This is a genomic window from Streptomyces polygonati, from assembly GCF_042650325.1.
GTDB classification, from domain to species: domain Bacteria; phylum Actinomycetota; class Actinomycetes; order Streptomycetales; family Streptomycetaceae; genus Actinacidiphila; species Actinacidiphila polygonati.
In genome coordinates this window covers 207,474-322,816 of sequence record NZ_JBHSBB010000019.1, presented here as the reverse complement: position 1 = coordinate 322,816, position 115,343 = coordinate 207,474, and the positions used below count along the sequence as shown (strand labels likewise).

Below are 115,343 nucleotides of genomic sequence, written 5' to 3'. Positions count from 1 at the left end.
ACGCTGGGCAACCGTCTGATGAGCCGCCTGCGCGGACTGGCCGCCCACCAGGCCTGCATCGGCGATGTACGAGGCCGCGGTCTGATGATCGGCGTGGAGCTGGTGGATAGCTCCGCCGAGCCCGACGACTTCGGCACGCTGCCCAACGCGCCGCGGCTCGCCGCCCGGGTCCAGCAGGAGGCGCTGCGGCGCGGCCTGATCGTGGAGCTAGGCGGGCGGCACGCCAGCGTCGTGCGGCTGCTGCCCCCGCTGACCATCACCGACGAGCAGGTGGAAGCGGTTTTCGACCGGTTGGCCGACGCGATCGAGGCGGCGCAGGTCACCGGGCGCGGAGGCCCGGCATGAGGCCGTCGGCGGGTTCCGTGACGCAGTTCCCGGCCTCCCCACCGGGCTTACGGGGCTGTGTCGCCGCCCGGTCGGCGGGTGCGCCCCTCTCGGGCGCCGCCCTCCTCGCATCAGCACCCGCCCCCACCGCACCGACCAGTGGAGCACCGGCATGACCGCACCCCCGCCCCCGGCCACCGCACCCGCTCAGGACCAGGCGATGCCGCCGCAGCGGGCCGCAGCCCGGACCGCCCCCGGAATCGAACCCCCGGCGCATCTTGAGCCCTTCGCGGCCGCGGACGCCGCCGGGACCGAGAATCTGCTCCGCTGCTGGGTGCGCGAGACGGGGATCAGCCAGCCGCTCGACGGACTGCTGCGGATCCCGCTGCGTGCCAGCGGCACCGAGGCGCAGTCGGCCGTGCACCACTGGTCGGCGACCGGGCACCACCGCTTCGGCCCCGCCCTGCTGGCCACCGCCGACCAGCGACCGCTGACCTCAGTGGAGCTGGCCGCGCTGCTGGCCCGTGAAGGGGGCACCGATCCCGCCGAGGGTACCGAGCTGGTGGCGCGGGTGGCCGATTCCGTACGCCGCACTGCTGTCTTCATCGCCGAGCGCCGCGAGCACCCCGGGCCCGCCCTGCCCGAGCTGCCCTTCCTGGACTCCGAGCAGTCCCTGATCCTGGGCCACCCCTTGCATCCGGCGCCCAAGGGACGCGAAGGCCTCGGCCCGGCCGAGAGCGCCGCCTATTCGCCCGAGCTGCGCGGGAGTTTCCCGCTGCACTGGCTGGCGGTCGATTCCGCCCTGCTGGCCACCGACTCCGCCTGGACCGAACGCGGCCGTGCCGTGCCGGCCCCCGACCTGCTGGCCGCGCTCGCCGGCCCCGGACTCGCACTGCCGGCCGGGACGGCGCCACTGCCCCTGCACCCCTGGCAGGCACGCGACATCCGGCACCGGCCCGAGCTCAGCGCCTTGTTCGACGCCGGGCTGCTGCGCGACCTGGGCGCGTTCGGCGAGCCATGGCACCCCACCTCCTCGGTGCGCACCGTCTACCGGCCCGGCGCGGCCGCCATGCTCAAGCTCTCCCTCGGCCTGCGTATCACCAACTCCCGGCGGGAGAACCTCCGCAAGGAACTGCTGCGCGGCGCCGAGGTGCACCGGCTGCTGCGCAGCGGCCTGGCGACACGCTGGCAGGCCGCCCACCCCGGCTTCGACATCGTGCGCGACCCGGCGTGGCTCGGGGTGAACACGGCCGAGGGGGAAGCCGTCCCCGGACTCGATGTCATGCTCCGGCACAGCCCCTTCGGAGCGGGCCATCAAGCCCACTGCCTGGCCGGGCTCACCTCCCCGCGCCCCTGGCCCGGGGTGCCGGCGCCGGCCTTCCGCTCCCGGCTCGCCGCGCTGGTCGACGCCCTCGCGGAGCAGACCGGCAGGCCCCGCGCGGCCGTCGCCACCGAGTGGTTCCTGCGCTATCTCGACGCGGTGGTCCGCCCCCTGCTGTGGCTCGACGGTCAGGCCGGTATCGCACTCGAAGCCCACCAGCAGAACACTCTGGTGCTGCTCGACACCGACGGCTGGCCGTGCGGCGGCCGCTACCGCGACAACCAGGGCTACTACTTCCGCGAATCGCGTCGCACTGATCTCGAAGGGCAGCTGTCCGGCATCGGCGCTGCCAGCGACACCTTCGTCACCGACGCCGTCGCGGACGAGCGCTTCGCCTACTACCTGGGCATCAACAACGTGTTCGGCCTCGTCGGTGCCTTCGGCTCCCAGGGGCTCGCCGACGAACAGGTGCTGCTGGCCGCCTTCCGGCGGTTCCTCACCTCCGACCACCAAGGCAGCAGCCTCCCGGGGCGGCTGCTGCACAGCACCCAACTGCGCTGCAAGGCCAATCTGCTGACCCGGCTGCAGGGACTCGACGAACTCGTCGGGCCGGTCGACAGCCAGTCCGTCTACATCACCCTGCCCAATCCGCTGGCCCGCTGATGTCTCCCGCCGATTCCAGTACCGAGGACACCCTCGACCTCAAACTGCCCCCGGAGGTCGTCGCGCTCTTCGCCGCCACACCGCTCGGGCCCTCGGCTCCGCTCGGCCCGAGCGGCCGGCCTGGTCCGAGTCACGCGCCCGACCTGCCCGGCCGCGCCGGTCCGCACAGCCTGACCGGCCTCACCCACGGGCCGCGCGTCCCCGCCGATCTGCTCGACCGCGTCGCCCACTGGCCCGCCGCCAGGACAGCAGCGGGGCTCCTCCGGCTGGTGCCGGTCGAGCCGGAGCGCGACCTCGCGCTGCTGGCCGGCTGGATGAACGATCCGGCGGTCGCCGAGTTCTGGCAGCTGGCCGGCGACCCGCGCGTCACCGAGCGGCATGTCCGCGCCCAGCTGGCCGGCGACGGCCGGAGCCTGCCCTGCCTCGGCGTCCTCGACGGCGTCCCCATGAGCTACTGGGAGATCTACCGCGCCGACCTGGACCCGATCGCCCGGCACTACCCCGCCAGACCCCATGACACCGGTGTCCACCTCCTGATCGGCGGCGTCCCCGACCGCGCCCGGGGCCTGGGCAGCGAACTCCTGCACGCCGTCTCGACGCTGGTGCTCGACCATCGGCCCGCCTGCACCCGTGTCGTCGCCGAACCCGATCTGCGCAACACCCCCTCGGTCGCCGCCTTCCTCAGCGCGGGCTTCCGCTTCTGCGCGGAGGTCGACCTCCCCGACAAGCGCGCCGCCCTGATGGTCCGCGACCGCGCGCTGTGCCACCTGCTCTGACCGTCACAGGTCGCAGCACGGCGCCGGCGTCATCCCCACCCCGTCCTTCACTCCGGCATTCACCCGGCCCATCCCGGCCGCATCCCGGCCACGCCTCCGTACGGCACCCCGATCCCACCGTCCACCTCCTCCCCGTCGTCCCCACGCAGGAGCCCACCGTGATCCCCGACCGCGCCCCCGAGCCCACGCCCGAGCCCACGCCCGACTCCCTCGCCTGGCAGCACGCGTCCCGCCGCCTGCTGGCCAAGATGCTCGCCGAGTTCGCCTACGAAGAGGTGATCCTTCCCGAACCCGATCCCGGCAACGGCCCGACCGCGTACCGGCTCGCCCTCGGCCCCGACGTCACCTACCGCTTCCGCGCGCGCCGGGGCTCGTACGGCAGCTGGTATGTGGACGCGGACAGCATCGGGCCGACCGGCGACCCGCTGCACTTCCTGGTCCACGGCCACGACACCGTGCTCGGGCTGAACGGTGACACCCTCGGCCATTTCGTCCGCGAGCTGCTGGCCACCCTGCGCGCCGACGTACGGCTGGACGCGGACGCGTTAGCCGCCACCGAGCTCGCCGACCTCGACTACGCCGAATTGGAAGGGCACCAGACCGGTCACCCCTGGCTGGTCGCCAACAAGGGGCGTATCGGATTCTCGGACACCGACGCCGCACGCTGGGCCCCGGAAGCCCGCACGCCGCAGCGGCTGCCGTGGATCGCCGTCCACCGCGACCTCGCGCAATACCGCGGCATCACCACGCTGGCCACCCCCGATCTCCTTTACGCGGAAGAACTCGCCCCCGCCACCCTCGACGCCTTCCGGCACAGCGTCGCCGACCGGGAGCGCGACCCGGGCGACTATCTGCTGCTGCCCGTCCACCCCTGGCAGTGGGAGCAGACCGTCGCCCCGCTGTTCGCGCCCGCGATCGCCGATGGATCCATCCTGCACCTCACCACTGACAACGACCTCCGGGTGCCGCAGCAGTCGATCCGCACCTTCCTCAACGCCAGCGATCCGCTGCGCCGGACGGTGAAACTCCCGCTGTCGATCCTCAACACCCTCGTCTACCGCGGCCTGCCCACCGAACGCACGCTGGCCGCTCCGGCGGTGACCGCCTGGGTGCAGGGGCTCCGCGACCACGACCGCTTCCTGCGCGACGAGGCCAGGGTCATCCTGCTCGGCGAGGTCGCCTCGGTCAGCGTCGCCCACCCCCAGTACGACAAGCTGCCGACCGTTCCGTACCAATACCGCGAACTGCTGGGCTGTATCTGGCGCGAGTCGCTGGGCACCTATCTCGACCCGGGCGAACGCGCCCGCACCCTGGCCGCGCTGCTGCACACCGATCCCCGGGGCCGGGCCTTCACCGCGGAACTCGTGGCGCGTTCCGGGCTCGCCCCACGGGTGTGGCTGCGGCATCTGTTCGCGGCCCTGCTGCCCGCGCTGCTGCACTTCCTCTACCGCTACGGCACGGTCTTCTCGCCGCACGGCGAGAACGCCATCGTGGTCTTCGACGCGCACGACATTCCGGTGCGGCTGGCGGTCAAGGACTTCGTGGACGACATCAACGTCTCGGCGGAACCGCTGCCGGAACACGCCGCGATGCCGGCGGACGTGCGCGCCGTGCTGCTCACCGAGCCCCCGGAATTCCTCACCCAGTTCATCCATTCGGGGCTCTTCGTCGGAGTGCTGCGCTATCTCGCGCCCCTGTGCGAGCGCCAACTCGACGTGCCGGAAAGCGATTTCTGGGCACTGGTGCGCGACGAGATCCTCCGCCACCAGGACCGCTTTCCCGAGCTCAAAGAGCGCTTCGCCATGTTCGACCTGCTCACGCCCAGGATCGAGCGGCTGTGCCTCAACCGTAACCGTTTGCACACAGACGGCTATCGCGACCGTGCCCAGCGCCCGCACGCCGCCATCCACGGCACCGTACGCAATCCGCTGCACGGCAGCTGACCCGTTTCGCGTCTTCCGCTTCCCGCCTTCGGCGCACCCGTTGTCAGTGGCTCGCCGTAGGCTGGCCACCCTATGACTGCCACGCCCTCACCCGAACTCACCGACCTCCTGCATGCCGCCGTCGCCGCCGTCGGCGGCATGGAGCGGGCCGGTCAGGTCACCATGGCCCGAGCCGTCGAGGCCGCCGTGGACGACCAGTCCCATCTGCTCGTCCAGGCCGGCACCGGCACCGGAAAATCGCTCGGCTATCTGGTGCCCGCGCTCGCCCAGACCGAGAGGGTCGTGGTGGCCACCGCCACCCTGGCCCTCCAGCGGCAGCTCGTCGAGCGCGACCTGCCGCGCACCGTCGAGGCGCTCAAGCCGCTGCTGCGCCGTGAACCGCAGTACGCCATGCTCAAGGGCCGCTCCAACTACCTGTGTCTGCACCGGCTGCACGAGGGCGTGCCGCAGGACGAGGCGGACGGGCTTTTCGACCCCTTCGAGGCCGCCGCCCCGACCAGCAAACTCGGTCAGGATCTGCTGCGGCTGCGCGACTGGGCGGACGAGACCGAGACCGGCGACCGCGACGGGCTGCGGCCCGGCGTCTCCGACCGTGCCTGGAGCCAGGTCTCGGTGACCTCGCGCGAGTGCCTGGGCGCCACCAAGTGCGCCTATGGCGCCGAGTGCTTCGCCGAGGCCGCGCGCGAGCGGGCCAAGACGGCGGACGTGGTGGTCACCAATCACGCGCTGCTGGCCATCGACGCGATCGAGGGCGCGCCCGTGCTGCCCAGCCACGAGGTGCTGATCATCGACGAGGCGCATGAACTCGTCTCGCGGGTCACCGGGGTCGCCACCGGTGAACTGAGCCCGATCGGCGTCAACCGGGCGGTGAAGCGCGCCGCCAAACTCGTCAACGAGAAGGCGGCCGACGCGCTGCTCAGCGCCGCCGAGGGCTTCGAGCGGCTGATGGAACTCGCCTTGCCCGGGCGGCTGGAGGAGATCCCGGAAGACCTCGGCTATGTCCTGGCAGCGCTGCGCGACGCCTGCCGCCAGGTGATCACCGCGCTCGGCGACACCCGGGACAAGTCGGTGCAGGACGAGGACGCCGTGCGCAAGCAGGCGATGGCCTCCGTGGAGCACGTCCATGAGGTGAGCGAGCGCCTCGTGCAGGGCTCGGAGTACGACGTGGTGTGGTGCGAGCGCCACGACCGCTTCGGCGCGTCACTGCGGGTCGCGCCGCTGAGTGTGTCCGGGCTGCTGCGGGAGAAGCTGTTCACCGAGCGTTCGGTGGTGCTGACCTCCGCGACCCTCAAGCTCGGCGGTGATTTCAACGGGGTCGCCGCGTCGCTCGGGCTGGCTCCGGAGGGCACCGAGGGCGAGGACGTGCCGCAGTGGAAGGGCATCGATGTGGGCTCGCCCTTCGACTACCGCAAACAGGGCATCCTCTACGTGGCCCGGCATCTCGCCCAGCCCGGCCGGGACAGCAGCCGCGAGGACATGCTGGACGAACTCAGCGAGCTCATCGAAGCGGCCGGCGGGCGCACCCTCGGGCTGTTCTCGTCCATGCGCGGCGCCCAGGCGGCGGCAGAGGCGATGCGCGGGCGTCTGGAGCACCCGGTGCTCCTGCAGGGCGAGGAGACGCTGGGGGAGCTGATCCAGCGGTTCGCGGACGATGCCCCGACCTGCCTGTTCGGCACGCTGTCACTGTGGCAGGGCGTGGATGTCCCGGGTGTGAACTGCCAGCTGGTGGTGATGGACCGTATCCCCTTCCCGCGCCCGGACGATCCGCTGATGAGCGCCCGGCAGAAGTCGGTGGAGGAACACGGGGGGAACGGCTTCATGGCGGTCGCGGCCACCCATGCGGCGCTGCTGATGGCCCAGGGAGCCGGCCGGCTGATCCGGGCGACGGGGGACCGGGGCGTGGTCGCCGTACTCGACCCGAGGCTGGCCACGGCCCGCTACGGCGGCTTCCTGCGATCGTCCATGCCGGAGCTCTGGTACACCACCGATCGCAATCAGGTGCGGAAGTCGCTGGCGGCGATCGACGCGCTGGCCATGACCGCCGAGGTGGCTGCGGTGGGGGCCTCCCAGGGGGCCCGGCTGACCGAGACCTCCGACGCGGCGGAGGCGCCCGAGGTGGCGGTGCAGACCGTCTGAACCGGCCGGGGCCCCGGACACAGCGGGGCCCCGGAACCGGCGCAGGGGTTCCGGGGCCCGGATGGGGAGGCCGGGAGCTCAGACCCGGCGCAGCACAGCCACCACCTTGCCGAGGATGGTGGCATCGTCACCCGGGATGGGCTGATAGGCCGCGTTGTGCGGCAGCAGCCACACATGGCCGGCGTCCCGCTTGAAACGCTTCACGGTGGCCTCGCCGTCCAGCATCGCCGCGACGATGTCGCCGTTCTCCGCGACCGGCTGGCGGCGTACCGTCACCCAGTCCCCGTCGCAGATGGCTGCCTCGATCATCGAGTCGCCGACGACCTTGAGCACGAACAGCTCGCCGTCACCGACCAGTTGGCGGGGCAGCGGGAAGACGTCCTCGACGGACTCCTCGGCCAGCAGCGGTGCGCCGGCGGCGATCCTGCCGACCAGCGGCACGTACGACGCCGAGGGCATACCTGTGGTGTCCGTGGGCTGCGAGTGGCCGGCCTCCGAGGCGCGCACCTCGTAGGCCCGCGGCCGGTGCGGGTCACGGCGGAGAAAGCCCTTGCGTTCCAGGGCCATCAGCTGATGGGCCACGGAGGACGTGCTGGAGAGCCCCACCGCCTGGCCGATCTCGCGCATGGAGGGGGGATATCCGCGCCGCTGCACCGAGTCCCTGATGACCTCGATTACGCGGCGCTGGCGTTCGGTGAGTCCCGAGCTGTCGGCGCGAATACCCGGGGGCCGTCCGGGAAGTGAGCGCGTGGGCTTCGGGGGGTTGTCTTCGTTCATCACGTCCAACGGGCCGATTCGATCCGGGGAGCGGTCATGTGCGGTCAATGTCGCTGTGGCGCTCTCTGCGGTGGCGGTCACGGCGGCCCCTTTCCAGATGTTCTCCACCGCATGGACTGCGGTCGGCCCGCTCGCGCACGGGCAGTTAGTACAACGGTAGTGGGTTTCGAAAGGTTGCGCCAAACACACGTTCGAGTGAATTTGCATAAATCCGCTGACGTGATCAAGGTACCGGGTGTATTGCTCGAATGGAAGTTCGATTCGCAAAACCGCCGGTGGTGCCGGTCCGGAAGGCTTCGCCCAGTGTGTCATCGAGGCCCCCGAACTGTTCGCGAAAGGCCTCTCCCGGCCCGTCCTCCCGGCCCGCCACGCCCGCCGGGCCGACCGCTCCGCCGGGATCTTCCCTTACGCTCCGGAACGCCCCGAGTCCGCTCTGTCGTGCCGACACGCGGATGGCCCCCTGGAACATCGACACCAGATCTAGTGGTTAGATGGGACCTGGGCACCACAAGTTGTGGTCGCGACGTGGCATTGACGTAGCTTCGATGGCTTGCGCGGCTTGTGCGGCGCCCCTGCGGAAGCCTTCAGTCGCGCGCTCGCCACCGGTGAGAAAGGGAGTGGAAGACCCATGCACTGCCCCTTCTGCCGACACCCCGACAGCCGGGTCGTGGACAGCCGCACCACCGACGACGGATCCTCGATCCGCCGCCGGCGCCAGTGCCCGGACTGCGGCCGGCGCTTCACCACGGTCGAGACCGCGTCCCTGATGGTGATCAAGCGCAGCGGGGTCACCGAGCCCTTCAGCCGCAACAAGGTCATCGCCGGCGTGCGCAAGGCCTGCCAGGGCCGTCCGGTCACCGAGGACGCCCTCGCCCAGCTCGGCCAGCGCGTCGAAGAGGCGGTCAGGGCCACCGGCAGCGCGGAGCTGTCCACCCACGACGTCGGGCTGGCCATACTCGGCCCGCTCCAGGACCTCGACCTCGTGGCCTATCTGCGCTTCGCCAGTGTCTACCGGGCCTTCGACTCCCTCGAGGACTTCGAGAGGGCGATCACGGAGCTGCGCGAGCAGCTGCCCCCCACCACTCCTGGCGGCCTCGACGAGGACCTCGGAGTCCCCGCGCCCGCCGCCGTCACCGACTGAGCGGCAGCCAGGACCAAAGATGTGCCGGAAGCCCTCCAGTGGGGGCGCTCCGGCGTAGGAACAGCACCGTGTCCCGGGAAGAAACCCGGCACATCAGGGCGTTTTCGCCCTATAGGGAGGCGGAATGACAGAGACGACGAGCGGCCCGGCACGCGGTTCGCGCACCAAGGGGTCGAAGGCGGGCAAGGGCCTGCGTATCGAGCGCATCCACACCACGCCGGGCGTGCACCCGTACGACGAGGTGGTCTGGGAGCATCGTGACGTCGTCATGACCAACTGGCGCGACGGTTCGATCAACTTCGAGCAGCGCGGCGTGGAGTTCCCCGGCTTCTGGTCGGTGAACGCGGTCAACATCGTCACGAGCAAGTACTTCCGCGGCGCGGTCGGCAGCCCCCAGCGCGAGAAGAGCCTCAAGCAGCTCATCGACCGGGTGGTGCGCACCTACCGCGCGGCAGGCGAGGAGCACGGCTACTTCAGCTCCCCGGCGGACGCCGAGATCTTCGATCACGAGCTGACATACGCCTTGCTGCACCAGGTCTTCAGCTTCAACTCCCCCGTGTGGTTCAACGTGGGCACCGCCCAGCCCCAGCAGGTCTCCGCCTGCTTCATCCTGTCCGTCGACGACTCCATGGAGTCGATCCTCGACTGGTACAAGGAAGAGGGCATGATCTTCAAGGGCGGCTCCGGCGCCGGCCTGAACCTCTCGCGTATCCGCTCCTCCAAGGAGCTGCTCTCCTCCGGCGGCAATGCCTCCGGCCCGGTCTCCTTCATGCGTGGCGCCGACGCCTCCGCGGGAACGATCAAGTCGGGTGGTGCCACCCGCCGCGCCGCCAAGATGGTCGTGCTGGACGTCGACCACCCGGACGTCGAGGCGTTCATCGAGACCAAGGTCAAGGAGGAGCAGAAGATCCGCGCCCTGCGTGACGCGGGCTTCGACATGGACCTGGGCGGCGACGACATCACCTCCGTCCAGTACCAGAACGCCAACAACTCGGTCCGGGTCAACGACGAGTTCATGAAGGCGTACGAGACGGGCTCGAAGTTCGGCCTGCGGGGCCGGATGACCGGAGAGGTCATCGAGGAGGTCGACGCCAAGGGGCTGTTCCGGAAGCTGGCCGAGGCCGCCTGGGCCTGCGCCGACCCCGGCATCCAGTACGACGACACGATCAACCACTGGCACACCTCGCCGGAGACGGGGCGGATCACCGCCTCCAACCCGTGCAGCGAGTACATGCACCTGGACAACTCCAGCTGCAACCTCGCCTCCCTGAACCTGATGAAGTTCCTCCGCCAGGACGACGACGGCCACCAGACCTTCGAGGCCGAGCGCTTCGCCAAGGTCGTCGAGCTGGTCATCACCGCGATGGACATCTCCATCTGCTTCGCGGACTTCCCCACCGAGAAGATCGGCGAGACGACCCGCGCCTTCCGCCAGCTCGGCATCGGCTACGCCAACCTCGGCGCGCTGCTGATGGCGACCGGCCACGCCTACGACTCCGACGGCGGCCGCGGACTGGCCGGTGCCATCACCTCCCTGATGACCGGCACCTCCTACCGGCGGTCCGCCGAACTCGCCTCGGTGGTCGGCGCGTACGACGGCTACGCGAGGAACGCCGACGCCCACAAGCGCGTCATGAGGCAGCACTCGGACGCCAACACGGCGGCCGAGCGGGTGGACGACCTGGACACCCCGGTCTGGGCCGCGGCCACCGAAGCCTGGCAGGACGTGCTGCGGCTCGGCGAGAAGAACGGCTTCCGCAACGCGCAGGCGTCGGTGCTGGCCCCGACCGGCACCATCGGCCTGATGATGGACTGCGACACCACCGGCGTGGAACCGGACCTGGCCCTGGTCAAGTTCAAGAAGCTGGTCGGCGGCGGCTCCATGCAGATCGTCAACAACACGGTGCCGGCCGCCCTCAAGCGGCTCGGCTACCAGCAGGAGCAGATCGAGGCGATCGTCGCCCACATCGCCGAGCACGGCCATGTGATCGACGCCCCCGGTCTCAAGAACGAGCACTACTCGGTCTTCGACTGCGCCATGGGCGAGCGGGCGATCTCCGCGATGGGCCACGTCCGGATGATGGCCGCCGCGCAGCCCTTCCTGTCCGGTGCCATCTCCAAGACGGTGAACCTGCCGGAGACGGCCACCGTCGAAGAGGTCGAAGAGGTCTACTTCAAGGGCTGGAAGCTCGGCCTGAAGGCGCTGGCGATCTACCGCGACAACTGCAAGGTCGGCCAGCCGCTGTCCGCCAAGAAGAAGGGCTCGCAGGGCGCCGGCGCCGAGACCGTGGCCGTGGCGCCCGCCGCCGCGACCACCGCGGTGGAGAAGGTCGTCGAGTACCGCCCGGTCCGCAAGCGTCTGCCCAAGGGCCGCCCCGGCATCACCACGTCCTTCACCGTGGGCGGCGCCGAGGGCTATATGACGGCCAATTCCTACCCGGACGACGGTCTGGGCGAGGTCTTCCTGAAGATGTCCAAGCAGGGTTCGACCCTCGCGGGCATGATGGACGCCTTCTCGATCGCCGTCTCGGTCGGCATGCAGTACGGGGTGCCGCTGGAGACCTACGTCTCGAAGTTCACCAATATGCGCTTCGAGCCGGCCGGTCTCACCGACGACCCGGACGTGCGGATGGCGCAGTCCATCGTGGACTACATCTTCCGCCGGCTCGCGCTGGACTTCCTGCCCTTCGAAACGCGCTCGGCACTGGGTATCCACTCGGCTCCGGAGCGTCAGCGCCACCTGGACACCGGGTCCTACGAGCCCACCGACGAGGAGATGGACGTCGAGGGACTGGCCCAGTCCGCGCCCCGGGAAAGCGAGGCCGCGCGGAGCGAGTCCCCGCGCCCGCCGCTGTCCGTGGCCAAGCCGCCAGCGGCGGCGCCGGCCCCCAAGGAGGCCCACAGCTCCACCGAGCTGCTGGAGATCCAGCTCGGGCTCAACGCGGACGCCCCGCTCTGCTTCTCCTGCGGCACGAAGATGCGCCGGGCCGGCAGCTGCTACGTCTGCGAGGGCTGCGGCTCGACCAGCGGGTGCAGCTGAGCGAGTGAGGCTCTTCTGAAGGGCTGATCCGACCAGGGGATCCGACCAGGGGCGGCCACCGGGAAACCGGTGGCCGCCCCCTCGCGTCCGCCCGGAAAAGCGCCGCGTCCGCACCCTCCGTCGGCGACCGCTTCGGGCCGCGCCGCCCGGGTCCGGATCGGGGGGTAATGATGCCGCTCCAACGCCACTACGATGGCTCGGTGTTGGTGAAGTGGGTACGCTGCGGCGTCGTCGATCGACCCGGGTTCGAACGGGGTCAGCGCAGGTGGCTGGCTCTCAAGGAGCAGCCCGGATTCCGCGGCCAGGGCGGTGGCTGGAGCCGCGCACAGCCCGGCGTGGCGCACCTCTTCGCCTTCTGGGACGACCGCCGGTCCTATGACGTCTTCATGGCCGGTCCGCACGACGGCATCGCGGCCGGGCAGGAGGGCACTTCCGAGATGCTCGCGGTCAATCTCTTCGAGCACCGGCTGGACGTGAAGGTCGGCTTCGAGCCGCGGTTCACCGACACCGATCTGCTGCGAGTGGCCCTGTGCAAGGTACGGCCGGAGCGCGTCGACCATTTCACCCTGATGCAGCAGCGGGTGTGGAATCCCGCCATGGCCGGTTCGCCGGGCATGCTGCGCGGGGTCTTCGGCCAGGGCGCCGGCAATGACTTCGTGGTGCTGTCGATGTGGAACTCCGCAACGGAGCACGGCAAATACCGCGAGGGCGCGGTCTCCCGGCTGTCCGAGCGGGCCGAACTGGACGACGATGTGGTGTCCGTCGCGGGTGACGTGGTGGATGTGGTGCAGGCGTGGACGGTCTGAAGGACGGACCCGGCCTGATCGGTGTCCCGGGCGTGGCCGCCATGCCGAGCCCGCTCGGATCATCCGGTGCGCCCGAACCGCTTGCCCCGGCCGCAGGTGTGCCCGAGGCGGACGCCGTACGGCTTTTCGGGGCCGCGTACCGGATGCTGGGCTCGGCGAGCCGCGCCCGGGAGGTCGTACGGGACGCGCTCGCCGCGCGGACCGGGGCGCCGGGCGGGTCCGGGCCGGCGGGTTCGTACCACCGGGACGCGTACGACGAGCTGGTGCGCGACCTCTTCGGCGCATTGCTGCGCGGCGCGGAGCGCGGCCGGGCGCGCCGGGACGGACACGCCCATACGGCAGCCTGGCTCGCCGAACCCGTGCTGACGGCGGGCGGAGCGCTGGGGCCGATGGACACCGCGGCGCGGCGCGCGTCGGTGTCGATGGCCCGATTGGTGCTGCTGGAGCGTCTCGCGCCGGGGGAGCGTGCCGCCTACGTGCTCCGCGAGGTGTTCGGCTACGGTCCCGAGGCCGCCGCGGCGGTGCTGGGCGTATCGGAGGAGCGGTCCGCGGCGCTGGAGCGCCGGGCTCGGCAGCGCGTCCTGGACGCGGAGGGTGCGGCGTCTCCACTCTCCGTACCCCCCTCCTCGTCGCGGGGCCAGGCGGTACGCGTGTCCGCCGTGGCCGAACTCCTCCGGGCGATCAGGGACGACGACCCGGCGGGGCTGGAGGAACTGCTCGCCGACGACGTGGTGGCCTGGTCGGACGGCGGCGGACAGCCCGGCGTCGTCCGGCGCCCCGTCCTGGGTACGGTCAAGGTGGGCCGCTTCCTGGCCACGGTGCGCGGCAGGATCCCGGCCGACGCCCGCGGCCATCTCGCCGAGGTCAACGGCGACCCGGCACTGGTCGCGGTGGTGGGCTCCGCGGTCGTCGGGGTGCTGGCGCCGGAATTCGGGCCGCAGGGCATGATCGGCATCCGGGCGGTCGCCGACCCGGCCCGGCTGGAGTTCATCGGCCGGCAGTGGGCCGACCTCGCCGGCCGGCCCGCACTCCCGGACGGCAGTGACGGGCTGCGCGACCCCGGCCACCCTGTGTGACCTGCGCAGCTGTGGCGCGCAGCAGGGTCGGACGGGCAATAGGCTGATCGTCATGGGACGCCCTCGCCGCATCGTGCTCATCCGGCATGGCGAGTCCCAGGGCAATGAGGACGACACCATCTACGAGCGGGTGCCGGACCATGCCCTGGAACTCACCGCCGAGGGAGTGCGGCAGGCCCGGCGGGCCGGTGCGGGGCTGCGCGAGATCTTCGGCGCGGAGCCGGTGCAGGCGTACGTCTCTCCCTACCGCCGGACCTGGCACACCTATGACGCGCTGGGTCTGGACCCGCGGCTGACCCGGGCACGCGAGGAACCGCGGCTGCGGGAGCAGGACTGGGGCAACTGGCAGGACCAGGAGGACATCCAGCGGCAGCGCAAGGCCCGGGACGCCTACGGGCACTTCTTCTACCGCTTCGCGATGGGGGAGAGCGGCGCCGATGTCTACGACCGGGTGGGCTCCTTCCTGGAGACCCTCTACCGGGCCTTCGAGCAGCCGGACTTCCCGCCGAATGTGCTGCTGGTCACCCACGGGCTGACGATGCGCCTGTTCTGCATGCGGTGGTTCCACTGGACGGTCGAGGAGTTCGAGATGCTGTCCAACCCCTCCAACGGCGAGACACGGATGCTGCTCACCGGCACCAACGGCCGCTACTTCCTTGACCGGCCGTTCGAGCGGTGGGGAACCCCGGGTCCGCCCGGCGGCCGGATCGGGTGAGCTTCAGCACACGACGCCCGACCCCGGCCCGGACCGCGTGACCCCGCGGAACCGCTCGGCGCGGTGGCGGACCTCATGCCGCGCGGCACGTCATCCCGGTGACCAGGAGGGCGCGTTGCGGACCACCGCGCGGACCGGCGGCGAACCGCCGGCCCCCTGGACGGCGCGGACCGACCCCCTTCCCACGTTGGTCGCACCGGAGTGATCGACCCCCTGCGGAACGCGTGTTGCCGGGGGGTAGGCTGACGACGTCATGCCGTACGAACCTCCTACCCACAGTGTCGAACGTTCGATGCGCGCCACCCTCGGCGTTCGGACTGTCGCCGGTGTGGACGAAGTAGGGCGTGGGGCGTGGGCGGGACCTGTCACCGTGTGTGCGGCGATCACCGGTCTGCGCCGCCCGCCGGAAGGCCTGACCGACTCCAAACTCATCACCCCCAAGCGCCGCACCCGGCTCGCCGCGGTGCTCGCCGACTGGGTGACCTCGTACGCGCTCGGCCATGCCTCACCCGAGGAGATCGACGAGCAGGGCATGACCGCGGCTCTGCGATTGGCGGCTCTCCGCGCCTTGGAGCAGCTGCCCGAGCAGCCCGACGCGATCATCCTCGACGGCAACCACAACTACCTGGGCGGATCCTGGCAGGTGCGCACCGTGATCAAGGGCGACCAGTCCTGCGTCGCGGTGGCGGCCGCCTCGGTCATCGCCAAAGTCCGACGGGACGCCGCAATGGTCGAACTGGGCAGGGAATACCTCCCGTTCGCTTTCGCGGAGAACGCCGGATATCCGTCTCCCGTTCACCGGGCGGCCCTTGAGGAGTTCGGTCCGACCGGCCACCACCGTCTTTCGTGGTCGTACCTGGACGCGCTGCCGCGCTGGCAGCACCTCAAGAAGGTCCGGGAGGGCGTCGACACAGGGGAACAACTCGGTTTCGATTTCTGATTCAGCACCCACCGACCGCTGCGCATTCGTGCCGCGTTTGATAGACATCAACTCATGCCTCTCACCCCCGAGGAGCCTCAGATTCACGAGAGTGTCCCGGGTCCCCGCACTGCTCCGGCCGTCGGCCGGAGCGCGTCGACCCCCCGTCCTGTTCCCGGCCCGCCGCGACCAGCGGCGCCGCGGCCCGCACCGCCCAAGGACGCCTCGCCGGCCGGTGTCCGTCCGGGTCGGCCCGGTCCGAGCCGCCCCGGCGGAACGAGCGGCGCCACCGCGCCCTCCGGTCCGGTGACGCCGGCCGTCGCGGCGACCGCCGATCCGGTGCCGAAGCAGCGCGCCGCCACCGGCTCAGGCGCACAGATCCAGCTCGTTCCCGCGCCCGCGGGCGGCGCGGCGGACGCCGCGGACGAGTCGGTGGACCTGCTGCTCGACAGCGGCCGCGCCCCGGGCGAGATCCTGGTGCTGACCACCGGCGATCCCCACCCGTGGGCCGCGCACGAGCTCTCCTTCGGCGATGCCTCCTACTGGGCTCAGCACGATGCCGGCGACGACGTCTTCTACGCCGACATCAGCGCGTCCCGCGCCGCCGGAAGGCCGGTCGTGATCGTGGCCCTCGACGGTGGCTCGGACGAAACGTTGCCTCAGGCGCTGGCGGGCGCGCTCGCCCGAGCGGGCACGCTGCTGATCGTGTGCGGTGATCCGGCGCGGATCACCACCCTGCTGGGTGCCGGCGTCGGCTCCTGAAGGTCAGCGGGCGGCGGCGCGGCGCAGTGGTTGCGGCCCCCCGCCGGGGACCGTCGGCGCCGAACCGCCCGCCCGTTTGGGGTACGAGGTCGCGTTCGGTGTGCGGCCGCTGCGGTTCTCGCCGATGACGTTCCAGCCCTCGCCGGTCAGCGTCACATACGAGCCGCAGCGCAGACCGTGCAGGGTGCAGGCGTCCCGCAGTCCCCACATCCAGGCGCCGTCCTCCTCGGTCCAGCCGGCGTGACCGTCGCGGCAGACCATCAGCACGGCGGTCCGCACCGGCTGGCGCAGCCGCAGATCGTGCGGGATGACCCTGCGCAGATGGGACAGCACCGCGTTGCGCCGTTCCCAGCCGTCCAGCACACCGGGCCGGCCGGCGAACGAGGCGCTCGCCCTGATCCGGCCGTCCGGATCGTAGACCGCGACGATCGCCGTCGACCGGGCTGGCTGGTGCCGGGAATGCAGATCCTTGATCACATCGCGCGGATTGGCCAGCAGCGGTACGCCGACGCCTGTCCATTCGGCCGGTTCCAGGTTGCGCGACGCGCGGGAGGTGATGGTGGTGGACGTCTCCGCTATGAAGCCGATAGTCACGGTCCTCCCTTCACGGATACACCCGTAGACCGGGCGCGGGGCGCACTCCGGTCAGAGGGCTCGAGGAGCCGATCGGGGATCCGAGTGCAATTCTTCCTCTCGCAACTGCTTGCGGCAACGGGCAATTGCCGCCACCGACCGGTATGGACCTGTCCGCCCGTATAGATCCCGCCCGGTGTGATGATCGGCACCACCCGATCAGCCCTGAACAGCCAGGACCAGCGGGAACACCGCTGTCGCCCCCGCCTTCCGCAGCATCCGGGCCACGACTGCGAGTGTCCATCCGGTGTCCGCGAAATCGTCCACCACGAGTACGGGTCCGGGCGCCTCCGCCAGCGCCGCCACCAGATCGGCCGGCAGCCGGAAGGCTCCGTGCAGGGCGCGTACGCGTTGTGCGCTGTTGCTGCGCGGCATCCCGCCGGGATTGCCGCCGTCGGCGTACTCCACCCTGCCCAGCAGCGGTATCCGGCCCACTTCGGCGATACGGGCGCTGAGCGAGTCCACGAGCAGGCCCCGCCGGCGCGAGGCGACGCCGACCACACCCACCGGCCGCTGCGGCGCGTCGGCCTGCCCGCTCGCCCAACCTCCGTGGCCCCTGGCCCAGTCGGCGAGCACCTGCACCACCGCCTCGGCCGCCTCGGGCGGAACGGGCTGGTCGGCGGAGCCGTCGGTGAACAGCGGGCGCAGCCGGTTTCCCCAGCCGATGTCGGACAGCCTGCCCAGCGCGCGCCCCGTTTCGGCCTGCTCGCCAGCGGGGATGCGGCCCTTGAGCGGCACGCCGGCCGCTTCCAGCCCGGTCGGCCACATCTTGCGCGCGTCCAGCTGGACCCCCGGACGGCCGAGGGCGGCACGGGCCGAGTCCAGCGCGGCGGCCGACACCTCGACGGGGAAACGCGCTCCCGCGCAGTTGTCGCACCGGCCGCAGGGCGCCGCCTGCTCGTCGTCCAGCTGGCGGCGCAGGAACTCCATCCGGCAGTCCGTCGTGGTGGCGTAATCCCGCATCGCCTGCTGCTCGGCCGCGCGCTGGCGTGCGACCCAGGCGTACCGCTGGGTGTCGTAGGCCCACGGCTGGCCGGTGGCGGTCCAGCCACCGCGTACCCGGCGCACCGCGCCGTCCACGTCCAGCACCTTGAGCATGATCTCCAGCCGGGAGCGGCGCAGGTCGACCCGGGGTTCCAGGGCTGGGACCGACAGCGGGCGGTCGGAGGACGCGAGGACGTCCAGGGTGCGGCGGACCTGCTCTTCGGGCGGGAAGGCGAGCGAGGCGAAGTAGCGCCAGATCGACTCGTCCTCGGGGCCGGGCAGCAGCAGCACCTCCGCGTGGTCGACACCGCGGCCGGCTCGGCCGACCTGCTGGTAGTACGCGATCGGCGACGCCGGCGAACCGACGTGGACCACGAATCCGAGGTCGGGCTTGTCGAAGCCCATGCCGAGCGCCGAGGTGGCCACCAGCGCCTTGACCCGGTTGGCCAGGAGGTCGGCCTCGGCGGCTTGGCGTTCGGCGTTCTCCGTCTTGCCCGAGTAGGAGGCGACCGGATGGCCGCGCTGGCGCAGGAACGCGGTGATCTCCTCGGCGGCGGCCACGGTGAGCGTGTAGATGATGCCGGAACCCGGCAGGGTGTCGAGGTGGTCGGCGAGCCAGGCCAGCCGGTGGGCGGCGTCCGGCAGCCGCAGCACTCCCAGGGACAGGCTCTCGCGGTCCAGCGTCCCCCGCAGGACCAAGGCTCCCTCCTGATCGGCCCCCGTGGCGCCGGTCCCCAGCTGTTCGGCCACGTCCGCCGTCACACGGGAGTTCGCGGTGGCGGTGGTCGCCAGTACGGGCACGCCCGGTCGCAGATCGGCGAGCATGGTGCGCAGCCGCCGGTAGTCCGGGCGGAAGTCATGACCCCAGTCCGAGATGCAGTGTGCCTCGTCGACGACCAGCAGCCCGGTGGTCGCGGCGAGTTTGGGCAGGACCTCGTCACGGAAGTCCGGGTTGTTGAGCCGTTCGGGGCTGACCAGCAGGACGTCGAGTTCGCCGGCCGCCACCTCGGCCTCGATCTGGGTCCACTCCTCGGTGTTCGAGGAGTTGATGGTGCGGGCCTTGATTCCGGCCCTGGCCGCAGCCTCCACCTGATTGCGCATCAGCGCGAGCAGGGGCGAGACGATCACGGTGGGGCCGCTGCCGCGCTCGCGCAGCAGCGCGGTGGCGACGAAGTAAACGGCTGACTTTCCCCAGCCGGTGCGCTGCACGACCAGAGTTCTCCGGCCGTGCGCGACCAGTGCTTCGACCGCGCGCCACTGGTCCTCGCGCAGCCGTGCGGCGCCGGGCGCGGCGCCGACGAGTCGGCACAGGACGGTGTCGGCCGAGGTGCGCAGTGCGGTGGTCGTTTCGTTCATGGCTCCATGCAACCCGATGGGACCGGCAGTCCGCGAATTTCGTTCCGTGATCTGTGGATAACTCTGTCCGAAGTTATCCACAGGCATTCAGGGGGGTCTGGCGCGAAACGCGTGGGATGCGTCATCGTCGACTCATGACACAGAGCGACGAAACTCAGCACACACAGTCACCGAAGGCGGACGGCGATATCAAGGTCACCCTGCGCGGCCCCGCCGAACTCGCCGACGCCCTGCCGTACTTGATGGGCTTCCATCCCACCGAAAGCGTAGTGATGGTGGCACTCCACGGGGAGCGCGGCCGGTTCGGCGGGCGGCTGCGCCTCGGTCTGCCGCAGGATCCGGAGGAATGGCCGGAGGTGGCAGGACAACTCGCGGACGCCCTGGTGCGGAACAGTACGCGGCGCGGCGCCCGGCCGGACGCCATCGTCCTGTTTCTCTGCCAGGACCCGCGAGCGGGCGAGCGCCCGTCCGCCGTCATGGACCGGCTGCGACCGCTGGCCCAGTGCCTGCGGGTGGCCTGCGGCGAGCTGGACGTGCCGGTCGTAGAGGCCCTCTGCGTGTCGGCGGGCCGCTGGTGGTCCTACTGCCGGCCCGAGGCCGCGACCGGCCCGCTCGAAGGTGAGGAGCTTCCGCCGCCCGGCAGTACGGCGATGGCCGCCACCGCCGCGTATGTGGGGCTGCCTCCTCCCGGCTCCCAGCGGGACCTGGAGGTCCGGCTCAAACCCGCCGAGCGCCATCGCGGGCACGAGCTCGCACTGGACATCGCCTCGGCCGAACTCGTGCCGCTCATGCTGGGCGACGACCCGGGCGGGGATCAGGAGGAGCAGCTCAGGAAGCGCACCCTCAGCCTGGCCCGCGCCGCTCTGGAGCGGTTCCGTGCGGCGCCGCCGATGAGCGATCCCGAGTGCGGCGACCGGCGGGACGACAGGCTGCTGGGCGACGACGAGGCGGCCACGATCATCCTCGGCCTGCAGGACAGGGAGGCCCGCGACCGGGCCGCCGAATGGATGGAGCCCGCGCAGGCGGACGCGGCCTTGCGGCTGTGGCGGGCGCTGGCCCGCCGCTGCGCCGGCCCGTACGGTGATCACGCCGCCGCACCGCTGGCCCTGGCCGGATGGGTCGCGTGGTCCTCGGGCGACGACGCCGAGGCACGGGTCGCCCTCGCCATGGCCCTCGATCGCGAACCCCACTACACCTTCGCGCGGTTGCTGCATCACTCGGTCAACGAGGGGCTGGATCCGGAGCTGTTGCGGCGCTGCCTTCGTCAGGAGCGCCGCAAGCGGGTGGTGGCCGCGACTACAGCTCGCCGCGGGCCAGCCGGACGAGCCGGTCGAGGACCCGGCCGCCGCTCACCCGGAGACCGTCGTGTTCGTACTCGTCGGTGACCCAGGTCCGCAGGTTCCGGACCGCCCGGGCGGTGGCGAGCGAGTCGGCGGTGTCGACATACATGTCGTCGTGATAGATCGCCGCCGCCACCGGCACCTCGTTGTCCGCCAGCTGGTCCGGGTCGTAGAGGTCCGGCCACTGCTCCTGGCCCGCCAGCAGTTCGGCCGTCTCGTGCAGTGGTGCGAGCGCCGGATCGGCCGTGAACATCCACGGATGGATCGTCTCGCCGGTGAACAGCACCGGACCGTCGCCTTCCAGCGCCCGGGCGGCGTCGAACTGCGGGAATTCGCGGCGGACCCGCTCGGCCGCCCAGCCGGTGGGGCCGGGCGAGACGGAGCGCTGCCCGTAGATCGCCTCGTGCAGCACCGCGTAGAGGGGATTGCCGGCGAAGGAAAGATGACCTTGGACCTCGGCGAGGAAGGAGTCGGACAGCGCGGGCCGGGAGAGCCCCGGCACGAAAGCGTCCTCGATCAGATAGTGCAGGGTGTGCGAGCCGTTCGCGGAACCCAGCATCATGCCGAGCGCCTGGAACGCCTCGGGAGTGAGCCGTCCGCCGCCCGGGAGCGTCACCTCGGCCTCGCGCAGCTGGGCGACGATCGCCCGTACCGCTTCGATGTCGCCGGGGTAGCGGGCGTAGTGGCCGAGGTTCTTGCGCTCGATCCGCGGATAGGCCGCGCGGTAGACGTCCTCCGCGCTGGACCGCAGCCCCGGAAGCCCGCCGGTGATCAGTACTTCCCGCAGCCCCTCGGGAGCGAAGGAGAGGTAGGTGATCGCGCAGAAGCCGCCGAAGCTCTGCCCGAGGACACTCCAGCGCTCGTCCGCGCCGAGCAGGCCGCGCCGGATCACCTCGCAGTCCCGGACGATGGAGTCGGCCCGGAAGTGCGAGAGGTGGAGCGCCTGGGCCGCGGCGTCGCCGCGCTCGGGAAGGGTCTGGCGGGTGGCCGGGGTGGAGCGGCCCGTGCCGCGCTGGTCCAGGAGCAGCACCCGGTAGTCGTCCAGCGCGCGGTCGAGCCAGTCGTTCCTGCCCAGCGGGCGCGGCGAACGACCGCCCGGACCGCCCTGGAGATAGAGCAGCCACGGCAGCTGATCCCGCTCCCGCCCCACGGCCACGACCTCACGGGCGTAGACCTCGATCTGCTCCCCGTCGGGCACGGCGTGGTCCAGGGGAACGGCGAAGGTGTGGTCGGTGAGGACGGTGCCGGGCTGGCGGTGGGCGGTCATGGGTCTGCCTCCGGAGTGCGAGGTGGTGCCAGGAGCTGCGGCTCCCGTCGAGGAACGGTAGACGGGCCCTGACCGGGTGCTCGAAGGGAGGGGGTGGCAGCCCGGGACCTGATCACGAAGCTGGCGATCCGGCTGATTATCGTCAGGGAGACGACTAGGATCGCGGCATGTCGCCCTACGACCCGTCGGCCTTCCCGCCCTTCGCCGTCACCGTCGACCTGGTCGTGCTCACGGTGCGGGAGCACGCCCTGTGCGCACTGTCCGTCCGCCGTGGCGAGCAGCCGTTCCAGGGGCGGTGGGCGCTTCCCGGCGGCTTCGTCCGCGGCGACGAAGACCTCTCGCAGGCCGCGGCCCGTGAGCTCGCCGAGGAGACCGGGCTGCGCGCGCAGAACGGCGCGCACCTCGAACAGCTCGCCACCTACGGCGACCCGCAGCGCGACCCGCGGATGCGGGTGGTCAGCGTCGCGCATCTCGTGCTGGCGCCCGACCTGCCCGCGCCGCGGGCCGGGGGCGACGCCCGCAGCGCGCGATGGGCCCCGGTCGACACGCTGCTGGCGGAGAGCGGCCCCGATCACCCCGGTGAGACCACATCGCTGGCCTTCGACCACCACCGGATCCTGGCCGACGGTGTGGAGCGGGCCCGGTCGAAGATCGAGTACTCCTCGCTGGCCACCGCCTTCTGCCCGCCCGAGTTCACGGTCGGCGAGCTGCGGCGGGTGTACGAGGCGGTCTGGGGTGTGGCGCTCGACCCGCGCAACTTCCACCGCAAGGTGACCGGGACGGTCGGCTTCCTGGTGCCGACCGGGGGCACGACGACACGTCAGGGCGGGCGTCCGGCACAGCTGTTCAGGGCGGGCAACGCCACCCTGCTCAATCCGCCGATGCTGCGGCCGGACGTCTGATTCGCGGGACCTTTTGTCCCATTTGCGAATTTTGGGGGTTATGGTACTGGGGTGATCCAGGCCATCGGATTGACCAGCGCCGCTCGTCGCTCCCGCCGCAACGCCCGGCCCGCCGTGGCCGACCTCACCTTCGACATCCGCCCGGGGGAGGTGGCCGGTCTGCTCGGGCCGGCCGGGTCCGGCAAGTCCACCGCGGTCCGGCTGCTGCTCGGGGTGGAGGCGGGCCGCGGGTTCACCCTGGTGGACGGCTGCCCGCTGAACGATCTGCCGCACCCCGCCCGGGAGATCGGCGCCCTGCTCGGCGACGTCAGCGGGCACCCGCGCCGCACCGCCCGCGGCCACCTGCGGATGCTCTGCGCCGCCTTCGGAGTCCCGCTGTCCCGGGCGGACGAGATGCTGCACCTGGTCGGGCTCGACGCGATGGCCCGGGAACGGCTCGGTGCCTTCTCGCTCAGCATGGACCGCCGTCTGGGATTCGCCGTGGCGCTGCTGGCCCGCCCCCGGGCGCTGATCCTGGACGACCCGGCCCGCGGACTGCCGCCCCGGGAGGCCGCCTGGGTGCACGACCTGGCACGCAAGCACGCCGCGGCCGGTGGCGCCGTGCTGCTGACCGGCCGGGACCCGCGGGCGCTCGCACGTACCGCCGACCGGGTGATCGCGCTGGAGGAGGGCCGGATCGTCACCGACGAACCCGCCGAGGACTTCGCCCGTACCCGGCTGCGCCCCCATGTGGCGGTGCGTTCCCCCTATGCCGAGCGGCTCGCCGGGCTGCTGGCCGACGACGGCGCGGAGGTCGTGACAGGGACCGGCAGTCGTATCGCGGTGTTCGGCAGCACCTGTGCGGCGGTCGGGGAGGCCGCCTACCGCCACGGGATCCTGCTGCACCACCTCGCCGAGGAGACCGGCCGGGACGGCTGGCCGGCGGAGCCGGACATCCCGCAGCCGGCCCGGGCGCGGAAAGCGCCGCCCGCGCGGCTGATCGCCCACCGGACCGGGCCGGAACGCCCGTTCGGATACGAGCTGCGGCGTGCCTTCGGTATCCGCACCCCCTGGCCCGCCGCCGCGGCGGCGCTGCTGGGATCGGCGCTCGGCGCCGCCCTGATGACCAGGCTGGGCGCCGTCCCCACCTCGTCGCTGCGGCTGGTCTCCGGCTGGGCCACCGAACTGCCGCTGCCCGCCGCCGCCATCGGCGCCGGCGGCCTGGGCGCGCTCAGCTACGGGCAGGAGTTCATGTATCCGGCGCTCGCCCCCGGATACGGCCCCGAGCCGCGCGGTCCGCGGCTGCTCGCCGCGAAACTCGTGGTCAGCGGGGCGGCCGCTCTCCTGCTGGCCGTGCTCGCCACCGTCCTCGACATCGGGATGCTGCGCACCGTCTCCGGCGCAGCGCGGACGTTCGAGCCCTGGGCGCATCCCGCCGCACTGGCCGCCTGGGCCGGACTCGCGGTCGGCTGCGCCTGGGCGGGGGTGCTGGCCGCGGCGGTCTTCCGTACCACCGCGCTGGGACTCGCCGCCGTGCTGGCCGTTCCGGTGATCGTCGTCCCTGCTGTTCGAGCAACCCTCGGCGGCCACGCCACGGGGGAACTCGCCGACGCCGCCGGTGCGTTGTGGTCGGTGGTGACAGGTGTCTCCCAGGACGGGAGCGCGGTGTCCGGGGCACTCCGCTTCGTCGGCCAACCCCTCTTCCTGGCCCTCGTGTTGTCACTGACCGGCCTGGTCGGGGCGTATGCGGCAAGCGCTTTGCGCGGTCGGCGCCGCGGTCGGCGGTCGACCGCGCTGCGAGCCGGAGCGGCCGCCACGCTCACCGGCAAAAAGGGCTGATTCATCCACAAAAACGTCAATTATCAGGTGATGAGCACTCACCCTTTCGTGTGCTTTTCAGCAAAGCCCTCAAGGCCCGCATCGGCATCGCCGACAAAGGATGCGTGAGTACCCTTGCGCATTCCATGATGACCGCGGCCCGTTCCGCCGACTCCGGTATCGCCGGTCCGGGCGAGCTGGACCGCTATCCGTACGCAGACGCCCCCGGCGCCGACCGCCCCGGACTCCCGTCCTGGGAAGGCGTGGAGCCGGACATGAGCCGGGTCGGCCGCCGCGCCGGCGGCAGCCGCGGCCGGGGTCTGCACGGCCAACTCGTCCAGCAGCTCGGACAGATGATCGTCTCCGGCGACCTCGGCGCCGACCGCCCGCTGGTACCCGAGGAAATCGGCCAGCGCTTCGAGGTCTCCCGCACGGTGGTGCGCGAGTCCCTGCGCGTGCTCGAGGCCAAGGGCCTGGTCAGCGCCCGCCCCAACGTCGGCACCCGGGTCCGGCCGGTCAGCGACTGGAACCTGCTCGACCCGGACATCATCGAATGGCGTGCCTTCGGACCGCAGCGCGACGAGCAGCGCCGCGAACTGCTCGAACTGCGCTGGACCATGGAGCCGCTGGCCGCCCGGCTCGCGGCCGGCCACGGACGCGAGGACGTCCAGCAGCGGCTGGCCGACATGGCGGAGATCATGGCGCACGCCGCCGCCCAGGGCGACGCGCTCACCTTCTCGCGGGCCGACGCCGAATTCCACACACTGCTCCTGCAGGTCGCGGGCAACCGGATGCTGGAACACCTGTCCGGGATCGTCTCCTCCGCCCTGCATGTCTCCGGCGGTCCGGTCACCGGCTGCGACCGCCCGGCGGACGCCTCGGTCGGCCTGCACCACCGCATCGTCGACGCGCTGGCCGGCGGCGACGGAGGTACGGCCGAAGCGGCGATGCGCCAGCTGCTGGCGGTGCCCACCGAGCAGCAGGCCGCGACCGCGCCCGACCATGTCGTCCCGGCCCCTCGCGAGCACTGACCACCCCTCTGGGCCGCCGCGGGCCCCGCCATCGGGACCCGCGGCGGCCCTTGCGCGCGAAAGATGTACCTTTTGATGCCTATCGGTACGATTCGGGGTGTGACTCGGGCCACGTAGGTAGGGCGTAACGCTTGGCGAGGCAGTGCGATGACTTAAGAGGTGGCGTCCACACGAGGAATATTCAGCTTCGAGTTTGACGCTGAGTCGCTGTGCGGTTCCACCGAGTCGTTCCCATCGTTCCGAGAGGTTGTTCGTGTCGGCCAGCACATCCCGTACGCTCCCGTCCGAGATCGCCGAATCCGAGTCTCTGATGGCGCTCATCGAGCAGGGTAAGGCCCAGGGCCAGATCGCCGGCGACGACGTACGTCGGGCCTTCGAAGCGGACCAGATTCCGGCAACCCAGTGGAAGAACGTTCTGCGCAGCCTCAACCAGGTCCTCGACGAGGAGGGTGTGACGCTGATGGTGACTGCCGCTGAGGCGCCCAAGCGCACCCGTAAGAGCGTCGCAGCCAAGAGCCCGGCGAAGCGTACTGCCACCAAGACGGTCGCCACCAAGGCGGCCCCTGCCAAGAAGACCGTTGTGCCCACGGCTGCCGCCCCTGAGGTGACGGCCCAGGCCGAGACCACGGTGGAGCTATCGGTGGAGGCGGAAACCCCAGCCAAGAAGGCGCCCGCGAAGAAGGTCGCCGCCAAGAAGACGGCCGCCAAGAAGGCCCCCGCGAAGAAGGTGGCGGCGGCCAAGAAGACCACCGCCACCGTACCCGGCGAGGACGAGGCGGTCGCCGAGACCGACGAACTGCTCGACGAGGCCGCTCCCGGCAAGACCGGGGAGGACGACACCGAGAAGCCGGAGTCCGAGAGCTTCGTGCTCTCCGACGACGACGAGGACGACGCGCCTGCCCAGCAGGTCGCCGTCGCCGGTGCCACCGCCGACCCCGTCAAGGACTACCTCAAGCAGATCGGCAAGGTCCCGCTGCTCAACGCGGAGCAGGAGGTCGAGCTCGCCAAGCGGATCGAGGCCGGCCTGTTCGCCGAGGACAAGCTCGCCGCGGCCGACAAGCTCGCCCCCAAGCTCAAGCGCGAACTGGAGATCATCGCCGAGGACGGCCGCTGGGCCAAGAACCACCTGCTGGAGGCCAACCTCCGCCTGGTGGTCTCGCTGGCCAAGCGCTACACCGGACGCGGAATGCTCTTCCTGGACCTGATCCAGGAGGGCAACCTGGGCCTGATCCGTGCGGTCGAGAAGTTCGACTACACCAAGGGCTTCAAGTTCTCCACGTATGCCACCTGGTGGATCCGGCAGGCGATCACCCGCGCCATGGCCGACCAGGCCCGTACCATCCGCATCCCGGTGCACATGGTCGAGGTCATCAACAAGCTGGCCCGCGTCCAGCGCCAGATGCTCCAGGACCTGGGCCGCGAGCCCACCCCGGAGGAGCTGGCCAAGGAACTCGACATGACCCCCGAGAAGGTCATCGAGGTCCAGAAGTACGGCCGCGAGCCCATTTCGCTGCACACCCCCCTGGGTGAGGACGGCGACAGCGAGTTCGGTGACCTGATCGAGGACTCCGAGGCGGTCGTACCGGCCGACGCGGTCAGTTTCACGCTTCTGCAGGAGCAGCTGCACTCGGTTCTGGACACTCTCTCCGAGCGGGAGGCGGGCGTGGTGTCGATGCGCTTCGGCCTCACCGACGGCCAGCCGAAGACGCTGGACGAGATCGGCAAGGTCTACGGGGTGACGCGCGAGCGGATCCGGCAGATCGAGTCCAAGACGATGTCCAAGCTGCGCCACCCGTCGCGCTCCCAGGTGCTCCGGGACTACCTGGACTGATCCCGGCAGCGCCTCCGGCGGGTTTTCCCGGCCGAGCGCGCTCCCGGGCTTCGGACGCCTTCCTTGCGGATGCGGCCTCCGGCCCTATCGATGACTCTGGGTACGCAGAGTTGTTCACAGGGTCAGGAGGCCGTATGCGTTTCCCCTTTCGTGCCGTGATCGCGGCAGCGGTGGCACTGCTGCCCGCGGCGGCCGTGCCTCTGGCGGGACCGGCCACCCCGGCGGCGGCGAACGGTGTGATCATCGGCGGCACCCCTACCAGCACTGATCAGGAACCGTGGGTGGTGGCGCTGTCCAGCCGCTCGCGCTTCGGCGCCGCCCGTTCGGGTCAGTTCTGCGGGGGTGTGGCCGTCGGGCCGCGTACGGTCGTCACCGCCGCGCACTGTTTCGGCCGGGAGGCGCTGGGCGTGTCCGACTGGCGGCAGCTGTCCGATCTCCGGGTGATCGAGGGACGCACCGATCTGACCGGCGAAGCGGGCGAGGAACTCCGGCTCTCCGACGTATGGGTGAACCCGGGCTTCGACGCTTCGACCAATGCCGGGGACGTCGCGGTCATCACCTTGGACCAGGCGCTCCCCAGCGGGGCGGCCATTGGCATGGCGCAGCCCTCGGACACCGCGCTCTATCAGGACGGCACGCAGGCCGAGGTCTACGGCTGGGGTGACACCACCGGGCGCGGCGACTACGCCGATTCGCTCCGGGCGGCGCCGGTCACGGTCTTCGCGGACACGACCTGTGAGAAGGCGTATCCGGGGAGTTCGGACGGAACATATGTGAGGGCCACCATGATGTGCGCCGGAGCGCCCGCTGGTGGCCATGACGCCTGTCAGGGCGACAGCGGCGGGCCGCTGGTCGTAGCCGGCCGCCTGGTAGGTCTGGTGTCGTGGGGCAGTGGGTGTGCGCAGGCCGCGTATCCGGGCGTCTACACCCGGGTCTCCGCGGTGGCGGCGCTGGTCGCGCAGCACATGTGAAGACCCGGATGAGAGCCGGCGTTGCCGGGAAAATCCGTGGGCGGACACCCCCTCAAGGGGTCCGTCCGCCCACGGGTCCGAACTCGTCGCTGCTGCTATGTGTCAGCGCTCGTCGTCTCCCGCCGACGCCTGGGTGTCGGTGAGCCTGCCGGTCTCGTCCTGTATTTCCGCTGCGATCTTCTTCAGCTCCGGCTCGAACTTGCGGCCGTGGTGAGCGCAGAAGAGCAGCTCTCCGCCGCTGAGGAGTACAACGCGCAGGTAAGCCTGAGCGCCGCAACGGTCGCAGCGGTCTGCCGCTGTCAGCGGACTCGCGGGGGTCAGAACAGTGGTCACGTCGCCTCTTCTCTAGCTCGACGAGCTGTCGTACCAGGGTCAACATCCAACCAGGCCGAAAACGTTCCCGCTCACAGCATTTCCTGGGAAACCGTCTTCAGAGTGACTGGGTGTTACCGATTGGCGGCGAATAGCAGTCAGTTACGTCAGATGTCTCATGTGGGGCAGTTGTCCGACCTCGCCCCCGGCTGGCTGTCGGGTTGTTCCTGAGGACGTGCCCGGAGCCTAAATGGTTCATGCGTCTTTGGGAACGTGACATGTGTATCACTCGCGCGGGTTATCGAACGAGTGCTCGATAAGGGCTAGTATGGGCGTTCCGGATGCCGGGTCGCGGCGTTGCCCACCTGCCCGGCATCGGTACCCTCTCACCGATGCGACCGACTTTCGGTTGACGAACATCACAACATCTGGATCGAGGAGCTGCCCGCGTGACCGCCGAGACATCCGTGCCGTCCTCCGCGCTGCTGGCCGGCGCGGATCGTGACGGCTCCAACTACACCGCGCGGCACCTGCTCGTCCTCGAGGGCCTCGAAGCCGTCCGCAAACGGCCCGGGATGTACATCGGATCGACCGACAGTCGCGGTCTGATGCACTGTGTCTGGGAGATCATCGACAATTCCGTCGATGAGGCCCTGGCCGGCCACGGGGACCGCATCGAGGTGATCCTCCACGAGGACGCCTCCGTCGAGGTACGGGACAACGGCCGGGGCATCCCCGTCGACCTGGAGCCGAAGACCGGGCTGTCCGGCATCGAGGTCGTGATGACCAAGCTGCACGCCGGCGGCAAGTTCGGCGGCGGATCGTACGCCGCTTCCGGCGGTCTGCACGGCGTCGGCGCCTCCGTGGTCAACGCCCTGTCGGCCCGGCTCGACGTCGAGGTGGACCGCAACGGCCACACCCACGCCATCAGCTTCCGGCGCGGCGTCCCCGGCCTCTTCACCGAATCGGGCCCCGACGCGCCGTTCGACCCCGCGAGCGGCCTGACCAAGACCAAGAAGGTGCCGCGCACCCGCACCGGCACCCGGGTGCGCTACTGGGCGGACCGCCAGATCTTCCTCAAGGACGCCAAGCTCTCCCTGGAGCACCTGCACCAGCGGGCCCGCCAGACGGCCTTCCTGGTGCCGGGCCTGACCATCGTGGTCCGCGACGAGCGCGGCCTCGACACCGACCGCCCGGTCGAGGAGATCTTCCACTTCGACGGCGGGATCAGCGAATTCTGCGAGTACCTCGCCCCGGACAAGCCGATCTGCGACGTGCTGCGGCTCACCGGCACCGGCTCCTTCAAGGAGACCGTGCCGGTGCTGGACGAGGTCGGGCACATGACGGCCACCGAGGTCACCCGGGAACTGGGCGTGGACATCGCGCTGCGCTGGGGCACCGGCTACGACACCACCGCCAAGTCCTTCGTCAACATCATCGCCACCCCCAAGGGCGGCACCCATGTGACCGGATTCGAGCGGTCCGTCGCCAAGACCGTCAACGAGGTGCTGCGCGCCACCAAGATGCTGCGGGTGGCCGAGGACGACATCGTCAAGGACGACGCGATGGAGGGCATGACGGCGGTGATCACCGTCCGCCTCGCCGAGCCGCAGTTCGAGGGCCAGACCAAGGAGGTGCTCGGCACCTCGGCGGCCAACCGGATCGTCGCCGCGGTGGTGGCCAAGGAACTGAAGGAGTTCCTGACCTCGGCCAAGCGCGACACCAAGGCGCAGGCGCGGGCCGTGCTGGAGAAGACCGTCGCCGCGGCCAGGACCCGTATCGCCGCCCGCCAGCACAAGGAGGCCCAGCGCAGGAAGACGGCCCTGGAGACCTCCTCGCTGCCGGCCAAGCTCGCCGACTGCCGCAGCGACGACGTGGAGCGCAGCGAACTGTTCATCGTCGAGGGCGACTCGGCGCTCGGCACCGCCAAACTGGCCCGCAACTCCGAGTTCCAGGCACTGCTGCCGATTCGCGGCAAGATCCTCAACGTTCAGAAGGCGTCCGTCTCGGACATGCTCAAGAACGCCGAGTGCGGCGCGATCATCCAGGTGATAGGAGCGGGATCCGGCCGTACCTTCGACATCGACCAGGCGCGCTACGGCCGGGTGATCTTCCTGGCCGACGCCGATGTCGACGGCGCCCACATCCGCATCCTCCTGCTCACCCTCTTCCAGCGCTACATGCGCGCCATGGTGGAAGAGGGCCGGGTCTTCTCCGCGGTCCCCCCGCTGCACCGGATCGAGCTGGTCCAGCCCAAGAAGGGCCAGGACAAGTACGTCTACACCTACTCCGACAACGAACTCCGCCAGACCCTGCTGAACCTCCAGCGGCGCAACGTCCGCTACAAGGACAGCATCCAGCGCTACAAGGGCCTCGGCGAAATGGACGCCAACCAACTCGCCGAAACCACGATGGACCCCCGCCACCGCACCCTGCGCCGCATCAACATCAGCGACATCGAAGCCGCCGAGCAGGCATTCGACCTGCTCATGGGCAACGAGGTGGCGCCACGCAAGGAGTTCATCACCAACTCTGCCTCGACCCTGGATCGCGCCCGGATCGACGTCTGACCTGCGGCGGAGCAAGCACGCCGCCTGATCTACCCCCTTGCGGTCCGCAAACAGTCCGCAAGGGATCTGCCGCGGGGCCGGCGCGGGGGAGTGGCTATGCCGCTTTCCTGGCCGGCGCGTCGCCCTCGCCGGGGCGGTCCGCGTAGGCCTTGTCGACGGCAGCCCGGGTCCGTTCCTCGGAGTCGGGCCACAGGTGGCAAAGCGACGCTGACGAATCGACTACCAGAGGTGGGCGAGTGCTCTCAGGAAGTCGGGAGCCGCAGTGTGCCCTTCCGCGCAGCCGTCTCAGAGAGTGCGGAAGCCAGACCCGTCGCACCCAGTTCGGAGAGCGCGTAAAGCGCTGATAGTCGGCGGCTGTTGCTCCAAAGGCCGTCGGTGGGCGTGAGGAATGGCACTACACGTATGTCGGCGGCCTTGAATGGACCGTGATCGAGATACCGGAGACCGCCGGGGCCGCAGAGATACGTGGTGGCTCCGGTGACGGCGGCGAGGTCGGCGAGCCGCTCCGAGCGCTCGCGGCGGCCCTGGAGCTGGCTGCTGCGGATGATCTCGCCCCGCCAGCCGAGTAGATCGAGGAGAGCCCGGGTGGAGCTCTCTGCCACGAGGGCGGTCCGGTTGGAGTTGGTGAAGCCGTCGAGTACGCGGTCCAGGACGGTGCTGATCTGTTGCCAGTGGCGGCTGCGGCGGTAGCAGTGGCGGATCGCCTGCGCGGTCAGGTCGCGGCTGCGTCGCGGATCAGCCAGCCGGGCTTCGCGGATCAAGGTGGCCCGGCCGTCGGGGAGATGGGTGGGAAGGCTCAGCCAGTGCGCCAGGTCGGGTCGGCCGGGTGGGGCGATGCGGGCGCGGTGCTGGTAGTCGCGGCGGGCGAACTGGACGTCGTCGAGGACGATCCAGTGGTCCGCCGCGAACAGCTTCGCCAGCGTGCCGAGCCGGGGCAGGAAGTTGGGCTGGTGGATCGCACACACGCCCACCGGCCGCGCGCTCAAGATCTCGGCACGGTCAGGCGGGCAGGAGCCAGCTGTCGTAGCCGCGGGCGCGGAGACGGTCGAAGGCATCGCGGACCCTTTCCGGGACGTGCTGCTCGATGGCGAAACCGCGCTTGGGGTACTCCATCACCCGGTCCATGTCGCCCATGAGCATGTCGATGAGCTGCTTCTCGTCGTCGTGTGTCGTGACGTACTCGTCGAAGGACAGCGGTTGGGAGGCGCAGACCGGCTCCACCTCGGGCCAGAGTTTGCGGCACGTCGCGTAGGCGCGGCGTTGCATGTAGGGCATGGAGATCAGGAGCAGGGTGGTCACCTCGATGCCCGCGTTCTCCAGGACCTCGCGGGAGAAGCCGATGTTCTGGCCGGTGTTGGTGGCCTTCGGCTCCAGCAGGATCGCCTCGTCCGGTACCCCGAGGGAGAGTGCGTGCTCGCGGTAGTGGTTGGCCTCGCCTCGGGGGAAGCGCTTTTGGGTGGCGGGGCTGGTGTCGCCGGTGAAGACCACGACCGGGAACATTCCGGCGTGGTAGAGCTCGGCGGTGGTGGTGGCCACGCCGAGGTCGAGGCTGCCGAGGGTGATCGCGGCGGAGCAAGGCCTCAGCTTGTGGCCCATCTGGTGGAAGTCCCAGATGGCGCGGGCGTCGGTCCGGTCCGCGTCGCTGATCGGGGCCTGGTCGGTCACGTGTGCTCCTGGCTGTTGCGAACGGTCTTGATGCTGCGCAGTTGGTGTTTCAGGCCGTATCGGCTGGCGATGTCCGAGGCCCGGTCGAGCACGGCGTGCCCACTGCTGCGGGTGGCCGGGTCGGTGAGCAGGATGTGGGCGTGCGCCGTTTCGATCTGGACGCGCTGGAGCGGGGTCTCGAAGTGGCCGTTGCTGCGGGCCGTATCGATGTAGGCCAGGGCCCGGGTCAGATCGCCGGCACCGCGGTGGGCCAGGGCGAGCTTCTGCTGGGCGGTCGCCCAGTCCTCCGGCTCGTTCAGTTCCTCGAACCGCTCAGCCGCCTGGCGCATGACCTGAATGGCGAACTCGTTGCGGCCGTCTTTGGCCAGGGCGGTGCCGATCCACAGCAGGGCCCGAGCGCGGTCGGCCGAGCCGAGTCTTTCGTCATCGGTGAGCTGCTGGTAGCGGGTGGCCGCAGCGGTGTGGCGTCCGGCCATTTCGGTGACCACCGTGAGGGACAGTTCGATCTGCGCGGCCCGGCGTGGGATTTCGAGTTCGGTGAAGACGTTGTGCGCGTCGGCGTAGAGCCGCCTGGCGGTCATCAGGTCCTGGAGAGTGCCCTGGAGACGCCGCAGGTCACCGGACAGAACCAACGAGCGCCCGTACAGATACAGGCCCCGATCGTCGAGGTCGCGAGGCCGGGCGCGGCCGAGCCAGCGTTCCACCAGTGCTGCCGCGAAGGCGAAATCCTGACGGTCGAGACACACCACGATCCGCTCCAGATCCTCCGTCCAGGTCTCGTGGTCGGCGAGCGACGGTGAGGGTGCTCTCCTTCGCTCTCGCGCCAGCGTTCCCTGGGTGAGGAGTTGTTCGAAGCGGGATTGGGCGGCGGCCTCGGCGCGGACGAGGGCTGTGTCCAAGATGGCCTGCGTGTCGGGCCAGGGGCAGGTGGCGGTGCCCAACTTCTCCCACTTGGAGACGGTACGCATCGCGACCCCGAGGTGCTCCGCGTAGGCACGCACGCTCATACGGAGCGCCTGCCGCAGCAGGCCGGCCTCCCGACCGGTCCATCGCCTCACGCTCACCACGGTGCCTCCCTCCTGGCGCAATGGAAGCACGGACGGTAAGCGTGGGACCACGGAAGTGCACCGAAAGTGCAGCAGGTGGTCATTCCCCCCACCGGCCAGTCGGCGGCAGGCTCAAGACGTCCACCCCCGAGCACCCCTGCCTCCCACGGTGAAGGACGGTCCGCCCCATGGAACTGCTGACCGAGCACCGCCCAGTCGATGGCCCTGTCGTCTATGGGTTCCTGCACTTGGTCAAGACGCCCGCCGGACGTGCCGGCGCACTCACGGCGGCGCTCACGGAGTACTGCCGCTGGCACGAGCTGCTGCTCGGCGCGGTGTTCACCGAACGCACCACACCGAACGAGACCGCGCCGGACGAGCCCGGGTGCTCTGCTGCCTTCACCGGTCTGCTCGACGCCCTGGCCCTCCCCGACACGTACGGGGTCGTCCTGCCCGCCGCCTCCCATCTCGGCCCGCGCGCCCTTGCCGCCGCCCGCCGCATACGGCTCGCCGAGGCCGGCACCCGCGTCCTTCTGCTCCGGCCGCCGCGTCGGGGCCGTGAATCCGCCGACCGGGGAGCAGCCGGTCCCGCAATCCGCCGACGGAGCCCGACATGATCACCGCGTTCACACTCGAGACGACCCTTCCCGCTGTGCCTGCCTCGGTCACCCAGGTCCGCCACGAGGCCACGTTCGCGGCGCGGGAGCAGGGCCTGGATCGGCAACATCCCGCCGTTGACGCCTGGCTGGTGGCCTTGAGTGAACTGGCGTCCAATTGCGTCCGCCATGCCGCCACCACCTCACCGACCTTTGACGTGCGTGTCGTCATCGATCAGGACGGGCTGGCCCTCGCGGTCCACGACCGCCACCCGCACCAACCGGTCGCGCTCTCCGAGCCACACGCCGACGACAGCGGCGGATGGGGCCTGTTCCTGGTCCAACAGCTCGTCACAGAGGCCGGCGGCCACACCAGCGTCGACCCCGACATCGACGGCCAGGGCAAGACCGTCCTGGTCCGGCTCCCCTTGGGCTGACTCCGCCTCGTCTGCGCGACAGCCGTGATCCAGGCCATTGCGCGGGCCGCAGCAATCGAGGTACTTCCCCTCGTCCGCTGGCACGTCCAGTACCTGGCCACGCTGTCCGGGCGGCCGGCCCCACCTCCCACAGACCACCACTCGGAGAGGCATCCACGGCCCAGGCAGCCGTCGCGCTCTCTGGCTCGACCATCCACAAAGCGGCCACCGCAGTGAAACGCATCCATGCAGAAAGCAACCCGCAATGACGCACGCCAAGACGCTGTTCCCCATCTGCGGCCAGGCCATCCGGCTCCCGGAGCATCTTGTCGGGGAGGCCATACGCCTCGCTGGAGAGCACGGGGCCCCGGACGAGCCCGACGTAGAACGGGACTTACGGTGCTATCTCCAGATCCACGACAGCAGGCATCACTTCGCCCTCGTGCTGGACCTTGCTGGTGCAGCCACCGGCGCCCTATGGACCCGCTGGGCCGAAGCCGATTCCCCGGGCGCCCTGGAGATCCTGCCGGACTGCTCGTACGCCGACCCCGAGTCGCGCGAGCCGTGCAGCGAGTTCGCCAATCATCCAGGTGCGCACACCCACCAGCTCACCGCTGCGCCGGTCGAATCCTCCTGACGCCTCCCGCTCGACGCGCTCTGCGGAGCGACTCGCGCACACGCGCACCCAAAGAGCACGGCGGATTCAAATCGATTGCGCGCTCAGGCGATCCGCGACATCCGAAAAGACGCGTCCCCTCCAATCCCCAGCCTCTGACAAGGAACACAAGCCTTGACCAGCACATCAACGGCCGCACGGCCCGCGTACGCCACTTCCCCCATCCACCAGCTGGCCGCTGACGAAGCCATCTCACCGGACTCCCGAATCTGGTCCATCAGCACCACGGGCGGCCTCACCCTCACTGGCTACCTGCCGCCCTGGGCCGACGAGGACCCCAGTGACACGAACGTCCCCTTGGAAAAGCTCTCCCTCACTCTGATCGACCTCACCCACTGGCAGCCCTTCGAGGGGCAGACGATGCACGTCCACCACCCGGCCCACGCGGACGGCGACGGCAAGGCCGGCGAAGGCGAAGACACCCTCTTCAACGGCAACATCACTTGCCACCCCTACAGCGAGCACCCGCGCGGACGAACCCCGTTCGCCAACATCCACATCGTCAACGACTTCTGGATGAACAACCTCACCCCCGGCGACCTCACCCACCTCGCCGCCCAACTCCGAGCCCAGGCCGACCGCCTGGACAACGAGATACGCCCCGCGCTCGTCACCGCCCGCGCTGACTGGGAAACCCACCACCCCTCAGTCAGCCACCAACCGTAAACAGGCTGCGACCGACCGGTCCGCTAGGAGCCGGAAGATGGCATGGGCCGTGAGCGAGTCGCTGGACCAACTCGTCGCGTTCGACTCCGTCGAGGAGGCGGCGTGACCGTCATCTGTCCGCTCCGTTGTTTCCCGGGCACCCAACGTACCTACGAGCGAAGGAACTTCCCCTCATGACCCACACGACCGTCGAGCCCGACGAGGCCACCCGCCTGCGGAACAACGTCGTGGACACCCTCCGCGCGGAGGGCTGGATCACCTCTCCCGAGGTCGAGGCCGTGATGCGTGCGGTCCCTCGCCACGAGTTCGCCCCCGAGGCGAGCCTGGAGAAGGCGTACGAGCCGTACGCGGCGGTGATCACCAAGACCGACGAGCACGGGGTGCAGCTCAGCTCCGTGTCGGCGCCGCAGATCCAGGCCATCATGCTGGAGCAGGCCCGAGTCCGCCCGGGGATGCGAGTGCTGGAGGTTGGGTCGGGCGGGTTGAACGCGGCTTATCTCGCCGAACTCGTGGGGGAGGACGGTCAGGTCACCACGGTGGACATCGACCCCGTCGTCACCGACCGCGCCAGCCGGCTGCTGGAGGAGCACGGTTACAGCGGGGTCACCGTCGTCACGGCCGACGCCGCCGAGCCCATCCCCGGGCTGGGGAAGGTCGATGTCGTGATGGTGACCGTCGGCGCCTGGGACGTTCCGCCGGCCTGGATGGATCAGCTCAAGCCCGGCGGTCGCCTGGTGGTGCCGCTGCGGATGCGCGGCCTGACCCGGTCCGTTGCCTTCGCCCGTGTCGGCGACCACTTGGAGAGCGAGTCCGCGACAGTCTGCGGCTTCGTTCCGATGCAGGGTTCCACCGCCCACAATGAGGAGCTGCTGCTGGTCAACGGCACTCCCGAGATCGGACTGCGGTTCGATGACGGGCTGCCCTCCGACCCGAGCCTGCTCGACAACGCCGTCACATTCCCGCGCTTCGAGATGTGGACCGGGGTGACGGTCGGCCTGAGCGAGCTGCTGGACACCCTCCAGATGTACCTGTCCATCACCCTCCCCGGCTTCTGCATCATGGCCGTGGACCCCGACCTCGACTCCGGCATCGTCGCCCCGGCCAACAAGAGCTTCGCCCTGGCCGCCGTGGACGACCAGGGCCGCACCTTCGGCTACCTCACCACCCGCCGCACCGAGGACAACAAGCACGTCGAGTACGGCGTGCACGCCCTCGGCCCCGACGCCGCCCCGTTCGCCGAGACCGTCGCCGCCCACCTGCGCGACTGGTCCAGCGAGCACCGCGGCGGTCCCGGCCCGGTGATCCGGGTCCATCCGGCCGGAACCCCCGATGACCAGGTCCCCGGTGACCGGGTCATCGACAAGGTCTACAGCCGGATCTCGCTCTCTTGGCCCGCTCAGCAGTAACTGCGGACCAGGGTTCCCGCACCATCCCCAACGGAAGGAAGGACACCACCATGACCAGCGCCACCCTGGCCCCGGCCCCCGCGATGAGCGCCTTGGACGAGGACTTCGCGCCGCTTGACGTGAGGGTCGTTGTCGCTGCGCACCCGTTCGGCAAGCTCCAGTGCTCCACCGGTGACGGCTGCGGCAGCACGTGCTCCAACGGCGCCTCCGCGTGCAACTCCTTCGTGGAGGACCCCGCCTGATCCCAGGCGCCTCCCTCACCCGGTGGGCCGGGCCCGGCATACGTCAGGCCCGGCCCACCGGCCGCCCGCGCTCGTACCGGAAGGGAATGCCCCATGGTCCCCCGATCGGCCGTCAGTTACCGCTGGCAGGGCCCCGTGATGGTGCGGGCCACCACGCTCAACCTGGACGACGCGGCGGCCACCCGCGCCTGGCTGCGCCGAATCTGGCGGCAGCCAGAGTTTCGTAAAGCCCTCTCCGCGGCCACCCCCGCGCTCTCCCAGGCCGTCGAGACGGTCGTAGAGGGGCGCCAGACCCAGCCCCGCCTGGTCCGGCGAACCGCACTGTCCACGATCTCCTACCTGCTGCGGTGGCAGAACCGCCCAACTCCGCACGGACTGTTCGCCGGCACCGCCACCGTGGCCGTCGGAGACTCGGCCCACGCCCTGTGGGGCGAGAAGCACCGGGTGCTGGTGCGCGCGGACGCCGAATGGGTTACCGACATCATCCTGCGCCTCCAGGCCAACCCGGAACTGTTGAATCGACTGCCCCTCGTGGCCAACAACACCGCCCGCCGGCGCGGCGGCCGTCTGGTTGCCGTAGGACCGCCAGCCGACGCCTACGCCCGGCTCATGGCCCGGTCGAAGTATCCGTGCGCCACGCCCGCCCGGTAGCCGCCGCGATCGAGGCCGCACGCCACCCGATCGTCTACGACGACTTGCACCGGCACCTGCACACGCTCTTCCCCCAGGCCGGCGCCGACCAGATCGACCGGGTCCTGCGAGACCTGATCGGCCAGCAGCTCCTCCTCACCAGCTTGTGGGCGCCGATGACCACCACGGACGCCTTCGGTCACTTGTGCGCCGAACTGCAACGGCTGTCTGCGGACACCCTCCCCGACCTCCGCGACCTGGTGGCCGCGCTGTACGAGATACGCGAGGACGTCGCCGCCTCGGCGCCGGACCGCGCCACCCCGAGAATGCGCGCACTGTCCCAGGCCACCCCGACACCCCTGGTCATCGACACCGCCCTCGACTGCGACGTGCAGATACCCGCCGCCGTCCTGGAAGAGGTGCAGGCAGCCGTCACCGCGCTGTACCGCACCACCTCACAGCCCTACGGCTACCAGCACTGGCGCGACTACCACCGCCGTTTCCGCGCCCGGTACGGCGCCGGGGCCCAGGTGCCCGTCACGGACTTGGTCTCCGACAGCGGGCTCGGGCTTCCCGCCGGGTACCTCGGCTCGGAACGTGGCCGACCGCCCAAGCTCCTCACCGACCGGGACGAGACCCTGCTCGCGCTCCTGCAACCCGTGCTGATGCAGGGCCGTAGCGAACTCGTCCTCACTGACAAGGTGATCGACGCCCTGGCGGAAGCCGCCGGCACCGAGCCCCACTTCGTGCCTCGTGTCGAGACCGCCTTCGAGATCCACCCGCTGTCCGTCACGGACCTCGCTCGGGGCGCTTTCGAGATCGTGCTCACCGCCGTTCCCCGGCCGGGCAGCAGCATGGCCGGACGTTTCGCCCACCTGCTGGACCCGCACGAGCAAGAGGCCCTGGCCACCGGCTACCGCACCGACCCCGACGCGCTCACCGCGCAGCTCAGCTTCGCGCCCCGTAAACGCCGCAACGAGAACGTGACCCGCACGCCACGGCTGCTGTCCCACGTCATCACCGTGGGGGAGAACCCGGCCGCCTGTGGCGAGACGATCCGCCTCGACGACATCGCCGTCACGGCCGACGCTCGCCACTTCCACCTCGTCCAACTCTCCACAGGCCGCCGCCTGGACGTTCGCGTCCTGCACGCCCTCGAAGCCGCCACCCAGACACCGGCGCTTGCCCGGTTCCTCGCCGAGGTCGCCGATGCTCGGTACGCCGCCTACAAGCCGTTCGACTTCGGAGCCGCCGCCCGCCTGCCCTACCTGCCCCGCGTCCGCTACCGCCGCACCATCCTCGTCCCAGCCCGCTGGCTGCTCACAGCCGGAGAACTCCCCGCCCGCGCAACAGATCAGAACGCCTGGGACCAGGCGCTCAACGCGTGGCGCGGCAGACTGCACGTCCCGGACACCATCAGCATGATCGAGCACGACCAATGTCTCCCGCTGGACCTGAACCACCCGGTGCACCGCCGCCTGCTACGTACCCAACTCGACCAGAACGGCCGCCTGGAACTGCGCGAGGCGCCCGCCGCCGACGCGCACGGCTGGATCGGCCGCGCACACGAGATCTGGGTCTCCCTCCGCAACACCGAGTCCACCCCGCACGCCGAGGCAAGCGACCCGGCCCCGGCCGTCGGCGCCGAACCGGCGCACCTGTACCTTCCCGGCGCCGGCAGCGTGCTGTACGCCCGACTGCACGCCCACCTCGGCCGCTACGACGAGATTCTGACCCAGCACCTCCCGGCGCTGCTCGGCGCGCTCGGTGATACCGCCCCGCTGTGGTGGTTCACCCGCCACCGCGAGACCGCCCGCCCGGACGCCGACCAGTGCCTCGACCTCTTACTCCACCTGGCGCCCGGCACCTACGCCGGGGCGGCCGACCACGTCCACGACTGGACCGGCACCTTACATCGCACCGGCCTCGCAGCCGGCCTGACCCTGGCCGACTACCGGCCGCAGACCGGCCGATTCGGGCACGGAGACGCGATGGACGCCGCGCACCGCGTGTTCGCCGCCGACTCCGCCGCCGCCCTCGCGCAGATTCGTCTCACCGGCCAGACCGACACCGTCACCCCGCAGGCCCTCGCCGCCGCCAGCGCCCTCGACCTCACCCAGCACCTTGCCCCCTCCGAGATACAAGGCACCGACTGGCTCGTCCAACGGCTGCCGCAGACCATCGGTCGCCTGGACCCTCGCCTGCGAGACCAGGTGTTCGACTTCACCTCACCTGGCGGCCGAGAAGCCTTGGGCGTTCTCCCCGGAGGCGACGCCGTCACCCGCGCTTGGCAGGCCCGCGCCGCCGCTCTGGACGCGTACCAGCTCTGTCTGGCCGGCGCCGACCCGCTCCGAGCCGCCCGGTCACTGCTTCACCAGCACCACGTCCGGGCGCTGGGCGTAGACCCCACCGCCGAAGCCCTCACCCTCCGCCTCGCCCGCACTGCGGCCCTGCGCCAGCAAAAGGCAATCCGATGACCGCGACGACAACCAGCGCCACCGAGATGGTGCTTCAGGCCGAACCCGCGCTCCCTCACCCGGACGAGCCCTCGGCCGTACAGTCCCTCGCCGATGGGGCAGCCGGAACGGCCCTCCTCCACGTCGAGGCCACGCGGCGCCACGGACAGCCCTGGCGAGCAGCCCATCGCTGGATCACCACCGCAGTCTCCGGACAGGTCAGCGCCGCCGACACCACCGGCCTCTTCCTCGGCGCACCGGCCATCGGCTTCCTGCTCAGCACGCCACCCGCCGAGTTCGACCACCTCTACGTCCAGGCCCGGCACACCGTGCACCAACACGTCCTGGCGCTCGCCCACCGCCGTACCGACGCCGCCCTGGCCCGCATCGACCGCGGCGACCTCGCGACCTTCGCCGAGTACGACATCTTCTACGGCCTGACCGGCATCGGCGCCTACCTGCTGCACACCAGCCCCGAAGACAGAGCCCTCGAACGCATCCTCCGCTACCTCGTCGCGCTGACCCGCCCGCTCGCGCCGCGAGGTCGCGGCCTGCCCGGCTGGTGGGTCCGCCACGACCCGCGACGAGGCCACTCCCCGCACTTCCCCGGCGGACACGCCAACCTCGGAGTCGCTCACGGCATCACCGGCCCGCTCCTCCTGCTAGCCCAGGCGCTACGGCGCGGCATCGAAGTCCCCGACCACCGCGATGCCATCCGGACCATCTGCGACCACCTCGACACCTGGCGTCAGGATACCGGCACCGGCCCCTGGTGGCCCGAACACCTCTCCCGCCACGACCTCGAACACGGCTACCCGCACCGACCTCACGACGCCCGACCAAGCTGGTGCTACGGAACCGCCGGCATCGCGCGGGCCGGCCAGCTCGCCGGCATCGCACTGCGCGACCCCGACCTCCAGACGTTCTACGAAGACGCCCTCTACCGAGCCCTGACCGACCCCGCCCAGCTCGCCAACGTGACCGACTCCGGCCTGTGCCATGGCTGGGCAGGCATCTACCAGACGGCCACGCGCGCAGCCGCAGACGCCCTCGACCCCCGCCTGCGCGAACTGCTCCCCACGCTCGGGCACGCGCTCCTCGACCACACCCGCCTCGACCAAGCAGCGGCACCCGGGTTGCTGAACGGTGCGGCAGGCACCGCGCTTGCCCTCTCCACCCTCGCCGCCCAGCAGCCCCCGAGCACCGGATGGGACGCATGTCTCCTCATCAACTGATGCCGCCGGACCCGGATGCGGCCGAACACGCCGTACTCGCTGTGCTCTCCGGCCGCCCGCTCACCGAAGCCGCCGCAGAAGCCCGGATGGCCCCGGCGGACCTCTCCGACGCCCTCCAGGTCTTCCAACAAGCAGGCCGCGAAGCCCTCGCCGACCACGCGGCGGGACACGAGTGGTGGCACGTCTACCTTCGCTTCGCCGACTGGGAGCAGGCCGACCGCACCTTCACCACCCACGTACTGCCGCTGCTGCACGCAGCAGAAGCCGACGGCACGATCGACGGCTGGTGGTACACCCGAAAACACCCCTGCTGGCGACTACGACTCCACCGCAATCCCCGGTTCGAGACCATGACCCCCATCGGAGACAGCCTCGACCGCCTCGTCACCGAGGGCCACCTTCACCGCTGGTGGCCCGGCATCTACGAACCGGAAACAGCTGCCTTCGGCGGTCCCGCGAGCATGACGGCCGCGCACACGCTCTTCGTCGCCGACAGCCGCGAGATCCAACAACTGCCCTTCCGCGACGGCCTGCCCCTCGGCCCCCGCGAGCTATCCATCCTGCTGTGCACGACCCTCATGCGCGCAGCCGGCCTCGAATGGTATGAACAGGGCGACATCTGGCACCACGTCATCACCGCCGAACACCGCTCCAGCATCGCGGACATCCCGCGCGAAACCCTGGACGCGAGAGCAGCGGAGATCCGGACACTGCTCCTGGCCGACCTCGACTCCCTGCTGAACCCCGGCGGTCCCCTGGCGCCGGTCGCCGAGTGGGCCGCCGCCTTCCGCCACGCGGGCCGCTCCCTCGCAGAGGCTGTGCAACTCGGGACATTCGACCGCGGGTTGCGCCAAGTCCTCAGCTACCACGTGATCTTCCACTGGAACCGCCTCGGCCTCTCCCTCCGCACCCAGAGCGCCGTCGCATGGGCAGCCCGAACCGCCATCCTCCACCCCTCCTCACCCAATCCGGGTAGGGAGCGTAGCCCTCTGTCTGTCCTCCTAAGAGGGGGCTGTGGGTCTACGATGCCTGATGTGCGCTGATCTCCTGTCTGATCAACGTCACAACGTACAAACGGTGTTGATTGTGGGGGGCCTGTTCGTGACGCATACTCGCAGCCTCCCCCTGGGGGACTTAGCCCCGGTCAGGGTGGTTGGCGGAGCAGTTCCTGGGCTGATATCACCGTGGTGGCTGTGCGGATGCAGGGGAGTTCGGCAACTCGTCTCACCTACCGTCGCTCGAATGGCGCCGTTGGGGAGGCGATCCTCTACAGCGACACGGACACCGAGCTGACCGTGGGTACCTCAGGGAACCTGGTTGCTGATAATGCCCGGGAGAGCCAGGTCTTCCGGCCGGATTGTCGGCCTCGCCGTCGGATAGCGCGCGATCGGAAACTCCTCTTCCATGCTCAATATTGCGTTCGCAAGTCTCGGCAATTGAAGGAGTCAATTAGTGAGTCGTCTTGCTCTGGTCGTCGGTATCAATTCCTATCGTAACAGATGGGCCACGCTCAAGAATTCTGTGAACGATGCCGACGAGGTCGAGGCAGTCCTTACGGAGCCGGAGTATGGGTTCGCGGTGACCAAACTCACCGAGGAAGAGGTCAGCAAGGCTGCGGTTCTGCGCTGGCTCGTGGAGGCGAAGAATTCCGGCGCGGAACAGGTTGTGTTCTATTTTTCCGGGCATGGTGCCGCAACCGAAATCGGCACATTTTTGGTTACTCATGACAACGCAGAGTTCGATGAGGGTATCTCACTGAATAGTCTGCTGTCGATTGCCAGTCCTATCACCGGCTCCGCGACCCAAGTCCTCATCGTGTTAGATTGCTGCCACTCGGGTGGCATTGTCGAGCAGTCTTCCGCGGGTATCGCGGTCGCTCCCATCAGGCAGGACGACATCGGCCGGATGGTGCGCCAAGCGAACCCAGCTGTGGTCGTCATGGCTGCCTGCACATCGGATCAGTCGGCTGTCGAGAAGGATAATCTCGGACACGGGGTGTTCACCCACCACCTCCTTTCCGCGCTGCTTGGGGACGCCGCGGATCACACTGGGTCCGTCACGGCGCACAGCGTCTACGACGTGGTGTCGAGGGAAATGGCGGGACAGGAAGGCCACGTCCAGGTCCCTGTTTTCCTAGGGCGACTGGAAGGCCGATTCATCCTCGGACGGGAATTCACCCCGATCCTCTCTCCTCCACTGCCCGAGGAGGATTATCATCGGTACGAGACAGAAGCACGTGAACACCTGCAGGCGTACCACGAGATAAAGTCGAGCTACAGCGCGGAATCCTGGCGTTATGAGGGGTATTTCGCCGCCAGCAGAAAACTCGAAGAGGTAGCGAACTGGTTTGCTCGTAAGGAGAAAATCGAGGGCCTGTCCCGGCGTCCCTTATTCCAGCAGAGTCGGGACTCGCTGATCCGCTACCAGAGCGAGCTTGGGTTCGTCGAATCGCAGACAAAAACCAGGTGGGGAACTCTCGACCGCCAAATCGGCGCCGGCGGATTCGGTAAGGTGTGGCGGGTCACCAAGGACAACGGCGAGCCACTGGCTTACAAGCTCTACCACGCGTACGAGCTGACGGACCGCGAAAAGATCAAAAGGTTTCGCAACGGCTACGAGGCCATGAGGATGCTGTCACATCCTGCGATTATCAAGGTCCATGACTACAGCGAGTGCCCTGCTGGATTCACCATGGATTATATCGACGGAAGCAACCTGCGGGAGTTCGGTGTCGGGACGTTCATGGAGCAGTCGTCGATCTTCTCAATTCTCGCCGAAACCGCCGAGGCCATCAACCATGCTCACCAGCACAATGTCATCCACCGGGACATAAAGCCGGAGAACATAGTGTGCCGCCTGAGGGAGAACGGTGACTACCGGCCTTTTCTGACCGACTTCGACCTCGCGTGGTTTAGTACGCAGACCCAAAAGGTTACCAAAACGGCCATGGGTGTCATCTATTACGCCGCCCCGGAGCAGTACATCGCCTACGATCCGAAGGTGGTTCGGAGCAAGAACCCCACGCTCGACATCTTCTCGTTCGGCCAGCTGGCATTTTTCTGTCTCACCAACCGGGACCCCGACCCGCTGAGGATCGACGACAACTGCAACGTGTTGAGCCGGAAATTGGCGAACTCCTGTGCGGTGTCTGCCATTTCGAAGATCATTGACCTCTACAAGGGGTGCACCCGTTTCGACGCCGCTGAGAGGATTCAGACGTTCGCCGAAGTTCTGGAAAAAGTGGTCGACATTCGCCAGGAACTGACGCACAGTGATGTGAACGCGCGTATTGGGCAGAACGAGTATGCGAACGAACTGATCTTCCAAATGAACCGAGGGGCCTCACAGGGTGTTGACGGCCGCACGTTCGTGAGCGCATCGGGGAACTGGCAGGTGACCTTCGAGTGGCGTGAGCAGCAACGCAAGCGAAATTTTCTCACCGTGCTCAACCTGCACGTCCAGCCGACTCGGCGGGTGGCTCTCCAGAACATCTCCAACGACAAGATGAGGCGGGTTCTGAACCAGCGCATCGACAATTCCCTCAAGATCTACGGGAATCGCGCGCAGCGGCACCCCGGGCAAAAGGGAGAATTCGAGTTCTACGTCGACTGGAATCCGGACGCCATGACTCGCGCGAGCGTTCTGGAACTCTGCCGTATGCTCCAGGACGTGTTCGGCTCGCTTGATTCGATTTGACATCTGCGTTTTCCGGCCGTACGCGGCTGACACGGCGATTTTAAGTTCTCGGCAGGAGTGGGCTGTCGGTGGTGGCCCATATCCAGGTGGCGTGTTCGGATGCGTCCCGGATTGCACGGGTGGTCTTACAGCGGCTAACACAATGAGCTGATCTGTCGGAGGGTGATGAGGCAGCAGGCGAGTTTGAGGAAGGCTTCGTGGATGTCGGCTCGGCGTTCCCAGCGGATGCGGAGTCGTTTGAAGCCGTGGAGCCGGGCGAAGGTTCTCTCCACGACCCAGCGGTGGGTGCCGAGTCCTGTTCCGTGCCGGGTGCCGCGGCGGGCGATGGCCAGCACGATGTGGCGGGCGCGGATCTGCTCGCGGTAGATGTCGTGGTCGTAGCCGCGGTCGGCGAACAGTGAGTCCGGCTTGCGTCGTGGGTGTCCGCGTCGGCCTCTGATCGCGGGGACGGCGTCGATCAGGGGCAGGAGCTGGGTGACGTCGTTGCGGTTGCCGCCGGTCAGGATGATCGCGAGCGGGGTGCCGTGGCCGTCGGTGATCAGGTGGTGTTTCGAGCCCGGCCGGCCCCGGTCGACCGGCGAGGGGCCCGTGTGGAGCCCCCTTTTAACGCCCGCACGTGCGAGGAGTCGACCACCGCCCTGGACCGGTCCAGCTCCGCTGCTGCGTTCAGTTCGGCCGGCAGCACCTCGTGCAGCTGCTGCCGGACCCCGGCCTCGTTCCAGTCCCGCAGCCGTCTCCAGCAGGTCATGCCCGACCCGAACCCGAGCTCCCGGGGCAGGTACTCCCACTGGATCCCGGTGTGCAGCACGTACAGGACCCCGCACAGCACCTGCCGGTCAGGCAACGGCTTCCGGCCCGGGTACCGGAACCGGCGCTCACACCGCGGCAGCAACCGCTCCAGCCGGTCCCACAACTCATCCGACACGACCCACGGCGAGGCGCTCACACCCAGCCGAACGCCCAACTCCCGCCATGGACACGGCCACCAGGACCAATCCACCTCATTGTGTTAGCTGCTGTTAGACACCCTGATGTTCACCGGTGTCGTGCATGCGCTGTTGCCGCGTCAACTCCCGCTCGGCGCTGAGGCCTACGCGAACCCGGAACTTCAACAGCCCTGGGCAACACCTTGTCCGCCGGGGTTGGCGGAGCCCCGGCGGCTCCGAAGCAATCGAAGCTGGATCTTGCAGACCCGTGGCGGGCTTGGTCACGGCCGAAGGGCAGTCCGCAAACAGTCCGCAGCGCAGTCGAAAACGGCTGTCGGGGGCCAACGCAAAATGCCTGGTCAGCGCACTGGCGGATTGCTCCGCCGCAGGTCAGAACGGTGGCCGATTGGTTCATCACCAACTCTGCGTCGACGCTGGACCGGGCGCGGATCGACGTCTGAGCCGGGGGCGCGGGGAGCGGACCGCCTGGGTGGCCGCCTTTCGGTCCGTGGCCGGTCCGCGGGGGATCTGGCGTGAGGCCGGTGCGGGGGAGCGGCTGTGCCGCTTCCCCGCACCGGCGTGCTGCCCTCGTCGGGACGGTCCGCGTAGGCGCTGTCGGCGACTGTGCGGGTCGGCTCCTCGGAGTCGGGCCACAGCGTGGGGCCGGACGCCCTCCGGTATGCCGCAGCCCGGCGAGTGCGGCCGGGTCGATGCCTGCCAGCGGATGCCAGGTGGTCGCGGTGGAGGCGACCGGGCCGAACACATCAGGCTGGTCGCGCAGCAGGGCCGGGTCGAAGGTGGCCTGGCCGTCGTCGGCGAGCGTCACCGCCGCATCAACCGCGATCCCGCCCGGATCGTGCCCGATGCCGCGTGGCCGGAGCCGGCGCAGCGTGTCGGTGAAGGCCACGATCGGGCCGATGGCATCGGCGAGGTCGGCCACCAGGCGTGACCCGGAGTGGCCGACCACCCGCGACCATTGGCTCGACACGACCTGCGTGGGACGTGACCCGGAAGTCTGCACGCAGAAAGTGCCTTCTCGCTGTGATGACGGAAGTCCTGGACATGGCCTCATTATCCGAGTGAAGAAGGGACTTTCGCGTTCCCGCTCAGGATCCGGACGCCAGCGAAAAGGAAACGCGGAAGTCAGCCCTTCAGGAGGGAGGCGACTTCTGCAGCGCGGTCCGACTGTACCCAGTGTCTGGCGCCCTCCAGGAGAGTGACGCGCGCATTGGCAAAGAGCCCGGCCAGATGGCGGGCCACCCCGGGGTCGAGATATTTGTCCGACGCACCGAAGATGACATCGACAGGTGTCCGCATGGAAGAGATTTCTCCTTCCGATATGGCTTTGTCCTGTGTCGAAAGGTCCATCGGTAGCCGTGCTGTCCACGCGCGAATCGCCTTGAGCGCGTCAGCCTGTCCTTCGCTGCCGAAGAATTGTGGTTGGACAGCATCGACGACAAGCTCCTCCGAGGCGTCGTAGCCGAGTTCGGCCCCGGTGTGGGCAAGGAGCCACAGTGCTTGAGTGGGATCTGCCAGGAGGCTGTCGGTCAGGTTTGCCAGCGGAGCATCCGCCAGCAGTTGAATGAGGTCCGGGAATGTCAATGTTTCCGAATGGCCATAAAAGCAATTCATGAGAGCGATCTTGGCCACTCGGTCGGGGTTCTGCCTCGCATAATCCACTGCTACCGGACCGCCGGCGTCGTGTCCGACGACGACTGCCTGCTCGATGCCGATCTGGTCCATCACCGCAGCAGTTTCAGTGGTCCGTTGCGATGCTTCCATCGGCGCGGTCTGCGATCGCTCAGAATTCCCGTATCCCAGGAAGTCGAACCTGATCGTGCGCCGGGGCCGCAGTTCGGGTACGAGCTTGTCGTATGCATGCGAGTCGTCGGGATATCCGTGCATCAACACGATGGCAGGCTCTTCGCCCGCGTACTCAACAGCAGAGACCCGGCCGAAGGGAGTGGATATTGAATGTTCAATCGAAGGAGTAGCATTCATTGAATTTCTCCTCGTTTTGACGATTCACGGAGATGTGAACAAGCCCACTTCTCAGAACCGCAGCTGTACTCAACGACTGTGGGCGGGCCAGCGCCTCCAACTGCCCGAAGCGGCACGCATGGCAGTTGCGCATGCCGTTCTGGCCAGGTGGTTTGCCTCCGGGGCCGAGCGGTCGGAACCCGATGTGCATCGTTCTACGGCGTTTGAGTTCAGTCGGCTTGTTACACAGGGTTCGGGCGGCTCGAAATGGTTTCGTGGTAGGTCTTTCCACGACTCATGCCGAGAAGTTTGGCGATGGGCCGGAACGTCAGGGCCTTGGCGATCAAGTCGCCGACGCGAGGTGACACGGCCTCGCCGAGCAGCAGCATATTCGCTGTTCGCGGCAGTACGACGCGTCGTTTCCCGTGCTGGGCCGCGGACACCACGGCGCGGGCAACGGCTTCCGGTTGCAGCGGGGTCATGTGCCGGAACGGAGGAGGCATCTCGGCCTCCGCCGCCTCTCTCAGCATGTCACTGCCGGTGAGTGCGGGATAGATCACCGAGACTCGGATGTTGCCGCCGTTCACCTCTTGGCGGAGGCTGTCGGAGAACGCAGAAACCGCGTGCATCACGATGGCATAAGAGCCGAATCGAGAAAACGCTTTGCGTCCCATGACGGACGACATGTTGACAATCGTTCCCGACCCCTGCAGGCGGAGCACCGGGAGTACGCCCTGCGTGACGTTGATCATCCCGAAAAGGCTCGCCTGCAGTGTTTGCCGGACGTCGTCTTCGAACGTCGCCGTTTCGATGGGGCCTACTTTCCCGATCCCGGCGTTGTTCACGAGGACGTCGATTCTTCCGAATCGGCTCGTCGCCGCGTCCACCAAGGCTGTCACAGCATCACGGGAAGTCACGTCGGTCGGCACTGAGAGCGCTTGGGATCCCAGTTCGCGGATCTCGTTCTCCACCTGGGCGAGCCGGTCGGCCGAACGGGCCGCAAGGATCAGATGTGCTCCGTCCCGGGCAAACGCCAGCGCGACCTCCCTACCAATGCCGCGTGACGCGCCGGTGACCAGTACCACCTTGTCCGCAAAGGCGCCCATATCATTCTCTTTCTTGGTGCTCAAGAACCGATTACCGCTGAAGTGGGTTGGGTCGATCCTTATTCCCGGTGCCTTTCCCCCGTAGCCGACGTTACTCGCAGTCCTCTGGACCGGCATCTCACCCGTGGCTCAAGGAAGCAGCCCGGCCCACCACTGCGGGGGCCGGGCCGGGCTCTCACCGGCTCGCGGGTCGGTACTGATCATGGGCGGACCTCGCTGTGCGTGCGCGCTTCGTCCTGTGCGATGGGGCGCAGGCGGGTGAGCAGGTCGCGCCGGCCTCGGGCGCTCAGGCCGAATTGACCCGCGTGTTCGAGATCGAACATGCCGCGGAGCAGCCCGACGATGGCCCGGGGCGGTCCGTCCAGAACGAGGTCCGGCTCGGTGGCGCGGCCCGGCCGGGAGTGGATCCCGCCGTCCCGCAGTTCGATGACCGCCGACTCGTCGGCCATGGTGAGTGCGATGACCGCAGGTGGGGCGTCGGGATCGCTGTCGGCGATGAACTCCGGCAGGACGAAAGCCAGCCACCGTGCCTGGAACACGTCGTCCGGCCGTTCCTCGCCCATGAACCGCAGCCCCCACAGCCCGAGCGCCTTCAAAACCGGCTCCAGTGCCAGACCGTCCCCGGTCAGCTGGTAGAGGGCGGTGGCGATCGGCGGCGGCGCGTCCTCGCGCGTGATCAGTCCGGCGGCTTCGAGTTCTTTGAGGCGGGTCGACAGCAGGTTCGCGGCGACGCCCGGCAGCCCGTTCCTCAGGTCCGTGAACCGGCACGGCCCCTGCAACAGCAACTCCCGGACGATCAGCAGCGTCCAGCGGTCCCCCACCACGTCGACACTCCGGGCGATCGAGCAGTACTGACCATAGCTCCGCATACCCCCAGCCTAAGGGACAGAATCTCAACCGCCTAGTAGAAAAACTAAACTAGATGTGGGTAATCTTCCACCATGATTCGTACGCCGTCGAAGCCGCTCGTGCTGGTCGCCCTCCTGCTCGCCTCGTTCGTGATCAACCTCGACACCACCCTGGTCAACGTCGCGCTGCCGACGCTGACGCGTGAGCTGGGCGCATCCACTGCTCAACTGCAATGGGTCGTGGACGCCTACAACCTCGTCTTCGCCGCCCTCCTGCTGACCTCGGGGAGTCTTTCCGACCGCTTCGGGCGGAAAGGGATGCTCATGGCCGGCCTGCTGGTGTTCGGTGCGGCCAGCTTCGTCGGCGGGTTCGCCCGTTCCCCGGCGGAGCTGATCACGGCCCGGGCCGTGATGGGTCTGGGAGCGGCGATGACCTTTCCGGCCACGCTCGCACTGCTCACCGGCGTCTTCACCAGCCGCAAGGAGAGGGCGTTGTCCATCGGCCTGTGGGGTGCGACGGCCGGCATGGCCATCGCACTGGGGCCGATCGTGGGGGGCTTCCTGTTGGAGCACTACAGCTGGTCGAGCATCTTCTACGCTCTCGGGCCCGTGTCCGTGGCCGTCGTCGCCCTGGTGGTCTTGTTCGTCCCCCGGTCGAAGAGCCCTGCCCCGCATCGTCTTGACTTCGCGGGCCTCGTCCTGTCCGCCGGCTTCATGGGACTGCTCGTGTACACCGTCATCCAGGCCCCGGACCGCGGCTGGGCGTCGGCCGGCTCCCTCCTCGGCTTCGCCGCCGCGCTGCTCCTGCTGGTGATGTTCATCGTCGGCGAACGCCGCGCCGCACAGCCGATGCTCGATGTACGCCTCTTCAAGGACATGCGCTTCAGCGCCGCCAGCGCCTCGGTGACGGTTGCCTTCTTCACCCTCTTCGGGTTCATCTTCCTGATCACGCAGTTCTTCCAGTTCGTCCGGACGTACAGCCCCCTGTCCACCGGCGTCCACCTGCTGCCGGTCGCGGTCTCCGTCGGCGTCGGGTCCGTCCTCGGGACGCGGCTGGCCGTCCGGGTCGGCACCAAGGCCATCGTCACCGCCGGGCTGGCCCTCCAGGCGATCTTCTATCTCTGGGTCGCCGGCGACATTTCCCCGACGCTCAGCTACGGAATCATCGCCGTCCAGATGGTCGTCTACGGCCTGGGCATGGGCCTGACCTCCGCACCCGCGACCGAGTCCATCATGGGAGCGGTCGCAGCAGACCAGGCCGGCGTCGGGTCCGCCATCAACGACTCCACTCGCCTGCTCGGCGGAACCCTCGGTGTCGCAGTCATCGGCAGTGTGTACGCCACGCTGTACGACTCACGGCTCGACAACGCCCTGCCGGCATCACTGCCCCCGCAACTGACACACCTCGCCCATCAGTCAGTCGGATCAGCGTTCGGCGTCTCCAGCCAACTCGCCGCCCACGGCCAGCCCGCCATGGCCGACGCCGTGCGTCAGGCCGCGACGCAAGCCTTCGACCACGGCCTCAGCATCGGATGCGTCGTGGCCGGTCTGGTCGCGGTCGCCGGAGCGCTGCTCGCCAGCGCCTTCCTGCCCGCCCAACCCCCGCAGCAATCCGCACCGGAACACCGCCCGGTGGAGCTGGCCGACACCCCCGGCCGATAAGACCACGAACCGATCGGCGTCCAGGAGTTCCCCTCGGCCAGGCCCGAGTGCCGAGTGAATCCAGATCGACCCGGACATGCTCCAGATCCTGCTGCAGCAGCCGGACGGTCGGAGGCATCGACGAGGTCAGCCAGCGGACAGGACCCGGCAATGGCCAATCACCCCAGGCGATGCCGCCGCCCTCGGGCGCCGTGAACGGTCAGCCGTTGGGCCCGGCCCCGGGGAAGGCCTCAAGGCGCGCCTTCAGGGGTCTCCAGCGCCATCTTCGGCGGCGGTACAACGAGGTATGAACGCTGGGTCTTGGGCGGCCCGTCGAAGACGCCGTGCTTCGTCTGCTGCGCACCCGCTGGTCAACGCGGACGGTCGTCTGTAGCAGGGTCTCTGAGCAGAGTGGGGCAGGCCAACGGTCCCGATGAGGAAGCCACCTTTGCCTCGACGGCCATAGGCCAGTCCGCCGAACCGACACACGCCATCTGTCGGACGGCGGGCGCTGGCGGACTGGCCACTGCTGGAAAGGCGGATGATGGGATCTCCGCTTTCGGCCAGTACTGCTCGTAGCCTCACTCGTTCCGATCTTCAACGGAATGCAGCTGTGAGGAGCACCTTGCGGCGGTTGTCGCGGTGTCACAACGCGGCTTGGGCTGCCCGCGTGCGGGGATGGTTGGGACCGTAGTGCTGGGCCCACTCGGCAGCGAGGGCGTGCAGTTGGCCGGGGGCTTCGCGGATGACGGCAAGGACGCTGCGGATGCGCAGGACGCGGTGGTCGGAGGGCGCGAGCTTGGTGATCGCTTCGTTCAGGGCATGGGTTGCGGCGAGTTCGGCATCCTTGGCGCGACCCAGGCCGTACAGAGCTTCGGCGCGCAGCAGGTGGTGATCGCCGATCTCGAACCCTCCCCAGGCGGGACGGATATCGGCAAGTGCCAGGGCCTCCTCATAGCGTTTCTGGCCCACCAGGGCGAACCCGAGGCTGTAACGCAGGGGTTGGGCGTCCCTGCTGTGGACACCGTGGCTCTGCTCGGCCGTGGCGAGCGCGCTGCGTACGGAACGCTCCGCTTCCATCGGCCTGCCGGACTCCGTCAGGCAGAACGCCAACGCGGTCAAGGCGGCGCGGCGGGCGTTGGCCATCTGCCACTGTTTGTCGGCCCACTTGGCTGTGATCGCCACGATGTCGGCGCAGTCGGCCTCGGCCTGGTCGAACTGTCCGAGCAGGGCTAGCCGTCGGGCCCGCGCCGCACGGCATTGCAGTACGAGGAAGTGCTTGGGCCCCAGGGAATCGGTCATGCGCGGCAGCACGGCGGTGTCCGCGCCGACCGCCTCGGCCAGGCGCCCGGTCATGTGCAGGAGCTGGTTGAGCTGGAAGATGCCCATGTAGTGGTGGACGATGTGCCCGCGGTTGGCCGCATCGCCGTCGCAGAGCAGGCGGACCTCGGCCTCCGCTTCAGAGTGTCGGCCCGCCGCCCCCAGGGCGGCGACGAGGTCGCTCCTGAGGGAGAAGACGAGAGCTGGGTCCCTGTAGCGTTCGGCATGGCCGAGGGCCGTACGGCAGGTCTCCAGCGCGTCGAAGGGGCGGTTCGTCAAGTACTGGGCGGTGCCTACGACCCGTCGGGCCATCAGCATCGGCCGCCTCTCCACATGCCCGGGCTTCTCACGTGAACGCAGCAGCGCGGTCAGATGCCGTTCCGCCTCGTCCGGGTGGCCCCGCTCGATGAGCGTCATTCCCTTCACAGCCTCGCTGTACAGCACCCGGCTTGCCGTCTGCTTGATCCCCTCAGCAACGCCCACCCCGGCCTCTCCCGATTCCCAGATCCGCAGGGATGATATCCGCCGGCCCGCGATGCCCCCGCCGGGGGCATCAGCCTGACCCCGGCACCCAGAATGAGCTCAAACTGAGCAGGTCTGTCCCACCACTGAGCACAGGAGGCGGCAAATCCAAGGGGAATCCTCACGGAGGCCGGGAGCCCGAGTTCCGCCCCCGGACACGAGCCCAACTGCGCGTTCGTCGAACCGCAGCAGCTCGAACCGGCTCCGGGTGGGAGGCGGGCGTGAATGTCGTGGCTGACCGCCGGAGGGGTGTGACATCGTGCGGCCATGCCCATCGCGCGCCCCGAAGGCGACTACGCGATCACCAGGATGTACTCCGGGCCGGATGATGCGTGGCACCTGGAACTGGATGTGGTCGCGGATCAACGAACCCTTGTGATCGCGATCGTCCCCGACGAGGACCCCGCACGGGAGCCCACGGTGTGCTTCAACCCCCGAGGGAGAGACGGGGACATCCCCTTCGAGGTCATGCGCTGGTTCATGAACCAGGTCGAGGGGAAAGTCAGCGTCTGCAGGGCCTGGATGCAGTTGCGGCCGGATCTCGTCAAGGCCATCCACCGGCTGCGCCAGGAGTACGTGGGCGCCATCGATGATGACGATTTCCCCGATGAGCTCGCCAAGTTGCGCATCACCGTCCCGGAAGACGACCTCCCCGCCGTCCTTGCGGCCGCCTTCGGACGGAACCCCGACGGCACCACCACGACGGACACCGTGCAAGCGCCCCGGCCTGCGAACAACCAAGGACACAGAACCTAGCCATTCGGCTCGTGCCTCCCGCAGTGGACGGCAAAGAACCAACGGATGTCAGCCCTCGACGCCGAAGGCTGCCCCGTTCTCAAGGTAGGTGGTCGCTGACCGGGCACGAGCCCCGATCGCCGCGTGGACTCGGCGGGCCAGCCGAGGGATGAGCAGCTCATCGATCTGATCGGCCCGGTGGAAAGCGAACTGGTGGACTTCCACACCGTCCAAGACGATCTGGGCTTGCTCGGCCGCTCTGAGGATGCCTCCGTCGAAGACGAACAGCAGCTTGTCGCCCTCGGCCGGGTGGGGCGCCCAGTCCGCGACGAGGAGGCGGCCGATCGGCGGGGTGATGCCGATCTCCTCCCTGACCTCCCGAGCCGCGCCTTCGCTCGGGGTCTCGCCCGGGTGCAGGTAGCCGCCGGGGATCTCCCATCCCTCCTTGTACGTGGGCTTCACCAGGAGAATCCGTCCTGTCCCGTCGAAGAACAGGACGCCGGCGGCGGTGCGGGGCTGGGCTACTGCCTCCTGGGCTTCGGAGTCGCTCATGGCAGGCGACTGTAGTCGTCGGGCGAGGGTCACCCGATAGCACGCAGCCGCTGAGCGACCCCGGCGAGCTGGTGGCTCGGATTACCCGGCTGCTGCCGGACCCAGGCGGTCCGCTGACGCCGCCGAGTTTGAAGTCCTTCTCGGAAGGTGGACGAGCCATGTGATCACTTCCCCGGCGTGGTGCCGCCAAGCAGTGCGTCCAGCTGCGCCACCGTCGCCGCGGCATCAGTGTGGTGGATGGTCCGGATGCCCAGCGCCGCGGCTGACGGCAGGCTTACCGCGCGGTCCTCAACGAACAGGCAGTCCGCCCGGTAGCTGCGGTAGGTCAAGGGTACGCAGGTAAATGCCCGGATCGGATCCACTGCAACCCGTCCGACACTCACCCCCGCCTGCGTGTGCTGCTGGTGAACATCAAGGCCGGCCCGGGCCGCTGGATCCTCGGACTCGACCCGCAGGAACTCACCTACATCACCGCGAAGCTGCGCGCCCAGGCTGACCGACTGCATGACGAAATCCGCCCCGCGGTCGTCGCAGCATGCCGGGACTGGGGCTGCCCGCCACCCGGACTGACGCCGCCGAGCCACTCATCGCCCGGGCCCCTGCAAGGCGAGCCGGAGACGAATTTGCGCGGCCGGCCCTTCCATTCCTTCTGGCTGGCCAGAGCCCAGTTGCAGCGCGGGCAAGTCGAGCCGGCCTGTGTGAACCAGTCCGCGACGGTCGACTCGCCTCGCGTGACCGCGCACTGGCAGGAGTTCCGACACCTGCTCACACCGTTCCGTTCGTCGCGGCCGGTCGCGGAGCTGGACGCGCGGCTGCTGCAGGCGGCGGGCTGACTACAGGCCGGCCTCGTCCAGCAGCAGGTACAGCACGCCGACGAGCGAACCGCTGCTGACAATCTCGCGGCGGTCGATCATCCCCCGCAACTCGGACAGCGGGATCCAGTCGAGCCGGTCGGACTCGTTGAGTTCTGTCGGCGGGCCCGCGTAGTCGACCGCGTCGGCACGGAAGACAAAGTGCCCGGAGTCGGTGATGCCATTGGCCGGCTGGGCGTAGATCAGCGGCGTCAACTCGCCGGTACGCCAACCGGTCTCCTCCAACACCTCACGGGCAGCGGCCTCGGCCGGGGTCTCGCCGGGCTCTATCAGCCCCATGGGCAGTTCCCAGGCCCACGAGTCCGTGATGAAGCGGTGCCGCCACATCATCAGCACCTGCTTCTCACTGTTCACCACGGCCGCCACTGCCAAGTGCCGCAGCTTCAGCACATGGTGCTCCCAGCGGTGCCCGTCCGGCTGCTCGACATCCACCAACCACAGGTTCACCCAGGGGTTCTCGTAGATCGGACGTTCCCCATGGATCTTCCACTGCATCGCTGCGGGCCCTCTCGACGAAGGTCAGCATCTCAGAAGCGGGATCGCCGAGCAGACCGTGAGCCGTGGAAGGCGTACGAGCGAAGGGCGGTGACCGGTTCCCGCGAGAGCCGGGGGTGCCGGTTCCCCAGAAGCTCCGCCACGTAGCCAGCGCCCTCGACCAAGGCCGGTGGCGCGCTCCACTGCCACCACGTGGACGGTGAAGTCGTCCCCGGAACCCTGCTCCAGCGCAATTTCACGCGCAGCATCGCCCGCCAGTGCGACCTCACACCGAGCAGAGTGGGCGAGTGATCGCGCTGCTGGGAATTGCTGGACGTGCTGGACGGACCAAAGGTCGGCCAGCGGCTCGACGAGCCCATTCATTGCCGCCAGCTGACCGTCACCATCGTCCAATCGCTGTTGTACTGCTCTGGGGGGTTGGGCGTTGCCGTGGTCGGGGGCGGTCCGCGTAGGCCCGGCGTTGGAGGAGGGTCAGATCAGTGGCCGGTCTTGAGGCGCTGGTACTGGGCTTCGAGCAGGGAATTCAGCAGGGCACGGGATGGGGGTGGTGAGTCGGCCAGGGCGTCGACCCTGATGGAGACCTGGACATCGCCCTGGTAGGTGTCGGCGAACAGCTCGTGGTACTTCGATCCGGGAATGGTCTGCTCGGCGCCGACCGGGAACGGCTCGTCCAGCTTCAGCGGCCGGATTTCGGCCCCGCTGTAGTGGTGTTGCCGGTAGTACGCCGCGGTCAGGGCGGGGCTGGCGAACTGTGCGAGTTTGATGACGAATTGGCCGCGGCCGCCGGAGGCACGGTACGAGCGGTAGAAGCCGGTGCGGAAGCCGTACTTCTTGAGTACGGCGGTGGAAGCGGCGACGTTCGGGTTGTCCACGATGTCCACCGGGGTGAGTGGCGTGCCGTCCGGGTCGCCGAGTGCCACGGACTCCTCGGGCGCGGGCAGCAGGAAGTAGCGCAGGTCGCCGGTGTGTACGCCGGCGGTCATGTGGCCGGTCAACGGCGGCGCCGTGGTCGTTGGGGGTGTTGTCGGCGAGGCAGTGATCGAGGAGGTTGCTGTTGTGGATCGAATGGTCGGTGCGCTCTGCGTCTTTGCTTGCGCTCCGCAGCCGGTAACCACCAAGACGGCTACCAGGACGGCCCGTCCGGCGGCCATCCGCTGATGTCCGCCGTGCCGCTGCCTACTGCTGTCCCGCCTGGACACAAGATCCCCCATCTGACGTCGCACGCACGCACATGCGGTGTGTCCTGAGGAGTCTTATCACCTGTGCCGCCGCGTTGCCGGACGGGTTCATCGCCGACTCGGCGTCCGCGCTGGACCGGGGCGGATCGACGGGTGAGCGGCGTCGGGGTGGGCGGACCGCTTGAGCGGACGTCAGCCGGTCCGCGAGGCCCGGGTGCGGGGGGAGAGTGGCTGCGCTGCTTCCCGGGGCACGGCGTTGTTCATCGAGGGGCCGCCCCGCCAACTCCCCAGTCCCCGGCCCCCCGACCGCCCCCGCGCCGCCGACGCGGAGAGTCACCGTGCCCGGCCCCGCCGCACATTCTCCGTTCACAGATATTGACAACGTTGTCGGGCGGGAGCGACGCTAGCGGCGTTTTCCATCCGGGGTGCGCCGCTGCGCGAGCCCTTCATCGCGCGTGGAGTTGTCGTATGGCCCGAGAACTTTGTCCCCGCTTATGACGGTGGCCGACTGACGACGACGGCCGGGGTCTTTCCCTCCGGCTTGCGGCGCCGAGGCCTGCGACCCCCTCGCGGCAGGCGACGGCCGCGACAACTCTCCCACTGAAAGGCTCTTTTGTGTCACATCACCCTCACGCTCACCTCCTCTCCTTGAGACGGTGGGTGAGCGCGGCCACGGCACTGATGCTGCCGGTGCTGGCGCTCGCCGTGTCACCGGCGGCGCACGCGGCGACGGCGCACGGCGGCGCACCGGCGGCGGGCAGCTTCAGCTCGTCGTTCGAGTCGGCCGACCCGCAACCCGCCACGAACACCGTCGAGGTCGACGCGCACGGCAGTCCGGTGCAGAAGAACCTCAGCGGAACGAGCCCCTCGGGCCTGCCCGGCAGCCTGCTCGGCCAGGTCGGGGCGGTGACCGCGAGCGCCGAGAACCCTCCGGGCGAAGTCGCGGTGAACCTCAAGGACGGCAACCCGTCCACCAAGTGGCTGACCTTCAGCTCGACCGGCTGGGCGGCCTACCAGCTGACCAAGCCCGCCGCGGTGGTCAAGTACTCGCTGACCTCGGCGAACGACTCGCCGACGCGTGACCCCAAGGACTTCACCCTTCAGGGGTCCGAGGACGGCAGCGGCTGGGTGGACCTGGACAAGCAGTCGGGGGTGACCTTCAGCGGCCGGTTCGCCACCAACACGTACAGCTTCGCCAACACGACGGCCTACCCGTTCTACCGGCTGAACATCACCGCGAACTCCGGTGACTCGATCATCCAGCTCGCCGACTGGGACATCAGCGACGGCACCGATGTCCAGCCGCCGGCCACCCCGATGGTCACCAGCCCGGGGTCAGGTCCGGTCAGCGGCTACAACATGAAGGCGAGTGCCGGTTTCACCGGAGTGGCCTCGCTGCGGTACTCGGGCGGCGCGCAGGCCGACGGTGAGGCTTCCGCCACCAACCAGCTGTTCGACGTGCACATCCCGGTCGGACCGAAGAGCCGGCTGTCGTACAAGCTCTTCCCCGAGTTCACCGGTCACGACGCGCAGTACCCCTCGACGTACACCGCCGTGGATCTGCACTTCACCGACGGGAGCTATCTGAGCCGGCTCTCCCCGATCGACCAGCACGGCTACCCGCTCACGGCGGCCGGGCAGGGCGCGTCGAAGGTGCTCTACGCCGACCAGTGGAACGCCGTCGAGTCCGAGATCGGGAAGGTCGCCGCGGGCAAGACGATCGACCGCATCCTGCTCGCCTACGACAACCCGCAGGCCAAGGCCGCGACCCGATTCCAGGGCTGGCTCGACGACGTCACCGTCACCGGGACGCCGACGCCGATCGACGCCTCCAGCCTGACCAACTTCGTGGACACCCGCCGCGGGACCAACGCCTCGGGCTCGTTCTCGCGCGGCAACAACCTGCCCATCGCGGCGGTGCCGAACGGGTTCAACTTCTTCACGCCGGTCACCGACGCCTCCTCGAACTCGTGGGAGTACGAGTACCAGCAGGCCAACAACGCGGCGAACCTGCCCATGCTCCAGGGACTCGCGATCTCGCACGAGCCGAGCCCGTGGATGGGCGACCGCGACCAGATGTCGGTCATGCCGGTGCCGGCCGGCGGATCGCTGACCGGCTCGCCGAGCAGCCGGGCGCTCGCCTTCAGCCACGACGACGAGATCGCGCGGCCGGACCTCTACCAGGTCACGCTGCAGGACGGCCTGGTCGCGCGGATGTCGCCGACCGACCACGGCGGCGTCATGCAGTTCACCTTCCCCTCCGGGCAGGCCACCGGAAGCCTCGTCTTCTACAACGGCACCTTCACCATCGGCGCGGACGGTACGTTCACCGGCTGGGTCGACAACGGCAGCGGGCTGTCGGCCGGGCACACCCGGATGTTCGTGGCCGGTGCCTTCGACCGGGCCCCGACGGCATCCACCGGCACCTCCGCGACCTTCGACACCTCGTCGGACGCGCAGGTCACGCTGCGTATAGCGACGTCGTTCATCTCGACCGACCAGGCGCACAAGAACCTCGACCTGGAGGTCACCGGGCGCAGCTTCGACCAGATCCACACCGCCGCCACCGCGGCCTGGAACGACCGCCTCGGCCGGATCTCGGTGGCGGGCGCCACCCAGACCCAGCAGGTGACGCTCTACTCAAACCTGTACCGGCTGAACCTCTACCCGAACTCGCAGTCGGAGAACACCGGCACCGCGTCCGCGCCGCACTGGCAGTACGCGAGCCCGGTGTCGCCGGCCACCGGCACGACGACCGCCACCAGCACCGGCGCGAAGCTCGTCGACGGACAGCTCTATGTGAACAACGGCTTCTGGGACACCTACCGCACGGTGTGGCCCGCGTACTCGCTGCTCTACCCGGATGTCGCGGCCAAGATCGCGGACGGCTTCGTCCAGCAGTACCGTGACGCCGGCTGGATCGCCCGCTGGTCGTCGCCGGGCTACGCCGACCTGATGACCGGTACCAGCGCGGACAACGCGCTGGCCGAGGCCTACCTCAACGGCGTGAAGCTGCCGGACCCGCTGGCCGCGTACGACGCCGTGGTCAAGGACGCGACGGTCGCCTCCGGGCGCAGCGAGGTCGGTCGCAAGGGCATCGAGTCCTCGCTCTTCCTCGGCTACACCCCGACCTCCACCGGGGAGTCGGTGTCCTGGGCGCTCGAAGGCTTCATCAGCGACTACGGCATCGGCAACATGGGCGCGGCGCTGGCGAAGGACCCGAAGACGCCGAAGTCGGAGCGCGGCCGGCTCAAGGAGGAGTCCGCCTACTTCCTGGAGCGTGCCCGCGACTACGTCAACCTCTTCGACACCAACACGAAGTTCTTCGAAGGACGCAGCGCCAGCGGCGACTTCCTCGCCGGCGACCCGCTGGACTGGGGCGGTGTCTACACCGAGACCGACGGGTGGAACTACGCCTTCACCGCGCAGCAGGACGGCCAGGGACTGGCCAACCTGTACGGCGGCAAGAAGGGGCTGGAGCAGAAGCTCGACCAGTTCTTCGCCACCCCGGAGAACGCAGACCATCCCGGCGGCTACGGCGGCACCATCCACGAGATGGTCGAGGCGCAGGCGGTGCGGATGGGCCAGCTCGGCATGAGCAACCAGCCGTCGCACCACATCCCCTACATGTACGACTACGCCGGCGCGCCCGCCAAGACCCAGGCGCTGGTCCGGGAGATCATGCAGCGGCTCTACGTCGGCGACGAGATCGGCCAGGGCTACCCGGGCGACGAGGACAACGGCGAATCGTCGTCGTGGTACATCCTCAGCTCGCTGGGCATCTACCCGCTGCAGGTCGGCTCCTCCAACTGGGCGATCGGCTCGCCGCAGTTCACCAGGATGACCGTCCACCGGAGCACCGGCGACATCGTCGTCAACGCGCCGGACAACAGCACCAAGAACGTCTATGTGCAGGGCGTGACGGTCAACGGCAAGACCCAGCGCGCGGTGTCCATCGACTCGTCCGTGCTCGCGCACGGCGGGACGATCGACTTCCGGATGGGCCCGAAGCCGTCGTCGTGGGGCACCGGTAGGGACGACGCCCCGCCGTCCCTGACCAAGGGCAGCGCGGTGCCCAAGCCGCTGCAGGACACCACCGGCCCCGGGCTCGGCACCGCGACCACCGACGGCGGGCAGGACGCCTCGAAGCTCTTCGACGACACGTCGACGACGCAGGTGACCTTCGCCACCGGGACCCCGCGGATCACCTGGGCGTACCGCGGCGGCAAGCAGGCGCCGACCTACTACACCCTCACCTCTGGGGCGGCCGCGGGCGATCCGGCGGACTGGAAGCTCCAGGGGTCGAACGACGGGATCACCTGGACCACGGTGGACTCCCGCAGTGGCGAGGCGTTCCCGTGGCGTGACCAGACCCGGCCGTTCGCGATCGCCCGACCCGGACGGTTCGCGCAGTTCCGCCTGGTGGTGACGAAGACCGCGGGAGCCGCGCAGACGAATCTCGCCGAGGTCGAGTTGCTCGCGGGCGGCGACGTCCAGCTCGGTGGCGACGCCGTGAGCGTCAGCGCGGCGCAGGACCCGGTGCCCGCGACCGGAGGCGTCGCGGTCTCGGTGCCGCTGGCCACCGTCACCGGCGGTACGGCGAGCGGTTACCAGGCGACGATCAACTGGGGCGACGGGTCACCGGCCGCGCCGGGGACGGTCGCCGCGAGTTCGCGGGGCGTGTACAGCGTCACCGGGTCGCACACCTACGCCGAGCCCGGTTACTACCAGGCGAGCGTCCAGGCGACCGACGGCAAGAGCCAGGGGTCCACGACGGTCGGTGTCCAGGTGTCCTTCGCGCCGGCCTCGGGACTCACGGCGGCGTTCGACACCGTCTGCGTCGGCGACGACGGCGTGCGGGCGGCGAACTGCGACTCGGTGGGATACGGGTTCTCGCGTACCGCCCTCGCGGACGCCGGTGTGACGCCCGGCAAGGAACTCCAAGTCCCGGGTACGGCACTGCACTTCACACTTCCGGCCACCGGTGCCGGCGCGCCCGACGACGCGACCGGCAACGGCAGCACGATCGCGCTCAACCTGCCGGATGACGCCAAGAGCATCTCCTTCATCGGCACCGGAACGGAGGGCAACCAGAGCACGACCGGCACCGCGACGTTCAGTGACGGCAGCACCGCCGGCATTCCGATCCAGCTGAGCGACTGGACGCTGGGCGGCAACGCCAACGGCACCCCGGCCTACGGCGACATCGTCGTCGCCAAGTCCGCGTACCGGCTGAGCGGCGCGAACAAGGACAGCGCGCAGCCGTTCCTCTTCGCCACGACCCCTTATCAGATCCCGGCGGGCAAGAAACTCGTCTCGGTCACCCTGCCGACGCAGACCGGCGACCCCGGCTCGGTGGGCAGGATCCATGTGTTCGCCATCGCCGACGACGGTACGGCGGCCGCCGCGCTGACGGCCACCGCCGGGCAGGACCAGACGGCCACCGCCGGCAAGGCCCTGTCGGCGCAGCTCGGTTCGGTGACCGGCGGCGTCCCCGACGCGACCGGTTACCACGCGCAGGTCCAGTGGGGTGACGGCACGGTCCCGCAGGACGTCACGGTCGGCGCCTCGGGCGCGATGGCCGCGCAGCACACGTACCAGCAGCCGGGCACCTACACGGTGCACGTCACCGCCTGGGACACGCTGTCCAGCACGACCGGGACGTTCACGGTGACCGTGGCGCGCGAAGCGGCGCACCCGTCCATCACCGCGTCGGTCACGTCCGGCGGCAAGGGCGGGACTTCGGTCGCCGTCAACGGCACCGGATTCACCGCCGGGGAGCGGGTGACCGTCAAGCTCGGCACCAGCCCCTCCGCCGCCGTCACGGTGACGGCGTCTGCCGCCGGAGCGGTCCACGCCACCGTCGAGGTGCCCCGGAGTACGCGGCCGGGACGCTACTCGGTCACCGCCACCGGTACGTCCTCCCGGACTCCGGCGACGGTCACCGTACAGCTGGGCGACCACCCGTCGGCCCCGCCGTACCGCACGCCGGTGATCCCCTCCAGCACTCCCGAGCCGGGGGGTGCGACCGCCTGACGGTTCCGTGCCCGGCCCGCGCCGAGCGGGCCGGGGACGATCCGCCGTCCGACGCCGCCGGCAGGCGATCCCGGTCAGGGGTTCGCCTGCCGGCGGCTCTTCGCGTCGGGGGCGGCGGCTCGGCGCTTACCGCACCTGGGGTGCCGTTCAGCGGGCCGTGGAGATCCGGCCGAGCACCACACCGATGATCCGCCGCTCGGATATCAGGCCCCATTCGCGGGAGTCGGTGCTGTGGTCCGGGTTGTCGCCCAGTACCGCGACCCGGCCCGGCGGGACGATGCCGTGGGACGCCGCCGTTCCCGCCGGGACCGGCTGGTGCGGGAGGGCGGCCAGGCGTTTGACGGCGTAGCGGGCGCCGCCTCCGGCCGGTCGGCCGGGTGGGGTGAAGGGGCCGCGCACGACGACGACGCGGCCGCGGCGCAGGCGGGCGACGGGGCGGCGCAGCATCAGCAGGCGGTCCCCCTCGTGGTGGGTGGGTTCCATCGAGGCGCCCTCGACGGTGACGAGGAGCAGCAGGGCCCGCGCGGCCAGGGTCAGCGCGAGCGCGCAGCCCAGGGCCGCCGCCGGGGCGGTGGCGGCCCGGGAGGCCCCGGTCACGGCCGCTCCGGGACGGCGGAGTTGCGCCGGTCGTCCACGATCCCGCCGTCCCGCATGCTGACGACACGATCGCAGCGGGCGGCGATCTCCCTGTCGTGCGTGGCCAGGATCAGCGTCATGCCGTGCTCGGCGTTGAGGCGCAGCAGCAGGTCGATGATCTCCTTGCCGGTGGCGGAGTCGAGGTTGCCGGTGGGTTCGTCGGCGAGCAGCAGGGCGGGGCGGTTGACGAGCGCGCGGGCGATGGCCACCCGCTGCTGCTGACCGCCGGACAGCTGGGAGGGCAAGCGGTGTTCCCTGCCCTCCAAGCCCACGGCGGCCAGCAGTTCCCCGGCCCGGCCCAGCGCGTTGGAGCGCTTGCGGTAGGGCAGCACGGGGGCGATGACGTTGTCCCGGGCGGTCAGGGCGGGCAGCAGGTGGAAGCGCTGGAAGACGAAGCCGATGCCCGCGCGGTAGCGGGTGAGGGCGGCGCGGTCGGCCGCGGTGATCTCGGTGTCCGCGACGGTGATGCTGCCGCCGTCGGCGCGTTCGATCGCGCCGAGCAGGTGCAGCAGCGTGGACTTGCCGGAACCGCTGGGTCCCACCAGCGCCACGGTGCCGCCCGCCGCGACGGACAGGGACACGCGGTCGACGGCGGTGACGGGGGAGCCGGAGCCGGCCGCGAACACCTTGGTCACCTCACGCGCGGTCAGTGCCGCGCCCGGAGTCGTCGCCGTCCCCTCGGTCGCGGGAGCCGATGCGGTCATATCTGTTTCCTCGGGGTCGACGGGTCAGGCTTCTTCGGCCAGGATCTGCGCGGTGGAGTCGCGGCGAAGGGCTCGGGCGGGCAGCGCCGCGCAGCCGACCGATACGAGAGTGGCGGCGATCACCGCCAGCGCGGCGGTCCAGCCGAGGGTGGCGGTGAGGCGGCCGGTGAAGACGGCGTCGCCGGCCAGCGCCAGGCCGGCGCCGAGCACCGCCCCGGCGGCGGCCGTCAGCGCCGCCTCGGTGAGCACCAGCCGGGTCAGCGACCGGTCGGGCCAGCCGGTCGCCCGCAGCAGCGCGTACTCGGCGGCGCGGTCACGGATGTTGGTGTAGAGGACGTCGGCGATGGTGGCCGCGCCGAGCAGGCCGGCGATCGCGGCGGCGGCGTAGTCGCTGCCGCGCACCTGCACCGTCACCGCGTCGCCGAGCAGGGTGCCGGCCACTGCCCCGTGGAAGGCGGTGCTGATGCCGATCAGCGCGACCAGGGCGGCCACCCCGCCGGCCAGCGCGACGGCGCCCAGGGCGGTGCGGCCGGGCACCCGGCGGAGATTGGCCCAGGCCAGGCTGGATATCCCGGTGATGGTGGCGCGGCGCGCGGTGGCGCTGACGGCCGGCCGGACCGCCTCGCCGGGGTGGGAGCGGGCCGAGCGCCAGGCCGGCCACAGCGCGGCCAGCGCGGCCAGCAGCACCGCCGCCGGTACGGCGAGCAGGGCCCGCTGCCAGCCGACGTCGACCCCGGCCAGCCGCCCGGCGGGCAGCGACAGCGCCGCCCCGATCAGCCCGGCCACCGTACCCAGGGTCACCACTTCGGCCAGGATCAGCCCGAACAGGCGGCGGGCGGGCCAGCCGAGGCAGGCGAGCACGCCGAGTTCGGTGCGCCGGGTCCGCACCGCCGCCGAGGTCGCCCCGGTCACGAAGAGCGCGCAGACGCCGAGGACCAGCAGGAACAGCACCAGCGACTTGCGGTCGACCGCGTCGGCGATGGTGGTGGCCACGCCCTTGCGGGACCACATCTCACTGAGCGTCAGCCGGGGGCGGCCGAACTTCCCGGCCGGGTCGACCACTTGGACCGGGGTGGACGAGGAACCCATCGTCACATCGACGTCGAGACCGGTGCTGTCGTGGATCCGCTGGGCCACCAGCCGTACCCGCTCCCGGGACAGCGGGTCGGTGCCGAGCGCGCCGGTCAGCCGGACCCGCACCACGCTGATGGGGTCGGCGGTGTCCACCCCCAACTGCGGGGTGACGCCGGTGAACTGGCCGGGATCCGAGAAGACCGGGAGCGAGTCGAGGGTCGTGATCATGGACGGCGGTACCGACAGCAGCCCCGCCACATTGCCGTTGGGCAGCAGCGGCCGGCCCTTCAGGGCGGACACCGAGGCGGCGTCGGCGCCCCCGGCCTGCGGCGCGAAGTAGGTCTCCATGGGGACCGCGCCCAGCCCGGCCCGGGTGCCGGACAGCTTGCCGGCGTCGAACCGGCCGACAGGGTCGAGGACCGGCATGGGTGCGGTGCCGGTGCCGCTGTAGGTCAGGGACCGGTGCTGGGTGAGCGGCCGTACGGAGGTGTCGGCCAGGTCGGAGCCGTCCCGCAGCTGGCCCGCGCCCAGGTCCGGGCTGGGCAGCGGCGGCTCGGTGACCGGACGGGCGGTGAGAGCGGCGCCCGTTCCGGTGTAGCGGACGGGCAGCGCGCTGAGGTACTGGCTCAAGTTGTCGTTGGCGTAGGCCGATCCAGGGGGCGGGGCCGCCTGCTGGCCGAGGCCGCGGACCAGTACGTCGTACGCCTGCTGCGCGGTGAAGCTGACCCGGGTGGTGGGCCGCCCCGCGGTGCCGGGCAGGGACTGGGCGAGCTGGCCGGCGGTCCGGCCGGCCGAGACCGACCGCGCGGCGGCGGGCGGGAGTTCGGCGACGGCGACATCGAGCCGCTCGTCGGTCGACGCACGGTCGGCCAGCAGCACCGGGATGGCGGTGCGCTGCCCCGCGGTCACCGGCCGCTGGGCCGGTGAGAAGTAGCCGCCGCTGGTCACCGCCTTGTCCAGGCCGTCGAGGCGGGCCTCCTGGACCGGGTCGACCGCCTCCACCAGATAGGGGAAGGTCCAGTTCACAAAGCCCGTGCCGGCCGGTTCGTTGTCGGTCCCGGTCGCGGAAGGACTCGCGCCGCCGGGCTGGTTGACGTTGTTGTGCGGCCCGGTCGAGCCGCAGGCCAGGGCAACCGCGTCGCTGCGGTTGGTGGCGGTGTCGAACACTCCCTTGGGGTCGCAGATCGGGTGCGCGCTGCCGTCCGGGGCGATCTGGTCGATCTCCGCGCCGAGCGTGCCCGGTACGAGGGCCGACGGGGGGTGCCGGATCGAGCGGTCGGTCACATAGACGTAGGAGCTGCCGGCCGGGACCTGGGTCAGGCCGCCTTCCGAGACCAACCGCGCGTCCAGCCGCCACACTTGGGAACCGGCGCCGGGCCGGACATACGCCGACAGGTCCACCGGCAGGGTGACGGTCGGCAGGCTGTAGCCGACGACGGCGACCGGAGCCGCGGCGTACACCCCCGGCACGGAGAGGATCCGCTGCCACTGCGCGCGGCTGATGCCACCGGACAGGCCGCTGAGCGCTGTGGACGACACCAGGTTCTGCCGGGTCTCCAGGGCCGACCGCGCGCCGGCCGGCCGGACCAACAGGTCGTACGCGCCACGGGCGTTGGCCGTCACGGTGCCGTTGACCTCCAGCCGCTGGGCGCGTGCCGTCTCGGTCAGCACCGCGAAGGAGGTGACCGCCACCACCAGCGCCGCGAGCAGGGCCACCGCCCTTCTCGGCCGGAACCTCAACTGGGCCAGCACGGTGTGCCACACGGCGCGGATCCCCCCATCGGCCGCATCACCGTACGACCAGCGATGTCAGCAATCACCATCAGCACGCAAGAGATTGCGCGAAACCAGTCGTGATCCTCACATCCCCGGTTCAGGAGAGTCAATGGGCTTGCGCGGCGATCTTCCGCGCCCGGCCGGGGAAATGTCCTGGCTTCGGCAGATCGAGCCGAAACTGCACGCCATGGAAAAGAAATTTTTAGTTTGGTGGCTTGAATTTTTCCGACACTTGCTTGCAGTCTTGTGCCGCCAGGGACGAGGTCCGAATCCTCGACGAAGCCCGGCGACCCGTCAGAAGGACCGAAGGAGTCACCATGCGTCCCATGTTCGAGCGAGTCGGCGACCGCATCCTGCGCGCCGTCCTGCCCCAGGAGAAGGCGTCGGCCTGCGGTTGGGGGCCTTATGTCGTCGTATGGACGACCGCCACCGAGGTCTTCTACCAGCGCGTGAACACGTGCAGCGGCCTCAAGCAGTGCAAGATCCAGATCGGGGACGTCACTTCCCCCGCCGCCTGTTCGTAATCCCGCCGGTTCATTCCTGAGGCGCGTGGGGGGCGACCGGAATTCGCCCCCCACGCACTGCCCGACAGTATCCCGCAGGAGACGGGGGAGGAATGCATGATTCCGATATCGCATTGGGCGCAAGTGGAATCCCGGCTGATCCTGGCCATGGTGTTCACGCTGTCGGCCGTCGTCAAAGTCCGGTCCGCCCCGGCCCGGGCGGGATTCCGCGCCGCGTTCGGCGCACTCGGCGGCCGGCTGGTCCGGCGGGCGACCGGTACCCTTGCCGGCCGGGCGCTGCCCGGCGCCGTGCCGGCCGTTGAAGTCGCCCTGGCCGCCGGCCTGCTCGTGCCGGCCTCGGCGGATCCGGCGCTCGCCGGCGCCGTCGTCGTGCTGGCGGCCTTCGGTGCGGCACTGGCCGCGGCCCTCCGTCGCGGCGCCGCCGTCTCCTGCAACTGCTTCGGCGTCTCCCACCGCCCGGTCAGCCGGGCCCAGTTGGCGCGCAACACGCTGCTCGTCGCGGTCGCCGTCCTCGGCCTGCTCGGCTCGCGGGGCGACTCCGGCGCCGGGCCGGTCGGCCTGCCCGCGCTGCTGGTCGGCCTGCTGGGAGCCGGCGCGGCCGCGTGGATCGTCTCCCTCTGGGAGGACCTGACGGATCTGCTGGCCGCGCCCCGATGACGCATCCCCGGTGACGGACCCCCGATGACCCACCGCTGCCCGCACCCGCCGAACGCCCCGAGGACCGGACCGGAGGACCGGAGAGCGCCGCCCGGCTCCGGTCCCGCATCACCCACCTTCCAAGGAGGCCCCGCCATGGCTGTGTTGACGGCCGCCGTCGTCGTACTCGGCATCCTCTGCGTGCTCAACCTCGCGGTGACCGCGGCCGTGATCCGCCGGCTGCGGACCGTGCCCGCCACCGGAAGCCGCCCACCGGTGGCCGGTCTCGCGCCCGGTTCGGCGGTACCCCAACTGGCCCTGCGGGACGAACGCGGCGAGCCGGTGACACGCGCGTCGCTGCTCGGACACCACACGCTGGTCGCCTTCTTCGCCACCGACTGCCCGGAGTGCTCCATCCACGCGCCCGAGTTGGTGGGCCGCGGCGCGGAACTGGGAGCGGCCGGCGTCCGGCTGCTCACCGCGCTCGTCGACACTGGGCCCGACCGCAACGGTCTGCGCCGACTCCTCGGCGGCGCGGGCACCCTGCTGGTCGGGGAGGCGTCGGCCGAGCTGGCCGCGCGCTTCGCGACCGAGTTCACCCCGGCGTACTTCCTGGTGGGACCGGACGGCACCGTGCTCGGCAGCGGACCCACGACGGCCGCCCTGCCGCTGCCGGTCCCGGCCGGCTGAGCCGCGCGTGCGCAGCCGGACCCTCCCCGCGGCACCGGCCGGCCGCCCAGGCAGGCCGGCCGGCCCGTCCGCGCTGGGCCTGCTCGGCCGGGCGTGCCTGCTGTATGTGCGGGCCGCGCCCGTACCCGCCCTGATCCGGCTGGCCGGCACCGTGCTGTCGGGCGCGGCCCCACCGGTCACCGCCTGGGCCGCCAAGTCGCTGCTGGACCGGCTCAGTCGGCACACAGGGCCTCCGCTCTGGCTCGCGGTCGGCGTGCTCGCGGTGACCGGCGGTGTCCTCGCCGTCAGCCAGGAGGTCTCCCGGTACGGCGAACGCGAGGCCGACCGCCGGATCGCCCTGCACACCCAGGCCGAGCTGTTCAGCGCCGTCAGCAGCCAGCAGGGACTCGCCGACCTGGAGGACCCCGGCTACCAGGACCGGCTCCGGCTCGCCCAGCAGGCCAGTCAGAGCGGCCCGCAGCTGCTCGCCGGCACCGTGCTCTCCGTACTGCAGAGCGTGCTGACCGTCGGCGGCTTCGTCGTCGCGCTCTACGGGTTCTCGCCGCTGGTGGCCGCACTCGTGCTGTCGGCCGGGCTGCCGGCGGTGTACGCGCAGCTGAAGCTGAGCCGCCGGCGCGGTGAGATGGCCGAGCTGACCTCGCCCCTGATGAGGCGGCAGATCTTCTACGTGACGCTGCTGACCGATGTCCGCGCGGCCAAGGAGATCCGCCTCTACGGACTGGGCGGGTTCTTCCGCGACCGGATGCTGCGGGACCTGCGCCGGGCCCAGGACGGCGACCGCGCTGTGGACCGGACGGTGCTGCGCGTCGACGGCGCCCTTTCGCTGCTGTCCGCCGCGCTCTCCGGGGCCGCCCTGGTCGGCGCCGTGCACATGATCGGCGCCGGCCGCGGCAGCGTCGGCGACCTGGCGGTGGTGACCACCGCGCTGGCCACCGTCCAGCTCACCATCACCTCGCTGGTGGGCCTGCTCGGGACGGCCGGTCAGACGCTGCTGCTGTTCCGCCACTACACCGACCTCGTCCGCCCGCCCGAGCGGACGGGCGGCCCCGCTCCCGAAGCGGGACCGCTCACCGGGGGCATCGAGCTGTGCGACGTCTGGTTCCGCTACCACCCGGACCACGACTGGGTGCTGCGCGGGGTGGACCTCGCGATCCGCCCCGGCGAGGCCGTGGCGCTGGTGGGACTCAACGGAGCGGGCAAGTCCACGCTGGTCAAACTGATCCTCGGGCTCTACGGTCCGACCCGCGGCGGCGTCTCCTGGAACGGCGCGGACCTGCGGGCGCTGGACCTCCCCTCGGTGCGGCGCCGGATCGGCGCCGTCTTCCAGGACTTCATGACGTACGACATGTCCGCCGCGGACAATGTCGCGGTCGGCGACCTCACCGCGCTCGACGACCTGCCCCGGCTGCGGGAGGCCGCCGCCCGGGCCGGGATCGACGCCCGGCTCGGCTCCCTGCCCGACGGATACGCCACCTATCTGAGCCGGATGTACCGACCCGACCGGGGTACGGCGACCCGGCGCGGTGCGGGGAAGCGGCGGCGGAGCGGGGAGGGGAGCCCGCCGGGCACGGGGGCAGGGCCGGACGCGGGCAGCTCGGCCGCCCCTGGGGCGGAGGCCGTTGGGCCGGACGCGGCGGGGTCGGGGTCGGCGGGGTCGGGGTCGGCGGGATCGGGCACCGCGCCACCGGGTGGGGCCGGGGTGCTGCTGTCGGGCGGGCAGTGGCAGCGGGTGGCGCTGGCCCGCGCCCTCCTGCGCGACGACGCCGACCTGCTGATCCTCGACGAACCCTCCTCCGGCCTGGACCCGGTGGCCGAGCGGGAGATCCACCGCGGTCTGCGGGAGCACCGGCGGGGCCGGAGCAGCCTGCTGATCTCGCACCGGCTCAACACCGTCCGGGACGCCGACCGGATCGTGGTCCTGGAGGGCGGCGCCATTGTGGAGGAGGGCAGTCACGCCACGCTGATGGCCCTCGGCGGGCGCTACGCGGAACTCTTCCGACTCCAGGCCGACGGCTACCAGTTGCCCGGCCCGGCGGACCGGGTGACGGCCGCCGAGCAGGCCGAGACGACAGGGCGCCCAGGCTCCTGAGCCTGGGCGCCCCGGGCGGCCCGCCGCACACCGAGCCGGCCGTGCGGGCGGGGTCGTCGGAGAGTGGCGGCGGACTGGTTGCGGGGGCTTTCGGTGGTCCGCAACCAGTCCGCGCGCGGGTGGGGCTCAGTGGCAGCCGACGCCGTACGAGCCGTTGCCGGAGGCCGCGGCCGGGTCGGTGGAGGCGGTGAGGCCGATGTACGGGTGCTTCGGGTCGGGGGTGAAGGTGAGTTTGTCGGTGTAGGTGTAGCTCGTCGCGCCCTTGGGGAAGCGCGCGGTCTGGGATGACATGGTGACCGAGCCCTGCGGGCCGGCCTTGCTGCTGTGCCACCAGGTGAGATCCAGCGTGCCTGCCGCACTTCCGTCGTAGCTCACGACGACCGTGGCGGTCGCGGTGTGGCTGCCGGTGGAGCAGCTGATGCCGGTCACGGCGACGGAGGAGACATGCGGGCCGGTCGCCGAACCGGTGGTCTTCGTGGGATCGGCCGACGGGGTGGTCGGTACGGCGGTCGGGGTCGTGGTCGGGCTGCTCGTGGCCGTGGCCGATACGTCCGCCGCGGGGGTGACCGACGGGGTCGGCGTGCTCCGGGTGGGCGGCGGGGTGGTGGCCGTGGGCGACGCCGAAGGGCTGGCCGTCGGGGAGGCCGTGGTGGGCGCGGCCGAGGGTGAGGTGGTCGTGGGAGCCGGGGCGGCAGGAGCCGAGGTCAGTGAGGTGACAGCCGACGGGGTCGGGGTCGGTGTCGCGTCGGCGTCGCTCTTGTTGCCGGTCGCCACGGCGGTGACGGTCACGGCGCCCGCGACGATCACGACTGCCACGGCGACGGCGAGGATCTTCGCGCGCCGTCCGAACCGGCGTTCGCGGCCCTCGGGGCCACCCGTGGGTCCGTGACCGGCGGGGATGCCCGTGCCCCCGCCGGGCGGAAGCGCGGCGCTCGCCGCGAAGGCGGCCTGCGGGATCGCGGCCACCTCGCCGCCGTCCGGCGGCGGCAGCAGCAACGGGGCGACCGACGCGGCGAGTTCACGCTGCCCGCGCTCTTCCCAGTCCTCGCCGTAGGCCGCGACGGCGACCGCCTCCACCTCGGCGGCGAAGTCGGCGGCCGTCTGCGGCCGTCCGGCCGGTTCCTCGGCCAAGCCGCGTGCTACGAGGGGCTGTACGGGCTCCGGGACCTGTCCGTCCGGTACCGGCGCCTCGGCGTGCTCGACGGTGGGTTCCGCCGCGGCGCTGCCCGCGTACGGCGGCGTGCCGGTGAGGCATTCGTAGAAGGTGGCCGCCGCCGCGTAGAGGTCGGAACCCGCGGTGACCGGTCCGCCCGCCAGCTGCTCCGGGGCTGTGTAGGCGGGGCTCCCCGCCGGCGTACCGCTCCCGTCGCCCCGGGCCGCCAGGCCGAAGCCGACGAGCTTGGTGGCACCCTTGGCGGTGACCAGTACGTTCGCGGGCTCGTAGGCCCGGTGGAGGATGCCGGCCTCGTGGACCGCGGCGAGCCCGAGCAGGGAACCCTTGAGGACGGCGAGGGCCGATTCGGGGGTGGTGGCGCCCTTCTCCCGGAGCAGGGCGCTCAGGGCGACGCCGTCGAGCTGCTCCGCCACGATCGCGGCGTGGGGGCCGTCCTCGACGTAGGCGTGGAGCCGTGCCACGTACGGCGAGTCGAGGCCGCCGAGCAGCCCGGCCTCGCCGCGGAACGCCTCACGGAAGGCGAGGTCTCCGGTCAGCGCCGGCGACAGGTAGGTGATCGCGACCGGGGTGCCACTGCCTTCGTGCAGCGCCCGCACCGCCCGGTCGGAGGCGCTGGCGCCGAGGTCCGGCTCGTGCAGATAGCCGGGCACCCGCCAGGGGCCGCCCTCCGGGGCAACCGGCTGGTCGGCGGCTACGGCGGGGGCCGCGGGCTCCTGGGGCTGCGTCACCTTCGGCGCGGCAGCGGTCTTCGCCGCCTTCACCGCCTTCGCCGGGGCGGCCTTCTGGCCCGGCGCGGCGGCTTTCTGCGGCTTCTGGCCCTGCACGGTCGGCTTGGCGCGCGTCGCCGGCACCGCCTTCGTACTTGCGGCCGCGGAGGTCTTCCGCCCCTTCACCGCAGGCTTGGCCCGCGTTACCGGCGCGGCTGCTGCCGCCGGCTGTCCCGCTTCTCCGGCAGGCGCGGCGGCCGGAGCCGCATTCGCGGCGGGGGCCGCACCCTTTGGCGCCCGCGACCCGGGCTGGGCCTGCGGCGTCTGCGTTCCGGCCTGGCTGTCTGAGGCCGGCTCGGCACTGGGTGCGGCGGTCGCGGGTGCTCCCGCGACCGGGGCCGTCTGGGCGGCCGCACCCTTCGGTGCTTCCGTCCTGGGCTTGTTGGGCGCTGCCTGCGTTCCGGCCGGGGATGCGGCCTGGCCGCTTGGGGCCGCCGGCTGGTCGGGTGCTGCGGCGGCCGGAGCCGCATTCGCGGCGGGGGCCGCACCCTTCGGCGCCCGCGACCCGGGCTGGGCCTGCGGCGTCTGCGTTCCGGCCGGGCTGTCTGAGGCCGGCTCGGCACTGGGTGCGGCGGTCGCGGGTGCTCCCGCGACCGGGGCCGTCTGGGCGGCCGCACCCTTCGGTGCTTCCGTCCTGGGCTTGTTGGGCGCTGCCTGCGTTCCGGCCGGGGATGCGGCCTGGCCGCTTGGGGCCGCCGGCTGGTCGGGTGCTGCGGCGGCCGGAGCCGCATTCGCGGCGCGGGCCGCACCCTTCGGCGCCCCCGCACCCGGCTTGCCCTGGGCCGCCTTCGGATCCGCCGCGGGTATGTTCCCTGCCGCCGGCTGCCCGTCAGCGGACCCCGCCGTTTCCCGGGCCGCCGTCTCGGGACCGGCAGCCGACGTCTGCCCCTCCGTCGAGGCGGCGGCCTCGGCGCCCGGTTCCGCGCCCGCGGACTTGCCCGAGGGCGCCCCCTGTGCCGGACGGGTGCTCTCCGCAGGAGCCTGCGTGGGCTGGCGGGGCCGGGCCGCGGGCTTCCGCGCCTTGGCCGCCGGCTTCGGGCCGGGGCGCCGCTGCCCGGCCGGCTGCGCCTTCGCGGGTTTTCCGTTGTCCTCGCCGGGTGTGCCCGTGCCGTTGTGGTCGTCCACCTGATCCCGCCCTCGTGCTGTCCTTGTGGAGGAGCCGTGTTCGTAGCCCCTCGACGCCCGGTTTCGTATCGGATTCCGCCGGCAGCCGGGCCGATCTGCCGGGGCCTCACGGCGTCCGTTCGACCTTCCCCCCGAGAGAGGGCTGAGCGTCGAAGACGCGGGCAGGGCCCGGGAAACACCCAGGGGCCGGAGAGGAGGAGCCGTGAGGATCAAGAGGGTACTGGTGACCGGCACCGCGCGGGGGATCGGGGCGGGCGTGATGGGGCGGCCGGCCGCGTGGGAGCGGCCCGCCGGGGAAGGGGAGTTGCCGGCCGGCTTGCGCCCGCGCTGCCGGGAGCGGAGCGGCATAGCGGCCCCGAACTCGGGGGATGGACCTGCTGAGAGCTGTTCGCGGAGGTTTCGGAGCTGGGGGGCTCATGGCAGGGGGACTGGGGATCGGCCTGTTCGATCGTTACAGCAGGCACGCGCGGGTGAGGCCGGTACTGATCGCGGTGCTGCCCGTGCTGCTGGTGTTCGCCGCGGAGCTGTCCGCGTGGGCGGATCTGCGTCATCTGTGGGTGCTGATCGTCCTCAGCGGACTGCCGTGGCTCGCCGAGCAGATGGGGCGCAGCCGGGGCAAGAGGCTGGAAAGTGAGCTGTTCCGCGCCTGGGGAGGCGCCCCCAGCGTCCAGTTGCTGCGGTGGCGCGGGCCGATGAACCGGACCCGGCTGCGCCATCTCCGGACCAACCTCCAGGAAATCGTCGGGAGTTCGCTGCGGCTTCCCTCGGAGGAAGAGGAACGGGCGGACCCGGAGGCGGCTGACGAGGTGTACGAAGCGGTCGGCGCTGTGCTGCGGGTCAGGGCCCGGGCGCTGCCGGGCGCGGAACTGGTCGCGATCGAGAACCGCGAGTACGGCTTCCGGCGCAACGCGCTGGGCCTGCGGCCGGTCGCCCTGGCCACGGTGGCGGCCAGTCTGCTGGCCGGCGCGCTGTGGTCGTTCGCCGGCCCCTCCCGGGAGGCGCCCGGTTCGGCGGCGCTGCTGTTCGCGGCACTCGCGGTGAACGCGGGCCTGCTGGCGTTCTGGACGCTGCTGGTCCGTCCGCCGTGGGTCGAGCAGGCGGCCTGGACCTACGCCGAACGGCTGCTGGAGACCGCGGTCGTCCCCGACGGCCAGGAGCCGCTGTCACATCCCGCGTGAGACGGAGCCGTCGCCGACCAGAAGGGTGATGCCGCTCGTCCCGGACGCCGGAAGCTCGGCGCCGAAGCCGAGTTCCTGGGCGAGCAGCGCGCCGGCGTAGCGCTCGGTGCTCACCACCCGGTGGTTGAACCACAAGGTGGGCCGCGCCCCGCCGCGCACGATGATCCGCGCCATCGCCCGCAGACTCGGGTGTTCACCTTCCCCGGGACGGAACGCGGCCTCGTGGGCGCCTCGCCCGAGTGTGCGTCCGCCGTCGGTCGAAATCAGCCAGTGGCGGCAGGCGATGGCGTCCACGAGTTCCGGGCTGAGATTGCGGGAGCTGCCGTGGTGGGGGACTTTGCACAGGTCCACCCGGACCGGCTCCGCCCCGCCCGGCAAGCGGCGGAGCGACGCGACGAGCGTCTCGGCCTGCGCGTCCGCGCCGAACAGGACACGGGCGCCCTCGTCGTCCTCGGCGCAGAAGGCGATGCTCGACCCGTTGCCCGGCGCGGTGTCCCGGGAGTAGTGGGCGTCCCCGGCGAGTTCACGCCAGGGAATGTCCGGGCCGCCGAAGCCCCCGCCCCAGCCCGCTTCCGGGCCCTCTTCCCCGCCCGGACCGATGTCACCGAGCAGATCGCCCGCCCCGAAGGCGTCGTCCCCGGTGTCCGGATCGGGTTCGGCGCCGGGCATGGCGTCCGGGTCCTCCCATATCGCGCCGAGCCTGCGCAGGCCGCTCCAGGTCGGCGACAGCAGCGTGAGCCGGAGGCCCGGCAGCAGGAGGACCGGCAGCGGCCCCTCGTCCGGGACGGCGACGGCCGCTCCGCCGGTGCCCGCGTTCCACGGCTGCCCGGAGACACGCAGCAGCTCCGCCAGGCGGTCGCCCTGGCGGGGACCGAGCAGGTCCGGGGCGGTCAGATGACGCCGGCCGTTGAACCAGACGTCGTCCGCCGCGAAGCCCTCCGGTGGCTCGGCGAACAGCGGCAGCAGGCCTCCGATGTGATCGTTGTCGAAGTGGGTGCACACCACGAGGTCGAACCGCCGCTCGGACAGCGGCTGCCGGGCGAAACGCTCCGCGAGGCCGGGCGGGAGCTTCGTCCGCGAACCGTTGCCGCCGTCGATGAGCATCCGCCGGCGCGTGCCCCGGTGCGTCCACTCGACCCACAGGCAGTCGCCGTTCCCGGCCGGCAGCGCCTCCACCCGGATCACCGCGCCCGCACCTCCCAGTCGGTGTCGCCGTACCCCACGAGAGCCAGCGCCCAGGCCTCGCCCCTCAGCAGCGCGGCGGCGCGGGCGCTGGTGAGGGCCTCTCCCAGCAGGGTGCCGGTGCCGGGGGCGTCCGCGAGCCGCCGTATCTCGCTGACCAGTTCCACCGCGACCGGGATGATGTGCCGGCTCAGCACCGGGGCGAGGGTGGCCACCACCCCGGGCGCTCCGCTGTCCAGGAAACGCGAAGGCGCTCCGAGCAGGGGCGTCAGGCCCTCCGCCGTACCGCAACCGATCAGCAGGACCAGCGGGTTCGCCGCGGCTTCCGCCACGACCAGTGGTGCCAGGGTGTCGCGGATCCACAGCCGGTCGTCGCTGCCGATGCTCAGCGCCATGCCGCGGTGGAAGTCCTCGGTGAGCTTCTCGCTGTGCACCACCAGGAGCAGCCCGTCGGGAGGGGCGCTGCCGTCGCGGAGCCGCTGTGCCTGGCCGGCGAGCTCCCGCCAGGTCGACGCGGTGGAGAAGGCCGGGGAGAACGCGGTACGCAGCCGGGCGACAGCCGCCGTCCAGGCCCTTGTCCCGTTGTGGTCGGCGCGGTCGCAGGCCGCCGCGAGAAGCGACCCGAAGCCGACCGTGTGCCGTTCGACGTCCGGGCCGACGGCGAGGACGAAGTCCTTTGCCATCCGTGCCGATCTGTCGGCGCTCACATGGCGCTCGATGACCTTGCTCGCGCCCCAGAAGCCGAAGGGACAGACGACATGCGGGGATGCGTGCTCCGGGCAGTCGGTCGCGCAGCGCGCCGCTCCCGGCAGGGACGGCGCGTGGGGGCAGAGCCGGCCCGCTTCACCCAGCGGCCCGCCGATCCGCAGGGGCCGGTCGTAGACGAGTTCCAGCGGGAGCAGCTCTTCCGGGCGGGCCGCCAGTACGGAGACGCGCCGCGCTTCCCGGAGCGCCGCGGCGTCGACGGCCGGGACCAGCCCGGTCCGCTCGCCGAAGAGGCCGCGGAACAGCGCCGAGCCGCTCTTGGCCAGGCTGATGAGCAGCTCTTCGTACGACGGGCTGGTGTAACCCTCGTACTCATCCGGGGATCTGGCGGGACAGGACAGCATCGCGGCCAGTTCCGCGACCGTCCGGGCGAGTTCCACCGGGGACCTGATCTCGACCGCGACGCTGTCCGTGACGGTGGTGACCACCGGGGTCCCGGAGGTGTCCCGGTCAAGGGTCAGCGCGAGGTCGTGGGGTACGCGCGCTTCGAGGTCGTCGGTGTCCGCGTGGACCACGGACTCCAGCTCGAACGAGGGCGGTCGCGTCGAGCCGACGGTCGCGCTCAGCACACCGCTCTGCAGGATACGGCCGCGGTGGAGCAGGGTGAGGCGCACCGAGACCGCGCTGCCCGGCGCGCCGGTCGTCACGGCGAACACCGCCTCCTCGGACGGCCCGTCGGCCGGCAGACGGACCTCCCGCAGCTGTACGGGACGCGGCGACGTCTGAGGCCGCGGCTCCGAACCGTCCGGCCGAGGACCGCGTGGCTCCGAACCGCCATGCTCCGGACCGTCCGGCTCCGAACCGTGCAGCTCCGACGCGACGATCCGGACCTGATGGGTGCCCCGCCGGGGGAGCGCGTCGACGGGAAGGAGCACCTGTTCCGCGGTCGCCCGGCCCGGGCGGCCGACCCAGGCCCTGAGCTCGTACCGGGTGTGCGGAAGGACCGCGGCGGTCGTCGCCGCCTGCTGCCCGGGCTCCGTCAACCGCGCCCGCAGCACCCGGTACGGCTGCGACCGCCGGTCCCGGTGGACCTCGCGCAGGATGCGCGCCGAGCGGCGAGCGGACAGGTCGCCAGGACGCATCCCGTGCGGGGTCTCCGAGGAGCGCAGCGACCGCTCCAGACCCGCCCGGCCGCCCGCGCCGAGTCCGATGGCGGCGCGGGCCACCGCGGCCCGGACCCGGGTCCCGTCCAGCAGCCCGGGATCGGCGAGCAGTTGCGCGGGCGCCGCGCCCACGGCCCGCGCGGCCCGGTCGAGCGCCGTATCGAGCGGTAAGTCCTCGGTCATGGCCGCCAGCAGAGCCACGAGCCACTCCGCCTCGTCCGCGCCCGGGTCCACCGCGGCGGCGTTCGTCGTACCGAATCCGGCCGCGATACGGCGCAGTCCACCGGGGCCGGGCGGGTACGCGCTCCCGGCCGCGCCCCGCAGGGCGGCCACCACCGTGGCCGTCGCCGTGACGGCCGACGCCGGTTCCGCGTCCCCCTCCCGGACCACCACCAGCGAAGCCCGGGCCCAGCGCCCGGTGGGGGCGATCTCGGTGACGCACGCCTGCCACAGGGGAGTCCCGCGCAGCCGCTCCGCCAGGGCGGTCCGCTCCCGCTCGCTCGCGTCCGGCAGCAGGATCACGCGCAGCGGCCAGGTCCACGGCGGGCAGGTGCCGGGGGTGGGCGCGGCGGCGGCGCTGACGGCCGAGATGTTCCGGGCCGCACGCAGAGCGGACAGCAGGGAGGCCAAGTCGTCGGCGTCATCGGGGGACTTGACGCTGAGGCGGGCACCGGGGCCGTCCTCGGCGGCGGCGCTCCACCAGGAGGCCAGCCGCGCCGTCCACGAGGCGTCGCCGCGCAGCAGCGCGGTGGGGTCCGCCCACTCCAGCAGCGCGGGCACCCGGGCGCCGTAGGCACCCGTGCGAGGGGCGAGGAGACCGCGCAGGTCGGGGAGGTCCTCCGACGGCAGGACGCCCGCCGCCGCGGCCACACCGGCGCCCGCCAGGGCGTCCGCGATCAGCCGCTCGCCGGCCGCCGGTCCGAGAGCGCCGCCCGCCGCGCGCCGCAGTTCTTCCAGTTCCACCATGTCCTCAACGATGCCCCGACGCCCGTCGGCCGGGCGTCCCGACCCGGCTGGCCCGCACGGCTGTCGGCCGCTGTTCCCGCTCCCCGCTCCGCCGGCCAGTCTAGGATCCGGAAGGGAGGTCTCGCGGGGGTCGGCGCCGCGAGGAGGGGGCGAAACGTGGCGGTAGCGGAGAGCGCGGCTGACCTGACGCTGGAGCTGGCGGATTTCCGGGCTTCCGACGAGGGCATGTCCTGGCGCTGGGTGCTGACCGGGGCCGGCGGCGTATTCGAGGCCGACGCCCGGATCCGGCTGGACCGACTGGACTGGCAGTACGACGCCTTCGAGGATCTGTACGGCTATCTGGGCTGGCGGGTCGATCCGGCGCGCCGGATCGCCGGTGAGGCGGGCCTGGTCAGGCAGGTGGGGGAGTGGATCGGATCGCGCGTGCTGGCCGGGGTCGGCGTCCGGCTGCTGGAGTACGCGCAGGCCTCCGGCGGCTGTCTGGTGCGGGTCGTCCTGCCGCCGGACGCCCGGATCATGGCGCTGCGCCCGCTGGAAGCGGCGGTGGTGAACGGCGCCGCGCTGGCCCTCGCCCGGGTGGTCTTCCGCCACGAGGTGCGCGCGGCGGTGGGCGGCGGCAGCAGGGCCTCCAAACACCCGGTGGGCGACGCGCTCCGCATCCTCGCTCTCTTCAGCCTCCCGGACAGCACCACCGCGCTCAATCTGCGGCGCGAGCGGCATGAACTGGCCCGGCTGGTTCACACCATCGGAGCCGTGCACAACCGGGCCGTCGAACTCCAGGTGCTCCAGTACGGCGTCACCCGCGAGCAGTTGGAGTACCTCGCCCTGGAGGGACTGGGCTGGGACATCATCCACATCTCCGGCCACGGGGGCCAGGGGACGGTCACGCTGGAGAACGAGGACGGCAGTCCGGACACGATCCAGCACGACGAACTGGTGGCCCTGCTGGCTCCGTTGCGGCGGCATGTCAAGCTGATCACCGCGTCGTCCTGCTCCTCGGCCGACGCCCTCGAACGCGATCCGGTCGAACTCCCCGGTCTGGGACCCGCCGTGCGGACGGAACCACGACCCGGGACGCGGGGCGGCGGGATGGAGCTGTCCGACCTGGCCTCGGCGCTGGCCGGCAGCCTCGAATGCGCGGTCGTCGGAATGCGCTTCCCGGTGGTCGACGATTTCGCCATCGCCTTCGTCCGCCAGTTCTACGAACTGCTCCTCGCGCTCGGCCAGCCGCCCGCCGCGGCCTTCGGGCTGACCCTGTCCCGGATTCTGCCCGCCGTCCCCACCGCCTCCTTCCCCGCGCTCTCGGCGGGGACGCCCGCGCTGTTCGACGCGTCGGCGGCCGGGATCGCTCTGACCGCGCCTCGCGGCGGGGCCCTGGTCTTCGACCAGGAGAAGCTGCGGATGGCCGGTTTCCCCGGCACCCCCGAACGGTTCGTCGGCCGGGTGGCGCTGATGACCCGCGCCAACACCGCCCTCGCCCCGCACAGCGGGGTGTCCGGCGTCGTGCTGTACGGCATGGCCGGATCGGGCAAGACGACAGCGGCCCTCGAACTGGCCTATACGCAGGAGCGGCGCTTCCGGGCCCTGGTGTGGGTCAAGGTCGGCGCGGCCGAGACCGCCGTCGGCCACCGCGAGGACATCGCGGCCCATGTGGTGAGCGGCGCGCTGACCGACCTCGCGGTCGCACTCGAACAACGTCTGGCCGGCCTTTCCATGACGCCCGCGCTCACCGACGACGACGCGATGGCCCGGCTGCTGCCGCTGCTGACGGAGTTCTTCGAACGCGAGCGGGTGCTGCTGGTCGTCGACAACGCGGAGTCGCTCTTCACCGCCGACGGGGTCTGGCGGGACCGCCGCTGGCGCCTGGTCTTCGAGGCCCTCACCGCGCACACCGGCTTCTCCCGGGTGGTGCTCACCAGCAGGGTCCGCCCCGCCGCGATCGGCGAACACATCGTCGCGGAACCTGTGCACGCGCTCGGCCTGCGGGAGGCGGTGCTGCTGGCCCGTGAACTGCCCCACCTCGGCAGGCTCATCGAGGGCACCGCGCCCGGGGTGGACGCCGAGGCCGGCCGCCAGGTCGTCAGCGAAGTCCTGGCGGCGGCCCAGGGGCACCCGGAGCTCCTCGTCCTGGCGGACGCGCAGGCCGAGGACCGTACCCGGCTCGACGCGCTGCTGGAGACCGCGCGGCACATCTGGGCCGCCGACCGGCGCGACACCGGGGACCACCGGGCGGACACCGAACCGCCCGCCTCGGCCGAGGACTACGCGGCGGTACTGGACTCCTGGACCCGCGGCATCGCCGGGCACCTCCCCGGGGACGAACGCCTCCTCTTCCACCTGCTGAGCCTGCTGGAAGAGCCGGACCGCACCGAGCAGTTGGTTGGCAAGGTGTGGAGGGCCCTGCTGGACTCCCCGGTGACCCCGGCGGCCGAGGGCGCACGGCCGTCCGGCGCGGCCGTCCCCACCGCGGCGCTCGTCCGCAGCGGCCTGGTGGCGCGGACATCGGCGGACGGCGGACGGGTCCGGCTGGATCTGCACCCGAGCGTGGCCGGGGTCGGGCGGAACGCCGCCGCCGCGCCCCTCACCTCCGCGGTCGACCGTGTCCTCGCCGGCCACTGGTGCGATGTGCTGGAGGACGCGCTGGCGGACGAGGACAGCCGCAGCACCGGGGCGCTGGTGCTCAGCGCCGGGCGCGCGGCCTGTCCGTATCTGCTCAGACTGGGCGACTGGGAGCGGCTGGCCGACGTGGTCAGCCGGGTGCTGACCCGCGACGTCACCCGCCCCACGGCGCTGGCGCTGCTGCCCTTCCTGGAAGAGGCGCTCACCCTGGACGGCGCGTCCGACCGGGAACTGCGGCTGGCGCGGACGCACGCCAGACTGCTGATCAAGGTCGCCCCGGAGGCCGGCGAGCGCAGGCTGGAGGAGCTCTTCGCGCGGGCGGTGCGGATCGGGCAGCACGACCGGGCGGCCAATCTCGCCAGCGATCTGCGCAGCCGGTACCGGGACACCGGGCGCCTTTCCACCGCGCTCGGCTGGGCGCGGCAGGCGATCGACCACGCGGAGCTGTCCGGCCAGGGCCCGTGGACGCTGATGGGCATCGAAGCGAGCCGGGTCCAGCTCCTGTCGTTCACCGGCCGCAGCGAGGAAGCGCTGGCAGAGGCCCAGCGCCTGCTCGGCCGCAGCGCGGAGCTGCCCCGCACCAGCGACGCGACCGAGGGCGTGGAGCCGTGGGCGGCCGAGGAGATGCTGCTCGACATCGCCCGGATGTCCAGCCGCGACCTCGGCCGCTTCACCGAGGCACTGGAGCTCAACCGGCGCATCGCCGCCTCCGAGAAGCGGCGCGGCGCGTCGTCGATCGAGCAGACGCACACCCTGTTCAACACCGCCGAACTGCTGCTGCGGCTGGACCGGCTCGACGAGTCGGCGGAGGCCCTGCAGACCTGCCGCCAGGAGTACGAGCGGCAGTCGTACCCGGGCGGACTCGCCTGGACCTTCACCGCCTTCGCCCAGGTGGAGCGGCGCCGGGGTCATCACGAGGCGGCACTCGAACTCGCCCGGAGCGCGCTGCGCTACGCCTATCAGGTCCGGCTGACCGCGGACATCGCGGTGGCGCACCACGACATGGGCACCCTGCTGCGCGAACACGCGGGCGAGCACTCCGGGGCGGCGGCCCACCATCTGGCGGCCGCGCTGATCAGGGTCAGCAGCGGGCTGGCCTGGGGGGACGAATCGATCGCCGCGGCGGTGGAGGACGCCAGGAGCGGTCCGGGCGTCCCTTGGCCCGCCTCCGTCACCGAGCTGGCCGAACGGGTCGCGGAGGTCCCGGGGGTCGATCTTCCGGTGATCCTCGGGATCGGCGGGGGCGAGGACGGTGATCCTGCGGCAGATGACGTCCAACGCGCGTGGGAGAGCCTCATGACCGCAGTCCGTTCCCCGGCGGGATCGCCGGACGGGGAGGCCTCACAGCCGGAGCCGGAACCGTGACGGAAGCCCCCGCTACGGCCGTACGGTCACGATGGCCGCCCACGCCTTGGGCAGCGCCGGCCGCGACGTGAGGCGGCCGAGCACGGACCCGGGGCCCACCCCGGTTCGGCGTCCAGCACGCGGCAGAACTCGTCCACGGTCGCGGGCGGACGGGACCGCCCGGTGTCCGGCTCGGCCACCAGGGCGACGTCCTGCCGCGGGTCGGTGCCGTTGACGACAACCCTCAGCGGGGCGGCGGCCCAGACAGTGTCCGGCGACGCGCTCCGGGTCCCCGCGGCCGGTCATGATCAGCCGGGACAGGCCCCGGTGCCGGCTCAGCGCGTGCCGGGCGACCCGGTCCCCGAGCCCGGCGAGCAGCTCGCCCTCGTGCGCGCCGCGCCGCTGCGGACGGGCCCGCCGCCCTCCGCCGTCACCTGACGGAAGTCCGTTGCCTCCAGCCGGAAATCCTCCCGGTCCGTAGCCATCGGAGCCCCCCGCGGACCGGTACGGGCACGCACCGATCACAGGCAGGGGGACCGGCGTGCCGAGGACGGCTGTCGGCACCTTCGACAGCTCGCTCCCGGTCATCCGACCGGGGGTTTGCCGCCGGCCAGACCGTAGGCCTGGCCGTAGCCGCTGGAAGCGTCCACCGCGAGCCGCTCGGCCCGCCGCTCCTGCCCCTGCCCGGTCAGGAGGTGGTCGGCCAGATCCCGGACCGCGCGCTTCACGTCCTCCTGACCGGCGGTGAACAGTTCGGTGCCCGTGCGGTTCGCCTGCGCCGAGGTGTCCTGGTGGAAGTGCTGCTCGATCCGGTTCGCCAGCTGCTGCACGCCCTGCATGGCGAGTCCGGCCGCCGTCCCCTTGGTCGGCACCTGGGCCAGAGCCTCGTTGACCGCCCAGGAGATGCCGTCGACCGCCGCGTTGTGCCTGGCGTCCGCGCTCAGGTGCCCGCTCCGCACCGCGTCGATACGGCCCTTGACCAGGGCGCCCAGGATCTGGCCCATGGAAGCAGCCGTCAGGTCGGGATCGGCGTGGAAGTGGAGTCTGGCGTACGCGGTCTCGAACGACGCCAAGTGCTGGTAGTGCCCGGGGTCCTGGGCCAGGTCGGCCAGCACCAGCCGGAGGTACTGCTCGCCGAACACCGTGGGCTTCCCGCTGGAGGAGTCCCCGAAAGCGCCGTTGAGGTTTCCCGCCGCCATGTGGGCGCCGAGCACATCGGTCACACCGGATCGCAGCGGTCCGGGGACCTTGCCGCCCAGGTCGTCCCCGAGCGCCCGGACGAGTTCGGCGGCGATGCGGCGCTGCGCCGCGTCGGTCGGCTCGGTGGCGGCCGCCGCCCGCAGCGCCTCCGCCAGCGCTGTCTGACCGGTGTGGGCACCGCCGACATCGCAGGGCCAGCCGCGCAGGGCCACCAGGTACTCGATCGTGGAGCTCTTACCGCCGTGCGGGTCGAGCAGTTCGGTGGCCGCCTCCCTATTGCGGCCCAGGGCCTCCAGCAGGCCGACCATCGGGTCGTATCCGGCGTCGCCCGGGCTGATGAGATTGGTCATCGGCCGGTTGACGAGCGGGTTGGCCCAGGGGGGCTTGCCGCCGGGAGAGCTGCGCTCGTACGCCAGCAGGTCACGGCCGAAGGTGGTCAGGAACGGGGTCGAGAAGTGCGCGCCGGGGTTGCCGAGCAGCGGCTCCAGCAGCTGGTACCCGGTGACGTCCAGGTACGGCGTCACCGGTACCGAACGTCCGGCCGCCGTGTCGAGGGCCTGCGTCCAGCCGGCGTCCAGGTGGTGCGGGGAGGCCGGGTCGGTGGCCTGGGCCAGCAGCGAGGAGAGTCCTCGCTGCGCCGTCCTCACCTGGGGAAGGGCGCCCTTGGAGTGGTCGTAGTGGCCCATGGCGGCGAGCTTCCCGAGCAGGTTCAGCAGCCCCCGCGGACCCAGTTGCCGCAGCAGCGAGGTGGCGAACTCGGAGTCGCCGCGGTTACGGGCCATCAGGTCGTTCAGCCGGGCCAGCGCCGCCCGCGCCGCCGCCGGGTCGTGCGGATAGCCCTGGTCGATCCGCTCGACATCCTCGGCCGCGAGCGCCGCCTCGGCGGCGGCCAGGGCGTCATCGGTGGTGACGACCCGCTGGTGGGTCAACAGCAGGGACGCGGCGTCGCCGCCGGCCTTCAGGAAATCCTGCCCGACCTGCTTGACCTCCTCGTCGGTCGCGAGGATCGCGCGCAGCCGGGACAGCACCATCGCGTCGATCGGCAGGGGGCAGGACTGGGTCTGCGAGTAGGCGAGGATCGCCGGGGTGACCCTGGAGCGCACGAAGTTCTCCAGCTCGTGCGCGGCCTGGGCGGTGGCGGCGGAATACGCGAAGAGATTCGCCGGGGTCGCCGATGCCGTTCCCATCATGTCTCCTTGATCAGCGCGGGCCGGGATCGGTGCCGACCGGGATCGGTGCCGACCGGGGTTCGGTGCGGAGCCGGGTTCAGTGGGGGCCGGCCTGGCGGGCGGCGAACGCGTGGGTGATCGCGTTGTCCACCTGCTGGCGCGCGGTCAGCGCCTCGGCCGCCAGGCTCGCCAGCGCCGCCTGGTGGCTCGCGGACCGGTGGTCGAACTGATGACGTCTGGCGCCCTCCCAGGACCCGCCGACCGGGTCGAGGCACTTCCCGGCCTGGGTGGCGCGCACCCAGGCCAGCCAGTTGACCTTCTCGCTGAGCTGGGACAGCACCGAGCTGAGCAGTTCGGCGGCGGCGAAGTCGAAGTCCGTGCCGTCCTCGCTCCCGGCGGTCATGGGCACACTCCTGTGAAGGGCTGGCGGGGCGGGTGGAGGGCATCGGGTACGGCGGAGCAGGGACGGGCAGGAACGGGCACGGCGGGCCGGTCGGCACGGGTCTCACGCTCGCAGCACGGGCCAGGTCTCCTGGCCCACTTGCCCGTCGACGGACAGATGGTGGTCGCTCTGGAACTTCCTGACCACGGTCAGGGTGTCCTGGCCGAAGATGCCGTCCACCCCGCTCGGACCGATGTTGTAGCCGCGGGCCTTGAGGATGCACTGCACTTCCTTGACCCGGCCGCCGGTGTCGCCGGATTTGGTGATGGCGGTGCCGGAGTAGTAGGCGCACGCCTTCCAGGGCTTCGGCGAAGGGGTCGGCGTCGGGGCCGACTTCGGCGGGGCCGCTGTCATGGTCGGCCCGGGTCGTACCGTGACGGTGACGGTGACAGTGGCCGCCGGTGGCACCGCGGGCGGTGCCTGTCCCGCCGCGTCGTCGCCGGCCGGGGCGGGCGGCGCCGCCGTGACGGTTCGGACGGGGGCGTGCGGACGGGCCGTGCGCGGCTTCCCGGACGGCCGGGCGGAGCGCGCGGGCGGGGATACGGTGCCGGTGGCAGTCCGGGGCGCGGTGGGGGGTGACGCGGCGGTGGTCGCGGGCTCCTGCGCGCTGGCCCCGCCGCCTCCCGGCCCGCCGAAGGCGAAGACGGCGACCGCGGCGAGCGTGACCACCGCCGCGGCCGACGCCAGAACCAGCGGCAGCCGCCGTTTCGGCGTCCCCTGCTGCCGCGCGCGCTCCGGCGCCGTCCGCCGCAGCACCGTCAGCTGGTCCACGGGCGATACGGCCACCGCCCGCCCGGTCCAGCCGCCCCGGGCGCGGATCACCTCGGCGACCGGCGCCGGCCAGTCCTCCCCGGGCGCCGTCTCCCGCATGGCGGTGACCACGTCCTGCGGGCTCGGCCGCCGCCCCGGGTCCTTGTCCAGGCAGCGGCCGACGAGTTCGGCCAGCACCGGGTCGCGCTCGGCGAAAGCGGCCAGCACCTCCTCGCTCGGCGGCGAGTAGATGACCCGGTGGATGACGTCCCCGGTCGACGCGCCCCCGAAGGGCGTCGACCCGGTGGCGGCGAGCGCGAGCACCGACCCGAGGGAGAAGACGTCGGAGGCGGTGCCCACCTCGCGTCCGTCCGCCTGCTCGGGGGACATGAACGCCGGTGTCCCCAGGTGCTGGCCCGTCATCGTCAGCGCGCTGCCGTCGGTGGTGTGCGCGACCCCGAAGTCGATCACCCGCGCGCCGTCCGCGCCCAGCAGCACATTGGACGGCTTCAGGTCGCGGTGCACGATCCCCACGGCGGCGATCGCGGTGAGCGCCTGCCCGATCTCGTACGCCAGCCGCCGGACCAGCGGCGCGGGCAGCGGTCCGCAGCGTAGGACGGCGTCGGCCAGACTCAGCCCGGGGACGTACGAGGTGGCCATCCACAGCAGTTCCTCGTGATCGAGCCCGGACCCGAGCAGTTCCGCGGTGTACGCCCCGTGGACCCGCCGCACCGCCTCGATCTCCCGGCCGAAGCGGCGCCGGAACCGCTCGTCCTCGGCGTATTCGGACCGGATCACCTTGACCGCGACCAGTGACGAGCTCGCGTACGTCCCCTCCACGCACGCGTCCCGCCCCAGGTACAGCCGTCCCATGCCGCCCCCGCCCAGCCGGGCCAGCACCCGGTAGGGGCCGATGTCCGCCGGGTCGGAGCGGCGCGGCGGCTCGGCGCCGAGCAGCGCGAGGTCGTCCGCGGTCAGCTCGGCGGCCGGCGGCCCGCCGGATGCCGGGGCGCCGGGCTCGCCGCCGCCGGAGCGGGCCGCGTCCTTGTCGGGCATGGGATTCCTCGGCTCCTCGCTGTCTCGGTCCTCGGTCGCGCCGGTCGAGCCGGTCGAGCCGGTTACGCCCCGCCGGCCTGCGAGATGTTGCCGAGGATCTTCTGCACCTGCTGCTGGAGGTGCTCCAGGGAGGCCCGCATCTTGTCGAGGTCGCCCTTGGCCTGCGGCCACACCTCGCCGCGGAACTTCTGCGCCAGCGGGCCGTCCCAGTGGTTGGGGTCGCTCAGCGTCTGGCCGTGGCTGTTCAACTGCCCGATGAGGCCCGGGAGCTGATTGGTGATCAGGCTCATCATCTTCCCGGCTTCCTGGTGCGCCAGGTCGGTGGACTTTACGGTCGCCATGTGCCTCTCCTCGTGTTCCCCGCGGCGAGCCGGTGGCTCTCCTCCGGAATTCTCAAGTCGCCTCCCCACGTGTGTCATTGACCCCGGGCGCGTACTCCTTGACGCTCCGCGCAACGCGGTCGCGCCGCCCGTCACCGGGCCAGCTGGACGCCGCTCGCCACACCGTCGGTGACCAGATAGCCGCGGCCGGGCAGCGCAGCCATCCGGTCGTGGCGGGGGAGCGTGGCGCCCAGGAGGTCGCCGTCCAGGTCGTGGTCGGGGGCCAGCAGCACGCCGCAGCGGCTGTCGCGGGCCGGCTGCGTCCAGTGGCCGTAGAGCCGGCGCAGCGCCTCGCCGCGGCCCACCGCGATCAGATGGCGGCCGGGCACATGGGCGGCCAGCCAGGACTCCAGCAGGCCCCGCTCGTCGTCCACCGCGTCGGCGTCGTCGACGAGCAGCAGGGTCGGACCGGGCGGTTGGGCGAGGGCCCCGGCGAGCAAGCCGTAGTCGGTGACCAGGGCGGTCAAGCCCGGCACCTCGCGCAGCGGCGAGCGGCGCGGGGCGAACGCGACCACGGCGGGCGGGAGTCCGGCCGCCAGCACCAGCCGGGCGATCGTGCACAGCGCGGTGCTGCGGCCCGACCGCTGCGGCCCGGCGATCAGCGCGTGCTCGTGCTCGTACAGCCGCAGCGCCGCGCCGTCCAGAGTGTCCGCGTCCAGGCCGACCGGGATGCGCCAGGGCTCCTCGCCCACCGTGACCGGAGACCCGAGGGCGGACACAGGGACGTCGGCCGGCAGCAGTCCGATCCGCGGCGCCGCGCACACCCCCGCCGGCCACCGGGCCGCGGTGTCGGCGACGGCGGCCGCCAGATCCTCGCCGGGCCAGGCGATCTGGATCACCTGCCGGTTGGCGGCCACCAGGGCCCGGCCGGACACGGCGGCGGGAACCGCGCCGCGCGGCACGTCGAAGTAGCCGTACTCGCCCGGGTCGGCCATCCGCAGCAGCAGCTTCTGCTGGGTCAGGGCCGCCCAGGCGGACGGAACGGCGCCGGAGCGGTCCGCGCTGACCGCGAAGCGGATGCCGACGGCCGGGCCGTCCGCGTAGACCCGGGCCAGTTCGTCGATGAGGTTCATCCCGGCGAGGTCCTTGCCGAAGTCGGCCAGCAGCGCCCCGAGGTTGTCGAGCAGGACCAGCCAGTCCGGCGGCCGCCCGCCGGCCGCGCCATGGGCCTTGCGCGCGTCCAGTTCCCGGCGCAGCAGCCTGATCAGGCGGTTCTGCCGCTCGCGCTCGGCCGGCCCGATGTGGGCGCCGGTGTGCGGCAGCCCGGCCAGCGGTGCGAGGTCGCCCGCGCCGAGGTCGAGGACGTACAGGCAGCACCGCTCGGGGGGCCGCGATCCGGCCACCGCCAGGGCGAGCGAGGCCAGCGCCGTGGAGGTGCCCGAGCCGCCGCCTCCGTAGACCAGGACGTTGCCCGCGGCCGGGTCCCAGCCGACCGCGTACTGCCGCTGCCGCTCGGGGTCGTCGGCCAGGGCGAAGGAGGGCAGCCCCGACGCCTCGGTGTGCAGGCCGCGCTCGGCGGCCGGCGGCAGCTCGCCGCTCCGGACGACCGCGGGCAGCGGGTCCGGCCACGGCCGACGCGGCGCCGCGAAACCGGCCAGGACCGCCGCCTCGCGGGCCGCGTCGACCAGCCGCCGCAGGTCGGTGGGACCCTCCGGGCCGGCCCCGCCCGCCTCGATCGCGGGCCCGCCCAGCAGGAAGGGCACCGCGGTCACCGGCGCGGTCACGGCGGCCGGCGGGGTGGTCCCGGTGGACAGCGCGGTCTGCACCGGGACGACCTCCCGCGCGCTGAGCCGGTAGAAGGCCCGGCCCCACTGGCGGCTGCCGATCGCGGCGGCGGCCGGGCTGTCGATCACGTCCAGCGAGTCACCGCCGCTCTCCAGCCGCAGCGCGATCCGGAGTTTGACGTTGTTCTTGATGGCGTCGCTCACCGATCCGGCCGGCCGCTGGGTGGCCATGATCAGGTGGACGCCCAGGCTGCGGCCGCGCTGGGCGATGCCCACCAGGGCGTCCACGAAGTCCGGCAGCGCCTTGACCAGGGTGGCGAACTCGTCGATGACCACGGCCAGCCGGGGCATAGGCTCCAGCCGCACCCGCCCGTTGTCGCGCAGCCGCTGGTAGTCCCGTACGTGGCTCAGCCCGGTCTCGCGCAACAGCCGCTCCCGGTGGTGGAGTTCGGCTTCCAGGCAGCGCAGGGCGCGCTCGCCGAGCTGCTCGTCGAGGTCGGTGACCAGGCCCACGGTGTGCGGCAGCGCCGCGCACTCGTCCAGTGCGCCGCCGCCCTTGTAGTCCACCAGGGCGAAGGTGAGGTGCTCCGGGTCGGCGTCCACCGCCATGCTCGCGATGAGCGTGCGCAGCAGCTCGCTCTTGCCGGAACCGGTCGTCCCGGCGATCAGCGCGTGCGGGCCGTCGTCGTCGAGGTCGACGGTGAACAGGTCGCGCTCGGTGACCCCGAGGACCGCGCGCACCCGCAGTTCCGGAGCGCGCCTCTTCCAGTGCCCGGCCACCGCGGCGCCGCCGACCTCATCGAGGTCCAGCAGCGGCAGCAGGCCGATCCGGTCCGGCAACCCCGCGCCCTCGACCCGCAGTTCGGGGTCCTCGAAGCGGGCCAGCGCCCGCGCCGCCTCCCGCGCCTCGGGCGCCCCCACGCCGCTGAGCAGCACCTCCGTGACGACCTCCCCCGAGGCCACGTCGCACACCTGGCCGGTGCCCTCCGCCGCGGCGGTGACCACCGTCGTGCACAGCGCGGGCAGCCGGCCGGTCAGCACCAGCGCCCCGCAGCGCACCGACCCGCCCGCGATCAGATCGCGCAGCCGGTTCGGCCGGCCCTCCAGCAGGTTTTCCCCGTCCACCACGACCAGGAGTACGGGGCCCGGCACCCGGGCGCCGGAGGAGGCGCTCGCGCCCGGTGCGGTGGCCAGCAACTGCCGCGCCAGCGCCTCCGCCTGCTCGGGACCGGCCGCCACCAGACGCGTGGTGCCGGAGCGTATGTCCGAGGTGTGCGGCAGCCACTTCGTCCAGTCCCAGTCCGCCAGCCGCTCGGGGTCGGCGAACACCGCCACCGTCACATCGGCGGGTCCGCTGCCCACCACGGCCTGGCAGAGCAGGCCGCGCGCCACGGCCAGCGACGCCTTGCGGTCCCCCTCGAAGCCGACGGCCTCGCCGGCGCCGGCGCCGACCACGACCGGTACGTGTGGCAGCAGGCCCCTCGCCCGCAGGATCGCCGCGGGCTCCGGCGCCGCCTCGGAGAGGGACCCGCCGCCGGCCAGCGGCGGCGTCCAGGGCAGCGCCGCCGTGCCGGCCACCAGCCGCAGGAAGTCCTCGGCGGCCGGCCGCCGCTCCCACAGCGCGACGGCCGGGGCGGTGGCCCGGTGCAGCATGTCGGCCGGGTCGGGGTGGGCCGCCCGGCGGGTCCGTACCTCGGCGGCGTGCTGATCCGACACGGTCGTCTCGAACTCCGCGAGCGCGGCGGCGTATTCACGGCCCCCGCGCCGCCGCGACGACTTGCCGCGCACCCGCTCCTCGACGAAGTTGCCCACGAACATCAGCGGGGTGAGCGCCGCGATGGCGGCGTAGCGCGGGTCGCCGGTCAGCGCGACGGTGGCCCCGGCCAGCGCCAGCGGGCCGAGCAGGCCGGCCACGCTGAACGGGGCCTTGTGGGCACGGGAGGGCTGGACGGGCACGGCGATCGGCGGCCCGCCGGGCGGACGGCCGCCGCGCGGTGCCCGGTTGAACGGCAGGGTCCCGCCGGGCCCTGCCTCGCGGACCGGGTTGACCCGCCGCACCGGGCCGAGCCGGTCGGCCGGCAGCACCCGTACGAGCGCCTCGCCGCCCAGCGAGACCAGGTCGTCGGGGAGTACCGGGACGGCCTCGTACGTCCGGACGTCGTTGACGTCCGTGCCGTTGGCGGAGCCGAGGTCGGTGACGGTGACCCGCCCGTCCGGCGTGACGTCGAAGGCGGCGTGCAGTCGTGACACCCCCGTGGCCACGACGCGCACGTCCGCCTCCGCCCCCCGGCCGACGACAGTACGGCCGGCCGGCAGCGGCACCGTGCGGCCCGCCTCCAGCCCGCCGACCAGCCGCAGCGCGACCCCGTGCTCGCGGAGCCCCGGCGGCGGGGAGCCGCCCGCGGCGGTCACCCGCGAACCCTGCAGGAGGCCGGACTCGCCGATCACCGTCCGCGCGGGCAGCACCCGGCCGTCGATGCCCAGTGCGTCCCCCGGTATCCCCAGTGCCGCCCCCAGATCGGCGAGTGTGGCGTCCGGCCGGCCGATCCGCAGCTCGACGTCCCACTCGCGCCCACCGTCGACACAGACGATCCGCACCGCGCACTGCCTCCCACTCGACCCCCGCCCGCCGGGCCCGTCCAGCCTCCCGTCCCGGGGCGCCCGCGTCATCGGCAGCGGGTGCAATCCGGTTGACCCAGGACGCAATGCGGGACGCGATGACCGCCTGTGCCGGCCCGCCCCGTACCGCCCTGGCGGCGTGTCGCCTCTGCGGTCAGATGGGCATATCTACGCCGGATCACCTGATGAGGTGAAGCTTTCGGCTTGTTGCACCAGGATCTTCCCGCTCTGTCCATGATTGTGCGCACGGCCGACCGGCCGATGGAACGAGGAGAGTTCGGTGGACAAGCACGACGGGGGTGACCCGGCGGTGCTGCGGGTGGACGACCCCTGGCAGGACGCGGGGGCGGTCGGCCTGTGGGTGCCGGACCAGAGGGCCCCCGAGGCGACCGCGTGGGACCGTGACGAGCGCGGCGGGCCGGCGGCGACCGGTGACCGGTCGGCGGTCTATCTGGAAGTGCAGCACAGCGAGGAGTTCCAGGAAGTACGGGACCGGTACCGCAGATTCGTCTTCCCGGCGGTGGCCGGATTCGTCTGCTGGTATCTGCTGTACGTGGTGGCGGCGACGACCGCGCCCCGGCTGATGGCGCACCGGCTGACCGGTGACTTCAATGTGGCGCTGGCCGCCGGGCTGGCGCAGTTCGCCAGCACCTTCCTGCTGACCTGGGCCTACGCACGGCACGCCCGGTTGCGCAGGGACCGGGCGGCGCTCGATCTGCGGTGGACGCTGGCCACCAGGACCGGACAGGAGCGGGTGCGTTGACGGCGGCGGCACATCTGGCGGATTCGGCCGGAGAGCATCAGGGCCTGGCGATCGTGCTGTTCACCGTCTTCGTGTCGGTGACGCTGGCGATCACCGCGTGGGCGGGGCGGCGGCGCAGTTCCTCGGTGGAGTTCTTCGCCGGCGGCCGCCTGTTCTCCCCGGTGGAGAACGGACTGGCCATCGCCGGCGACTACATGTCGGCGGCGTCCTTCCTCGGCATCTCCGGGCTGATCGCCCTGTTCGGCTACGACGGGCTGCTGTATTCGGTGGGCTTCTTCGTGGCCTGGCTGGTCGTGCTGATGCTGGTCGCCGAGCTGGTGCGCAACTGCGGCCGGTACACCATGGCCGACGTGCTGTCCGCCCGCATGCGGCAGCGGCCGGTGCGGATCGCGGCGGGCACCGCCTCGGTGACGGTCTCGATCCTCTATCTGGTGGCCCAGATGGTCGGCGCCAGCAGCCTGGTGGGCCTGCTGCTCGGCGGCGAGGGGACGGGCGTGCGCACCGGGACGGTGATCGGCGTCGGCGCGCTGATGGTGTTCTACGTCTCCTTCGGCGGCATGCGGGCCACCACCTGGATCCAGATCGTGAAGACGGTGCTGCTGATCGGCGGCACCCTCACCCTGACCGTGATGGTGCTGGTCCGCTTCCACGGCGACATCGGCGGTCTGCTGCACTCGGCGGCGACCGGGAGCGGGCGCGGCGACGCGTTCCTGGCGCCCGGTCTGAAGTACGGGGCGGACGGGACCTCGCGGCTGGACTTCATCAGCCTCGGCGTCGCGCTGGTGCTCGGCACGGCGGGTCTGCCGCACATCCTGTCGCGCTTCTACACCGTGCCGACCGCGCGCTCGGCCCGGCGGTCGGTGGTGTGGGCGATCGGGCTGATCGGCACCTTCTATCTGATGACGATCGTGCTGGGCTTCGGCGCCGCGGCGCTGGTCGGCTCCGACACGGTGCGGGACTCCAACGAGGCCGGCAACACCGCCGTCCCGCTGCTCGCCGAGATCCTCGGCGGCGGCTCCGGGACCACCGGCGGCACCGTGCTGTTCGCGATGGTGGGCGCGGTGGCCTTCGCCACCATCCTCGCGGTGGTCGCGGGCATCACGCTGGCCTCCTCGGCCTCGGTCGCGCACGACCTCTATGCCAGCTGGCGCCGCCCGGCGGCCCCGGCCGGACCGGGACGCGGCCGCAGCGACCAGGAAACCGAGGGGGAGATGGAGGAGGACGAGGTGCGGGTCGCCCGGTTCGCGGCGGTCGGCATCGGGGCGGTGGCCATCGCGATCAGCCTCTTCGCCCAGGACCAGAACATCGCCTTCCTGGTCGGCCTGGCCTTCGCGGTGGCCGCGTCGGCGAATCTGCCCGCGCTGCTCTACTCGCTGTTCTGGCACCGCTTCACCACCCGCGGCGCGGTCTGGTCGATCTACGGCGGACTCGTACCGGCGCTGTTGCTGGTGGTGCTGTCGCCGGTGACCTCCGGGCGGCCCGACGCGCTCTTCCCCGGGATCGACTTCCATGTCTTCCCGCTGGAGAATCCCGGGCTGGTCTCCATCCCGCTGGGCTTCCTGGCCGGCTGGATCGGCACCGTGCTGTCTCCCGAGCCGGCCGACGAGGGCAAGTACGCCGAGACGGAGGTGCGTTCGCTCACCGGGGCCGGCGCCGCCTGACGGCGGTGTCACGCGTCAGATGACGGGGCCCTCGATGCCGGTGACCTCCATCACGGACGGTGTGCCGAGGGCCGCGTCACAGCTTTCCGGGCGCGGCGGCAGCGAGGCGCGCTCGGCCACCGCGACCTGCCAGCGGCGGCCGTCGATGTGCGCGACACGGACGGTCCAGCCGCCGGGGCCGCCGGCCTCGGTACGTTCCACGGTGAGCGTGTCGGCCGCCTCCTCGCCGGTCAGCCGCCGTATCGCCAACTCGGCCGCCTGCCCCGGGCGTTCCCAGGCCGACCGGCCCCGGCAGCCGTCCAGCACCATCCGGCCCGAGGCGGCCGCCGCCAGCACGTTCTTGGCGTGGTGGCCGTCCATCCGGCCATAGGTGTAGCCGTGCGGCAGGACGAGCATGGTCGGTGCGAAGCGGTGGCCGCCGAGGTGGGTGATCTCCCAGACCGCGTTGCCGCCGGAGGCCGCCAGCTCATCTGCCAGCGGGCGGCCGTACACCGCGCAGCAGCGGTCGCGCTTGCCGTTGGTGCACACCAGACCGAGCGGAGGCCCCTGGTAGGGCGCCCCGAAACCGCCGTGCGCGCCCGCACCCAGCGCGGCGAAGTCCAGCGCGGTCAGCTCACCCGGGTCGGTGAGCTCGGCGGCGCGCACCCAGGGGTCGCGCGGCGCGGTGTGCGCGATCAGCACCCGGTGCCGGGTCGGCCGGTGCGGGTCGGGATGCGGGCCCGGACGGCGGATCAGCGCGACCCGTACCCCGGTGCCCTCGGCCAGCCGGTCCAGCTCGCTGCCCACCGCCGGGTCCAGCCGGCTCGCCCGCAGCGCCTTAGCGCCCCAGGGCCCCGGCTGCTCGATCAGCAGCCACGTCCGGGCGACGGCCGAGGTGCCGCCCAGCGCCTCGCCCAGCTCGGCGGACGCCTTCGTACAGGTGATCACGCCGCCGAGCCTATCCGGGCCCGGCGGCGGGCGCTGATCCTTGGGGCGGGTGGCACAGGGAGGGGGCCCCGGTCCTAGACCGGGCCCGCCAGGACCGCCACCGGCTTGAGCAGCGGCACACCCGAGCCGTCGCGGCGCGGGTCCTTCGGGGGAAGCTCGGCGGGAGCGCCCGAGGTGGTCGCCGCGCGGACCGGGGTGGGGCCGGCCCAGGCCAGCGACAAGCCGTTCTCACCGCGCAGGAAGCGCTGGCAGCGCACCCCGCCGGTGGCCCGGCCCTTGCGCGGATACTGGTCGAAGGGAGTGAGCTTGGCGGTGCCCTGCGCCCCGGCCGCCACCCCGCCCAGGCCCTGGTCCGAGCCCTCGGCGGCGTCCTCCAGCGTGCCGTCGGCGCGGGCCACGGTGAACACCACCGCGTCGGCCGCCGGATCGACCGCGGTGAAGGAGATCACCTTGGCGCCGTCGGCCAGCTTGATGCCCGCCATACCGCCCGCCGGGCGCCCCTGCGGGCGCACCTGCCCGGCCGGATAGCGCAGCAGCTGGGCGTCGTCGGTGATGAAGACGAGGTCCTCCTCGCCGGTGCGCAGCTCGACCGCGCCCACCACCTGGTCGCCCTCCTTGAGGCCGATGACCTCCAGGTCGTCCTTGTTCGCCGGATAGTCCGGCACCACCCGCTTGACGACGCCCTGTTCGGTGCCGAGCGCGAGCCCGGGCGAGGACTCGTCCAGCGTGGTCAGACACAGCGCCCGCTCGCCGTCGTCCAGCGACACGAACTCGGTCAGCGGGGCGCCGCCGGCCAGCGCCGGCGGTCCTGCGGTGGGCGGCAGCATCGGCAGGTCGATGACGGTCAGCCGCAGCAGCCGCCCGGCGGACGTCACCACGCCGACATCGGCCCGGGCGGTCGTCGGCACCGCCGAGACGATCACATCGTGCTTGGCGCGCCTGCCGTCGTCGTCGCCCGGTTCGCCGCCGACCTCGGTACGGGCCACCAGACCCGTCGAGGACAGCAGCACCCGGCAGGGGTCGTCCGCGACCTCCAGCGGCACCGCGGCCAGCGGGGTGTCCGCCGACTCCAGCAGGACCGTGCGGCGCTCGGTGCCGTACTGCTTGGCCACTGCGCCCAGCTCGGCCGAGACCAGCTTGCGCAGCTCCGCGTCGGAGTCCAGGATCCGGGTCAGCTCGGCGATCTCGCCGTTCAGCCGGTCGCGCTCGGACTCCAGCTCGATCCGGTCGAAACGGGTCAGCCGGCGCAGCGGGGTGTCCAGGATGTACTGCGTCTGGATCTCCGACAGACCGAAGCGCTCGATCAGCCGCTCCTTGGCCTGCGCCGCGTTCTCACTCGCCCGGATGATCGCGATGACCTCGTCGATGTCGACCAGGGCGACCAGCAGACCGTCCACCAGGTGCAGCCGGTCGCGGCGCTTGGTGCGCCGGAACTCGCTGCGCCGCCGCACCACGGCGAAGCGGTGGTCGACATAGACCTGCAGCAGCTCCCGCAGGCCCAGGGTGAGCGGCTGACCGTCCACCAGGGCCACGTTGTTGATGCCGAAGGAGTCCTCCATCGGCGTCAGTTTGTAGAGCTGCTCCAGCACCGCCTCGGGGTTGAAGCCGTTCTTGATCTCGATGACCAGCCGCAGGCCGTGCTCGCGGTCGGTGAGGTCCTTGACGTCGGCGATGCCCTGCAGCCGCTTGGCGCCGACCATGTCCTTGATCTTGGCGATGACCTTCTCGGGTCCCACGTTGAACGGCAGTTCGGTGACGACCAGGCCCTTGCGGCGCGGTGTCACGTCCTCCACCGCCACGGTGGCGCGGATCTTGAAGGTGCCCCGCCCGTTCTCGTACGCGTCCCGGATGCCGGACAGGCCGATGATCCGGCCGCCGGTCGGCAGGTCCGGGCCCGGCACGTGCCGCATGAGCGCGTCCAGATCGGCGTTCGGATACCTGATCAGGTGGCGGGCGGCGGCGATGACCTCCACCAGATTGTGCGGCGGCATGTTCGTCGCCATCCCGACCGCGATGCCCGACGAGCCGTTGACCAGCAGATTCGGGTAGGCCGACGGCAGGACGCCGGGCTCCTGCTCCTGGCCGTCGTAGTTCGGCGCGAAGTCGACGGTGTCCTCGTCGATCGACTCGACCATCAGCTGGGCCGGGCCGGACATCCGGGCCTCGGTGTAGCGCATCGCGGCCGGCAGGTCGTCCAGCGAACCGAAGTTGCCATGGCCGTCCACCAGCGGCAGCCGCTGCGAGAAGGGCTGCGCCATCCGCACCATGGCGTCGTAGATCGACGAGTCGCCGTGCGGGTGCAGCTTGCCCATCACCTCGCCGACGACACGGGCGCACTTCACATAGCCGCGGTCCGGGCGCAGGCCCATCTCGTTCATCTGGTAGACGATGCGGCGGTGCACCGGCTTCATGCCGTCGCGGGCGTCGGGCAGCGCGCGCGAGTAGATCACCGAGTAGGCGTACTCAAGGAAGGAGCCCTGCATCTCGTCCACGACGTCGATGTCGAGGATGCGCTCCTCGAAACCGTCGTCGGGCGGCGGGGTCTTCGTCGTGCGGCGGGCCATCTCGGCGGCGCTCCTTCGTCTGGACCTGGGGACTGCTGCCGACCATTGTGGACCGCGCCACCGACAGCGCCGACCACCGCCCGGCCCGAGCGCGCGGCGTCAGCGGGGAACTTCGCGCCGCACCTGCTCGCTTCCCTAGAGTGGCAGCACTCTACGCAGTCACACGCACGCGATCGGAAGGACAGCCTGCCCATGGGTCACACGGCCACCCCGGAGGCATACTCCAGCGGCCTGACAGCCACCGAGCACCGCCTGGCGAACGGCCTGCGGGTGGTGCTCTCCGAGGACCACCTCACCCCGGTCGCGGCTGTCTGCCTCTGGTACGACGTCGGTTCACGGCACGAGGTCAAGGGCCGTACCGGCCTGGCCCACCTCTTCGAGCACCTGATGTTCCAGGGCTCCGCCAGCGTGAAGGGCAACGGCCACTTCGAGCTGGTGCAGGGCGCCGGCGGTTCGCTCAACGGCACCACCAGCTTCGAACGCACCAACTACTTCGAGACGATGCCGGCCCATCAGGTCGAGCTGGCGCTGTGGTTGGAAGCCGACCGGATGGGCAGCCTGCTCACCGCGCTGGACCAGGAGAGCCTGGACAACCAGCGGGACGTGGTGAAGAACGAGCGCCGCCAGCGGTACGACAATGTGCCCTACGGCACCGCTTTCGAGCGGCTCACCGCGCTGGCCTACCCCGAGGGCCACCCGTACCACCACACCCCGATCGGTTCGATGGCCGATCTGGACGCGGCCTCCCTGGAGGACGCCCGCGCGTTCTTCCGTACGTACTACGCGCCCGGCAACGCGGTGCTCGCGGTGGTCGGCGACATCGACCCGGAGCAGACACTGGCCTGGATCGAGAAGTACTTCGGCACCATCCCCGCGCACGACGGCAAGCCGGCGCCGCGCGACGGCTCGCTGCCCGACGTGGTGGGCGGCCAGCTCCGCGAGGTGATCGAGGAGGATGTGCCCTCGCGCGCCCTGATGGCCGCCTACCGGCTGCCCTCCGACGGCACCCGGGAGGGCGACGCGGCCGATCTGGCGCTGACCGTGCTGGGCGGCGGCGAGTCGTCCCGGCTGCACAACCGGCTGGTACGGCGCGACCGTACGGCGGTCACGGCCGGCTTCGGGCTGCTGCGGCTGGCGGGGGCGCCCTCGCTCGGCTGGCTGGACGTCAAGGCCTCCTCCGGGGTCGAACTCACCGACATCGAGAGCGCGGTGGACGAGGAGCTGGCCCGGTTCGCCGAACACGGCCCCACGCCCGAGGAGATGGAGCGGGCGCAGGCCCAGCTGGAGCGGGAGTGGCTGGACCGGCTGGCCACGGTGAACGGCCGGGCCGACGAACTGTGCCGGTTCGCCGTCCTCTTCGGCGACCCGCAGCTCGCGCTGACCGCGGTGCAGCGGGTGCTGTCCGTCACCCCCGAAGAGGTCAAGGCGGTGGCCGCGGCCCGGCTGCGCCCCGACAACCGCGCGGTGCTGGTCTACGAACCCACCGGCGGCGACCAGGCCGAGGCCGGCGCCGAGGGCGCCGCGGGTGACGGCGCCACCGACGCCGCCGAAGGCACCGAGCAGGAAGAGAGCGAAGCGTGAGCGACACCGCGGCCGTCATGACGTTCCACCCGCAGCCGCAGCCCGGCGAGCCCAAGCCGTGGGCGTTCCCGGCGCCGGAGCGGTCCACCCTGGACAACGGGCTGACCCTGCTGACCAGTCACCGGCCCGGCCGCCGCGTCATCGCGGTCGAGGTGCTGCTGTCCGCGCCGCTGGCCGCCGAGCCGGCCGCCCTGGAGGGCGTGGCCACCATCATGGCCAGGGCGCTGTCCGAGGGCACCGACGAGCACAGCGCCGAGGAGTTCGCCGCCGAGCTGGAGCGCTGCGGCGCCAGCCTGTCGGCGCACGCCGACCACGCGGCCGTCCGGGTCTCCCTCGAAGTGCCCGCCTCCCGGCTGGACCGGGCGCTGGCCCTGCTCGCCGAGGCACTGCGCGCGCCCGCCTTCGCCGAGCCCGAGGTCAAGCGGCTGGTCGCCAACCGGCTGGACGAGATCCCGCACGAGCTGGCCAACCCGGCCCGCCGCGCCGCCATGGCGCTGTCCAAGGAGCTCTACCCGGCCTCCCTGCGCTTCTCCCGGCCGCGCCAGGGCACCGAGGAGACCGTCCGCGGCATCGACGCGGCCGCGGTGCGGGCCTTCTACCAGGCCCATGTCCGGCCGTCGACGACCACCGCCGTCGTGGTCGGCGACTTCACCGGTATCGACCTGCCGGCGCTGCTCACCGGGACCCTGGGCCGCTGGACCGGTGACCGGGCCGAGCCGCGGCCCCGTGCGGCGATCACCTCGGACGACACCGCCCGGGTGGTGATCGTCGACCGGCCCGGCGCGGTGCAGACGCAGCTGCTGATCGGACGGACCGGCCCGGACCGCCAGGACCCGGTGTGGGCGGCCCAGGTGCTCGGCACCTACTGCCTCGGCGGCACCCTGACCTCGCGTCTCGACCGGGTGCTGCGCGAGGAGAAGGGCTACACCTACGGGGTGCGGGCCTTCGCCCAGGTGCTGCTCAGCTCCGCGGACGGCACCGGCGCCGCGCTGCTGGCGATCAGCGGCTCGGTGGCCACCGAGGTCACCGGTCCCGCGCTGGCCGACGCCCGCCAGGTGATCCGCACCCTCGCCGAGGGCGGCCTCACCGAGGAGGAGCGCGACGTCGCCGTCCAGAATCTGGTCGGGGTCGCGCCGCTGCGCTACGAGACCGCCGCGGCGGTCGCGGACACCTTCGCCGACCAGGTCGAGCAGGAGCTGCCCGACGACTACCAGGCGCGGCTGTACGCGCGGCTGGCGGCCACCGGCACGGTCGAGGCGACCGCAGCGGTGGTCAACGCCTTCCCGCTGGACCGCATGGTGGTGGTCCTGGTCGGCGACGCCGCCGCGATCGCCGACCCGGTCCGCGAGCTGGGCATCGGCCCGGTGAGCATCGTCAGCTGAGCCGGCCGGCTCGTTCGCGTCCGGCCCGACGCCCGGAACCCCGGTGCCCCGATGGGGCACCGGGGTTCCGGGCGTTTTGGGCGCTCGCGGGCGGTGTGTGGCGTCCGCTACATATCAGCCGATCCGGTTGTCGTACGAGCAAGGGCCCGGCTAGCGTCAGCCGACATTGCCCGCAAAGGGCGAAGCGTCCGGTTTCGCCGGGCGCACCCGTACATCGCCGAGTCCCCCGCGAGGGGGAGCCGGGGACCCGCCCTCGCGCCGCCCGACCCGGCGGCGGAGGTTCTGTCCCATGGGGTGAATCGGGGCCACCCGCCCGCCCGGGCGGATGCCCCGTAGGAGACCTTCCTGCTCCGAACCCGTCAGCTAACCCGGTAGGCGAGAAGGAAGGAAAGGAGCGACGCCTCCTCATGGCGTTCCACGTTCTGCCCGCGCCCCGCGGGAAGCACCGCCGCGTCCGTTCCGGACGCACCGCCGCCACTCTGGCCGGCGTCGCCGTACTCACCACCGCCGGAGCCCTCGGCGCCTCCGCGATGGCCGCTCCGGGGCAGGCCCCGGCTGCCGCCGCGCAGCCCACCGCGCTCACCCAGGCCCTCGATGTGAACGCCTCCCTGGCGGACGCCCTGGCCGGCCAGGCCGACGCCCAGCACAAGGCCGCCGACCTCGCGAAGGCGAAGGCGGCCAAGGCGGCCGCGGCCGAGGCGAGGGCGGCAGCGCTGGCGAAGGCCAGGGCCGCCAAGGTTCGCGCGGTCGCGGCGGCGAAGGCCGAGGCCCGGGCCGCTGCCGCCGCGAAAGCCGCTGCCGCCAAAGCCGCCGCGAAGGCCGCCGCCGCGGCCACCCCGGTCACCCCGGTCGCCGAGAGCACCCCGAGCACCCCGAGCACCGCGACACCGGTCGCGATGTCCGTGGCCGCCGGCTCCGGCTACATGAAGCCGGTCGGCGACGCGGCCATCGGCACCGGCTACAAGGTCGCCGGTCCGATGTGGTCCAGCGGCTACCACACCGGCGTGGACTTCCTGGTCGACTCCGGCACCCCGGTGCACGCGGTCGCGGCCGGCACGGTGTTCTCCGCGGGCGCCGACGGCTCCTACGGCAACGACGTGATCATCCAGCACGCCGACGGCAAGTACACGCTGTACGCCCACCTCACCGAACCGCTGGTCTCGGCCGGACAGACGGTGACCGAGGGCCAGGAGATCGGCATCTCCGGCGCCACCGGCAACGTCACCGGCCCGCACATGCACTTCGAGGTGCGCACCACGCCCTACTACGGGTCCGACATCGACCCGGTGGCGTACCTGGCCTCGCACGGCGTCACCATCTGAACCGCCCGCACAGCGCCAGACCCGAAGGCCCCGGTTCCCCCCGCCGGGGCCTTCGTCCGTCCCCGCGCGTCCCCCGCCCGCCCGCCGAGCGGCCGGCGACCGGCGGACAGGCGTCCGAAAGCGCCCCACCTGTCCAAAAACAATCAAAGAATTCCGGGGGTACTTTCCCATTTACGGGTGTGCTGGAATAGAGTCCCGCACCATACGGGGACAGAAATGGAGTCGGCGATGCGGAGCCGGATGTGAGCGGGGCGGACGGCGCGGGACGGCGTATCTCGGCCCAGGTGGTGTGTACGGCCATCCGGGACGACATCGTCGGCGGTTTCTTCCCGCCGGGCAGCCGGCTGACCGAGGAACTGCTCGCGCAGCGGTACGGCGTCTCCCGGGTGCCGGTGCGCGAGGCGCTGCGCACCTTGGAGTCCGAGGGGTTCGTCCGTACCCGCAGGCACGCCGGGGCCTCGGTCGCCGAGCCCACCGAGCAGGAGGCGGCCGACCTGCTGGAGATACGCGGCCTGTTGGAGCCGATGGGCGCCGCCCGGGCGGCCCAGCGCCGCACCGAGGCGCATCTGAAGGTGCTGCGCGGCCTGGTGCGGCTCGGCCAGGAGCGGGCCGTACAGGGACAGTTGTCCGACCTGCCCTCCTTGGACGGCTGGTTCCACGAGACGCTCGCGCAGGCGTCCGGCAGTCCCACGCTGGCCGCGCTGCTCACCCAGCTCCGGCACAAGATCGCCTGGGTGTACGGCGACGGCGGCTCGACCCGGGCGGTGGACTCCTGGGAGGAGCACGCGGCGATCGTGGACGCGGTCGCCCGCGGGGACGCGGAGCGGGCCCGGCGGCTGTCCGCGGTCCATGTGGAGCGGGCCGCCGCGGTGAGGATTCTGAAACATCCCGTAAACGCGGTGCGCCGCCGCGCTTAACAATCGCACCGTATACAAGGTCATAGAATTGTTGACCCCGTAAAAGCGTTGCAGCGGGACCGGACTATCCATGGGGGATTGTCCGGTCCCGCTGAATTGCGTGGAGCGCGATAAGGCGGCGGCCTGAAAAAGAGCGCCGGGCAGGTGCCTCAGACGGTATCCGGCAGCTCTTCCAGGCCTTCGGTGACGAGCTTCGCCAGCCGGTCGAGCGCGGCGTCGGCGCCCTCGGCGGTGGAGGTGAGCACGACCTCGTCGCCGCCCCGTACGCCCAGGCCGAGCACGGCGAGCACCGAGGCCGCGTTGACCGCCTTGCCGTCCGGCTTCCCGATGGTGACCGGCACACCGGCGGCCATCGTCGCGCGGACGAAGATGGACGCCGGGCGGGCATGCAGGCCCTCCGGCCATCCGACGTTGACACGGCGCTCAGCCATGGTTCTGCCCTTCGGATCAGTAGCGGATCAGTACGGGTCGTGCCATCGGCACAGGTCATGCCGGTCGCCGGGACCGTCTCGCGCCGCCGGGCCCCTGCTCGGGCCCGGCGGCGCGCCGCCCCCAGACTGCCCCTTGTGCGTCGGCGGCGCGAGTGGGGCGCGCCCGCTTACCCTGGGCCCATGACGGAGCAGTCGGCCCACCCGTACCCGGTGCACTGGGAGGCCGACGTCGTGCTGCGCGACGGCGGCATCGCCCAGATCCGGCCGATCGGCCCGGACGACGCGGTCCGGCTGGTCGACTTCTACGAGAAGGTCTCCGACGAGTCCAAGTACTACCGCTTCTTCGCGCCCTACCCGAGGCTGTCCGACCGCGACGTGCACCGCTTCACGCACCACGACTACGTCGACCGGGTGGGCCTGGCGGCCACCGTGGGCGGCGAGTTCATCGCCACCGTGCGCTACGACCGCATCGGGCCGGACGGCGGCCCCGCCCCGGGCCCGGCCGGCACCCGCGCCGAGGTGGCCTTCCTGGTCCAGGACGCCCACCAGGGCCGCGGTGTCGCCTCCGCGCTGCTGGAGCACATCGCGGCCGTCGCGACCGAGCGCGGCATCCTGCACTTCACCGCCGAGGTGCTGCCCGCCAACCGCAAGATGGTCAAGGTCTTCACCGACGCCGGCTACACCCAGCAGCGCAGCATCGCCGACGGGGTCGTCCATCTCGACCTGGACCTGGAACCCACCGAGGAGTCGGTCCGGGTCATGCGGGCCCGCGAGCACCGCGCCGAGGCCCGTTCGATACAGCGCCTGCTGCGGCCCGCCTCGGTCGCGGTGATCGGCGCCGGGCGCCGGCCCGGCGGCGTCGGCCGTACGGTGCTGCGCAACATCGCGGCCGGCGGCTTCACCGGCCGTCTGTACGCGGTCAACCACTCCTTCCCCGAGGACTCCCACCCGGACGCCCCCGGCACCCGGCTGGACGGAGTGCCGGGGCACCGCTCGGTCCGCGCCATCGGCGAAGCGGTGGACCTCGCGATCGTCGCCGTGCCCGCCGACCGGGTGCCCGCGGCGGTCGCCGACTGCGGGGAGGCCGGGGTACGCGGCCTGGTGGTGGTCGCGGCCGGCTACTCCGAGACGGGTCCTGAGGGGCGGGAGCGGCAGCGCGAACTCGTCCGGCAGGCCCGCCGCCACGGCATGCGGGTGATCGGCCCCAACGCGCTGGGCGTCATCAACACCGCCGCCGACACCGCCCTCAACGCCTCGCTGTCGCCCGAGATGCCGCGCCGCGGCCGGCTCGGGCTGTTCACCCAGTCCGGCTCCATCGGCATCGCCCTGCTGTCCGGGCTGCACCGTCGCGGCGCCGGCCCCTCCTCCTTCGTCTCGGCCGGCAACCGCGCGGACGTCTCGGGGAACGACCTGCTGCAGTTCTGGCAGGACGACCCGGAGACCGACGCCGTGCTGATGTACCTGGAGTCCTTCGGCAACCCGCGCAAGTTCACCCGGCTCGCCCGCCGTACCGCCGCCGCCAAGCCGGTGGTGGTCGTCAAGGGCGCCCTGCACTCCGGCTCGGTGCCGGCCGGGCACTCCGTACCGGTCACCCGGATCCCCGACGCCACCGTGTCGGCGCTGTTCCGGCAGGCCGGGGTGATCAGGGTGGAGACCGTCACCGAACTGCTGGACGCCGGGCTGTTCCTGGCCCTCCAGCCGCTTCCCCGGGGCGACCGGGTCGCCATCCTCGGCAACTCCGAGTCGATCGGCCTGCTCACCTACGACGCCGCCCTCACCGCCGGGCTGCGGCCCGCCGTCCCGCTCGACCTGGGGACCGCGGCCGGTCCCCGCGACATGGCCGCCGCGCTCAGCGCCGCCCTGGCCGACCCGGGCAGCGACGCGGTCCTGGTCACCGTGATCCCGCGGGTCGGCTCGGAGACCGCGCCGGACGTACCGGGCGCCGTGCCGCTCGAAGCCTCCGGCGGCGAGGCGGACGACGACCCGGCGCTGGCCGGGGCGCTGCGCCGCGCGGCTCAGGGGGCGGCCAAGCCCGTGGCCGTCGTCCACCTGGCGCTGGACGCGCTGGGCGACCGGCTCTGCTCGCCCGACGGCCCCGGCGCCCCGATCCCCGCCTATCAGGCCCCCGACCGGGCGGTGCGCTCCCTCGCCGAGGCCGCCGCCTACGCCGCCTGGCGCGCGGACTCCGCCGAGCCCGGACACGTACCGGAGTTCGACGACATCCAGCAGGCGGCGGCGGCCGAGGACGTACGCGGCCTGCTCCCCGCCGACGCGGCCCCGCAGACCGAGACTCTGCTGTCCGACGAGCAGGCCGCCACCCTGCTCGGCCGCTACGGCGTCCGGGTGCGGCGCACGCTGCCCGCCCCCGACCCGGAGGCGGCGGCCGCCGCGGCCGGCCGGCTCGGCTACCCGGTGGCGCTCAAGACCACCGCTCCGCACCTGCGGCACCGCGCCGACCTCGGCTGCGTCCGGCTCGACCTGGCCGGTGAGAGCGATCTGCGCCGCGCCTTCGACGAGCTGACCGCCGGGCTCGGCGACGCCGCCGAACTGCTGCTCGTGGTCCAGGCGATGGCGCCGCGCGGGGTGGACACGGTGGTCCGCGCCGGAGTGGACCCGGCGGCCGGCGCGCTGCTCTCCTTCGGGCTGGCCGGAGCGCCGTCCGAGCTGCTGGGGGACATCGCGCACCGGCTGGTTCCGGCCACCGACCGGGACGTGGCCGGGCTGATCCGCTCGATCAGGGCCGCGCCTCTCCTCTTCGGCTGGCGCGGCGCGCAGCCGGTGGACACCGGAGCCCTGGAAGAACTCCTGCTGAGGGTGTCGATGCTCGCCGACGACCTGCCGGAGGTGGTCGCGGTGGACCTGGAGCCGGTGGTGGTCTCCGCGCACGGCCTGACCGTCCTGGGCGCCTCGGTCCGGCTGGCCAGACCGCCCGTCCGCACCGATCTGGGACCGCGCGCGCTGTCCTCGTTCTGAGCCGGCCGGGCCGGCCGGGCGGGGGCCCGCCCTTTTGCCGCAGGGGTCCTGCCGCCCGCCACGCCCGAACGAGCCGCCACCGCCGCCCACGCCCTTAGGATGGTTCGCATGGCGAAGACCGGTATCACGTCCCAGGGCCTGCGCACGGCGATCGAGCGCAGCGGCTACTACCCGACCCTGGTGGCCGAGGCCGTCGAGGCGGCGGTCGGCCGCGAGGCCGTCTCCTCCTTCATGGTCCACCAGGAGACCACGTTCGACGCGAACGAGGTCCGCCGGCACGTCACCGTGCTGGTGCTCACCGCCAGCCGGTTCCTGGTCAGCCACACCGACGAGCAGGCCGCCGACGACACCTCGCCGAGCCCGTACGCCACCACGTCCACCGAATCGGTGAAGATCGGCCGGATCTCCTCGGTCGTGGTCAGCCGGGTCGTCGCCAACCCGGAGTCGTACACGCCGGGCACGCTGCCGCGCGAAGTGGTGCTCACCATCGGCTGGGGCGCGGTGTCCCGGCTGGATCTGGAGCCCGCCGCCTGCGGCGACCCCAACTGCGAGGCCGACCACGGCTACACCGGCTCCTCCACCGCCGACGACCTGTCGCTGCGGGTGAGCGAGGCCGGCGACGGCCCGGACGCGGTCCGCCAGACGCTGGCCTTCGCCCAGGCGCTCTCCGAGGCGACAGCGGCCACCGACTGATGGTCCACCCGCTCGCCGACGCGTACGGTGCCGCGCCCCTCGACCCGCGCACCGCCCCCGCACCCGACTACGGCACCGGTGCGCTCTGCGACGTCATCCCCGCCGCCGTGGCCGGTTTCGCCGTCCCCGGCATGCCCGCCACCAGGCTGGAGCTCGCGCCCGCCGACCGGGTGTGCGTCTTCCTGGTGGACGGCCTCGGCTGGGAGCTGATCCAGCGCCATCCGGACGAGGCGCCGTATCTGACCTCGCTGCTGCCGACCTCCCGCGGCGGCACCGGCCGGCCGCTGACGGCTGGCTTCCCGGCCACCACCGCCACCTCGCTGGCCTCGGTCGGGACCGGCCTGCCGCCCGGCGCGCACGGCCTGACCGGCTACACCACGCTCAATCCGGACACCGGCCGGCTGATGAACCAGCTGCGCTGGCAGCCGTGGACCGCGCCCGACGTCTGGCAGCCGCACCCCACCGTCTTCGAGCTGGCCGAGGCCGCCGGGATCGCCACCTGCCAGGTGTCCTCGCCCACCTTCGCCAACACCCCGCTGACCAAGGTCGCGCTGTCCGGCGGCACCTTCCACGGCAGGCTGACCGGCGAGGAGCGGATGGATCTGGCCGCCGACCGGCTGGCCGCCGCCGACCGCTCGCTGGTCTACACGTACTACAGCGAACTGGACGCCATGGGCCACCGGCACGGCGTGGACTCCGACGCCTGGCGCGGCCAGCTGATGATGGTCGACCGGCTCGTCCAGCGGCTCGCCGGGCAACTGCCCGCCCGCAGCGCGCTCTACGTCACCGCCGACCACGGCATGATCGATGTCGCCTTCGACGAGGAGAGCCGGATCGACTTCGACGAGGACTGGGAACTGCGGGCCGGCGTCGCGGTGCTGGGCGGCGAGGGCCGGGCCCGGCACGTCTACGCGGTGCCCGGCGCCGCCGGCGACGTGCTGGCGGTGTGGAGCGAGGTGCTGGGGGACCGGATGTGGGTGGCGAGCCGCGACGAGGCGGTCGCGATGGGCTGGTTCGGACCGCGGCCCGAGCCCCGGGTGCTGGGCCGGATCGGGGACGTGGTGGCCGCGGCCCGCGACGACATGGCGATCGTGGCGTACCGCACCGAGCCGAGGGAGTCGAAGATGATCGGACTGCACGGCTCGATGGCCCCCGTCGAACAACTGGTCCCGCTGCTCGAAGTACGCTCCTGAGGCGGTCCAGCCCCCGTCCCGATCCCGTCAGCACCGCCCGCACCGCACCAGTGGCGCACCCGTCCCGAGCCATGCCGCCGCGTCCCGGCGGCCGCACCGCAGCATGCCGTCCACCGAAAGGCCGTCGCCCATCCCATGCCCGAGCTGGTCTTCTTTTCCGGAACGATGGACTGCGGCAAGAGCACGCTGGCCCTGCAGATCGTCCACAACCGCACCGCCCGCGGGCTCCAGTCGGTGATCTTCACCCGGGACGACCGGGCCGGTGAGGGCAAGCTCTCCTCGCGGCTCGGCCTGGTCACCGACGCGGTGGAGGTCGCCGACGGCGCGGACCTCTACGGCTATGTGATCGAGAAGATCAGCCGGGGCGGCCGGGTGGACTATGTGGTCGTGGACGAGGCGCAGTTCCTCGCGCCGGGCCAGATCGACCAGTTGGCGCGGATCGTGGACGACCTGGACAAGGACGTCTACGCCTTCGGTATCACCGCCGACTTCCGCACCCGGCTCTTCCCCGGCTCGCAGCGGCTGATCGAACTCGCCGACCGGATCGAGGCGCTCCAGGTCGAGGCGCTGTGCTGGTGCGGCGCCCGGGCCACCCACAACGCCCGTACGGTGGGCGGGGTGATGGTGGTCGAGGGCGCACAGGTGGTGATCGGGGACGTGGACCGGGCCGAGGGCGATCCGGGTGACGCGGACCGCGCGCTGGGCGAGGTCGGCTACGAGGTGCTCTGCCGCCGGCACCACCGCCGCCGGATGACCAGTGCCACCGCCCGGGCGGGCACCCTGTCGCCCGATGTGCTGCCGGTCAACCACGGCTGAGCGCCGGCCCGTTCGGCGCGCCACGGCACGGCAGCGGGCCCGGGCGCCCCGCCTCGGCGGTGGCCCGGGCCCACTGGAACACCCGGCCCGTCAGCCCCCCGTCACCGGGCCGAACCGTGCGACGACGCTGCGGTCCGCGGTCACCGGGACGCTGATCGTGCGTCCGCCGTCCGGGAGTTCGGCGCCGTCGAGGGTCCAGCCGAGCAGCTGGTAGCCGCCGGCCGGGGTGGCGGTGACGGTCACCGTGCCGCCCTTCTCGTAGCGGCCCGGTGAGGTCTCGTTGCCGCTCACCCGCACCGTGCCGCCGGTGGCGGGCTGGGCGGTCGCGGTGACCGACTGCTCCACGATGTTGATCACCATTACGTTGTGGAGCACGGCCGGACCGGTGGAGGTCGCGCCGTTGTAGCGCAGCACGTTCACCGCGCCGACCCGGGCCGAGTCCCCCGCCTTGACGGTGAAGCCGCCGTCGCCGAGGTTGTCGGTGCCGAGGTTGAAGGCCCGCACATCACCGGAGTCCACCGCCAGACCGTCGTGCATGCCGTAGCCGAAGACGTCGGACACCGTGAGGCGCCGGGCGCCGTCCACATGCACCAGGTCGGTGTTCTTCCGGGTGTAGCCGTCGATGGTCTGGGCGAACACATCGCCGTCCAGGCCCCATCCGGGGATGCCGAAGCCGACCCGGTTCACCGAGTTGCCGTTGGTGAGCACCCCTTCGACCGAGCCGTCGTCGTTCCCGCCCACCGTGATGCCCCGGTTGAGGAAGGCGCCGCTGACCTTGCGGACCACGAAGCGGTCGTCGCGCGGCGAGGTCATGTCGATGCCGTTCCAGGCGTTGGTCAGGCCGACGTCGACCACGTAGGTGCCGCGGCCCAGCCCGCGGATGTCGTACGGGTAGGGCACGTAGCCGGTGGCCGGGTTGTTCTCCGGGTGGAAGACCCGCAGGCCCCGGACGCCCGCGCCGTCGCCGGCCAGGGTGACGGTGGCGGGCGCGGTGTCGGCGTCGGCGGCGGACCGGCCGGCGTAGGAGAACAGCACGGTGCCGCCGCTGGCCCCGCTGAGGTCGCGGTTCGGGGAGGCCGCGGCGCCGCGCAGCTCGACCCCGGCCGGGACCCGCAGCCGGCCCTCGACGCGGTACCAGCCCGCGGGCAGGTAGACGGTGCCGCCGCCCTGGTCGCCCGCCCGGTCCAGCGCCTTCTGGAGCGCGGCGGTCGCGTCGGCGGCCGGCTGGTAGCCGACGCCGTGCGGTGCGCCGCTCGCCACGTACAGCGCCTGCCGCCGGGGTTTCGGTGTGCCGGCCGGCCCCTCGTAGCGCGGGACGCTGCCGGTGAGCCGGAGCACGGTGCCGGAGGTCGGGCCGTCCAGGGCGGTGTCGGTGACCTTCACATAGCCGGCCGACGCGTTGCGGACCGAGGCCACGCTGCCCTGCAGGGTGCTGGAGCCGAGGGTCATGCCCCAGCGGCTGTCGATGTCGTCCACCTGGAGGGCGACATCGGTGCGGACCACCGAGGACTGGAGGAACGCGCCGACGAAGGAGGCCCGTTGACCCTTCACCACCTGGATGCCGGTGCGGTAGTCGGACAGCGCGATCTTCGAGAACTGGTCCCACTCCAGGTCGCCGAGGACCAGACCGGTGCCGTTGGCCCGGGTCCAGCGGTCCAGAGCGGCGCGCTGCGGCGGATGGTAGGCCGAAGGGGCCTTCGCCCAGTAGGAGTTGGAGAAGGTGATGTCCTCCCAGGTGCCGACGTCCGCGCCGTTGAAGGCCGTCGCCCCGTTGGCCAGCGCGGTGCCCTTGATGTCCTGGAGCGTCGCCGACTCGTGCACCTGCCCCTGCACGGCGGGGTCACCGCGGTCGCTGGGCATGGTGGACACCCCGACGCCCCGGTAGGAGTCGAGCATCGTGACGTGCGCGACGGTGCTCATCATGTAGTTCTGGTCGCCCTGCCAGGCGCGGCCCGGGATCTCGAAGGTGTAGTTGTACGGCACCGGGTCGGTGGCGCTCTGCCGCGGGTAGTAGGTGGTCAGCCCCTGGACGGAGGCGCTGCCGCCGACCCGGAACAGCACCGGGCCGTCGGCGCCGGCCGGCAGGTCGGCGCGGATCACGGTGCCGTAGGAACCCGAGCCGTGGTCCGGGTCGCGCCGGTCGCCGCGCAGCGAGCAGAAGGCCGGGATCTCCACGGTGGTGGTGATCCGGTAGGTGCCCGCGCCCATCCACACGGTGCCGCCGCCGGCGTCCTGGCAGTCGTAGAGCGCCGCCTGCACGGCCGCGGTGGCGTCGTCGCGGCCGGTGGCGTCGGCGCCGTAGTCCCGTACGTCGAAGTCGGCGACGACCGGGTCGTCGGTGGGGTAGCGGGTGTCGATCAGCTTCGGGTGCCCGGTGACCACCCGCTGGTCGTGGACCTCCAGTCCGGCCAGTGCCACGGTGTTCGCGCCGGCCGCGTAACCGCTGATCGCCAGCCGCACATAGCGAGCGGTGGTGGGCGGGAAGGCGGTGGTGAAGGCCGGGCCGGCGCCGGTGGCGCCGGTGCGGCCCGCGTCGCGGAAGTGCGTGCCGTCGGTGGAGACCTGGACGGTGTAGTCGGCGGCGAAGGGACTGCCCCAGGTCGCACGGACCTGGTCGAAGTGCCTGGCCGCGCCGAGGTCCAGGGTGAAGGTCTCCCCGTGGCCGCCGTCGCCGCTCACCCAGGCGCTGCCGCCGTCGCGGTCGATCGCCGCGCCCGGCGAGGAGCCGGCCGCGGTGGAGGAGGCGGTCGCGGTGCCCAGATGCGCCAGGTCGGTGTCGACGGCCAGCGCGTGGAAGGCGTCCAGCGCGGCGGTCAGGGCGTGGAAGGCGGTGCGCGCCTGCTCGTCGGTGACGCCGCCGCCGGTCGCGACCGCGCGGGCCGCGTCGGTGGCCTGCTTCAGCGCCTCCTTGGCGCCCGGCGGGTACTGCCCGTCGCGCGCGCCCTCGCGGGCCGCGCCGTAGGCGGTGTCGGCCTCGGCGACCAGCCGCTTGAGCCCGATCGTCGGGTCCAGCGCGGCGGGCAGCGCGGCGACCGTGACCCGGGCGACCTTCAGCTCGCCCGGGAGATCAGCGGTGTTGATCCGGAAGTCGGAGCCGTTGGAGCGGTTGGTGAGGATCGCGTCGTCCAGCAGGAAGGTGTGCGACTTCCAGGTGCCGGAGTCGCCGTAGGTGAAGGTCGGGGACCGCTTGAACATCTGCGGAATGGTGTCGCCGGGCGAGTCGTACTCCAGTTGCATCGAGCCGTCGCCCTGGTCGAAGTAGTCGATCGTGACCGCGACCGGGTCGTGGTTGTCGTAGAGCTGGCCGTCGTCCACGTTCATGTAGAAGAAGCCGGTCTCGGCGCCGGGCACGCTGCGGTCGGTCTGCCAGTAGCCGCGGCCGTCGACGGTGCCGGTCACCAGATGGCCGCCGTCGTCGCCGGCCCGCGGGGTGATGCCGTGCGTCGCCACATTCGGGCCGAGGTCCACCGAGTAGCCGGCCGCGATCCGCAGCGCGGACACGGTGATGTCGGTGGGGTCACCGGCGTCGGAGGCACCGGACAGGCGCAGTTGGCCGGTGGCCGCCCGCGCCGGGATCGTGAACGCCTCGGTGCGCCAGGCGCCGGTGCCGCCGAGCGGCACACTGCCGAGCACGTCGGCGCCGCCGGTGAGCCGCAGTTGGCCGGAGCCGGTGTCCAAGTACGCGACGGACGCGGTGAGCTGGCCGGCGCTCACCGACCCGGTGTACTCCGGGTCGAGGTCGAAGGCCAGGTAGGAGGCGCCGGCCGCGGTGTCGGTCCGCCAGTACGGCACGCCGTCCTGCTCACCGGTACGCAGCGCCGCGGCGTCGTCCCCGGCGGTCGCGGTCAGTCCGAGGGTGAACGGCTGGGGGCCCAGATCGGCGCCGACGCCCAGCGGATACAGCGTGGGCGCGGCGGCCGAGGCCGGCCGCGAGGCGGGCAGCAGCAGCGCGAGCACCAGCAGCACTAACGCCGCCGGGGCGCGCCAGGCGGTTGTGCGGGGAAAGCGTCTGGGGGGCACGGACATCCTCCGGGTCGTGGGGGCGGAAGGGTGCGGTCGGGCGATACCCCGCCGTCCGCTCCCCGCCGTGGCGG

At 71.5% G+C, this 115,343-nt stretch carries 83 protein-coding genes and 1 riboswitch (1 of these 84 only partly in view); of the genes, 51 read left to right on the top strand and 32 right to left on the bottom strand.

What is annotated here, in order from left to right; genetic code table 11:
* From ACFO3J_RS26985 to ACFO3J_RS26965, 5 genes are all read left to right on the top strand, one after another.
* Positions 1–345, top strand: partial view of a diaminobutyrate--2-oxoglutarate transaminase family protein gene (locus tag ACFO3J_RS26985; protein ID WP_386434412.1) — the 3' end only. 1,062 nt of this gene lie to the left of the window's left edge; only the last 345 of its 1,407 coding nucleotides appear in the window; its start codon lies off the left edge, out of view; the stop codon is at positions 343–345.
* Positions 346–496: 151 nt separating this feature from the next.
* On the top strand, positions 497–2,308 hold the full coding sequence (locus ACFO3J_RS26980; RefSeq protein ID WP_386434410.1) for an IucA/IucC family protein: 1,812 nt from the start codon (positions 497–499) through the stop codon (positions 2,306–2,308).
* On the top strand, positions 2,308–3,084 hold the full coding sequence (locus ACFO3J_RS26975; RefSeq protein WP_386434407.1) for a GNAT family N-acetyltransferase: 777 nt from the start codon (positions 2,308–2,310) through the stop codon (positions 3,082–3,084). Before ACFO3J_RS26980 ends, ACFO3J_RS26975 begins: the two co-directional genes overlap by 1 nt.
* 158 nt (positions 3,085–3,242) lie before the next feature.
* Positions 3,243–5,027 (top strand): IucA/IucC family protein, encoded by a 1,785-nt coding sequence (locus ACFO3J_RS26970; protein WP_386434404.1) that lies wholly within the window; start codon positions 3,243–3,245, stop codon positions 5,025–5,027.
* A 72-nt stretch (positions 5,028–5,099) separates the two neighbouring features.
* Positions 5,100–7,163, top strand: coding sequence for an ATP-dependent DNA helicase (locus tag ACFO3J_RS26965; RefSeq protein WP_386434401.1), 2,064 nt, complete (start codon positions 5,100–5,102; stop codon positions 7,161–7,163).
* Between the two features lie 78 nt (positions 7,164–7,241).
* On the opposite strand, the gene lexA is transcribed toward ACFO3J_RS26965, so the two are convergent.
* Complete coding sequence (gene lexA, locus ACFO3J_RS26960) at positions 7,242–8,021, bottom strand: transcriptional repressor LexA (RefSeq protein ID WP_386434398.1); 780 nt, start codon at positions 8,019–8,021, stop codon at positions 7,242–7,244.
* A gap of 547 nt (positions 8,022–8,568) precedes the next feature.
* Between lexA and nrdR the strand changes: the two genes are divergently transcribed.
* The 7 genes from nrdR to ACFO3J_RS26925 all read left to right on the top strand — a co-directional run bounded on the left by nrdR (position 8,569) and on the right by ACFO3J_RS26925 (position 16,399).
* Positions 8,569–9,081, top strand: a complete 513-nt coding sequence (nrdR, locus tag ACFO3J_RS26955) for a transcriptional regulator NrdR (RefSeq protein ID WP_386434395.1) — start codon at positions 8,569–8,571, stop codon at positions 9,079–9,081.
* Positions 9,082–9,205: 124 nt separating this feature from the next.
* Positions 9,206–12,121, top strand: a complete 2,916-nt coding sequence (locus ACFO3J_RS26950; protein WP_386434392.1) for a vitamin B12-dependent ribonucleotide reductase — start codon at positions 9,206–9,208, stop codon at positions 12,119–12,121.
* 200 nt (positions 12,122–12,321) lie between these two features.
* Positions 12,322–12,927, top strand: a complete 606-nt coding sequence (locus ACFO3J_RS26945; RefSeq protein ID WP_386434389.1) for a YdbC family protein — start codon at positions 12,322–12,324, stop codon at positions 12,925–12,927.
* Complete coding sequence (locus ACFO3J_RS26940; RefSeq protein WP_386434386.1) at positions 12,915–14,003, top strand: sigma factor-like helix-turn-helix DNA-binding protein; 1,089 nt, start codon at positions 12,915–12,917, stop codon at positions 14,001–14,003. Before ACFO3J_RS26945 ends, ACFO3J_RS26940 begins: the two co-directional genes overlap by 13 nt.
* 52 nt (positions 14,004–14,055) lie before the next feature.
* Positions 14,056–14,718: a histidine phosphatase family protein gene (locus ACFO3J_RS26935; RefSeq protein WP_386434383.1), complete on the top strand. Its 663-nt coding sequence runs from the start codon at positions 14,056–14,058 to the stop codon at positions 14,716–14,718.
* A gap of 253 nt (positions 14,719–14,971) precedes the next feature.
* The gene (locus tag ACFO3J_RS26930) at positions 14,972–15,658 is read left to right on the top strand and encodes a ribonuclease HII (protein ID WP_386434380.1); all 687 of its coding nucleotides are present in this window, start codon (positions 14,972–14,974) and stop codon (positions 15,656–15,658) included.
* Between the two features lie 54 nt (positions 15,659–15,712).
* Positions 15,713–16,399, top strand: a complete 687-nt coding sequence (locus ACFO3J_RS26925) for a hypothetical protein (protein ID WP_386434377.1) — start codon at positions 15,713–15,715, stop codon at positions 16,397–16,399.
* Between the two features lie 3 nt (positions 16,400–16,402).
* Here ACFO3J_RS26925 and ACFO3J_RS26920 read toward each other — a convergent pair whose 3' ends face one another.
* Positions 16,403–16,993, bottom strand: coding sequence for a hypothetical protein (locus ACFO3J_RS26920; protein ID WP_386434374.1), 591 nt, complete (start codon positions 16,991–16,993; stop codon positions 16,403–16,405).
* A 198-nt stretch (positions 16,994–17,191) separates the two neighbouring features.
* Positions 17,192–19,372 carry a RecQ family ATP-dependent DNA helicase gene (locus tag ACFO3J_RS26915; protein WP_386434371.1) on the bottom strand — a complete coding sequence of 727 codons (2,181 nt, stop codon included), beginning with the start codon at positions 19,370–19,372 and terminating at the stop codon, positions 17,192–17,194.
* A gap of 134 nt (positions 19,373–19,506) precedes the next feature.
* Between ACFO3J_RS26915 and ACFO3J_RS26910 the strand changes: the two genes are divergently transcribed.
* Positions 19,507–20,757: a DUF4192 domain-containing protein gene (locus tag ACFO3J_RS26910; protein WP_386434368.1), complete on the top strand. Its 1,251-nt coding sequence runs from the start codon at positions 19,507–19,509 to the stop codon at positions 20,755–20,757.
* Here ACFO3J_RS26910 and ACFO3J_RS26905 read toward each other — a convergent pair.
* The gene (locus ACFO3J_RS26905) at positions 20,669–21,979 is read right to left on the bottom strand and encodes an alpha/beta fold hydrolase (protein WP_386434365.1); all 1,311 of its coding nucleotides are present in this window, start codon (positions 21,977–21,979) and stop codon (positions 20,669–20,671) included. The two genes, ACFO3J_RS26910 and ACFO3J_RS26905, sit on opposite strands and share 89 nt — an antisense overlap.
* 167 nt (positions 21,980–22,146) lie before the next feature.
* Here ACFO3J_RS26905 and ACFO3J_RS26900 point away from each other — a divergent pair, with 167 nt between their 5' ends.
* The 5 genes from ACFO3J_RS26900 to ACFO3J_RS26880 all read left to right on the top strand — a co-directional run bounded on the left by ACFO3J_RS26900 (position 22,147) and on the right by ACFO3J_RS26880 (position 28,511).
* On the top strand, positions 22,147–22,881 hold the full coding sequence (locus tag ACFO3J_RS26900; protein WP_386434362.1) for an NUDIX hydrolase: 735 nt from the start codon (positions 22,147–22,149) through the stop codon (positions 22,879–22,881).
* A 51-nt stretch (positions 22,882–22,932) separates the two neighbouring features.
* Positions 22,933–24,699, top strand: coding sequence for an ATP-binding cassette domain-containing protein (locus tag ACFO3J_RS26895; RefSeq protein ID WP_386434359.1), 1,767 nt, complete (start codon positions 22,933–22,935; stop codon positions 24,697–24,699).
* Between the two features lie 104 nt (positions 24,700–24,803).
* A complete protein-coding gene (locus ACFO3J_RS26890; protein ID WP_386434356.1) occupies positions 24,804–25,709 on the top strand; it encodes a FadR/GntR family transcriptional regulator in 906 nt (301 codons plus the stop codon).
* 253 nt (positions 25,710–25,962) lie between these two features.
* A complete protein-coding gene (locus tag ACFO3J_RS26885; protein WP_386434353.1) occupies positions 25,963–27,540 on the top strand; it encodes an RNA polymerase sigma factor in 1,578 nt (525 codons plus the stop codon).
* Between the two features lie 134 nt (positions 27,541–27,674).
* A complete protein-coding gene (locus ACFO3J_RS26880; protein WP_386434350.1) occupies positions 27,675–28,511 on the top strand; it encodes a S1 family serine peptidase in 837 nt (278 codons plus the stop codon).
* A gap of 102 nt (positions 28,512–28,613) precedes the next feature.
* Here the strand turns inward: ACFO3J_RS26880 and ACFO3J_RS26875 are convergent, their stop codons facing one another.
* A complete protein-coding gene (locus ACFO3J_RS26875) occupies positions 28,614–28,844 on the bottom strand; it encodes a DUF7455 domain-containing protein (protein ID WP_311299451.1) in 231 nt (76 codons plus the stop codon).
* 428 nt (positions 28,845–29,272) lie between these two features.
* Here ACFO3J_RS26875 and ACFO3J_RS26870 point away from each other — a divergent pair, with 428 nt between their 5' ends.
* Positions 29,273–31,393 carry a DNA gyrase/topoisomerase IV subunit B gene (locus ACFO3J_RS26870; protein WP_386434347.1) on the top strand — a complete coding sequence of 707 codons (2,121 nt, stop codon included), beginning with the start codon at positions 29,273–29,275 and terminating at the stop codon, positions 31,391–31,393.
* A 242-nt stretch (positions 31,394–31,635) separates the two neighbouring features.
* On the opposite strand, the gene ACFO3J_RS26865 is transcribed toward ACFO3J_RS26870, so the two are convergent.
* Genes ACFO3J_RS26865 through ACFO3J_RS26855 form a run of 3 tightly spaced genes read right to left on the bottom strand, consistent with a single transcriptional unit; the run spans position 31,636 to position 34,125 of the window.
* Positions 31,636–32,379, bottom strand: coding sequence for a WbqC family protein (locus ACFO3J_RS26865; RefSeq protein WP_386434344.1), 744 nt, complete (start codon positions 32,377–32,379; stop codon positions 31,636–31,638).
* A 13-nt stretch (positions 32,380–32,392) separates the two neighbouring features.
* Positions 32,393–33,058, bottom strand: coding sequence for a YdcF family protein (locus ACFO3J_RS26860; RefSeq protein WP_386434341.1), 666 nt, complete (start codon positions 33,056–33,058; stop codon positions 32,393–32,395).
* Positions 33,055–34,125 (bottom strand): hypothetical protein, encoded by a 1,071-nt coding sequence (locus ACFO3J_RS26855; protein ID WP_386434338.1) that lies wholly within the window; start codon positions 34,123–34,125, stop codon positions 33,055–33,057. The genes ACFO3J_RS26860 and ACFO3J_RS26855 overlap by 4 nt, the downstream gene beginning before the upstream one ends.
* Positions 34,126–34,292: 167 nt before the next feature.
* Between ACFO3J_RS26855 and ACFO3J_RS26850 the strand changes: the two genes are divergently transcribed.
* The 11 genes from ACFO3J_RS26850 (at position 34,293) to ACFO3J_RS26800 (ending at position 46,123) form a co-directional block, all read left to right on the top strand.
* Entirely contained in the window at positions 34,293–34,721 is a 429-nt protein-coding gene (locus tag ACFO3J_RS26850; RefSeq protein ID WP_386434335.1) for a hypothetical protein, read from the top strand.
* Positions 34,718–35,137, top strand: a complete 420-nt coding sequence (locus ACFO3J_RS26845; protein WP_386434333.1) for an ATP-binding protein — start codon at positions 34,718–34,720, stop codon at positions 35,135–35,137. Before ACFO3J_RS26850 ends, ACFO3J_RS26845 begins: the two co-directional genes overlap by 4 nt.
* 244 nt (positions 35,138–35,381) lie before the next feature.
* On the top strand, positions 35,382–35,753 hold the full coding sequence (locus ACFO3J_RS26840; protein WP_386434330.1) for a hypothetical protein: 372 nt from the start codon (positions 35,382–35,384) through the stop codon (positions 35,751–35,753).
* Between the two features lie 153 nt (positions 35,754–35,906).
* Positions 35,907–36,458, top strand: coding sequence for a DUF6907 domain-containing protein (locus ACFO3J_RS26835; protein ID WP_386434327.1), 552 nt, complete (start codon positions 35,907–35,909; stop codon positions 36,456–36,458).
* A gap of 173 nt (positions 36,459–36,631) precedes the next feature.
* A complete protein-coding gene (gene fxlM, locus ACFO3J_RS26830) occupies positions 36,632–37,864 on the top strand; it encodes a methyltransferase, FxLD system (protein WP_386434324.1) in 1,233 nt (410 codons plus the stop codon).
* 50 nt (positions 37,865–37,914) lie between these two features.
* On the top strand, positions 37,915–38,106 hold the full coding sequence (locus ACFO3J_RS26825; protein WP_386434323.1) for an FxLD family lanthipeptide: 192 nt from the start codon (positions 37,915–37,917) through the stop codon (positions 38,104–38,106).
* 93 nt (positions 38,107–38,199) lie between these two features.
* Positions 38,200–38,757 carry a lantibiotic dehydratase gene (locus ACFO3J_RS26820; protein WP_386434321.1) on the top strand — a complete coding sequence of 186 codons (558 nt, stop codon included), beginning with the start codon at positions 38,200–38,202 and terminating at the stop codon, positions 38,755–38,757.
* Positions 38,736–41,213 (top strand): lantibiotic dehydratase, encoded by a 2,478-nt coding sequence (locus tag ACFO3J_RS26815; protein ID WP_386434318.1) that lies wholly within the window; start codon positions 38,736–38,738, stop codon positions 41,211–41,213. The genes ACFO3J_RS26820 and ACFO3J_RS26815 overlap by 22 nt, the downstream gene beginning before the upstream one ends.
* Positions 41,210–42,427, top strand: coding sequence for a lanthionine synthetase C family protein (locus ACFO3J_RS26810; RefSeq protein ID WP_386434315.1), 1,218 nt, complete (start codon positions 41,210–41,212; stop codon positions 42,425–42,427). Before ACFO3J_RS26815 ends, ACFO3J_RS26810 begins: the two co-directional genes overlap by 4 nt.
* Positions 42,427–43,470, top strand: coding sequence for a thiopeptide-type bacteriocin biosynthesis protein (locus tag ACFO3J_RS26805; protein WP_386434312.1), 1,044 nt, complete (start codon positions 42,427–42,429; stop codon positions 43,468–43,470). The genes ACFO3J_RS26810 and ACFO3J_RS26805 overlap by 1 nt, the downstream gene beginning before the upstream one ends.
* A 409-nt stretch (positions 43,471–43,879) precedes the next feature.
* Positions 43,880–46,123 carry a protein kinase domain-containing protein gene (locus tag ACFO3J_RS26800; protein ID WP_386434310.1) on the top strand — a complete coding sequence of 748 codons (2,244 nt, stop codon included), beginning with the start codon at positions 43,880–43,882 and terminating at the stop codon, positions 46,121–46,123.
* A 134-nt stretch (positions 46,124–46,257) separates the two neighbouring features.
* On the opposite strand, the gene ACFO3J_RS26795 is transcribed toward ACFO3J_RS26800, so the two are convergent.
* Positions 46,258–47,069 (bottom strand): IS5 family transposase gene (locus ACFO3J_RS26795; protein WP_386434307.1). Its coding sequence is split into 2 segments (ribosomal slippage): positions 46,258–46,743 and positions 46,746–47,069, totalling 810 coding nucleotides; the frame shifts between segments, so codons are not numbered across the junction.
* Between the two features lie 659 nt (positions 47,070–47,728).
* On the opposite strand from ACFO3J_RS26795, the gene ACFO3J_RS26790 reads away from it, so the two are divergent.
* A complete protein-coding gene (locus ACFO3J_RS26790) occupies positions 47,729–47,998 on the top strand; it encodes a hypothetical protein (RefSeq protein WP_386434304.1) in 270 nt (89 codons plus the stop codon).
* A gap of 194 nt (positions 47,999–48,192) precedes the next feature.
* Here ACFO3J_RS26790 and ACFO3J_RS26785 read toward each other — a convergent pair whose 3' ends face one another.
* From ACFO3J_RS26785 to ACFO3J_RS26775, 3 genes are all read right to left on the bottom strand, one after another.
* On the bottom strand, positions 48,193–49,050 hold the full coding sequence (locus tag ACFO3J_RS26785; RefSeq protein ID WP_386434301.1) for an alpha/beta fold hydrolase: 858 nt from the start codon (positions 49,048–49,050) through the stop codon (positions 48,193–48,195).
* A gap of 221 nt (positions 49,051–49,271) precedes the next feature.
* Positions 49,272–50,159 (bottom strand): SDR family NAD(P)-dependent oxidoreductase, encoded by an 888-nt coding sequence (locus ACFO3J_RS26780; RefSeq protein ID WP_386434298.1) that lies wholly within the window; start codon positions 50,157–50,159, stop codon positions 49,272–49,274.
* A gap of 176 nt (positions 50,160–50,335) precedes the next feature.
* On the bottom strand, positions 50,336–51,004 hold the full coding sequence (locus ACFO3J_RS26775) for a winged helix-turn-helix transcriptional regulator (RefSeq protein ID WP_386434295.1): 669 nt from the start codon (positions 51,002–51,004) through the stop codon (positions 50,336–50,338).
* A 72-nt stretch (positions 51,005–51,076) separates the two neighbouring features.
* Between ACFO3J_RS26775 and ACFO3J_RS26770 the strand changes: the two genes are divergently transcribed.
* Positions 51,077–52,645 (top strand): MFS transporter, encoded by a 1,569-nt coding sequence (locus ACFO3J_RS26770; protein WP_386434292.1) that lies wholly within the window; start codon positions 51,077–51,079, stop codon positions 52,643–52,645.
* Between the two features lie 624 nt (positions 52,646–53,269).
* Here the strand turns inward: ACFO3J_RS26770 and ACFO3J_RS26765 are convergent.
* Positions 53,270–54,427 (bottom strand): hypothetical protein, encoded by a 1,158-nt coding sequence (locus ACFO3J_RS26765; protein ID WP_386434289.1) that lies wholly within the window; start codon positions 54,425–54,427, stop codon positions 53,270–53,272.
* A gap of 306 nt (positions 54,428–54,733) precedes the next feature.
* Between ACFO3J_RS26765 and ACFO3J_RS26760 the strand changes: the two genes are divergently transcribed.
* A complete protein-coding gene (locus ACFO3J_RS26760) occupies positions 54,734–55,222 on the top strand; it encodes a hypothetical protein (RefSeq protein WP_386434287.1) in 489 nt (162 codons plus the stop codon).
* Positions 55,223–55,270: 48 nt separating this feature from the next.
* Here the strand turns inward: ACFO3J_RS26760 and ACFO3J_RS26755 are convergent, their stop codons facing one another.
* The gene (locus tag ACFO3J_RS26755) at positions 55,271–55,753 is read right to left on the bottom strand and encodes an NUDIX domain-containing protein (RefSeq protein ID WP_386434284.1); all 483 of its coding nucleotides are present in this window, start codon (positions 55,751–55,753) and stop codon (positions 55,271–55,273) included.
* 164 nt (positions 55,754–55,917) lie between these two features.
* The gene (locus ACFO3J_RS26750; RefSeq protein ID WP_386434281.1) at positions 55,918–56,082 is read right to left on the bottom strand and encodes a hypothetical protein; all 165 of its coding nucleotides are present in this window, start codon (positions 56,080–56,082) and stop codon (positions 55,918–55,920) included.
* 66 nt (positions 56,083–56,148) lie between these two features.
* On the opposite strand from ACFO3J_RS26750, the gene ACFO3J_RS26745 reads away from it, so the two are divergent.
* Positions 56,149–56,586, top strand: coding sequence for a hypothetical protein (locus ACFO3J_RS26745; RefSeq protein WP_386434278.1), 438 nt, complete (start codon positions 56,149–56,151; stop codon positions 56,584–56,586).
* Here the strand turns inward: ACFO3J_RS26745 and ACFO3J_RS26740 are convergent, their stop codons facing one another.
* Together ACFO3J_RS26740 and ACFO3J_RS26735 are read right to left on the bottom strand one after the other, a co-directional pair.
* A complete protein-coding gene (locus ACFO3J_RS26740; RefSeq protein ID WP_386434275.1) occupies positions 56,587–57,120 on the bottom strand; it encodes an NUDIX hydrolase in 534 nt (177 codons plus the stop codon). It lies immediately after the preceding gene.
* Positions 57,121–57,596: 476 nt separating this feature from the next.
* On the bottom strand, positions 57,597–58,103 hold the full coding sequence (locus ACFO3J_RS26735; RefSeq protein ID WP_386434272.1) for a hypothetical protein: 507 nt from the start codon (positions 58,101–58,103) through the stop codon (positions 57,597–57,599).
* An 855-nt stretch (positions 58,104–58,958) separates the two neighbouring features.
* On the opposite strand from ACFO3J_RS26735, the gene ACFO3J_RS26730 reads away from it, so the two are divergent.
* Positions 58,959–64,334, top strand: a complete 5,376-nt coding sequence (locus ACFO3J_RS26730; RefSeq protein WP_386434269.1) for a GH92 family glycosyl hydrolase — start codon at positions 58,959–58,961, stop codon at positions 64,332–64,334.
* Positions 64,335–64,481: 147 nt separating this feature from the next.
* On the opposite strand, the gene ACFO3J_RS26725 is transcribed toward ACFO3J_RS26730, so the two are convergent.
* The 3 genes from ACFO3J_RS26725 to ACFO3J_RS26715 are packed head-to-tail and all read right to left on the bottom strand — an operon-like array spanning position 64,482 to position 68,512.
* Complete coding sequence (locus ACFO3J_RS26725) at positions 64,482–64,931, bottom strand: S26 family signal peptidase (protein WP_386434266.1); 450 nt, start codon at positions 64,929–64,931, stop codon at positions 64,482–64,484.
* Positions 64,928–65,674 (bottom strand): ABC transporter ATP-binding protein, encoded by a 747-nt coding sequence (locus tag ACFO3J_RS26720; RefSeq protein ID WP_386434263.1) that lies wholly within the window; start codon positions 65,672–65,674, stop codon positions 64,928–64,930. Before ACFO3J_RS26720 ends, ACFO3J_RS26725 begins: the two co-directional genes overlap by 4 nt.
* Positions 65,675–65,698: 24 nt before the next feature.
* Complete coding sequence (locus ACFO3J_RS26715) at positions 65,699–68,512, bottom strand: FtsX-like permease family protein (protein WP_386434260.1); 2,814 nt, start codon at positions 68,510–68,512, stop codon at positions 65,699–65,701.
* A gap of 338 nt (positions 68,513–68,850) precedes the next feature.
* On the opposite strand from ACFO3J_RS26715, the gene ACFO3J_RS26710 reads away from it, so the two are divergent.
* The 4 genes from ACFO3J_RS26710 to ACFO3J_RS26695 all read left to right on the top strand — a co-directional run bounded on the left by ACFO3J_RS26710 (position 68,851) and on the right by ACFO3J_RS26695 (position 72,463).
* Positions 68,851–69,048 carry a hypothetical protein gene (locus ACFO3J_RS26710; protein WP_386434257.1) on the top strand — a complete coding sequence of 66 codons (198 nt, stop codon included), beginning with the start codon at positions 68,851–68,853 and terminating at the stop codon, positions 69,046–69,048.
* 96 nt (positions 69,049–69,144) lie between these two features.
* Complete coding sequence (locus ACFO3J_RS26705) at positions 69,145–69,705, top strand: MauE/DoxX family redox-associated membrane protein (protein WP_386434255.1); 561 nt, start codon at positions 69,145–69,147, stop codon at positions 69,703–69,705.
* Positions 69,706–69,840: 135 nt separating this feature from the next.
* The gene (locus ACFO3J_RS26700) at positions 69,841–70,374 is read left to right on the top strand and encodes a TlpA family protein disulfide reductase (RefSeq protein ID WP_386434252.1); all 534 of its coding nucleotides are present in this window, start codon (positions 69,841–69,843) and stop codon (positions 70,372–70,374) included.
* Between the two features lie 7 nt (positions 70,375–70,381).
* Entirely contained in the window at positions 70,382–72,463 is a 2,082-nt protein-coding gene (locus ACFO3J_RS26695) for an ABC transporter ATP-binding protein (protein WP_386434249.1), read from the top strand.
* A gap of 126 nt (positions 72,464–72,589) precedes the next feature.
* On the opposite strand, the gene ACFO3J_RS26690 is transcribed toward ACFO3J_RS26695, so the two are convergent.
* Complete coding sequence (locus ACFO3J_RS26690; protein WP_386434246.1) at positions 72,590–74,488, bottom strand: protein kinase domain-containing protein; 1,899 nt, start codon at positions 74,486–74,488, stop codon at positions 72,590–72,592.
* Positions 74,489–75,945: 1,457 nt separating this feature from the next.
* On the opposite strand from ACFO3J_RS26690, the gene ACFO3J_RS26685 reads away from it, so the two are divergent.
* Entirely contained in the window at positions 75,946–76,707 is a 762-nt protein-coding gene (locus ACFO3J_RS26685) for a hypothetical protein (RefSeq protein WP_386434243.1), read from the top strand.
* Here the strand turns inward: ACFO3J_RS26685 and ACFO3J_RS26680 are convergent.
* Positions 76,693–77,892: an MBL fold metallo-hydrolase gene (locus ACFO3J_RS26680; RefSeq protein WP_386434240.1), complete on the bottom strand. Its 1,200-nt coding sequence runs from the start codon at positions 77,890–77,892 to the stop codon at positions 76,693–76,695. The genes ACFO3J_RS26685 and ACFO3J_RS26680 overlap by 15 nt on opposite strands.
* Positions 77,889–80,723, bottom strand: coding sequence for a hypothetical protein (locus ACFO3J_RS26675; RefSeq protein ID WP_386434237.1), 2,835 nt, complete (start codon positions 80,721–80,723; stop codon positions 77,889–77,891). The genes ACFO3J_RS26680 and ACFO3J_RS26675 overlap by 4 nt, the downstream gene beginning before the upstream one ends.
* A gap of 156 nt (positions 80,724–80,879) precedes the next feature.
* Between ACFO3J_RS26675 and ACFO3J_RS26670 the strand changes: the two genes are divergently transcribed.
* Positions 80,880–84,707 carry a CHAT domain-containing protein gene (locus tag ACFO3J_RS26670; protein ID WP_386434234.1) on the top strand — a complete coding sequence of 1,276 codons (3,828 nt, stop codon included), beginning with the start codon at positions 80,880–80,882 and terminating at the stop codon, positions 84,705–84,707.
* A gap of 563 nt (positions 84,708–85,270) precedes the next feature.
* On the opposite strand, the gene ACFO3J_RS26665 is transcribed toward ACFO3J_RS26670, so the two are convergent.
* The 5 genes from ACFO3J_RS26665 to ACFO3J_RS26645 all read right to left on the bottom strand — a co-directional run bounded on the left by ACFO3J_RS26665 (position 85,271) and on the right by ACFO3J_RS26645 (position 94,005).
* Complete coding sequence (locus tag ACFO3J_RS26665) at positions 85,271–87,073, bottom strand: hypothetical protein (protein ID WP_386434231.1); 1,803 nt, start codon at positions 87,071–87,073, stop codon at positions 85,271–85,273.
* Between the two features lie 79 nt (positions 87,074–87,152).
* Positions 87,153–87,458 (bottom strand): hypothetical protein, encoded by a 306-nt coding sequence (locus ACFO3J_RS26660; protein ID WP_386434228.1) that lies wholly within the window; start codon positions 87,456–87,458, stop codon positions 87,153–87,155.
* Positions 87,459–87,560: 102 nt separating this feature from the next.
* The gene (locus ACFO3J_RS26655) at positions 87,561–89,303 is read right to left on the bottom strand and encodes a protein kinase domain-containing protein (protein WP_386434226.1); all 1,743 of its coding nucleotides are present in this window, start codon (positions 89,301–89,303) and stop codon (positions 87,561–87,563) included.
* 62 nt (positions 89,304–89,365) lie between these two features.
* On the bottom strand, positions 89,366–89,644 hold the full coding sequence (locus ACFO3J_RS26650) for a hypothetical protein (RefSeq protein ID WP_386434223.1): 279 nt from the start codon (positions 89,642–89,644) through the stop codon (positions 89,366–89,368).
* Positions 89,645–89,775: 131 nt separating this feature from the next.
* The gene (locus ACFO3J_RS26645) at positions 89,776–94,005 is read right to left on the bottom strand and encodes an FtsK/SpoIIIE domain-containing protein (protein WP_386434221.1); all 4,230 of its coding nucleotides are present in this window, start codon (positions 94,003–94,005) and stop codon (positions 89,776–89,778) included.
* A 301-nt stretch (positions 94,006–94,306) separates the two neighbouring features.
* On the opposite strand from ACFO3J_RS26645, the gene ACFO3J_RS26640 reads away from it, so the two are divergent.
* On the top strand, positions 94,307–94,789 hold the full coding sequence (locus ACFO3J_RS26640) for a DUF485 domain-containing protein (RefSeq protein WP_386434218.1): 483 nt from the start codon (positions 94,307–94,309) through the stop codon (positions 94,787–94,789).
* Positions 94,786–96,450: a solute symporter family protein gene (locus tag ACFO3J_RS26635; RefSeq protein ID WP_386434215.1), complete on the top strand. Its 1,665-nt coding sequence runs from the start codon at positions 94,786–94,788 to the stop codon at positions 96,448–96,450. The genes ACFO3J_RS26640 and ACFO3J_RS26635 overlap by 4 nt, the downstream gene beginning before the upstream one ends.
* Before the next feature lie 15 nt (positions 96,451–96,465).
* Here the strand turns inward: ACFO3J_RS26635 and ACFO3J_RS26630 are convergent, their stop codons facing one another.
* Both ACFO3J_RS26630 and ACFO3J_RS26625 read right to left on the bottom strand, forming a co-directional pair.
* A complete protein-coding gene (locus ACFO3J_RS26630) occupies positions 96,466–97,377 on the bottom strand; it encodes a sucrase ferredoxin (RefSeq protein ID WP_386434212.1) in 912 nt (303 codons plus the stop codon).
* A 74-nt stretch (positions 97,378–97,451) separates the two neighbouring features.
* Complete coding sequence (locus ACFO3J_RS26625; protein WP_386434209.1) at positions 97,452–99,941, bottom strand: DNA gyrase/topoisomerase IV subunit A; 2,490 nt, start codon at positions 99,939–99,941, stop codon at positions 97,452–97,454.
* Positions 99,942–100,133: 192 nt separating this feature from the next.
* On the opposite strand from ACFO3J_RS26625, the gene ACFO3J_RS26620 reads away from it, so the two are divergent.
* The 4 genes from ACFO3J_RS26620 (at position 100,134) to ACFO3J_RS26605 (ending at position 105,143) form a co-directional block, all read left to right on the top strand.
* Positions 100,134–101,522, top strand: coding sequence for a M16 family metallopeptidase (locus tag ACFO3J_RS26620; protein WP_386434207.1), 1,389 nt, complete (start codon positions 100,134–100,136; stop codon positions 101,520–101,522).
* A 17-nt stretch (positions 101,523–101,539) separates the two neighbouring features.
* Positions 101,540–102,904 carry a M16 family metallopeptidase gene (locus tag ACFO3J_RS26615; protein WP_386434528.1) on the top strand — a complete coding sequence of 455 codons (1,365 nt, stop codon included), beginning with the start codon at positions 101,540–101,542 and terminating at the stop codon, positions 102,902–102,904.
* Positions 102,905–103,109: 205 nt separating this feature from the next.
* Positions 103,110–103,296, top strand: a riboswitch (cyclic di-AMP (ydaO/yuaA leader).
* A 15-nt stretch (positions 103,297–103,311) separates the two neighbouring features.
* A complete protein-coding gene (locus ACFO3J_RS26610; RefSeq protein ID WP_386434204.1) occupies positions 103,312–104,226 on the top strand; it encodes a M23 family metallopeptidase in 915 nt (304 codons plus the stop codon).
* A gap of 242 nt (positions 104,227–104,468) precedes the next feature.
* The gene (locus tag ACFO3J_RS26605) at positions 104,469–105,143 is read left to right on the top strand and encodes a GntR family transcriptional regulator (RefSeq protein WP_386434201.1); all 675 of its coding nucleotides are present in this window, start codon (positions 104,469–104,471) and stop codon (positions 105,141–105,143) included.
* Between the two features lie 149 nt (positions 105,144–105,292).
* Here the strand turns inward: ACFO3J_RS26605 and ACFO3J_RS26600 are convergent, their stop codons facing one another.
* The gene (locus ACFO3J_RS26600) at positions 105,293–105,574 is read right to left on the bottom strand and encodes an HPr family phosphocarrier protein (RefSeq protein ID WP_386434198.1); all 282 of its coding nucleotides are present in this window, start codon (positions 105,572–105,574) and stop codon (positions 105,293–105,295) included.
* 180 nt (positions 105,575–105,754) lie between these two features.
* Between ACFO3J_RS26600 and ACFO3J_RS26595 the strand changes: the two genes are divergently transcribed.
* From ACFO3J_RS26595 to ACFO3J_RS26580, 4 genes are all read left to right on the top strand, one after another.
* Complete coding sequence (locus ACFO3J_RS26595; protein ID WP_386434196.1) at positions 105,755–108,547, top strand: bifunctional acetate--CoA ligase family protein/GNAT family N-acetyltransferase; 2,793 nt, start codon at positions 105,755–105,757, stop codon at positions 108,545–108,547.
* Positions 108,548–108,655: 108 nt separating this feature from the next.
* The gene (locus ACFO3J_RS26590; RefSeq protein ID WP_386434194.1) at positions 108,656–109,240 is read left to right on the top strand and encodes a DUF5998 family protein; all 585 of its coding nucleotides are present in this window, start codon (positions 108,656–108,658) and stop codon (positions 109,238–109,240) included.
* Positions 109,240–110,433: an alkaline phosphatase family protein gene (locus ACFO3J_RS26585; RefSeq protein ID WP_386434191.1), complete on the top strand. Its 1,194-nt coding sequence runs from the start codon at positions 109,240–109,242 to the stop codon at positions 110,431–110,433. The genes ACFO3J_RS26590 and ACFO3J_RS26585 overlap by 1 nt, the downstream gene beginning before the upstream one ends.
* Before the next feature lie 135 nt (positions 110,434–110,568).
* A complete protein-coding gene (locus ACFO3J_RS26580) occupies positions 110,569–111,249 on the top strand; it encodes a thymidine kinase (RefSeq protein WP_386434188.1) in 681 nt (226 codons plus the stop codon).
* A 90-nt stretch (positions 111,250–111,339) separates the two neighbouring features.
* Here ACFO3J_RS26580 and ACFO3J_RS26575 read toward each other — a convergent pair whose 3' ends face one another.
* Positions 111,340–115,269, bottom strand: coding sequence for a glycosyl hydrolase family 28-related protein (locus tag ACFO3J_RS26575; protein WP_386434186.1), 3,930 nt, complete (start codon positions 115,267–115,269; stop codon positions 111,340–111,342).
* Positions 115,270–115,343 lie beyond the last annotated feature (74 nt).

Bases quoted from the DNA above. Each gene is read 5' to 3' on its own strand.
- ACFO3J_RS26975 (WP_386434407.1), top strand. From the start codon at position 2,308: ATGTCTCCCGCCGATTCCAGTACCGAGGACACCCTCGACCTCAAACTG.
- ACFO3J_RS26620 (WP_386434207.1), top strand. From the start codon at position 100,134: ATGGGTCACACGGCCACCCCGGAGGCATACTCCAGCGGCCTGACAGCC.
- ACFO3J_RS26705 (WP_386434255.1), top strand. From the start codon at position 69,145: ATGATTCCGATATCGCATTGGGCGCAAGTGGAATCCCGGCTGATCCTG.
- ACFO3J_RS26900 (WP_386434362.1), top strand. From the start codon at position 22,147: ATGTCGCCCTACGACCCGTCGGCCTTCCCGCCCTTCGCCGTCACCGTC.
- ACFO3J_RS26580 (WP_386434188.1), top strand. From the start codon at position 110,569: ATGCCCGAGCTGGTCTTCTTTTCCGGAACGATGGACTGCGGCAAGAGC.
- ACFO3J_RS26600 (WP_386434198.1), bottom strand. From the start codon at position 105,574: ATGGCTGAGCGCCGTGTCAACGTCGGATGGCCGGAGGGCCTGCATGCC.
- ACFO3J_RS26665 (WP_386434231.1), bottom strand. From the start codon at position 87,073: ATGGGAACGGCATCGGCGACCCCGGCGAATCTCTTCGCGTATTCCGCC.
- ACFO3J_RS26775 (WP_386434295.1), bottom strand. From the start codon at position 51,004: ATGCGGAGCTATGGTCAGTACTGCTCGATCGCCCGGAGTGTCGACGTG.
- ACFO3J_RS26935 (WP_386434383.1), top strand. From the start codon at position 14,056: ATGGGACGCCCTCGCCGCATCGTGCTCATCCGGCATGGCGAGTCCCAG.
- fxlM (WP_386434324.1), top strand. From the start codon at position 36,632: ATGACCCACACGACCGTCGAGCCCGACGAGGCCACCCGCCTGCGGAAC.
- ACFO3J_RS26660 (WP_386434228.1), bottom strand. From the start codon at position 87,458: ATGACCGCCGGGAGCGAGGACGGCACGGACTTCGACTTCGCCGCCGCC.
- ACFO3J_RS26770 (WP_386434292.1), top strand. From the start codon at position 51,077: ATGATTCGTACGCCGTCGAAGCCGCTCGTGCTGGTCGCCCTCCTGCTC.
- ACFO3J_RS26610 (WP_386434204.1), top strand. From the start codon at position 103,312: ATGGCGTTCCACGTTCTGCCCGCGCCCCGCGGGAAGCACCGCCGCGTC.
- nrdR (WP_386434395.1), top strand. From the start codon at position 8,569: ATGCACTGCCCCTTCTGCCGACACCCCGACAGCCGGGTCGTGGACAGC.
- ACFO3J_RS26650 (WP_386434223.1), bottom strand. From the start codon at position 89,644: ATGGCGACCGTAAAGTCCACCGACCTGGCGCACCAGGAAGCCGGGAAG.
- ACFO3J_RS26615 (WP_386434528.1), top strand. From the start codon at position 101,540: ATGACGTTCCACCCGCAGCCGCAGCCCGGCGAGCCCAAGCCGTGGGCG.
- ACFO3J_RS26720 (WP_386434263.1), bottom strand. From the start codon at position 65,674: ATGACCGCATCGGCTCCCGCGACCGAGGGGACGGCGACGACTCCGGGC.
- ACFO3J_RS26950 (WP_386434392.1), top strand. From the start codon at position 9,206: ATGACAGAGACGACGAGCGGCCCGGCACGCGGTTCGCGCACCAAGGGG.
- ACFO3J_RS26585 (WP_386434191.1), top strand. From the start codon at position 109,240: ATGGTCCACCCGCTCGCCGACGCGTACGGTGCCGCGCCCCTCGACCCG.
- ACFO3J_RS26735 (WP_386434272.1), bottom strand. From the start codon at position 58,103: ATGACCGCCGGCGTACACACCGGCGACCTGCGCTACTTCCTGCTGCCC.
- ACFO3J_RS26850 (WP_386434335.1), top strand. From the start codon at position 34,293: ATGGAACTGCTGACCGAGCACCGCCCAGTCGATGGCCCTGTCGTCTAT.
- ACFO3J_RS26810 (WP_386434315.1), top strand. From the start codon at position 41,210: ATGACCGCGACGACAACCAGCGCCACCGAGATGGTGCTTCAGGCCGAA.
- ACFO3J_RS26760 (WP_386434287.1), top strand. From the start codon at position 54,734: ATGCCCATCGCGCGCCCCGAAGGCGACTACGCGATCACCAGGATGTAC.
- ACFO3J_RS26925 (WP_386434377.1), top strand. From the start codon at position 15,713: ATGCCTCTCACCCCCGAGGAGCCTCAGATTCACGAGAGTGTCCCGGGT.
- ACFO3J_RS26785 (WP_386434301.1), bottom strand. From the start codon at position 49,050: ATGAATGCTACTCCTTCGATTGAACATTCAATATCCACTCCCTTCGGC.
- ACFO3J_RS26915 (WP_386434371.1), bottom strand. From the start codon at position 19,372: ATGAACGAAACGACCACCGCACTGCGCACCTCGGCCGACACCGTCCTG.
- ACFO3J_RS26905 (WP_386434365.1), bottom strand. From the start codon at position 21,979: ATGACCGCCCACCGCCAGCCCGGCACCGTCCTCACCGACCACACCTTC.
- ACFO3J_RS26840 (WP_386434330.1), top strand. From the start codon at position 35,382: ATGACGCACGCCAAGACGCTGTTCCCCATCTGCGGCCAGGCCATCCGG.
- ACFO3J_RS26820 (WP_386434321.1), top strand. From the start codon at position 38,200: ATGGTCCCCCGATCGGCCGTCAGTTACCGCTGGCAGGGCCCCGTGATG.
- ACFO3J_RS26655 (WP_386434226.1), bottom strand. From the start codon at position 89,303: ATGCCCGACAAGGACGCGGCCCGCTCCGGCGGCGGCGAGCCCGGCGCC.
- ACFO3J_RS26790 (WP_386434304.1), top strand. From the start codon at position 47,729: ATGCCGCAGCCCGGCGAGTGCGGCCGGGTCGATGCCTGCCAGCGGATG.
- ACFO3J_RS26710 (WP_386434257.1), top strand. From the start codon at position 68,851: ATGTTCGAGCGAGTCGGCGACCGCATCCTGCGCGCCGTCCTGCCCCAG.
- ACFO3J_RS26880 (WP_386434350.1), top strand. From the start codon at position 27,675: ATGCGTTTCCCCTTTCGTGCCGTGATCGCGGCAGCGGTGGCACTGCTG.
- ACFO3J_RS26965 (WP_386434401.1), top strand. From the start codon at position 5,100: ATGACTGCCACGCCCTCACCCGAACTCACCGACCTCCTGCATGCCGCC.
- ACFO3J_RS26595 (WP_386434196.1), top strand. From the start codon at position 105,755: ATGACGGAGCAGTCGGCCCACCCGTACCCGGTGCACTGGGAGGCCGAC.
- ACFO3J_RS26930 (WP_386434380.1), top strand. From the start codon at position 14,972: ATGCCGTACGAACCTCCTACCCACAGTGTCGAACGTTCGATGCGCGCC.
- ACFO3J_RS26825 (WP_386434323.1), top strand. From the start codon at position 37,915: ATGACCAGCGCCACCCTGGCCCCGGCCCCCGCGATGAGCGCCTTGGAC.
- ACFO3J_RS26755 (WP_386434284.1), bottom strand. From the start codon at position 55,753: ATGAGCGACTCCGAAGCCCAGGAGGCAGTAGCCCAGCCCCGCACCGCC.
- ACFO3J_RS26700 (WP_386434252.1), top strand. From the start codon at position 69,841: ATGGCTGTGTTGACGGCCGCCGTCGTCGTACTCGGCATCCTCTGCGTG.
- ACFO3J_RS26675 (WP_386434237.1), bottom strand. From the start codon at position 80,723: ATGGTGGAACTGGAAGAACTGCGGCGCGCGGCGGGCGGCGCTCTCGGA.
- ACFO3J_RS26805 (WP_386434312.1), top strand. From the start codon at position 42,427: ATGCCGCCGGACCCGGATGCGGCCGAACACGCCGTACTCGCTGTGCTC.
- ACFO3J_RS26845 (WP_386434333.1), top strand. From the start codon at position 34,718: ATGATCACCGCGTTCACACTCGAGACGACCCTTCCCGCTGTGCCTGCC.
- ACFO3J_RS26685 (WP_386434243.1), top strand. From the start codon at position 75,946: ATGGCAGGGGGACTGGGGATCGGCCTGTTCGATCGTTACAGCAGGCAC.
- ACFO3J_RS26980 (WP_386434410.1), top strand. From the start codon at position 497: ATGACCGCACCCCCGCCCCCGGCCACCGCACCCGCTCAGGACCAGGCG.
- ACFO3J_RS26590 (WP_386434194.1), top strand. From the start codon at position 108,656: ATGGCGAAGACCGGTATCACGTCCCAGGGCCTGCGCACGGCGATCGAG.
- ACFO3J_RS26910 (WP_386434368.1), top strand. From the start codon at position 19,507: ATGACACAGAGCGACGAAACTCAGCACACACAGTCACCGAAGGCGGAC.
- ACFO3J_RS26740 (WP_386434275.1), bottom strand. From the start codon at position 57,120: ATGCAGTGGAAGATCCATGGGGAACGTCCGATCTACGAGAACCCCTGG.
- ACFO3J_RS26625 (WP_386434209.1), bottom strand. From the start codon at position 99,941: ATGGCCCGCCGCACGACGAAGACCCCGCCGCCCGACGACGGTTTCGAG.